Origin of the sequence: Aeromonas sp. R10-1, from assembly GCF_040908465.1 — a bacterium.
GTDB classification, from domain to species: Bacteria; Pseudomonadota; Gammaproteobacteria; order Enterobacterales; family Aeromonadaceae; genus Aeromonas; species Aeromonas caviae.
Genome location: NZ_JBFODT010000023.1, coordinates 57,074 through 171,743 on the forward strand (window position 1 = coordinate 57,074; position 114,670 = coordinate 171,743).

At 62.2% G+C, this 114,670-nt stretch carries 103 protein-coding genes, 1 tRNA gene and 2 other RNA genes (2 of these 106 cut by a window edge); 61 read left to right on the forward strand and 45 right to left on the reverse strand.

What is annotated here, in order from left to right; genetic code table 11:
• From AB5Y93_RS10650 to AB5Y93_RS10660, 3 genes are all read right to left on the reverse strand, one after another.
• Positions 1-1,258, reverse strand: partial view of a TerC family protein gene (locus AB5Y93_RS10650; RefSeq protein WP_368229312.1) — the 5' portion only. The gene continues 284 nt to the left of window position 1, outside the view; 1,258 of the gene's 1,542 nt are visible here — the first part of the coding sequence; the start codon lies at positions 1,256-1,258; its stop codon lies off the left edge, out of view.
• Between the two features lie 637 nt (positions 1,259-1,895).
• Positions 1,896-2,411: a hypothetical protein gene (locus AB5Y93_RS10655; RefSeq protein ID WP_368229313.1), complete on the reverse strand. Its 516-nt coding sequence runs from the start codon at positions 2,409-2,411 to the stop codon at positions 1,896-1,898.
• A gap of 397 nt (positions 2,412-2,808) precedes the next feature.
• Positions 2,809-3,735 carry a cation diffusion facilitator family transporter gene (locus AB5Y93_RS10660; protein WP_010675108.1) on the reverse strand — a complete coding sequence of 309 codons (927 nt, stop codon included), beginning with the start codon at positions 3,733-3,735 and terminating at the stop codon, positions 2,809-2,811.
• Positions 3,736-3,904: 169 nt separating this feature from the next.
• On the opposite strand from AB5Y93_RS10660, the gene AB5Y93_RS10665 reads away from it, so the two are divergent.
• From AB5Y93_RS10665 to AB5Y93_RS10700, 8 genes are all read left to right on the forward strand, one after another.
• Positions 3,905-6,961, forward strand: a complete 3,057-nt coding sequence (locus tag AB5Y93_RS10665) for an FAD-binding and (Fe-S)-binding domain-containing protein (RefSeq protein WP_368229314.1) — start codon at positions 3,905-3,907, stop codon at positions 6,959-6,961.
• Positions 6,961-7,449 (forward strand): hypothetical protein, encoded by a 489-nt coding sequence (locus AB5Y93_RS10670; protein WP_368229315.1) that lies wholly within the window; start codon positions 6,961-6,963, stop codon positions 7,447-7,449. Before AB5Y93_RS10665 ends, AB5Y93_RS10670 begins: the two co-directional genes overlap by 1 nt.
• A 126-nt stretch (positions 7,450-7,575) precedes the next feature.
• Positions 7,576-8,061: a hotdog fold thioesterase gene (locus AB5Y93_RS10675; protein ID WP_368229316.1), complete on the forward strand. Its 486-nt coding sequence runs from the start codon at positions 7,576-7,578 to the stop codon at positions 8,059-8,061.
• A gap of 156 nt (positions 8,062-8,217) precedes the next feature.
• Positions 8,218-10,116 (forward strand): DEAD/DEAH box helicase, encoded by a 1,899-nt coding sequence (locus AB5Y93_RS10680; protein WP_029314717.1) that lies wholly within the window; start codon positions 8,218-8,220, stop codon positions 10,114-10,116.
• Between the two features lie 331 nt (positions 10,117-10,447).
• Entirely contained in the window at positions 10,448-10,930 is a 483-nt protein-coding gene (locus AB5Y93_RS10685; RefSeq protein ID WP_368229317.1) for a molybdopterin-binding oxidoreductase, read from the forward strand.
• A gap of 1 nt (position 10,931) precedes the next feature.
• Positions 10,932-12,848, forward strand: coding sequence for a putative bifunctional diguanylate cyclase/phosphodiesterase (locus AB5Y93_RS10690; RefSeq protein ID WP_368229318.1), 1,917 nt, complete (start codon positions 10,932-10,934; stop codon positions 12,846-12,848).
• A gap of 208 nt (positions 12,849-13,056) precedes the next feature.
• A complete protein-coding gene (locus AB5Y93_RS10695; RefSeq protein ID WP_042882841.1) occupies positions 13,057-13,962 on the forward strand; it encodes a LysR family transcriptional regulator in 906 nt (301 codons plus the stop codon).
• A 104-nt stretch (positions 13,963-14,066) separates the two neighbouring features.
• Positions 14,067-15,260 carry an MFS transporter gene (locus AB5Y93_RS10700; protein ID WP_368229319.1) on the forward strand — a complete coding sequence of 398 codons (1,194 nt, stop codon included), beginning with the start codon at positions 14,067-14,069 and terminating at the stop codon, positions 15,258-15,260.
• 63 nt (positions 15,261-15,323) lie between these two features.
• Here the strand turns inward: AB5Y93_RS10700 and AB5Y93_RS10705 are convergent, their stop codons facing one another.
• Positions 15,324-16,646 (reverse strand): Na+/H+ antiporter family protein, encoded by a 1,323-nt coding sequence (locus tag AB5Y93_RS10705; protein ID WP_042649311.1) that lies wholly within the window; start codon positions 16,644-16,646, stop codon positions 15,324-15,326.
• A gap of 226 nt (positions 16,647-16,872) precedes the next feature.
• A complete protein-coding gene (gene rnt, locus AB5Y93_RS10710; RefSeq protein ID WP_010675098.1) occupies positions 16,873-17,535 on the reverse strand; it encodes a ribonuclease T in 663 nt (220 codons plus the stop codon).
• 145 nt (positions 17,536-17,680) lie between these two features.
• On the opposite strand from rnt, the gene AB5Y93_RS10715 reads away from it, so the two are divergent.
• Together AB5Y93_RS10715 and AB5Y93_RS10720 are read left to right on the forward strand one after the other, a co-directional pair.
• Complete coding sequence (locus tag AB5Y93_RS10715) at positions 17,681-19,654, forward strand: methyl-accepting chemotaxis protein (RefSeq protein ID WP_201972144.1); 1,974 nt, start codon at positions 17,681-17,683, stop codon at positions 19,652-19,654.
• Positions 19,655-19,722: 68 nt separating this feature from the next.
• Entirely contained in the window at positions 19,723-20,598 is an 876-nt protein-coding gene (locus AB5Y93_RS10720; RefSeq protein ID WP_368229320.1) for an OmpA family protein, read from the forward strand.
• Positions 20,599-20,698: 100 nt separating this feature from the next.
• Here AB5Y93_RS10720 and suhB read toward each other — a convergent pair whose 3' ends face one another.
• Positions 20,699-21,502: an inositol-1-monophosphatase gene (suhB, locus tag AB5Y93_RS10725; protein ID WP_039038754.1), complete on the reverse strand. Its 804-nt coding sequence runs from the start codon at positions 21,500-21,502 to the stop codon at positions 20,699-20,701.
• A 200-nt stretch (positions 21,503-21,702) separates the two neighbouring features.
• Between suhB and AB5Y93_RS10730 the strand changes: the two genes are divergently transcribed.
• The 8 genes from AB5Y93_RS10730 (at position 21,703) to emrD (ending at position 29,969) form a co-directional block, all read left to right on the forward strand.
• Positions 21,703-22,158, forward strand: coding sequence for a hypothetical protein (locus AB5Y93_RS10730; RefSeq protein WP_045524385.1), 456 nt, complete (start codon positions 21,703-21,705; stop codon positions 22,156-22,158).
• A 120-nt stretch (positions 22,159-22,278) separates the two neighbouring features.
• Complete coding sequence (locus AB5Y93_RS10735; protein WP_324040844.1) at positions 22,279-22,887, forward strand: glutathione S-transferase family protein; 609 nt, start codon at positions 22,279-22,281, stop codon at positions 22,885-22,887.
• Between the two features lie 31 nt (positions 22,888-22,918).
• A complete protein-coding gene (locus AB5Y93_RS10740) occupies positions 22,919-23,581 on the forward strand; it encodes a glutathione S-transferase family protein (protein ID WP_113977567.1) in 663 nt (220 codons plus the stop codon).
• 195 nt (positions 23,582-23,776) lie between these two features.
• Positions 23,777-25,303, forward strand: coding sequence for an ABC transporter substrate-binding protein (locus AB5Y93_RS10745; protein ID WP_324040843.1), 1,527 nt, complete (start codon positions 23,777-23,779; stop codon positions 25,301-25,303).
• Positions 25,300-26,262 carry an ABC transporter permease gene (locus AB5Y93_RS10750; RefSeq protein ID WP_039038749.1) on the forward strand — a complete coding sequence of 321 codons (963 nt, stop codon included), beginning with the start codon at positions 25,300-25,302 and terminating at the stop codon, positions 26,260-26,262. Before AB5Y93_RS10745 ends, AB5Y93_RS10750 begins: the two co-directional genes overlap by 4 nt.
• Before the next feature lie 2 nt (positions 26,263-26,264).
• Positions 26,265-27,071, forward strand: a complete 807-nt coding sequence (locus tag AB5Y93_RS10755; protein ID WP_010675089.1) for an ABC transporter permease — start codon at positions 26,265-26,267, stop codon at positions 27,069-27,071.
• Positions 27,068-28,498: an ABC transporter ATP-binding protein gene (locus tag AB5Y93_RS10760; protein ID WP_368229321.1), complete on the forward strand. Its 1,431-nt coding sequence runs from the start codon at positions 27,068-27,070 to the stop codon at positions 28,496-28,498. The genes AB5Y93_RS10755 and AB5Y93_RS10760 overlap by 4 nt, the downstream gene beginning before the upstream one ends.
• A 271-nt stretch (positions 28,499-28,769) precedes the next feature.
• Complete coding sequence (gene emrD / locus AB5Y93_RS10765; RefSeq protein WP_368229322.1) at positions 28,770-29,969, forward strand: multidrug efflux MFS transporter EmrD; 1,200 nt, start codon at positions 28,770-28,772, stop codon at positions 29,967-29,969.
• Positions 29,970-30,102: 133 nt separating this feature from the next.
• Here emrD and ssrS read toward each other — a convergent pair.
• Positions 30,103-30,285, reverse strand: a non-coding RNA gene (gene ssrS, locus AB5Y93_RS10770) — 6S RNA.
• Positions 30,286-30,301: 16 nt separating this feature from the next.
• On the reverse strand, positions 30,302-30,634 hold the full coding sequence (zapA, locus tag AB5Y93_RS10775) for a cell division protein ZapA (protein ID WP_010675086.1): 333 nt from the start codon (positions 30,632-30,634) through the stop codon (positions 30,302-30,304).
• A 173-nt stretch (positions 30,635-30,807) separates the two neighbouring features.
• On the opposite strand from zapA, the gene AB5Y93_RS10780 reads away from it, so the two are divergent.
• The 6 genes from AB5Y93_RS10780 (at position 30,808) to gcvP (ending at position 39,163) form a co-directional block, all read left to right on the forward strand.
• Positions 30,808-31,377 carry a UPF0149 family protein gene (locus AB5Y93_RS10780; protein WP_042864005.1) on the forward strand — a complete coding sequence of 190 codons (570 nt, stop codon included), beginning with the start codon at positions 30,808-30,810 and terminating at the stop codon, positions 31,375-31,377.
• A gap of 187 nt (positions 31,378-31,564) precedes the next feature.
• Positions 31,565-32,788: a 2-octaprenyl-6-methoxyphenyl hydroxylase gene (gene ubiH, locus AB5Y93_RS10785; protein WP_368229323.1), complete on the forward strand. Its 1,224-nt coding sequence runs from the start codon at positions 31,565-31,567 to the stop codon at positions 32,786-32,788.
• A gap of 100 nt (positions 32,789-32,888) precedes the next feature.
• A complete protein-coding gene (locus tag AB5Y93_RS10790) occupies positions 32,889-34,109 on the forward strand; it encodes an FAD-dependent 2-octaprenylphenol hydroxylase (RefSeq protein ID WP_368229324.1) in 1,221 nt (406 codons plus the stop codon).
• Positions 34,110-34,490: 381 nt separating this feature from the next.
• The gene (gene gcvT / locus AB5Y93_RS10795; protein WP_010675082.1) at positions 34,491-35,588 is read left to right on the forward strand and encodes a glycine cleavage system aminomethyltransferase GcvT; all 1,098 of its coding nucleotides are present in this window, start codon (positions 34,491-34,493) and stop codon (positions 35,586-35,588) included.
• A gap of 76 nt (positions 35,589-35,664) precedes the next feature.
• Positions 35,665-36,054, forward strand: coding sequence for a glycine cleavage system protein GcvH (gene gcvH / locus AB5Y93_RS10800; protein ID WP_010675081.1), 390 nt, complete (start codon positions 35,665-35,667; stop codon positions 36,052-36,054).
• Positions 36,055-36,286: 232 nt separating this feature from the next.
• Positions 36,287-39,163 carry an aminomethyl-transferring glycine dehydrogenase gene (gene gcvP, locus AB5Y93_RS10805; protein ID WP_368229325.1) on the forward strand — a complete coding sequence of 959 codons (2,877 nt, stop codon included), beginning with the start codon at positions 36,287-36,289 and terminating at the stop codon, positions 39,161-39,163.
• An 85-nt stretch (positions 39,164-39,248) separates the two neighbouring features.
• Here the strand turns inward: gcvP and AB5Y93_RS10810 are convergent, their stop codons facing one another.
• Positions 39,249-39,734: a VOC family protein gene (locus AB5Y93_RS10810; RefSeq protein ID WP_368229326.1), complete on the reverse strand. Its 486-nt coding sequence runs from the start codon at positions 39,732-39,734 to the stop codon at positions 39,249-39,251.
• A 228-nt stretch (positions 39,735-39,962) separates the two neighbouring features.
• Between AB5Y93_RS10810 and AB5Y93_RS10815 the strand changes: the two genes are divergently transcribed.
• On the forward strand, positions 39,963-40,712 hold the full coding sequence (locus tag AB5Y93_RS10815; protein ID WP_368229327.1) for a class I SAM-dependent methyltransferase: 750 nt from the start codon (positions 39,963-39,965) through the stop codon (positions 40,710-40,712).
• Positions 40,713-40,836: 124 nt separating this feature from the next.
• Here AB5Y93_RS10815 and AB5Y93_RS10820 read toward each other — a convergent pair whose 3' ends face one another.
• A complete protein-coding gene (locus AB5Y93_RS10820) occupies positions 40,837-41,082 on the reverse strand; it encodes a hypothetical protein (RefSeq protein ID WP_041201636.1) in 246 nt (81 codons plus the stop codon).
• Positions 41,083-41,197: 115 nt separating this feature from the next.
• On the opposite strand from AB5Y93_RS10820, the gene AB5Y93_RS10825 reads away from it, so the two are divergent.
• Positions 41,198-42,517 carry an MFS transporter gene (locus tag AB5Y93_RS10825; protein ID WP_368229328.1) on the forward strand — a complete coding sequence of 440 codons (1,320 nt, stop codon included), beginning with the start codon at positions 41,198-41,200 and terminating at the stop codon, positions 42,515-42,517.
• A gap of 68 nt (positions 42,518-42,585) precedes the next feature.
• Here the strand turns inward: AB5Y93_RS10825 and ahpF are convergent, their stop codons facing one another.
• From ahpF to AB5Y93_RS10840, 3 genes are all read right to left on the reverse strand, one after another.
• Entirely contained in the window at positions 42,586-44,172 is a 1,587-nt protein-coding gene (gene ahpF / locus AB5Y93_RS10830) for an alkyl hydroperoxide reductase subunit F (protein WP_042016663.1), read from the reverse strand.
• A 142-nt stretch (positions 44,173-44,314) separates the two neighbouring features.
• The gene (gene ahpC, locus AB5Y93_RS10835) at positions 44,315-44,881 is read right to left on the reverse strand and encodes an alkyl hydroperoxide reductase subunit C (protein WP_010675074.1); all 567 of its coding nucleotides are present in this window, start codon (positions 44,879-44,881) and stop codon (positions 44,315-44,317) included.
• Positions 44,882-45,510: 629 nt separating this feature from the next.
• Positions 45,511-45,957 carry a CBS domain-containing protein gene (locus AB5Y93_RS10840; protein ID WP_368229329.1) on the reverse strand — a complete coding sequence of 149 codons (447 nt, stop codon included), beginning with the start codon at positions 45,955-45,957 and terminating at the stop codon, positions 45,511-45,513.
• A gap of 211 nt (positions 45,958-46,168) precedes the next feature.
• Here AB5Y93_RS10840 and queA point away from each other — a divergent pair, with 211 nt between their 5' ends.
• The 7 genes from queA to nlpI all read left to right on the forward strand — a co-directional run bounded on the left by queA (position 46,169) and on the right by nlpI (position 53,198).
• Positions 46,169-47,236 (forward strand): tRNA preQ1(34) S-adenosylmethionine ribosyltransferase-isomerase QueA, encoded by a 1,068-nt coding sequence (gene queA, locus AB5Y93_RS10845; protein ID WP_010675072.1) that lies wholly within the window; start codon positions 46,169-46,171, stop codon positions 47,234-47,236.
• A 118-nt stretch (positions 47,237-47,354) separates the two neighbouring features.
• Complete coding sequence (gene tgt, locus AB5Y93_RS10850; protein WP_010675071.1) at positions 47,355-48,491, forward strand: tRNA guanosine(34) transglycosylase Tgt; 1,137 nt, start codon at positions 47,355-47,357, stop codon at positions 48,489-48,491.
• Between the two features lie 50 nt (positions 48,492-48,541).
• Entirely contained in the window at positions 48,542-48,877 is a 336-nt protein-coding gene (gene yajC / locus AB5Y93_RS10855; RefSeq protein ID WP_010675070.1) for a preprotein translocase subunit YajC, read from the forward strand.
• A gap of 18 nt (positions 48,878-48,895) precedes the next feature.
• Entirely contained in the window at positions 48,896-50,749 is a 1,854-nt protein-coding gene (gene secD / locus AB5Y93_RS10860) for a protein translocase subunit SecD (protein WP_029314697.1), read from the forward strand.
• 9 nt (positions 50,750-50,758) lie between these two features.
• The gene (secF, locus tag AB5Y93_RS10865) at positions 50,759-51,706 is read left to right on the forward strand and encodes a protein translocase subunit SecF (protein WP_010675068.1); all 948 of its coding nucleotides are present in this window, start codon (positions 50,759-50,761) and stop codon (positions 51,704-51,706) included.
• Positions 51,707-51,806: 100 nt separating this feature from the next.
• Entirely contained in the window at positions 51,807-52,175 is a 369-nt protein-coding gene (locus tag AB5Y93_RS10870) for a rhodanese-like domain-containing protein (protein WP_342040479.1), read from the forward strand.
• 90 nt (positions 52,176-52,265) lie between these two features.
• Positions 52,266-53,198: a lipoprotein NlpI gene (gene nlpI / locus AB5Y93_RS10875; RefSeq protein WP_280520777.1), complete on the forward strand. Its 933-nt coding sequence runs from the start codon at positions 52,266-52,268 to the stop codon at positions 53,196-53,198.
• A 75-nt stretch (positions 53,199-53,273) separates the two neighbouring features.
• On the opposite strand, the gene AB5Y93_RS10880 is transcribed toward nlpI, so the two are convergent.
• Positions 53,274-54,146, reverse strand: a complete 873-nt coding sequence (locus AB5Y93_RS10880) for a U32 family peptidase (RefSeq protein WP_368229330.1) — start codon at positions 54,144-54,146, stop codon at positions 53,274-53,276.
• 12 nt (positions 54,147-54,158) lie between these two features.
• Complete coding sequence (locus AB5Y93_RS10885; RefSeq protein WP_128271750.1) at positions 54,159-55,154, reverse strand: peptidase U32 family protein; 996 nt, start codon at positions 55,152-55,154, stop codon at positions 54,159-54,161.
• 189 nt (positions 55,155-55,343) lie between these two features.
• On the opposite strand from AB5Y93_RS10885, the gene AB5Y93_RS10890 reads away from it, so the two are divergent.
• The 21 genes from AB5Y93_RS10890 to AB5Y93_RS10990 all read left to right on the forward strand — a co-directional run bounded on the left by AB5Y93_RS10890 (position 55,344) and on the right by AB5Y93_RS10990 (position 75,089).
• Entirely contained in the window at positions 55,344-55,856 is a 513-nt protein-coding gene (locus AB5Y93_RS10890; protein ID WP_368229331.1) for an SCP2 domain-containing protein, read from the forward strand.
• 189 nt (positions 55,857-56,045) lie between these two features.
• Complete coding sequence (trmJ, locus tag AB5Y93_RS10895) at positions 56,046-56,780, forward strand: tRNA (cytosine(32)/uridine(32)-2'-O)-methyltransferase TrmJ (protein ID WP_041215017.1); 735 nt, start codon at positions 56,046-56,048, stop codon at positions 56,778-56,780.
• 94 nt (positions 56,781-56,874) lie between these two features.
• Positions 56,875-57,378 (forward strand): Fe-S cluster assembly transcriptional regulator IscR, encoded by a 504-nt coding sequence (iscR, locus tag AB5Y93_RS10900; protein WP_025327241.1) that lies wholly within the window; start codon positions 56,875-56,877, stop codon positions 57,376-57,378.
• 52 nt (positions 57,379-57,430) lie between these two features.
• On the forward strand, positions 57,431-58,645 hold the full coding sequence (locus tag AB5Y93_RS10905) for an IscS subfamily cysteine desulfurase (protein WP_010675060.1): 1,215 nt from the start codon (positions 57,431-57,433) through the stop codon (positions 58,643-58,645).
• Positions 58,646-58,699: 54 nt separating this feature from the next.
• Positions 58,700-59,083 (forward strand): Fe-S cluster assembly scaffold IscU, encoded by a 384-nt coding sequence (iscU, locus tag AB5Y93_RS10910; RefSeq protein ID WP_010675059.1) that lies wholly within the window; start codon positions 58,700-58,702, stop codon positions 59,081-59,083.
• Between the two features lie 15 nt (positions 59,084-59,098).
• Complete coding sequence (iscA, locus tag AB5Y93_RS10915; RefSeq protein ID WP_010675058.1) at positions 59,099-59,422, forward strand: iron-sulfur cluster assembly protein IscA; 324 nt, start codon at positions 59,099-59,101, stop codon at positions 59,420-59,422.
• 190 nt (positions 59,423-59,612) lie between these two features.
• Positions 59,613-60,131 carry a co-chaperone HscB gene (gene hscB / locus AB5Y93_RS10920; protein WP_010675057.1) on the forward strand — a complete coding sequence of 173 codons (519 nt, stop codon included), beginning with the start codon at positions 59,613-59,615 and terminating at the stop codon, positions 60,129-60,131.
• A 28-nt stretch (positions 60,132-60,159) separates the two neighbouring features.
• Positions 60,160-62,007, forward strand: a complete 1,848-nt coding sequence (gene hscA, locus AB5Y93_RS10925) for a Fe-S protein assembly chaperone HscA (RefSeq protein ID WP_368229332.1) — start codon at positions 60,160-60,162, stop codon at positions 62,005-62,007.
• Between the two features lies 1 nt (position 62,008).
• Positions 62,009-62,347 carry an ISC system 2Fe-2S type ferredoxin gene (gene fdx, locus AB5Y93_RS10930; RefSeq protein ID WP_005299781.1) on the forward strand — a complete coding sequence of 113 codons (339 nt, stop codon included), beginning with the start codon at positions 62,009-62,011 and terminating at the stop codon, positions 62,345-62,347.
• A 157-nt stretch (positions 62,348-62,504) separates the two neighbouring features.
• Positions 62,505-63,806 carry an aminopeptidase PepB gene (gene pepB / locus AB5Y93_RS10935; protein ID WP_109112004.1) on the forward strand — a complete coding sequence of 434 codons (1,302 nt, stop codon included), beginning with the start codon at positions 62,505-62,507 and terminating at the stop codon, positions 63,804-63,806.
• Positions 63,803-65,086 (forward strand): aminopeptidase PepB, encoded by a 1,284-nt coding sequence (gene pepB, locus AB5Y93_RS10940; RefSeq protein WP_323951728.1) that lies wholly within the window; start codon positions 63,803-63,805, stop codon positions 65,084-65,086. The genes pepB (AB5Y93_RS10935) and pepB (AB5Y93_RS10940) overlap by 4 nt, the downstream gene beginning before the upstream one ends.
• A gap of 277 nt (positions 65,087-65,363) precedes the next feature.
• Entirely contained in the window at positions 65,364-65,792 is a 429-nt protein-coding gene (gene ndk / locus AB5Y93_RS10945) for a nucleoside-diphosphate kinase (protein WP_045524435.1), read from the forward strand.
• Positions 65,793-65,959: 167 nt separating this feature from the next.
• Positions 65,960-67,063: a bifunctional tRNA (adenosine(37)-C2)-methyltransferase TrmG/ribosomal RNA large subunit methyltransferase RlmN gene (locus tag AB5Y93_RS10950; protein ID WP_039038724.1), complete on the forward strand. Its 1,104-nt coding sequence runs from the start codon at positions 65,960-65,962 to the stop codon at positions 67,061-67,063.
• Positions 67,064-67,074: 11 nt separating this feature from the next.
• Entirely contained in the window at positions 67,075-67,866 is a 792-nt protein-coding gene (gene tapF, locus AB5Y93_RS10955; protein WP_103857947.1) for a PilW family type IVa pilus biogenesis/stability lipoprotein TapF, read from the forward strand.
• Positions 67,856-68,776 (forward strand): RodZ domain-containing protein, encoded by a 921-nt coding sequence (locus tag AB5Y93_RS10960; protein ID WP_368229333.1) that lies wholly within the window; start codon positions 67,856-67,858, stop codon positions 68,774-68,776. Before tapF ends, AB5Y93_RS10960 begins: the two co-directional genes overlap by 11 nt.
• 10 nt (positions 68,777-68,786) lie before the next feature.
• Complete coding sequence (ispG, locus tag AB5Y93_RS10965; protein ID WP_119197617.1) at positions 68,787-69,917, forward strand: flavodoxin-dependent (E)-4-hydroxy-3-methylbut-2-enyl-diphosphate synthase; 1,131 nt, start codon at positions 68,787-68,789, stop codon at positions 69,915-69,917.
• Between the two features lie 138 nt (positions 69,918-70,055).
• Entirely contained in the window at positions 70,056-71,333 is a 1,278-nt protein-coding gene (hisS, locus tag AB5Y93_RS10970) for a histidine--tRNA ligase (protein WP_039038721.1), read from the forward strand.
• Positions 71,334-71,336: 3 nt separating this feature from the next.
• The gene (locus AB5Y93_RS10975; protein ID WP_368229334.1) at positions 71,337-71,987 is read left to right on the forward strand and encodes a YfgM family protein; all 651 of its coding nucleotides are present in this window, start codon (positions 71,337-71,339) and stop codon (positions 71,985-71,987) included.
• Positions 71,980-73,164, forward strand: a complete 1,185-nt coding sequence (bamB, locus tag AB5Y93_RS10980) for an outer membrane protein assembly factor BamB (RefSeq protein ID WP_368229335.1) — start codon at positions 71,980-71,982, stop codon at positions 73,162-73,164. Before AB5Y93_RS10975 ends, bamB begins: the two co-directional genes overlap by 8 nt.
• Positions 73,165-73,238: 74 nt before the next feature.
• Positions 73,239-74,735 carry a ribosome biogenesis GTPase Der gene (gene der / locus AB5Y93_RS10985; RefSeq protein ID WP_010675045.1) on the forward strand — a complete coding sequence of 499 codons (1,497 nt, stop codon included), beginning with the start codon at positions 73,239-73,241 and terminating at the stop codon, positions 74,733-74,735.
• A 123-nt stretch (positions 74,736-74,858) separates the two neighbouring features.
• On the forward strand, positions 74,859-75,089 hold the full coding sequence (locus AB5Y93_RS10990; RefSeq protein ID WP_039038718.1) for a zinc ribbon domain-containing protein: 231 nt from the start codon (positions 74,859-74,861) through the stop codon (positions 75,087-75,089).
• 322 nt (positions 75,090-75,411) lie between these two features.
• On the opposite strand, the gene mltF is transcribed toward AB5Y93_RS10990, so the two are convergent.
• Positions 75,412-76,905, reverse strand: coding sequence for a membrane-bound lytic murein transglycosylase MltF (gene mltF / locus AB5Y93_RS10995; protein ID WP_042880710.1), 1,494 nt, complete (start codon positions 76,903-76,905; stop codon positions 75,412-75,414).
• A gap of 149 nt (positions 76,906-77,054) precedes the next feature.
• Between mltF and purL the strand changes: the two genes are divergently transcribed.
• Positions 77,055-80,948, forward strand: a complete 3,894-nt coding sequence (gene purL, locus AB5Y93_RS11000; RefSeq protein ID WP_368229336.1) for a phosphoribosylformylglycinamidine synthase — start codon at positions 77,055-77,057, stop codon at positions 80,946-80,948.
• 60 nt (positions 80,949-81,008) lie between these two features.
• Here the strand turns inward: purL and AB5Y93_RS11005 are convergent, their stop codons facing one another.
• The 24 genes from AB5Y93_RS11005 to mepA all read right to left on the reverse strand — a co-directional run bounded on the left by AB5Y93_RS11005 (position 81,009) and on the right by mepA (position 106,312).
• On the reverse strand, positions 81,009-82,535 hold the full coding sequence (locus tag AB5Y93_RS11005) for an HD domain-containing phosphohydrolase (protein WP_368229337.1): 1,527 nt from the start codon (positions 82,533-82,535) through the stop codon (positions 81,009-81,011).
• A 16-nt stretch (positions 82,536-82,551) separates the two neighbouring features.
• Positions 82,552-83,985: an HD domain-containing phosphohydrolase gene (locus AB5Y93_RS11010; RefSeq protein ID WP_319906000.1), complete on the reverse strand. Its 1,434-nt coding sequence runs from the start codon at positions 83,983-83,985 to the stop codon at positions 82,552-82,554.
• Positions 83,982-85,112 carry an FIST C-terminal domain-containing protein gene (locus AB5Y93_RS11015; protein ID WP_319906001.1) on the reverse strand — a complete coding sequence of 377 codons (1,131 nt, stop codon included), beginning with the start codon at positions 85,110-85,112 and terminating at the stop codon, positions 83,982-83,984. Before AB5Y93_RS11015 ends, AB5Y93_RS11010 begins: the two co-directional genes overlap by 4 nt.
• A 189-nt stretch (positions 85,113-85,301) precedes the next feature.
• Entirely contained in the window at positions 85,302-86,765 is a 1,464-nt protein-coding gene (nuoN, locus tag AB5Y93_RS11020) for an NADH-quinone oxidoreductase subunit NuoN (RefSeq protein ID WP_010634280.1), read from the reverse strand.
• Between the two features lie 61 nt (positions 86,766-86,826).
• Positions 86,827-88,344, reverse strand: coding sequence for an NADH-quinone oxidoreductase subunit M (nuoM, locus tag AB5Y93_RS11025; protein ID WP_368229382.1), 1,518 nt, complete (start codon positions 88,342-88,344; stop codon positions 86,827-86,829).
• Positions 88,345-88,413: 69 nt separating this feature from the next.
• A complete protein-coding gene (nuoL, locus tag AB5Y93_RS11030) occupies positions 88,414-90,261 on the reverse strand; it encodes an NADH-quinone oxidoreductase subunit L (protein WP_368229339.1) in 1,848 nt (615 codons plus the stop codon).
• Entirely contained in the window at positions 90,258-90,566 is a 309-nt protein-coding gene (gene nuoK / locus AB5Y93_RS11035) for an NADH-quinone oxidoreductase subunit NuoK (protein ID WP_010675036.1), read from the reverse strand. The genes nuoL and nuoK overlap by 4 nt, the downstream gene beginning before the upstream one ends.
• Positions 90,567-90,645: 79 nt before the next feature.
• The gene (gene nuoJ, locus AB5Y93_RS11040) at positions 90,646-91,185 is read right to left on the reverse strand and encodes an NADH-quinone oxidoreductase subunit J (protein ID WP_010675035.1); all 540 of its coding nucleotides are present in this window, start codon (positions 91,183-91,185) and stop codon (positions 90,646-90,648) included.
• Positions 91,186-91,194: 9 nt separating this feature from the next.
• A complete protein-coding gene (nuoI, locus tag AB5Y93_RS11045) occupies positions 91,195-91,737 on the reverse strand; it encodes an NADH-quinone oxidoreductase subunit NuoI (protein ID WP_010675034.1) in 543 nt (180 codons plus the stop codon).
• Positions 91,738-91,827: 90 nt separating this feature from the next.
• Positions 91,828-92,793: an NADH-quinone oxidoreductase subunit NuoH gene (nuoH, locus tag AB5Y93_RS11050; protein ID WP_010675033.1), complete on the reverse strand. Its 966-nt coding sequence runs from the start codon at positions 92,791-92,793 to the stop codon at positions 91,828-91,830.
• Positions 92,790-95,519 (reverse strand): NADH-quinone oxidoreductase subunit NuoG, encoded by a 2,730-nt coding sequence (gene nuoG, locus AB5Y93_RS11055; protein ID WP_368229340.1) that lies wholly within the window; start codon positions 95,517-95,519, stop codon positions 92,790-92,792. Before nuoG ends, nuoH begins: the two co-directional genes overlap by 4 nt.
• 57 nt (positions 95,520-95,576) lie before the next feature.
• Positions 95,577-96,962, reverse strand: a complete 1,386-nt coding sequence (nuoF, locus tag AB5Y93_RS11060) for an NADH-quinone oxidoreductase subunit NuoF (protein WP_042016644.1) — start codon at positions 96,960-96,962, stop codon at positions 95,577-95,579.
• Entirely contained in the window at positions 96,959-97,498 is a 540-nt protein-coding gene (nuoE, locus tag AB5Y93_RS11065) for an NADH-quinone oxidoreductase subunit NuoE (protein ID WP_010675030.1), read from the reverse strand. Before nuoE ends, nuoF begins: the two co-directional genes overlap by 4 nt.
• Before the next feature lie 72 nt (positions 97,499-97,570).
• Positions 97,571-99,340 (reverse strand): NADH-quinone oxidoreductase subunit C/D, encoded by a 1,770-nt coding sequence (gene nuoC, locus AB5Y93_RS11070; protein WP_197713285.1) that lies wholly within the window; start codon positions 99,338-99,340, stop codon positions 97,571-97,573.
• 38 nt (positions 99,341-99,378) lie between these two features.
• Positions 99,379-100,053 (reverse strand): NADH-quinone oxidoreductase subunit B family protein, encoded by a 675-nt coding sequence (locus AB5Y93_RS11075; RefSeq protein WP_010675028.1) that lies wholly within the window; start codon positions 100,051-100,053, stop codon positions 99,379-99,381.
• 29 nt (positions 100,054-100,082) lie between these two features.
• Positions 100,083-100,487, reverse strand: coding sequence for an NADH-quinone oxidoreductase subunit A (locus AB5Y93_RS11080; protein ID WP_039038710.1), 405 nt, complete (start codon positions 100,485-100,487; stop codon positions 100,083-100,085).
• Between the two features lie 256 nt (positions 100,488-100,743).
• The gene (locus tag AB5Y93_RS11085; protein WP_010675026.1) at positions 100,744-101,619 is read right to left on the reverse strand and encodes a flagellar motor protein MotB; all 876 of its coding nucleotides are present in this window, start codon (positions 101,617-101,619) and stop codon (positions 100,744-100,746) included.
• Positions 101,597-102,355, reverse strand: coding sequence for a flagellar motor protein (locus AB5Y93_RS11090; RefSeq protein ID WP_029314677.1), 759 nt, complete (start codon positions 102,353-102,355; stop codon positions 101,597-101,599). The genes AB5Y93_RS11085 and AB5Y93_RS11090 overlap by 23 nt, the downstream gene beginning before the upstream one ends.
• A 656-nt stretch (positions 102,356-103,011) precedes the next feature.
• A non-coding RNA gene (locus AB5Y93_RS11095) (RtT sRNA) lies at positions 103,012-103,140 on the reverse strand.
• Between the two features lie 55 nt (positions 103,141-103,195).
• Positions 103,196-103,283 (reverse strand) — tRNA-Ser (locus AB5Y93_RS11100).
• A 266-nt stretch (positions 103,284-103,549) separates the two neighbouring features.
• Positions 103,550-104,167 carry a TPM domain-containing protein gene (locus AB5Y93_RS11105; protein ID WP_010675024.1) on the reverse strand — a complete coding sequence of 206 codons (618 nt, stop codon included), beginning with the start codon at positions 104,165-104,167 and terminating at the stop codon, positions 103,550-103,552.
• Between the two features lie 22 nt (positions 104,168-104,189).
• Positions 104,190-104,924: a YgcG family protein gene (locus AB5Y93_RS11110; protein WP_182936180.1), complete on the reverse strand. Its 735-nt coding sequence runs from the start codon at positions 104,922-104,924 to the stop codon at positions 104,190-104,192.
• Positions 104,921-105,526, reverse strand: a complete 606-nt coding sequence (locus tag AB5Y93_RS11115; RefSeq protein WP_010675022.1) for a LemA family protein — start codon at positions 105,524-105,526, stop codon at positions 104,921-104,923. Before AB5Y93_RS11115 ends, AB5Y93_RS11110 begins: the two co-directional genes overlap by 4 nt.
• A gap of 42 nt (positions 105,527-105,568) precedes the next feature.
• Positions 105,569-106,312, reverse strand: a complete 744-nt coding sequence (gene mepA / locus AB5Y93_RS11120) for a penicillin-insensitive murein endopeptidase (protein ID WP_041215028.1) — start codon at positions 106,310-106,312, stop codon at positions 105,569-105,571.
• A gap of 174 nt (positions 106,313-106,486) precedes the next feature.
• On the opposite strand from mepA, the gene AB5Y93_RS11125 reads away from it, so the two are divergent.
• Positions 106,487-107,029 carry a hypothetical protein gene (locus AB5Y93_RS11125; protein ID WP_279989214.1) on the forward strand — a complete coding sequence of 181 codons (543 nt, stop codon included), beginning with the start codon at positions 106,487-106,489 and terminating at the stop codon, positions 107,027-107,029.
• A 212-nt stretch (positions 107,030-107,241) separates the two neighbouring features.
• The gene (locus AB5Y93_RS11130; protein WP_029314670.1) at positions 107,242-107,520 is read left to right on the forward strand and encodes an RNA-binding protein; all 279 of its coding nucleotides are present in this window, start codon (positions 107,242-107,244) and stop codon (positions 107,518-107,520) included.
• A gap of 69 nt (positions 107,521-107,589) precedes the next feature.
• Here AB5Y93_RS11130 and AB5Y93_RS11135 read toward each other — a convergent pair whose 3' ends face one another.
• A complete protein-coding gene (locus AB5Y93_RS11135) occupies positions 107,590-108,489 on the reverse strand; it encodes an aldo/keto reductase family oxidoreductase (RefSeq protein WP_368229342.1) in 900 nt (299 codons plus the stop codon).
• Between the two features lie 166 nt (positions 108,490-108,655).
• Between AB5Y93_RS11135 and AB5Y93_RS11140 the strand changes: the two genes are divergently transcribed.
• From AB5Y93_RS11140 to ltaE, 3 genes are all read left to right on the forward strand, one after another.
• Entirely contained in the window at positions 108,656-109,063 is a 408-nt protein-coding gene (locus tag AB5Y93_RS11140) for a transcriptional regulator (RefSeq protein ID WP_039038703.1), read from the forward strand.
• Between the two features lie 75 nt (positions 109,064-109,138).
• The gene (locus AB5Y93_RS11145; protein ID WP_200163642.1) at positions 109,139-109,846 is read left to right on the forward strand and encodes a short-chain dehydrogenase; all 708 of its coding nucleotides are present in this window, start codon (positions 109,139-109,141) and stop codon (positions 109,844-109,846) included.
• An 86-nt stretch (positions 109,847-109,932) separates the two neighbouring features.
• Positions 109,933-110,949, forward strand: coding sequence for a low-specificity L-threonine aldolase (ltaE, locus tag AB5Y93_RS11150; protein WP_368229344.1), 1,017 nt, complete (start codon positions 109,933-109,935; stop codon positions 110,947-110,949).
• Positions 110,950-111,012: 63 nt separating this feature from the next.
• On the opposite strand, the gene AB5Y93_RS11155 is transcribed toward ltaE, so the two are convergent.
• The 4 genes from AB5Y93_RS11155 to AB5Y93_RS11170 form a co-directional block, all read right to left on the reverse strand.
• Positions 111,013-111,444 (reverse strand): PAS domain-containing protein, encoded by a 432-nt coding sequence (locus AB5Y93_RS11155; RefSeq protein WP_039038700.1) that lies wholly within the window; start codon positions 111,442-111,444, stop codon positions 111,013-111,015.
• Between the two features lie 32 nt (positions 111,445-111,476).
• Complete coding sequence (locus tag AB5Y93_RS11160; RefSeq protein WP_161653134.1) at positions 111,477-112,499, reverse strand: response regulator; 1,023 nt, start codon at positions 112,497-112,499, stop codon at positions 111,477-111,479.
• Positions 112,500-112,545: 46 nt separating this feature from the next.
• Complete coding sequence (locus AB5Y93_RS11165; protein WP_368229346.1) at positions 112,546-113,490, reverse strand: LysR family transcriptional regulator; 945 nt, start codon at positions 113,488-113,490, stop codon at positions 112,546-112,548.
• An 83-nt stretch (positions 113,491-113,573) separates the two neighbouring features.
• Positions 113,574-114,296, reverse strand: a complete 723-nt coding sequence (locus AB5Y93_RS11170; protein WP_368229347.1) for a DUF2982 domain-containing protein — start codon at positions 114,294-114,296, stop codon at positions 113,574-113,576.
• Between the two features lie 148 nt (positions 114,297-114,444).
• On the opposite strand from AB5Y93_RS11170, the gene AB5Y93_RS11175 reads away from it, so the two are divergent.
• Positions 114,445-114,670: the 5' portion of a bifunctional diguanylate cyclase/phosphodiesterase gene (locus AB5Y93_RS11175; RefSeq protein WP_039038812.1), read on the forward strand. The gene runs 1,715 nt beyond the window's last position; 226 of the gene's 1,941 nt are visible here — the first part of the coding sequence; the start codon lies at positions 114,445-114,447; its stop codon lies off the right edge, out of view.

Below are 114,670 nucleotides of genomic sequence, written 5' to 3' on the forward strand. Positions count from 1 at the left end.
CGACGATGGCCTCCAGCAGATCGTGGTTGGTGACCAGCCCCTGGATGACGCCAAACTCGTCCGCCACCAGAATGAGGCTGCCCCTGGCCTGGCGTAGCTCCGCCAGCAGCCGGATCACGTTGATGGTCTGGGGCACGATGACGGGCTCGTTCTGTCTGGCAAGGGCTGCCAGGGATTGCCCCTCGTTGAGGGCAAACAGCAGATCCCGAGCCTTGACCACCCCGATGATCTCGTCCAGCTCCCCGTCACAGACCGGGAACAGGCTGTGGGGGGCCCGTTGCAGCAGGGCGCGGATCTCGTCCTCGCTGTCGCTCACGTCGATCCACTCCATCTCGGAACGCGGGGTCATGATGGTGCGAATGGAACGCTCGGCCAGCGACAGCACGCCGCTCACCATGTAACGCTCCTCTTCACCGAAACCGGGGGGCAGGGGCTGAGCCTGCACCTCTTCTTCGTCCTCCTGCGGGTGGGCTGAGCGTTTGTTCCCCCCCATCAGCTTGAAGATGGCGGCGGTGGTGCGCTCGCGCAGGGGCTGGCGCGCCTCATGGCGCAGGGCACTGCGCTGGGCGAGCTGGTTGAAGAACTCGATGAGCACCGAGAAGCCGATGGCCGCGTACAGGTAGCCCTTCGGAATGTGGAAGCCGAAGCCCTCCGCCACCAGGCTGAAGCCGATCATCAAGAGGAAGCTCAGGCAGAGCACCACCACAGTGGGGTGGGCGTTGACGAAGCGGGTCAGGGGCTTGGAGGCGAGCACCATCACCAACATGGCGATGGTCACGGCCGCCATCATGACGCCGAGGTGATCCACCATGCCGACGGCGGTGATGATGGAGTCCAGGGAGAAGACCGCATCCAGCACCAGGATCTGGGCGATCACCACCCCGAACCCGGCATAGACGCCGGTGCCGCCTTGCTCCTCGGGCTTGGCCTCGAGCCGCTCATGCAGCTCGGAGGTCGCCTTGAACAGCAGGAAGAGGCCGCCTCCCATCAGGATGAGATCCCGACCGGAGAAGGGGTGATCCCAGATGTGCAGCAGAGGAGCCGTGAGGGTGACCAGCCATGACATGATGGTGAGCAGTCCCAGGCGCATCAGCAGGGCCAGGGAGAGACCGATGATGCGCGCCTTGTCCCGCTGGGCGGGGGGCAGTTTTTTCACCAGGATGGCGATGAAGACTAGGTTGTCGATCCCGAGAACGATTTCCAGGATGATCAGGGTAAGCAGACCGACCCAGATTGACGGGTCCAGCAAGAATTCCATGTGATTGACCTCAATGAAGACAGATGCAGTGAATCGTGGTCACGGCGTGGCCGTGGTGACGGAGACGATCGCTTCAGAGGCGTTGGTTGAGCAGGTACAGATAGGCTTTGATGGGAAAAGACGAAGGGCTACTTCGGGGATTGTCCATGATGGGCAATAAAACCTCGGGTCAAAAGTGAGCCCTGATGATAACGACTCGCCGCCATTTGGCAAGGGGGCTGTCAGGGGGACGCGACGAGGGGATTGCCGACGGGAGAGGCAAGGGAAAGGGACATTGATGCGAAGCTAAGTTTGACTGGAGATAAAAGAGCGACACATTGACACGACCACAAACATAGGTGCTGAACAAGGAAAATAAACGATCTGATACCAACAACCGGATTCATCAGGCTCATATATATCCATTGTTTTTGTAATAATTTGTTTCAGGGGGAATATTGCGGCGGTGTCATGGGAGAAAGAAGGAATAGAGGGAGTTATGGTGTTTGATATGGAGTTGTTATTCTAAATTTAACTTGTTCGCCACCAACTAATTCGCATGAATCATATATTCTGCGTATAAAAAGCAAGGAGGCCCAGGCCTCCTCGTTTGCGCTCACACGGGTTGTTTCAGGGGACGTTAACCCTGGTCGTCAGGTCAATTGCCGGTATAGGCCGCGCCCTGAACATGCCCCTTCTTGTCGCTTAGACAGGACCAGGGGGCATCGGCACCCGGCACCTTGATGGTGACGCCAACCCCGGCTTCCGAGTTCATCACGTCGATCACCTGGAGCTGCTGCTGTGCCACGTCTGTCTTGTCGGAGACCGCCTTGAGACAGGCTTTCTCGGCGGGACTGGCCTTGTGGGAAGTCGCAGCAGCAGGGGCTGCGGTGGAGACGGGATGACAGACGCCGGAGCCATTCTTGCTGTTGTAAGAGACGTCGTATTTCCCGTTGATGTTGCTGATGGAGAGAATGACTCCTGACCCCTTCACCTCGAAGAAGTCCTCACCGTACTCCTTGACCTTGGCCTCTTGGCCGTTGATATAGACGGGGCCCCCTTCATCGCTGTGAAACTGGATCTGCCCCGGGCACTCATAATTCAACTGGGGAATGGCAGCTTGTGCCGCACCGGTCATGATCAGCGTCATGACAGCAATGACTGTGTTTTTCATGGATATTGCCTCAACTGTATAATGATACGATGTTTGTTATTTTATTTTTCCGGTTAATAACAACTCCCTCTTTGGCATTCAATCACCGCCTCCCTGCACACAAATAAATAGCGGTGACACTTTCTTTTAGCAACGAATTTTTATTTGTTTGGTATGGGATGAAAATAAACCTTGATCCAACAGGGGTGGCAAACGTTTTTGTTTTTGGCGGGGGAGGAACACGGGTGGATGTCGTGGGACCAGAGGCCCGTTGAGCACACCCGCAGAGGGCAGAACACGGGGAGACGCGAGAGACACAGGAGAAAAGTGCAGAACAACCAACGCCGGAGTGGGGATCCCGGATGAGTCATCGCGCGGGGCTGTGCAGCCCCGCGCGTCATTCAGCGTGCAGTCCGGGTCAGAGCCAGCGTTTCTCGCGGGTGAAGCAGACCGACAGCCAGGCGTCTCCCAGGGTGTCGCCGAGGCGGGACCAGAGCTCCTGGCGCAGGGCATCCTGGCGCTCGACGGGCCACTCCTGGCCGGGGGCCACCAGGATGTTGAGCTCGAGATCGAAGCGGCGGCCGCTTTTCGCCAGGTGGCTGTAGCATTCGATGCCATGGCGCTGGCGCAGGGCCTCGATCTCGTGTTCGACTCGCTGCTTGACCTCTCCCTTGGGGGCGATCTTCAGCACCTCCCGCAGGTTGCGACCGAGCACCTTGATGGGTATGAGGGTGGCGCACAGGGCCAGCAGGGAGACCAGCATGGGGTCTATGTAGCGGTTGTAGTGGCCGTAACCCAGGGTATCGAGCCCGATGGCGACCAGAAAGCCGATGAGCAGGGTGGCGCTGAGCAGGGTATCCACCAGCCACTCCTTGGAGTCCACCCGCACCAGCTCGGAGTTGACCCGCTCGGCCACGTCGGCCTCGATGAGATAGAGGATGCTGCAGAAGAAGGTGGAGACGACGGCATAGATGAGGGCGTGGCCGAGATCGATCTCCCGTCCGCCCGCCAGCAGGGAGGTGATGCCGCCATAGAGGGCACCGAGGCAGAGCAGCAGAATGATGGCGCCGTTGATGACGTTGGCGATGGGTTCGAAGTGGGCGTAGCCGTATTGGAAACGGGCGTCGGAGGGGCGGGTAACCAGGTAGGCGGTGATGAGCCCAAGGCCCGTCATGCCCATGCTGAACAGGGTGAAGATGCCGTCCAGCATGATGGCGTTGGAACCGACGAACAGACCATAGCCGATCCCGAAAATGGCAAAGGTGATGCAACCAAACAGCGACAGGGTCAGCGCCTGTTTTTCGGTGCGAATAAGCGTACTGATAACATGGCTGTAGTGAGCCATAAAAGTCCTCCTTTCAAATGGTGAAGATTGCGCGCGCAAGCGGTTTTCTAGCTGATATACTGCCCGCTCACATGTGAGCGGACTGGTTCGGACACCCGCAAAGAGGCAGGCCCGAACGGTCGTTGTCGCCGGAATGCCGGCATCAAGCAAAGGATGGGAACAAGGATTCATGATCCCGAGACTCGATTACCAGGACAGTTTGTCACCTACAACCCTGCAGTTTCTTGAGTTGCTGGCGCGATCAGCATTTCGTGGTGATATCGAAAAGTCTTATGCAAGCCGGTTGGCGATGGCGACGGATAACAGCGTCTATCAGGTAGTACCTCAGGCGGTTCTCTATCCGCGCAGCGCGGATGACATAGCGGTGATGCTCAAGCTGGCCCAGGGGCCCGAGTACGCAACCTTGAGTTTCTTCCCTCGCGGCGGCGGTACCGGCACCAATGGCCAATCCTTGGGCGGCGGCATTATCGTCGATCTCTCGCGCCATATGAACCAGATCATGGAAATTAATCTGGAAGAGGGCTGGGTGCGGGCCCAAGCCGGGGTGGTCAAAGACCAGCTCAACGCCTATTTGAAGCCCCACGGCTACTTCTTCTCGCCGGATCTCTCCACCTCCAACCGGGCCACTTTGGGGGGCATGGTCAACACCGATGCCTCGGGGCAGGGGTCGCTGGTGTACGGCAAGACCTCGGATCACGTGCTCGGCCTCAAGGCCGTGCTGGAAAACGGCGATCTCATGGCCACCGAGCCGGTGACCGGCGAGCGTCTGGCGGACAAGCTGGCCCTCGAGACCCGTGAAGGGGAGATCTATCGCACCCTCTATCGCATCGGCCGCGAGCGGCGCGCCGACATCGAAGCCACCTTCCCCAAGCTCAACCGCTTTCTGACCGGTTACGATCTCAAGCACCTCTATCAGCCCGATACCGACACTCTGGATGTGAGCCGGGTGCTGTGCGGCTCGGAAGGCTCCTTGGGCTTCATCATCGAAGCCCGCCTCAACATCACCCCCATCCCGCGCTACCGCACCTTGGTCAACGTCAAGTACGACAGCTTCCCCTCCGCGCTCAGAAATGCCCCCTTTATGGTACAGGCCCACGCCCTGTCGGTGGAGACGGTGGACTCCCGGGTGCTGGGACTGGCCCGCGCCGACATCATCTGGCACTCGGTGAAGGATCTCATCCAGGATGTGCCGGGCAAGGATCTGCAGGGGCTCAACATCGTCGAGTTTGCTGACACCGACGAGGATGCGCACAAGGCCAAGGTGGAGGAGCTGTGCCGGCGCATCGACGCCCTGCTGGCCAGGGGGGAGGCGGGGGTCATTGGCTATCAGGTGTGCGACCACCTGCCGAGCATCGAGACCATCTATGGCATGCGCAAGAAGTCGGTGGGGCTGCTCGGCAACGCCGAGGGGCGCAAGAAGCCGGTGGCCTTCACCGAAGACACCGCCGTGCCGCCGGAATCCCTGGCGGACTTCATCATGGAGTTTCGCGCCCTGCTGGACGCTCACGGCCTTGACTACGGCATGTTCGGCCATGTCGATGCCGGGGTGCTGCACGTGCGCCCGGCGCTGGACTTGTGCGATCCCGAGCAGGAGGTGCTGCTGCGGCGTATCTCCGATCAGGTGGTGGCGCTCACTGCCAAATACGGCGGCCTGATGTGGGGGGAGCACGGCAAGGGCTTTCGCTCCGAATACAGCCCCGCCTTCTTCGGCGAGCTGTGGGAAGAGCTGCAACGGGTCAAGGGGGTGTTCGATCCGGCCAACCGCATCAACCCGGGCAAGATCTGCATGCCTTATGGCAGCGGCGCTTCGCTTGTCTCGGTGGACGGGCCCAAGCGCGGCAAGTTCGACCGCCAGATCCCGATTGCCGTGCGCGAGAGCTATACACGGGCGCTGGATTGCAACGGCAACGGTCTGTGTTTCACCTTCGAGACCGACTCCCCCATGTGCCCCTCGGTCAAGATCAGCCGCGACCGCCGTCACTCCCCCAAGGGGCGGGCTGGCCTGATGCGTGAATGGCTGCGCCAGTTGTCGGAGCAGGGCTTCGATCCCCTTGCCGAAGAGGTGGCGCTGCAAAGCGGGGGTCTGCGCTTCAAGCAGATCGTCGACAAGTTCCGCAATACGGTGGCCCGCGCCCGGGGCGAGTATGACTTCTCCCACGAGGTGATGGAGGCGATGGAGGGGTGCCTTGCGTGCAAGGCATGCACCAGCCAGTGCCCCATCAAGGTGGATGTGCCCACCTTCCGCGCCCGCTTCATGCAGCTCTATCACAGCCGATATCTGCGCGGCCCCAAGGATTACTTCGTGGGCACGGTAGAAAGCTATGCGCCCCTGCTGGCCAAGGCCCCCAAGCTGGTCAACTTCTTCCTCGAAAAAGAGTGGGCCCAGAAGGCGACCGAGAAGAGCATCGGCATGGTGGATGTGCCGCTGCTCTCCGTGCCGACCCTGGCCGAGGAGCTGCGGGATCACCGCGCCCGCTATTTCGATCTGCCGGGCCTCGAGGCCATGAACCCCGAGCAGCGCCAAAAAGTGGTGCTCATCGTGCAGGATCCCTTCACCAGCTACTACGACGCCCCCGTGGTGCGTGACCTGGTGAAGCTGGCCAGCAAGCTGGGCTATCAGCCCTACCTGCTGCCGTTCAAACCCAACGGCAAGCCTCAGCACGTGAAGGGATTCCTGCGCGCCTTCGCCCGCACTGCTGCCAGCAGCGCCCAGTTCCTCAACAAGGTGGCGGCCCTCGGCATCCCCATGGTGGGGGTGGACCCCTCTCTGGTGCTCTGCTACCGGGACGAGTACGTGAAGGCGCTCGGCCCCGCCCGCGGTGATTTCCAGGTGCTGCTGCCCCAGGAGTGGCTGCTCTCCCTGCCTGCCGAGGCGCTGCCGCTGCGGGAAGAGGCTGCCGCCGACCCCTGGTATCTGTTTGCCCACTGCACCGAGAAGACCGCCAAGCCCACCACCCACGGTGACTGGAGCACCCTGTTTGGTCGCTTCGGTGCACGTTTGCAGCCGGTGTCGGTGGGTTGCTGCGGCATGGCGGGCACCTATGGTCACGACGCCAAACAGGTGGAGAACTCCAAGGGGATCTACGGTCTGAGTTGGGCCGAGCCTCTTGAACGCCTGCCCAAGGCTCGCTGCCTGGCCACCGGATATTCGTGCCGCAGCCAGGTCAAGCGGATGGAGGGGGAGAAGCTCAAGCATCCGCTGCAGGCCCTGCTGGAAATGCTCTGATGCTCCACTTTCCCAAGGGATTCCGGGTGCCAAAGGCCTATCGGCACCCGCATTTTCTGTTGCTCCCCACCACGCCGTCCCAGGCCGTGGTGGAGTTTGTCGCCATCCTGCGTGAGCGGGATCAGCTCCATCAGCTGTTTCGCCCGGATGATGTGTGGCCCTCCGCCCATTTCAGCCTGAGTCAGCACGAGGCCGACTTGGAGTGGCAGCACTCCGAGTTTCTGGCCAAGCGCTCCTTTGCCTATGGCCTCTGGAGCCCGGACAGGGAGCCCCGCTTCTGGGGCGGTGTCTACCTCTATCCGTCGGTACTGCCGGAGGTGCAGGTGGAGCTCTTCTTCTGGAAGGTGGCCGAGGCGCCGCTCACTGACAGCGAACTCGAAGCCGAACTGCGCGCCTGGCTCGGCAAGGTATGGCGCTGGTCCGAGCCGCGTCTGCCGGGGCGGGACGGCCCCTGGGCTGAGTGGCCAGGGGTGACCTATCCCTGGTGAGGGTCAACCTCGATGCAAGATGCCCCGGCGTGGGCTTCTTTTTTTTTGTGCCCTTTTCGCCGACACTGCTGGTTTGCCGCTACAGCGCAGCGATAACCCGTTGATCACGCAAGGAGTCCGCTCACCATGAGTCAAGAAAGCAGCCCCATCTGGCGCAAACCCATGAGCCTGGAGGGGCTCAACGCCAGCTCCCGCAACACCCTGATGGCCCACCTCGACATCGTCTACAGCGCCTTTGGCCCCGACTGGCTGGAGGCCACCATGCCGGTGGATCACCGCACCCATCAACCACTCGGCATGCTGCACGGCGGCGCCTCCGTGGTGCTGGCGGAAACGCTGGGATCGCTTGCGGCCAACATGGCGGTGGGGGAGGAGAGTTATTGCGTGGGGCTGGAGGTCAATGCCAATCACCTACGGGCCAAGCGGGAAGGGGTGGTGACGGGGCGCTGCGCGCCGCTGCATCTGGGGGCGACGACTCAGGTGTGGCAGATCGAGATTCACGATGAACGTGGTCGTTTATTGTGCACCAGCCGATTGACCATGGCGGTGCTCAAGCACAAGCGGGACAAGGACTCTGGCGAAGCGCGATCGGCAATAACGCATCATGAGTGAAAAATAAGCAAGCCATAGTCGCGAGATCCCTCTATAATTGCCAACGTCTTGAGACACCTATCACATTTTTCAAGACAGCAGAACAAAGTGGCGCTATAATCGCCGCCTTTTTGCTATTCCGCGGTGTTAGCCGCCTGCCTTAATCTGGAAGAATCTATGTCTGATACCGAACAACTGCCCCTTTTTAGTGAGCTTGGACTGGCCGCGCCCGTATTGAAAGCGCTGCAGGACGTGGGCTATGAGCGCCCGTCTCCCATCCAGGCCGCAGCAATTCCCCACCTGATGGCGGGACACGATCTGCTGGGGCAGGCACAAACCGGTACAGGGAAGACCGCTGCTTTTGCCTTGCCTCTGTTGTCTCGTCTGGAAGCTGGTAACCGCAACACTCAGATCCTGGTGCTGGCCCCGACCCGCGAGCTGGCCCTGCAGGTGGCAGAGGCGTGCCAACGCTATGCCCACCACATGCCCGATTTCCACGTGCTGCCCATCTACGGCGGCGCTTCCTACGAAACCCAGACCCGCGCCCTGCGTCGCGGTGCCCAGGTAGTCGTGGGTACCCCGGGCCGCGTGATGGACCTGATCCGTCGCAAGAACCTGGACCTCTCCGGTCTGAAAGCCCTGGTGCTGGATGAAGCGGACGAAATGCTGCGCATGGGCTTCATCGACGACGTGGACTGGATCATGGATCAGTGCCCGGCCGGTCGTCAGGTTGCCCTGTTCTCTGCCACCATGCCGGAGCAGATCCGTCGTGTTGCCCAGAAGCACCTGAAGCAGCCCAAAGAGATCAAGATCGCCTCCAAGACCGCGACCGCCACCACCATTCGCCAGCGTTACTGGCAGGTGACCGGTCTGCACAAGCTGGACGCCATGACCCGTCTGCTGGAAGTGGAATCCTACGAAGCCCTGCTGGTGTTCGTGCGTACCAAGAACGCCGCCGAAGAGCTGGCAGGCAAGCTGGCTGCCCGTGGTCACGCCTGTGAAGCGCTGCACGGTGACATCCCGCAGAAGCTGCGTGAGCGTACCGTTGACAAGCTGCGTCAGGGCCAGCTGGACATCCTGATCGCCACCGACGTGGTCGCCCGCGGTCTGGACGTTGAGCGCATCACCCACGTAGTGAACTACGACATTCCCTACGACACCGAATCCTACGTTCACCGTATCGGCCGTACCGGCCGTGCCGGTCGCAAGGGTGAAGCCATCCTGTTCGTGGCGCCGCGCGAGCGTCGCATGCTGCGTGCCATCGAGCACGCAACTCGTCAAGCCATCGAGCCGATGAAGATGCCGAGCACCGAGGACATCAACCAGCACCGTCTGGCCAAGTTCAAGGAGCGCATCCGCGAAACCATGATGGGTGAAGAGCTCGAGATCTACCACAACCTGGTGAACGAGCTGATCGAAGAAGATTCTGCCGATCCGCTGGAGCTGGCTGCCGCACTGGCCAAGCTGGTACAGGGCGATCAACCGCTGCTGCTGGATGACTCCATTCCGGATCCGGTGTTCAACGCTGGCAACGATCGCGGTGGCTTCGAGCGTCGTGAGTTCAACGACCGTGGCGGTCGTGACTTCGGTGACCGTGGCGATCGTCCGGCCCGTCGCATGCCGTCCCTCGAACCGCGTCCGCTGAAAGACAACCCGGACGTGGAGATGGAGCGTTACCGTGTCGACGTGGGCGCCCATCACGGCGTCAAGCCGGGCCAGATCGTGGGTGCCATCGCCAACGAAGCGAACATCGAGAGCCGCTTCATCGGCAACATCGACATCGCCGATGACTTCTCCACCGTCGATCTGCCCAAGGGCATGAGCGCCGAGGTGCTGGAAGTGATCAAGAAGGCCCGTGTCTGCCAGCGTCCGCTGCAGATCACCCGTTACACCGAAGTGCCGGCCGGTGGCAACACTGCTCCCCGTCCGCCCCGTGGTGATCGTCCGTTCCGTGGCGACCGTCCTTTCAACAAGGATCGCCGTCCCCAGGGTGACCGTCCCTTCAACAAGGATCGCCGTGAAGGCGGTTTCGACAAGGGTCGCAAATTCGGTGGCAACAAGCGCCGCGACAGCTAAACCCTGACTGCACTGATGAGAAGGCCGCTCCATGGAGCGGCCTTTTTTGTGTCTGTTTTTCAGATGCGTAGCGAAGATTGTCACCTTTTTCCGGCCATGGTGGGCACCTGGCTTTATGAGGAGCCAGTGAAAAGAAAAATGGTGCAATCCATTTGCCTGGGGGTGGCGCCTGGTGTCATTCTTTGGGAAGCGATTGGGTACTTTTGGAAGGCGCAGAGATAGTTGCTGGTTGCAAACGACTGCGACTTTGGTCTGAAGGTGCATTCTGTTGTTTGCATATGAGTCAGCAGAGTGAGATGAATAAATAAACCGTATGACAGGGAGGTGCGTGATGGGCAAGTGGCTTGGCAAGGTGTTGCTGATATCTGGATGGCTCGTGTCGGGTATGGTGTTGGCGGAGGAGCCCTTCTTCAGAATTGCGGGGGCGGGGTGCTGCAATGGCAAGGGGGAGGTGGTGCTGACCCGTGCCGAGTTTGAGGCCTTGCCGCAGACGGAGGTTAAGACGGGGACGCCCTGGACCGAGGGGGAGCACCTCTATCACGGGGTGTTGCTGCGGGACCTGGTCAGGATCTACGGTCTCAAGAGCCAGGAGGTCAAGGCCCTCGCGGTCAATGAATACTGGGCCGCACTGCCGCTGGAAGACGGGGAGAAGTACCCGGTGCTGGTGGCCGAGAAACAGGATGGCAAGGCTCTGACCCTGCGCAACAAGGGGCCGCTCTGGGTCATTTATCCCCTCACCGACCATCCCGAACTCAACAAGGAGCTCTATCACAGCCGGATGGTGTGGCAGCTGACGGCGCTGGAGAGCAAATAAGATGCTGCGCGGCAAGTTCTTGAGCCTGATCCTGATGGTGACCACCTTTTTGGGGGTGACCCTCTGGTCGGTCTGGAACTATGACCGCGCGTTCAATGCGGTGACGCGCTACACCCAGCTCTCCGCCTGGGCACTGGCCCAGCTCGAGCTGGAGATCCACGCCTTCGAGGAGGGCTTGCAGCTCTATCGTGCCGGTGCCGCCAGCCGGGAGGAGATGAACAAGCGCTTTGACATTGCCTGGAACCGGCTCGATGTCTTCCTGCACGGGGAGGAGGCAAAGTCGGTCAGGGCCCGATTCGGTGCGGACAAGGCGGTCGGCAAGATCCTCGCTCTCTTCGAACGCTATGAGCAGGATGTGGTGCAAGGGGAGCCGAATTCCCCTGCACTCAAGATGTTCACGGCCGCGCTCGATGACGAGATGCGCGGGGTGCGGGACGTGATGGTGAAAAACTTCACCGGGCCCTCTGCCATCGCCCAGCGCGAGCTGCTCAACGAGTCGAAAACCCAGAACTTCTTCATCCTGGGATTTCTGATGCTGGCGACCATGGTGATGTTGATGGTGCTGTTTCGCGAAGTGCGTCGCCAGCATTTTCTGGCGTGGAACGACCCTCTCACCCGTCTCCCCAACCGGGCGGCGCTCATCAAGCACCTCCAGCAGTGGACCAGCCATCCCGGTCGGCGCAGCAGCATCACCGTCTGCCTCATGGATCTGGGGCATTTCAGGGAGGTCAATGACAGTCTGGGTTACGAAGTGGGGGACGCCTTGCTCAAACGGCTTGCGGCGCGGATCAAGGCCGCCTCTGGCCAGGGGATCTTCGTTGCCCGTACCGGCAGTGACGAGTTCACCCTCATCATCACCGGCACCATGCCCACCTATCTGCGCTTCCCGTTTCTGGAGCAACTGCGCAGCGAGCTGGCGGATCTGGTGTTTGCCGCCGATCCGGCGCACCGGGTCCGGGTCTTCATGGGCACCAGCCAGTACGTGAAACCGGATCATTCACCGGAAGAGATGCTGCTGTTTGCCGATATCGCCCTCGACAGCGCCAAGCGCAAGCGGCTGAATCGCAATGTGCTCTTCTCCAGCAGCATGTATCAGCACTATCAGCGCAAACGCCGGCTGTCGACCGAGCTGCGGGAGCTTATCCACTGCCCGCAATGCCCGCAACTGGCCCTTTACTATCAGCCCATCGTGCGCGGCCAGAGTGTGGTGAGGCTGGGGGCGGAGGCGCTGATACGCTGGCATCATCCGGAATATGGCTTTATTGCCCCCCTCGACATCATCTCGCTGGCAGAAGAGAACGGGTTGGGCGAGGCGCTCGGGGGCTGGATCATCCGGCGCATGCAGATCGACCTGTCCGGCTTCCCGAAGGAGGTACTAGAACCGCTCGAGATCTCCATCAACCTCTCCAACTCCATGTTCAACATGGGGTTGGCCAGGGAGATTGAAGAGAAGATGGGTGATGGTCCGTTGGGATTGCACCAGTTGATAGTGGAGCTGACCGAAACCATTGCTCTTGATGACATCGCCCTGAGCAAGCAGATCATTCACTCCCTGCGCCAGATTGGGGTGCGGGTGGCCCTCGATGACTTCGGAACCGGCTGGTCCTCGTTCTCTTACCTGCGTGAACTCTATTTCGACAAGCTCAAGATCGACAGATCCTTTATCACCGCGATCGACAGTGACACCCGGCAGGCGCTCTTCGTCGAAACCATCACCACCCTCTCTCATCAGTTGGGGGTGCGCGTCGTGGCGGAAGGGGTGGAAAACAGCGATGAGCTCAAGGCGGTGCTCACCATAGGGGTGGATGAGATCCAGGGTTATTTCTACTCGCGTCCCTTGCCGCTGCCGGAGTTCATGCAGTTCTGTCACCGCTATTTCGCCCACAGCGCCGCCATTCAGGAAGTGGCACTGGGCTAGCCTTGGGGCAATCGAGCCCCTGTAGCCTTGTCTTCGAGTCCCTCTGTTCGATTGTTCCTGGTTGATATTTCATCCCGACACCTTTCTCCCATGGCAGGACCTCCCATTACGCGGTTTTCTTGTGCCTCCTGCCAGAACGAGGGTGCGAGAGGGCAGGCCCGGTGCTACCTTGTGCCACGAACAGTGCCATAGGGCAGAGGAGCCATAAATGGATCGCTTGGGGGTGATGGAGGTGTTCGTGCTGGCGGTGGAGACCGGCTCGTTTTCGGCGGTGGCCCGCCGACTGGGGATGGGGCAACCCACGGTTTCCAGATTGATTGCCCAGCTTGAGGCGCACCTTGGCAGCCGCCTGTTGCTGCGTTCGACCCGGGGGCTGGCGCCCACGGAGGCCGGAGAGGCCTACTATCTGCGGGCGAGAGAGATCCTGGCCCAGGTCAACGAGGCTGATGCCATGGTGCAGCAATGCCGGGCCGGGCTGAGTGGACGCCTGCGGGTGAGCGCTCCCGTCACCTTCGCCCGCCTGCATATCATTCCCCATCTTGCCGGTTTTCTGGCGGCTCACCCGGGACTGGATCTGGAGATCCTGCTGGATGACGGCAATGTGGATCTCATTTCGGCGGGCATCGAGGTGGCTCTGCGGATCGGCAAACAGGCCGACTCGTCGCTGGTCGCCCGCTGTCTCGCCCGAAGCGATATGCGGGTGTTGGCGACGCCGGCCTATCTGGCCGCCAAAGGAGAGCCTGAGACCCCTCAGGCTCTGCAACAGCATGATCTGGTGCTTTACAGTCCACGGCCCGGAGTGGGGCAGCAGTGGCGATTTCGCCGCGGCGTCGAAGAGAAAGTGGTTTCCGGAGAAGGCAGGCTGACGGTCTCGGCGGCCGAAGGCATGCGCGCAGCCGTGCTGGCAGGACTGGGGCTCGGTATCGCCTCGGAGTGGATGTTTGCTCCCGAGCTTGCCCGCGGCGAGGTGGTGGCGGTGCTGCCCGAGTGGCAACTGCCCATGCAGGAGCTCTGGACCCTGCTCCCGGCAGGTCGCCAGCCTGGTGCCAAGGCGAGCGCCTTTCTGGCATTCGTGACCGGCCTGCCCGGCGTGGGGCATACGCCAGCGGAATAACTGTTATGGTCCCCACCGCTCTACTGGTGGCAACGCTCCCCGGGTAGGCTGTGCGCATGGGGCCCGTATCCTGGCGGGAGCCCTTCTAACACGAGGAGAAGATCATGAGTACATCGCCTTCTGCCGGAGGGGCCGCAACCCCCGGCCCCTCCCTGCTCTTCGCCATGGCCCTGTCATGCGGCCTGGCAGTTGCCAACATCTACTACAACCAGCCCATGCTGGCGGTGATGGCGCAGGACTTTCCCGGGCACTCGGGCATGCCATTGATCGCCATGCTGACCCAGCTCGGTTATGCCATGGGTCTGCTTTTGCTGGTGCCGCTTGGCGATGTAGTCGAGCGCCGCTGGCTCATTCCGGGGCAGTTTGCACTGATCGCGCTGGCTTCCCTGCTGGCGGCCACGGCCGCGAGTGCCACCACCTTGATGCTAGCCTCAGTCCTGCTCGGCATCGGGGCCACGGCGGCCCAGCAGATAGTTCCGGTGGCGGCGACCCTGGCAGATCCCACCCGCCGTGGTGCCGTGGTCGGCAGCGTGATGAGCGGCCTGCTGGCCGGGATACTGCTCAGCCGCACCGTCGCCGGCCTGGTCACCGCCTATGGCAGTTGGCGCGCCATGTTCTGGCTGGCCATTCCCCTGGCCCTGTCGGGGGCCCTGCTGATGGCCAGGATGATACCGTCCGGATTGCCGCGCTCTCCCCTCGGTTATGGCCGTCTGCTTCATTCTCTGGTCGGTCTGTGGCGCGAGGAGCCCGCCCTACGCCGCGCGACCCTGACCCAGGCCTTGCTGTTTGCCTCCTTCAGCGCCTTCTGGACCGTGCTGGCGTTCTACCTGGCCGAACCTGCCTATGGGTTGGGGGCCGACATGGCGGGTCTGTTCGGCGTCATCGGGGTGGCTGGGGTGGTGGCGGCTCCTCTGGCAGGCCGGATGGCGGATCGGTTGGGGGCCAGACCAGTGGTATTGGCCGGTGCCGTGCTGGTGGTGCTTGCCTGGATCTGCTTCGAGCTGTGGCTCTCTCTGGTCGGGCTGGCGTGCGGGGTCATCTTGCTGGATCTCGGAGTGCAGAGCGCACTCATCGCCCATCAGCAGCGCATCTATGGTCTGAGACCTGATGCCAGGGGGCGCATCAATACCCTCTTCATGACCGGCATGTTCCTGGGGGGAACCCTCGGCTCCAGCCTGGGGATGCTGGTCTGGCAACAGGGACACTGGATCGGGGTGGGAGCAGCCGGCATGGGGTTGGCCCTGGTGGCCTGTCTCTGCGCCCTGGCCGGCAGGCGGGGACTGCAACCGGCCATCTGAGGCATGTGCAAGACAAGAAAGGCGACCTCGGGGTCGCCTTTTGTCTGTCTGCTCGGGATGGTCTTAGAGCACCATGGCGGCAATCCAGCCGAAGATCACCAGGGGGATGTTGTAGTGGATGAAGGTTGGCACCACGCTGTCCCAGATGTGGTCGTGCTGACCGTCGGCATTGAGGCCCGATGTGGGGCCGAGCGTCGAGTCGGAGGCGGGGGAACCCGCGTCCCCCAGCGCGCCCGCGGTGCCCACCAGGGCGATGGTCGCCATGGGCGAGAAGCCGAGGTGGATGCACAGGGGCACATAGATGGTGGCGATGATGGGCACGGTGGAGAAGGAGGAGCCGATCCCCATGGTGATGAGCAGGCCCACCAGCAGCATCAGGAAGGCCGCCAGTCCCTTGTGACCTGCCATCATGCTGGAGACGGACTGCACCAGACTCTCCACCCCGTGGGTCTCCTTCATGACGGCGGCGAAGCCAGCGGCCGAGATCATGATGAAGCCGATGAGGGACATCATGCGCACACCCTGGGTGAAGGCATCCTGGCTCTCGCGGAATTTGATGACGCCGCCGCAGGTGAAGATGATGAAGCCTGCGAGCGCCCCCAGCACGATGCTGTTGGTCATCAGTTGCAGGCCGAGTGCCACGGCGATGGCCAGCAGGGCGACCCAGATGTGGTTGAGATTGAGCTCGACCGTCTCGGGTTCGGCGGCCAGGATCTTCTCCAGATCATACTGACGCGGCTTGCGGTAGCTGAAGAAGACGGCGATGAGCAGGCCGAGGAACATGCCAAATACCGGGATGGCCATCGCCAGGGGCAGTTGGCTGAATTCCACCGGTACGCCGTTGTCGACGAGATTCTTGGCCAGGATGTTGTTCAGGAAGATGCCGCCAAAGCCGACCGGCAGCAGCATGTAGGTAGCGGTCAGGCCGAAGGTGATGACGCAGGCCACCTGACGGCGGTCGATCTGCATCTGGGCCATGACGTGCAGCAGCGGCGGGATCAGGATGGGAATGAAGGCGATGTGCACCGGGATCAGGTTCTGGGAGGAGACGGAGACCGCGAGCACCGAGGTGAGCAGCAGGCTCTTGACCCAGAGAATGCGGGTGCTGCTGGCATCCTTGCCGAGCTGGTTGATGACTTTGCGGGCCAGCAGATCGGTGATGCCGGAGCGGGAGATGGCCACCGCGAAAGCCCCCAGCATGGCGTAGGAGAGGGCGATTTCTGCACCGCCGCCCAGGCCGCCGGTGAAGGTGCTGAGGGTCTGCTCGAGGGAGAGTCCGCCGAGCAGGCCACCCACGATGGCACCGATGGCGAGGGAGACCACCACATTGATCCGCAGCAGGCTGAGCACCAGCATCAGCGCCACCGCGATAACAACAGGATTCATTTGATTTCCTTATGGATTGTGTTGCTGTCAGTCGTATGAAAGCCAGCTAGTTTGCGAAAAACAGGCTAAATGTCGAGAAAAAAATCGGCAGATCCCGGCCAAGGGACGCATCTTCTGCTGGCGGTGAACGGGAACCGGGAAAATGGCCCTTCTTCCTTGCCCAGACAGGTCCCCTCATGCAGACAGGCTGCCATGGGCAGCCTGTCTGGGCAGGGGCTGGGAGTGTTCAGCCCTCGTCTTCGGTGTCCGTCGTTTCATCCGGGTTGGCCAGAGGCCAGCCTCCCAGGCTCTTCCAGCGATTGACTATGTGGCAGAAGAGCTCTGTGGTGCGCTCGGTGTCGTAGAGGGCCGAGTGGGCCTCTTTGTTGTCAAAGGGGATATTGGCGCTCTGACAGGCCTTGGCCAGCACCGTCTGCCCCAGGGCAAGACCCGAGAGGGCGGCGGTGTCGAAGGTGGCGAAGGGGTGGAACGGATTGCGCTTGAGGCCGGCCCGCTCGGCGGCGGCCATCACGAAGCCGTGGTCGAAGGTGGCGTTGTGGGCCACTATGATGGCGCGACCACAATCCTGCTCCTTCATGCCCTTGCGCACCCCCTTGAAGATCTCGGTGAGTGCTTCCTTCTCGTCCACCGCGCCCCGCAGCGGGTTGAAGGGGTCGATGCCGGTGAACTCCAGCGCCGCTTTCTCCAGATTGGCGCCCTCAAAGGGCTGGACATGAAAATGGAAGATCTGGTCAGGGACGAGCCAGCCCTGCTCATCCATCTTGAGGGTGTGGGCGGCTATTTCCAGCAGGGCATCGGTCTTGGCATTGAATCCGGCGGTTTCAACATCGATGACGACGGGGTAAAAGCCGCGAAAACGGCCCTTGAGGGTGTGAACGGCGTCGGTCATGGTATCTCGGTCGGCGTGAAAGGAGGCGGCATTATGGCAAAAAAGCGTGCCCTTGTCCCTTATCTGCCGCCATAGGACGGCAAGAGGGCCATTTTGAAACACCTGTGCTTATAATGGGCGACGTCAACCATGGAGGGAGAGGACGATGAAGAAGCTGGGATTGGCACACAAGATGATGTTGGTGGTCTGTCTGCCGCTGTTGGCCCTGCTGTTTTTCTCCGGCCGGTACGTCTATGAACGTTATCGGGTCGAACAGGAGATGAGCGGCGCCCTGGTCGCGCTGGCGGTGGTGAAGGAGGCGGCGCAGCTGGCCCATGAGCTGCAACGGGAGCGCGGCATGTCGGCCGGCTTCCTCGGCTCTGGCGGCAACAAGTTTCGCGATGCGCTGCCTGCCCAGCGCAAGGTGGTGGACAGCCTGTTGCAGCGTTTTCATCAGGATCCTGCCTTGCTGGCTCTGACGGAGGTGCAGCAGGGAGTGGCGGGACTCACCGCCATGCGTGAGCGGGTCAGCGCCCTGGGGGTCGAGGTGGCGGAACAGGTCGGCTTCTATACCCGCCTCGTGACCGCCCTGCTGGCGGTGGTGGACAAGATAAGCGTCGACAGCATGGATGCCACCATCGCCCTGCAGACCAATGCCTACGCCGCCTTCCTGCAGAGCAAGGAGCGTGCGGGGCTGGAGCGGGCGACGCTCAGCAACGTCTTTGGCCGTGACAGCTTCACGCCTGCGCTGTTGCAGCAGTTCATCTCCCTGCTGGCGGCCCAGAACACCTATCTCGAACGTTTCCAGGCGGTGGCGAGTCCAGCCCAGCGTCAGTTGCTGAACGACAGCCTCGCCTCACCCGTGGTGGCCAAGGTGGCCGCCATGGAGAAACTGGCCCTGGACAAGGCGGCAAGCGGCGGTTTTGGTGTCGATGCGGAGGCCTGGTTTGCCTTGAGTACCGACAAGATAGGCCTGCTCAAGGAGATAGAAGACAGCCTCTATCAACAGCTCTTCGAGCGGGTTGAACAGATGCGGGTCGGGAGTGCCAGTGACTTCTGGTGGGGGGCGGCTGGCGTGTTGCTGTGCATCGTCCTGACCACCTTCGTCTGCTGGCGGGTGGTGCGGGATCTGCATCTGGGCTTCATGGCCCTGCACCAGACCTTCAAGCGCCTGGTGCAGGAGAACGACCTGACCGTGCGGGTCGACTGGCGATCCGGGGATGAGCTGGGGGCCCTGGCGCGGGATCTGAACCATTTCCTCGGGCACCTGGAGAGTTTGCTGCTGGCTGTGCGCCACTCCTGTGACGTGCTGATACGCAGCGCCGCCAGCTCGGCCGAGGTCATTGCCGAGGTGAATGCCGGCGTAGTCAGGGGATGCGGGCAGGTGGATCTGGTGGCGACTGCCGCCACCGAGATGGCATCGACTGTCGCGGAGATTGCCCGCAACGCAACCCAGACCTCCCAGGCGACTCAGCAGGCCATCGGCCGGGCGAAGCAGGGTGACAAGGAGGTGGATCAGACCATCCACACCATCCAGCAGGTGGCGGGCACGCTGGTGGATACCCGGCACCTGGTGGACAGCCTGCATCGGGATACCGAGTCGGTGGGGGAGGCCTTGAGCCTCATCAAGCAGATCTCGGACAGAACCAACCTGCTGGCCCTCAATGCCGCCATCGAGGCGGCCCGTGCCGGTGAATCCGGGCGCGGCTTTGCAGTGGTGGCCGACGAGGTGAGAGCGCTTGCCTCCCGTACCCAGCAGGCGGCGGATGACATAGAGCGGATGCTGGGCCGCTTGCGCCAGGGGGCCAACGAGGCGGTGGCTGCCATGCACACGGGCACCGAACAGGCCGGCCTTAGCGTGACGGAGGCCAAACGGGCGGGGAGCGAGCTGACCGACATCGTCAACGAGGTGCGCAAGGTGAGCGACATGACGGCCCAGGTGGCCACCGCCACCGAGGAGCAGCGTTACGTGACCGACGACATCCAGCAAAACGTGATGACCATCCGTGACGTGTATGAGGCCCATCGCCAGCACTCCCATACCCTGCAACAACACAGTGCCGAACTGGATGCCCTGGCCCGGGATCTGGCGGGACGCATCGCCAGCTTCAAGCTGATGGCCCCTTCTTCCCCCCACTGAACGTTTTGACCTAAAGCTTGTCCTGCCGCTGCCGATAGATAATTCGAGATAGTGTGGAGGACAAGCCGTTGAATGCTTGGGTGTTGGGGTTGATCAGCATATCAGTGAGTATGCAGTTGCAGGCGGGCGTGACCGATTTTGGCGCCGGTCTGGATCAATCCGTCTGGCGCCTGACCTCTGATACCCAGGTGGAGTGCAGGCTGGAGCATCCTATTCCCCGCTGGGGGACCGGGGCCTTTGTCAGCCGGGCCGGGCGCAAGATCAATCTGGATTTCGAGCTCAAGGGGCAGCGACCCCAGGCGCGTACCCAGACAGTGAGCCTCGGGATCATGCCCCCCAGCTGGCGTCCCGGGGTGGCCGGGCGACAGATCAGCCAGTTGCAGTTCTATCAGCAGTTTGACGGCCTGGTGGCGGGGCAGACCGCCTGGACCATGCTGGACGAGCTGGAAGGAGGGCGTATGCCGACTTTTCAGTATCGCGACTGGTATCGTCAGGACAGGCCGGTGCGGGTATCGCTCTCGTCGGTCAATTTCAGGGTGAAGTACCAGGCGTTCATGGACTGCCTGAGTGGCTTGCTGCCCTACAGCTTCAACGACATCGCCTTCAGCGTGCTCTCCTATGACAAGAACAGCGATCAGTTGTCACCGGCCTCCAAGCGGCGGCTGGCGATGATCGGTGACTATGTGAAGGCAGACAAGAGCATCGATGTGGTGGTGATCGACGCCTACAGCGACAGCTATGGCGGCCGCTGGCCAAACCAGAAGCTCTCCGAGAAGCGAGCGGATGCCATCAAGCAGGTGTTTGTGGATCTCGGCATCGAGGAGGGCAAGATCTCGGTGGAAGGGCACGGTGAGAAACAGCACGTGGCCTCCAACGAAACGGAAGCTGGCCGAGCCAAGAACCGCCGGGTGGTGATCAACATGGGACGCAACGGCACTATCTGATCCCGTTGAGTCATCGAGAGGGGCGGGATTTTCGCTGTAGTCAGGAATAAAAAATGCCAGTCGGCGAACCGACTGGCATTTTTTTCACGGGTATCCGGGATTACTTGGCCAGGGATTCCGGCAGGTTTTCACGGATCTTGCCGAGCATCTCTTTCAGCACGCGGGGGTTGGCCACCACGATATTGCCGGAGTTTTCGTAGTTGTGACCACCGACGAAGTCGGTGACGATGGCGCCGGCTTCTTTGGCCAGCAGCTCACCGGCGGCGGTGTCCCAGGGTTTCAGGCCGATTTCCCAGAAACCGTCGACGCGGCCAGCGGCCACATAGGCGAGATCCAGCGCGGCGGAGCCAGCACGACGGATGTCTGCACACTCGATGAACATGCTCTGGAACATCTTCAGGTAGGGTTCGATGTGGTGCTTCTGCTTGAACGGGAACCCGGTGGCCAGGATAGTGCCGGAGAGCTCTTTGGCCTTGCCGACACGGATGCGGTAGCCGTTCAGCTGGGCGCCGCTGCCACGGGTGGCAGTGAACAGCTCGTCACGGATGGGATCGTAGACAACGGCTTGTTCGGTCTTGCCCTTGACGCGCAGAGCGATGGAAACGGCAAAGTGCGGAATGCCCTTGACCAGGTTGGTCGTGCCATCCAGTGGGTCGATGATCCATTGGTAGTCCGGATTGGTACCGGCAATCTCGCCAGACTCTTCAGCAACGATGCTGTGTTCCGGGTAAGATTTTTTGATGGTGTGAATGATGGCCGCTTCGGCGTCACGGTCAACGTTGGTCACGAAGTCATTGCTGCCTTTCTGGATAACCTCGATGTTCTCGGGTTGAGAAAAGGCTTTTACTACTACTTGACCGGCGTTGCGCGCAGCGCGCACGGCGATATTCAGCATCGGATGCATAGGTTCACCACTGGATGTTAAAGAACGGGGGATAAAAGGACGCGACATCTTACCAAGATATTTGGGAATAGCAACTGCTATGCCCTCATTCGGTCAGGGTGGTGACTGACAGATCTGACGGCTCCAATAAAGACCTGTAATCAACTAGTCTTATCGCGACAGCCGGATAACAGGCTGTGGTGAGCATAGGGATATGAGCCATGAATCTGTCATTAGTCAGTCAGAAACCGTCGTCGCCGACGACTCTGGGTGTGTTGGCCGCACTGCGTGCCGCCAGCGAAGAGAGCGATTATGTCACCGAGGTCCGGGTGGCGCAGCCCCAGCAGTGGCAACCGTCGAAGGACGAAGCGGCGATCCTGCTGCTGGAAGAAGAGGGGGCTGCCTGGCCTGTTCCGCTCTGGCCTGCAGGAGGCAGTGCACTGGGATTGCCGGTGCTTCCCCTGTTGGTGCATCGACAGTATGAACATGCTCCACAGGGGCCGGATGTCCGGGATCCGCATTTTTATTTTGTCTCCAACGGCATTCTGCTGGATGAGGCCGAACTGGCGGATCCTGCCTGCAGCCTGGTGCTGCAAAGCAAGTTTGAATCCTATTTCCCGCTGCTTTCCCGTCTTATCTTGCTGCGCCAGCGCCAACCAGGGGTACTGAGCAGCTAATCATCTCCCCCTCGATGCGGGCTGTTCAAGGGGCACAATATTTGTCATAACTGACCGATATTGTGCCGCTTTGCTATGGCCTGTGCAGCGGCTCACTGTGTGTTCGTCGACGGAGGTGACATGAAGGTTTATGAGCTGAGACGAGCCCCCAATGCCCGTCGGGTCAGAATGTTTCTGGCGGAGAAGGGGATCGAGATGGACTATCAACAGATCGACCTGGGGGCGGGGGAAAACCTGGCGCCCGCCTTTTTGACCAAGAACCCGGCCGGGCGCATTCCTGTGCTGGAACTCGATGACGGAACCTGTCTGAGTGAAACCCTGGCCATCTGCCGCTATTTTGAAGAGCTCCACCCCGAGCCGAACCTGTTTGGCAGTACCGCGCTGGAGCGCGCCACCATAGAGATGTGGAGTCGCTTCATCGAGTTCAACCTCTGGCTGCCGACCGGTATGGCGTTTCGTCATATCACCGGTTTTTACAAAGACCGGGAGCGGGTCTTCCCCGAATGGGGGGAGGAGTGCAAGCAACAGGCTCAGATCTGGTTTGACAAGCTTGATGCCCGTCTTGCCGAGGTGCCCTATATTGCGGGGGAGCGCTTCACCATCGCCGACATTCTTGCCCTCTGTACCATTGATTTTGGCAAGGTGGTTGGCCTGCGTATCACCCCCGAACAGCCCCGTTTGCAGGACTGGCATGACCGGGTGAGTGCCCGGTCCAGCGCCCAGGCCTGATCCTTTCCTCTGAACGTTCAAGGAGTCCAAGATGATAGAGTTGTATACTGCCGCCACGCCCAACGGGTTCAAGGTGTCGATCGCCCTCGAAGAGCTGGGGCTGCCCTACAAGGTCATTCCCCTTGATTTCGCGACCATGGAGCAGAAGAAGCCCGAGTTCCTGGCCATCAACCCCAATGGCCGCATCCCGGCCATCGTCGATCGGGACAATGGTGACTTCGCGGTGTTCGAGTCCGGCGCTATCCTTATCTATCTGGCGGAAAAAACCGGCAAGTTGCTGCCGCAGGATCCCAAGCGTCGCTCCCAGGCCATCCAGTGGCTGATGTTCCAGATGGGGGGCGTCGGTCCCATGATGGGGCAGGCCAACGTCTTCTATCGCTATTTCCCCGAGAAGATCCCGGCCGCCATCGAGCGTTACCAGAAGGAGGGGCGACGCCTGTTCGAGGTGCTCGACGGTCATCTGGCACACCATGAGTATCTTGCGGACGAGTACAGCATCGCCGATATCGCTACCTGGCCCTGGGTGCGCATCCACGACTGGAGTGGTATCTCCATTGATGGGTTGGTGCATTTGCAGGCCTGGATGGCACGCATGGAAGCCAGGCCCGCCTGCCAGAAGGGCATCACCATTCCACCGCGCAATGAGAGCCCCGAGGATCAGGTCAAGCGGGCGCAGCAGATGGTGACTCGCTGACGCCATCATGATGGCCCTGACGGGCCATCTTTTTTATTCCCCTTTGACTCCCCGTTGTTTGACGATCTGCATCGCAGTCGCTTTTTGTCTTTCAAATAAGCCATTTATCAAAAATCAAAAGTCATTCTTCCTGATTAATTGTTATGTTATAACGCCATCTCTTTGGTTGATGAACATGAAGCTTGGATGGAAAGGATGACAAAAAAATGCACCGCAGCCGGGTGGTTCGCCCTGGCTCTGATGGCAGGAACGACTGCAGCCGACGGCAAACCGCTTGCCATGGTGGGGCCTTGGGAGATCCACAGTGTCGACCCCGCCAGCAACGGGGTCTTCTTTACTCGCATGCAGGTGGCGGAGACCCTGGTAGATGTCGATGGGAAAGGCAATCTGCAACCCGGGCTTGCCAGTGAGTGGTCGCGTAGCGATGACGGTCTGCAATGGCGATTCACGTTGCGCCCCGGGGCCCGTTTTCACGATGGCAGCGAGGTGAGCGCCGAGCAGGCCGCTTTTGCCCTGCAACAGGCCTGGCGCAAGCCCGGCGTGATGACCAGCGCTCCCATTGCGTCCATCGAGGCTGGAGATGGCGTCTTGAAGGTCACCCTGAGCGAACCCTTCGCCTCCCTGCCGGCCGTGCTGGCCCACCCCAGCACCCAGATCCTGGCGAAGGCCGCCTACGATGCCAAGGGGGAGGTAACCCAGGTGATAGGCTCTGGCCCCTACCGCATCACCCGCCTGCAACAACCCCAGCGGATAGAGACTGTGCGTTTCGACGGCTGGCAGGGGGCCAGGCCCGCAATCGAGGAGGTCAGCTACCTGACGGTGGGGCGTGCAGAGAGCCGCACCCTGATGGCCGAGAGCGGTCAGGCCGACATCGCCTGGGGGCTGGATCCGGTCAGCATCCGCCGCTTGCAGCAGGCGTCACGGGTCTCCATCGCCTCGGTCACCCTGCCTCGGACCATCCAGCTCAAGCTCAATGGCGCCGATCCTCGTCTGAGCGATCCGGTGGTGCGCCGTGCCCTGAGTCTCGCCATCGATCGTCGTGGTATGGCAGCCGCCTTGCTGCGGGATCCCGAGATGGCGGCAACCCAGCTCTTTCCTCCCACTCTGGGGGAGTGGCACCAGCTCGGGTTGACGCCGCTTGCCTATGACGTCAAGGCGGCCCGGGCGGCCTTCGCGGCGGCAGGCTGGCAGCCGGGGGAGGACGGTGTGCTGCGCAAGGGGGAAGAGCGCTTCGCCCTGACCCTGCGTACCTTCCCTGACCGTCCGGAGCTGCCGCTCCTCGCCACGGCACTGCAGGCACAGTGGAAGGCGGTGGGGGTGGATCTCAAGGTGGCGGTGGGCAACTCGAGCGAGATCCCGGCGGGCCATCAGGACGGCTCGCTCCAGCTTGGTCTCTACGCCCGCAATTATGCCCTGGTACCGGATCCCCTGGTCACGTTGCTGGGGGACTTGGCCCCTGCCGGTGCGGACTGGGGGGTGATGAACTGGCACTCCCCGGCCGTGACGCAAACACTGACCCGCCTTGCCACGCAAGCCTTGTCGCCCACAGACGCCGCTGCGGCTCGCCGGGAGATAGCCACGACACTGCAACAGGAGTTGCCGCTCCTGCCCATCGCCTGGTACCGCCAGAGCGCGGCGGTCAGTCGGGGGCTGGAGGGGTTTGAACTCGATCCCCAGGAGCGCAGCTATGGCCTGGACAAGTTGACATGGAGCGCACGATGACAGCGACACCCTTGTCTCGCGTCATGGGGATACTGGGTCAGCGTCTGGTGCAGGCGCTGGTGGTTGCCCTGCTGGTGGCCGGACTCTGTTTTCTGATGGTGCAGTCCCTGCCCGGAGACATCGCCTTTCGCATCGCGGCGGGTCGTTATGGCTATGACTATGTCACCGCCGAGGCGGCCAACGCGGTGCGCAGCGAGCTGGGGCTGGCCGGCTCGGCCCTTGCCCGTTTTGGCGACTGGCTGTGGGCCTTGCTGCAAGGGGATCTCGGCAGCTCCCTGGTGACGGGCGCACCGGTCGCCACCGACGTGGGTCATCACCTGGGCGCCACCCTGACGCTCGCGAGCGCCTCCGTGGTGCTGGCGCTGGTGGTGGCGCTGCCGCTTGGCAGCCTGAGTGCGCTGCGCCCGGGGGGATGGTGTGATCGCCTGACCCTGGGCTGGAGCGTGCTGATGCGTGCGTTGCCCCCCTTCTTGCTCGGCCTGGTGCTCATGGTGATGCTCTCGGTGGAGCTGGGCTGGGTCAGTGCGGCAGGGCACGGGGAGGGGAGCAACCTGCTGCTGCCCGCCCTGACCCTGGGATTGGGGCTCTCCGGCGTGCTCTCCCGGGTGGTGCGTGAAAGCGTGCTCACCGTGGTGCAGTCCGGTTATTACCGATTTGCCCTCACCAAGGGGCTTTCGCCGGCCCGGGTTTTCTGGCGCCACGGTCTGCGCAACACCGGGGTCAGCATCATCGCCTACACCAGCGTGCAGCTGGTGCTGCTCATCGAGGGGGTCGTGGTGGTCGAGAGCCTGTTTGCCTGGCCCGGGATCGGCCATGCGCTGGTGCACGCCATCTTCTGGCGCGACATCCCCATGGTTCAGGGGACCGTGCTGGTGCTGGCGGTGCTCTTCGTGCTGCTCAATACCCTTACCGATCTGCTTTGTCTTGCCATTGACCCCCGTGGTCCCAAGGAGTCCTGATCATGTCGTTGTCTGTCAAAACGGGGCTGGGCCTGCTCCTGCTGGTGGTGCTGTTTGCCCTGCTGGGCCCCGTGCTCTGGCCCGATCCGGCGGCTCAGGATCTGGCACAGTTTCTGGCTGATCCCTCCTGGCAGGAGCCCCTCGGGCGGGATCAGATGGGGCGCAGCCTGATGGCGCGCCTCGCGGCGGCGACCCGGCTCTCCCTGCTGCTGGGACTGCTGTGCGTCATCACGGCGGCGCTGTTGGGGTCATTGCTGGGCTGGCTCTCGGCCTGGCGCGGCGGCTGGGTCGACGGTCTGCTGCGCAGCCTGGCCGACGGCGTGCTGGCCCTGCCAGGCCTGTTGCTGGTGCTGCTCTTCTCCGCCATGGCCCAGGGTGGCTTTGCCATCCTCTATCTCGGGTTGGCCATGGCCCAGTGGGTGGAGTATTACCGGGTGGTGCGTGCCCGCAGCCGGGGGCTGCTCGCCTCGCCCCAGGTGGAGGCGTCCCGTCTGCTGGGATTCGGCCATGCCCATGTAGTGCGGCGCCATCTCTGGCCCGAGCTCGCCCCCCAGTTGCTCACCATGATGGCCTTCGGCCTAGCGGGGGCCATTCTAACCCTCTCTACCCTGGGCTTTGTCGGAGTGGGCATTCAGCCGCCCACGCCCGAGCTGGGGCTGATGATGACGGAGGCGCTGCCCCACTATCAGGAGGCTCCCCGTCTGTTACTGGCCCCCATTCTTGTCATGGGGCTGATGTTGCTGGCTCTGGTGCTGCTTCATCAGACGCGCGGCCTTGACATGCCATCTTCACAAGGAGCCACCTCATGACGGCCATTCATATCAAGGGGTTGCAGGTCGATGATGGCCAGAAAACCCTGTTGCAGGCGCTGGATTTCACCATTCATCCCGGCACCGCCCTGACCCTGATCGGGGAGAGCGGCTCGGGCAAATCCCTGTTGGCTCATGCCCTGATGGGGACGTTGCCAGCCCCCCTGGCAGGCCGGGGCGAGATGGTGTCGGGTGGCCGCCATCACAACCTGGCCGACACGCCTCGCCTGCGTACTCTCTGGGGGCGGGAGCTGGCGATGCTGCCCCAGGAGCCGGTGCTGGCGCTGGATCCCACCATGGGGTTGCTTGCCCAGGTGGAGGAGGGGTGGCTGCCAGGCGGCAAGGAGGCCCGATCGCGGGCCCGCGCCGCCCTCGAGCGGCTTGGACTGGCCGGGCGGGAGGGCGCCTTTGTACACCAGCTCTCGGGAGGCATGGCCCAGCGTGCGGCCTTTGCCGCCGCCACCCTGGGGGAGGCCCGTCTGCTGGTGGCCGACGAGCCCACCAAGGGGCTCGACAGCCGGGCCGCAGTCAGGCTGGGTGCCTCGTTGCTGGGCTACCTGGCCCGTGGACGCCATCTGCTGACCATCACCCATGATCTCTCCCTGGCTCGCGCATTGGGGGGCTGGGTGCTGGTGGTCAAGGGAGGAGAGATCGTGGAGCAGGGGCCCGCCGAGCGTGTGCTGCACACGCCATCCCATGCCTATACCCGGGCCCTGCTGGCGGCGGAGCCCTCCGCCTGGCCCGAGGCGGTCGTCCCTCCTACCGGTGACTGGCTCATCCGCGGGAAGGGGCTTGCCATGGGATATGGGGATCAACCCCTGTTCACGGGGCTCGACCTTGCCCTGGCGCAGGGGGAGCGAATGGCCATCATGGCGCCGAGCGGCGCGGGCAAGAGCACCCTCGGCAACGTGCTGCTAGGTCTGCAACGCCCCCTGCAAGGAGAGGTGCTGCGCCGGGAAGAGGTAGCCCCCTGCCGCTGGCAGAAGCTCTATCAGGATCCGGTGCAGGCCTTTGCCAGCCGGGTGCGCCTCGCCACCCAGTTCGATGATGTGCTGCGTCTGCACAGGCTGCCTCGCCATCGGCTTGTCGACTATCTGGCCCGGTTGGGGTTGGATGAACGGCTGCTGACGCGCCTGCCAAACCAGGTCTCGGGGGGGGAGCTGCAGCGGCTGTCGCTTATCCGGGCCCTGTTGCTGCGCCCCGTGTTGCTGTTCGCCGATGAGCCCACGTCCCGGCTCGATCCCCTGAGCCAGCAACAGACCATCGCCTGTCTGCTTGAGGAACTGGGAGAGATAGGCTGCGCCCTGCTGCTGGTGACCCATGACGAGGGGCTGGCCGGCAAGGTTGCTCCTCGTTGTCTGAGACTGGGGGAGGCGGGTACCCCCATGTTCGAAGGCGCGTCGGCCGAGGTGAGAAGAGTGGGGTAAAGAGGGGACAGGATGAATCCTTCTCACATGATGAGATGACAGTGACGGGGCCTTGGGCCCCGTCGCATTAGAAAAACTTGGGTAAGCAGATTATAAAGTTTCGTTCGTTTTTTGTGATATGAATCACTAATATTGTCGTAAGCCAGAGAGCGTCCTGCTGCTGGCGGGTGCGGGTCCTCCGCCTTGTTCCTCTTCAACGACCTTTGTCAGACACCTCCTGCAGATCCCTGCCCGGAGGGTGGCGGCTTTTTGATCTTTTTCGGACGACAGTATGTATCGGCACAGCTTCTATCCCCTGTTTTTCCTGACCATTCTAATGGTCGCCGTGGGTCAGATGACCCAGACCCTCTATGTGCCCTCCATTCCCATGATGGCGGGGGACTTCCATGTGGCCTCCGGCCAGCTGCAGGCGGTGATGGCCTGCTATCTCATTCCCTACGGCCTCTCCCAGTTCGTTTATGGCCCCTTGTCGGATCGCATCGGTCGTCGTCCTGTGCTCATCATCGGCATGATGATCTTCCTGGTCGGCACCCTCACCATCCAGCTGATCCCGAGCTTCACCGCCCTGCTGGCGGGCAGCCTGATCCAGGGGCTGGGCACCGGGGCAGGGGGTGCCATGAGCCGGACCGTGATGCGCGACCGTTACAGTGGCGGCGAGCTCAACCGTGCCAACAGCCTGGTGAGCATGGGGGTCATCTTCTCCCCTCTGCTGGCACCTGTGCTGGGCGGCTGGCTCACCGAGCTGTTCAACTGGCGTGCCGGCTACTGGTTCCTGTTCGGTTTTGGTGCCCTGACCACCCTGGCGCTGCTGGCCTGGTTTGGGGAGACGCTGCCAGCATCCGCCCGCCAGCATTCGCTGCGGGTGGGCGCCGCCTATCGTCATGTGCTCGGCAACCCGCGCTTTCAGGGCAACCTGCTCTGTCTGATGGCCACCTTTGCCGGCCTCGCGGTGTTCGAAGCGGCGGCCGGGGTGTTGCTGGGGGACGTGCTCAAGCTGAGTGCCCGCACCGTCAGCGTGCTGTTCGTGCTGCCGCTGCCCGGTTATCTGTTCGGCGCCTGGCTCTCCGCCAGACTGAGTTTTCGCCTGAGCCAGGGCAAGCTGATGCGCCTTGGCATCGCCTTCCTGGCCCTGGGGTCGCTCATCATCCTGGTACCCGGGCTGCTCGGCATGGTGAGCGCTGCCTCCCTCGTAGGCGGGGCTGCGGTCTACTTCATTGGCAGCGGCATTCTCTATCCGACCGCCACCTCCTGTGCCATCGAGCCCTTCCCGGGCCAGGCGGGCACCGCGGGAGCCGTGCTCGGGGGCATGCAGAATCTGGGGGCTGGCGTGGTAACCCTGCTGGCCGCCAGCTTCCCGATGACGGGGCAGGTGACCCTGGGGGCCATCATGACGGTGATGGTGCTGATCGTGGCCTTGAGCTTTGTATGGCTGCGCCACCACGGTGCGCCCCACGAGCAGATGGCCGTCTGACACGGCCAAGAGCCCGCCCCGTTGGCGGGTCTTTTACTGCCTCCTGCCGGGTGGCGAGACGCCGCAGACGAGTGGAAGGGGGTTGCCGCGCAGGCAAAGAAAAAGCCCGTCGTGATGACGGGCTTTTTTGGGTAGGTACCCCGGAGATGCCGTTGCCGGTTTGGGCCCTTGAACCGTCGGTTCAAGGCGGAGATCTAATCTGGCCGCAGGCTTCTCGGTCGGGCCGAGCATGCTCAATAGCCAGAAGGCAGACCCCCTGTTTGGTATGAATATCGGCTCGGGGACTTGAACCGGCTGACAAACACTCCAGGGAATTTCAAAACTCGGTGCGATTAGGGCTGTTGTGCCTCTTCGCTGGATTCACCGTATTGTCCGTGCTCGATCAAGGCGGCTTCGATGGTGCGTTGCAGCATCTTGATCCGCTTGTCCATGGTCTCAGAGTATTGGTGGTTTTTCTCTTTTTCAAGGCAGAGCTCATGACAGAAATTGAGCGCTGCCATGACGGCCAGCTGTTCGTTGCTGGAGACCTTGGAACGTTGACGAAGCTCGATGAGCTTGTCGGTCAGCTGGTCGGCGGCCTGGCGCAGGGCATCTTGTTGTCCCAGGGGACAGGACACCTTGTAGGGACGTCCCAGAATGACGATTTCTACGGCCTCTATGCTCATGCCTTCCTCAATACGGCGGGGCTGATTTCCGCCTATATCCACGTGGACAACTGGGCGGGACTATATAGCGCAGATGCAGAAGTTTCAAGGCCTTGCTGGCTCTGGCAGGGGGAGAATGCTAGGATCTCGGCCATAAATTCTGCATATTTGCCTGAACTTTGAGCGGATCCTAGATGAGCAAAACAAACCCCCTGAAATACGCCGCCGTGGCGGACCTGATGGCACAGCACGACCTCATGGCGACGGCCGTCGAGGCCCATGGCGTGATCTGCGGCCTGGTGTGCGGTGGCGTGGCCCTGGACGACAAAAGCTGGCAGCCCCATTTCAATGATCTGATCAACGACGGTTTCGGTCTGCCGGCACCGGTGCGCCAGGTGATGACCGACCTCTATCACGAGGTGATCGAGAGTCTGATGGCACAAAAGGGCGTCGAGCTGCTGCTGCCAAGCGACGAGGCGCCGCTCGATGAGCGCATCGACTCGCTGGTGGACTGGTCCCAGGCCTTCCTGGCCGGCTTTGGCGTGGTGCAACAGGAGCTCTCCAAGGCATCCGAAGAGCTGCAGGAGATGATTCAGGACATCGCCAGCATCACCCAGGTCTCTGCCGAGTTCGATCAGGAAGATGAAGAGAACGAAGCCTCCTTCCTGGTGCTCTACGAACACGTGCGCCTCGGAGTCATGATGGCGTTCGAGGAATTTGGCAAGCGCCCGGCCGCGCCGAGCACGCCGCCGACCCTGCACTGATCTGCCCGCCCAGCGGGTCAATGAAAGAGCGCATCACGGCGCTCTTTCTGTTTTACAAGGGGCGAGAGCAGGGGAGGTACTCTGCTAACCCGTGGTGCCAAAGCGGTTTTTTGCCCGTGGCTTCGCATCCCGTCCGCCACCTTTGTGGTAGGATTGGCCCACGTTTTTTCGCCTATGCCCTCTTCTCATGTCTCAATCTGATCTGGTTCACGTCGACGTGGCTATCGTCGGCGGTGGTATGAGCGGTGCCGTGCTGGCCCTCTCCCTTGCCGCCCTGAAAGGACAGGATGGCGCCCCCCTGCAGATCCTGCTGCTGGAGGCGAGTGCGCCCGAGCTCAATGCTCATCCCGGTTTCGATGCCCGTGCCATCGCGCTTTCCGCCGGTACCTGCGAGGCACTGGCCCGTCACGGCCTCTGGCCGCACCTGGCGCCCCACTGCTCCCCCATCACCCATATCCATGTGTCGGATCGGGGCCACTGCGGCCAGACCCGGCTGTCGGCGGCGGAGTATGGCCTGCCCGCCCTCGGTCAGGTGATCGAGCTGTCGGCGGCGGGCATCGTGCTGCAAGAGGCGATCGCCGCCTGCCCGCAGATCCGTATGTTGTGCCCGGCCAGGCTTGAGGCCATCGACCCCGACGAGGCGGGAGTGACGCTCGCCCTGGAGGGCGGCGCGCGCTACCGCACCCGGCTGCTGGTGGCGGCCGACGGGGGCCACTCCTTCGTGCGCCAGCATTTCAAGATGCCGGTCAGTCGCCACGATTATGGCCAGAGCGCCATCATCGCCACCGTCAAGACCGCCGAGGATCCCGCCGGACGGGCCTTCGAGCGCTTCACCGATGGAGGGCCGCTGGCCCTGCTGCCCATGCAGGACGGCCTCTCCTCCCTGGTGTGGAGCGTGCCGCAGGACGAGGCACAGGGGCTGCTTGCACTGGATGACGCCGCCTTTCTCGCCCGTCTGCAGCAGGCTTTTGGCTGGCGCCTCGGGCGCATCGAGCGTACCGGCGTGCGCCACCTCTATCCGCTGGTGCTGACGGTGGCCGACTACCCGCTGGCCCAGCGCACCGTGCTGGTGGGTAACGCCGCCCACCTGCTGCACCCCATCGCCGGTCAGGGGTTCAACCTCGGCATGCGGGATCTGGACGTGCTGACCCGGACCCTGGCCCGTGCACTCGCGGCGGGGGAAGACATCGGCGGCTTTGAGGTGCTAAGCGGCTACTGGCAGCAGCGGCGGGACGATCAGGCCCAGACCGTCTGGCTCACGTCCTCCCTGGCCCAGCTCTTCTCAAACCATCACGCTCCCCTGGTGGTGGGCCGCAATCTGGCGCTCTCCCTGATGGGCAGAGTGCCCTGGCTCAAGGCACCGCTCGCCTCCCGCACCCTGGGATTCGTGGGCGAGGTGTGCGGTCAATAAGAGCAGTCGCCCCGGCGGCAAAGACGATTTCGAGCAAGAGGCACGCCTGTGGGCGTCGCCTCGCAGATCCTGGCGACTCGCCCGGAAAGGACACAAGAGAATGCAGATGCAAGATGTGGATGTGGTGATCGTGGGGGGGGGCATGGTGGGCCTGGGGCTCGCTGCCGCCCTCAAGAACCGGGCGATCAAGGTGGCCATCGTGGAAGGCCGGCTGCCCGATGCAACGCTCGGTGAGACGCCGGACAACAGGGTCAGTGCCCTGAGCCTCGCGAGTCAGCACATCCTGCAAGGGGTCGGCGCCTGGGACGGCATAGTGGCGCGCCGCCTGCAGCCCTACGAGAAGATGCAGGTGTGGGAGCAGGACAGTTTCGGCCACATCGATTTCGATGCTGCCAGCCTGCGTCAGGGGTCCCTTGGCCACATCGTCGAGAACCGGGTGATCCAGCTTGCGCTGCTGGACGCCATCGCGGGGGCCAGCAATATCCAGATGCTGACTCCGGCCCGGGCCACCAGCCTGCAGTGCGGGCCAGCGGGCGCCCTGCTGCTGCTGGAAGATGGCCAGGCCCTCTCGGCCAAGCTGGTGGTGGCCGCCGACGGCGCCCACTCCTGGGTGCGCCGTCAGGCCGATATCCCGCTCACCAGCTGGGATTACGGTCATCACGCCCTGGTGGCGACGGTGCGTTGTGCCGAGCCCCATGAGGCGGTGGCGCGCCAGATCTTCACCCCCCAGGGGCCGCTCGCCTTCCTGCCCCTGTGGCAGCCCGACCTCTGCTCCATCGTCTGGTCTGTGCCCGCGGCCCGCGCTGAGGCGCTCTGCGCCCTGGATGACGACGGCTTCAACCGCCAGCTCACCGCCGCCTTTGATGGGCGCCTCGGGCTGTGCAAGGTGGAGGGGGCTCGCAGCGCCATTCCGCTGACCGCCCGCTACGCCCGCGACTTTGCCCGCGAGCGCCTGGTGCTGGTGGGGGATGCGGCCCACACCATCCACCCGCTGGCGGGGCAGGGGGTGAATCTGGGCTTGCTGGATGCCGCCGCTCTGGCGGAGCAGATCCTCATTCATCACGGCAAGGGCGCGGACATCGGCCTGCTCGCCAACCTGCGGGGCTACGAGCGCTGGCGCAAGAGCGAGGCGGCGCGCATGCTGGCGGCCATGGAGGGGCTCAAGCGACTGTTTGCGGGCAGCAACCCCCTCAAGAAGCTGGTGCGCGGGGTGGGGCTTCGCGCCGTCGACGGTCTTGGCCCCCTCAAGCAGGGCATGATCCGGGCCGCCATGGGGCTGGATGGGGAGCTGCCCACCCTGGCCAAGGGTGAAAAAATCTAATCTTACCCCGGGGTTTTAACAAAAAAACTAATCTGACAGGGCGAGATGACCCTTTGGGGGGTCAGCCTTTAATGTTGGCGAGAAGCGAAACGTTTTTCTTTAAATTGTGACGGGACGGTAAAAATCAACATTAAATCCCGCAATGGCGCGGTTTTGGCTGTTTTTATCACTGTTTTTGCCTTAGTGTTTGGTGTCAGTGAGTCGGGTGAGGATTAGTTTTTTTTGAGCGGTGCCCCGGCACGCTTGTCATATAATCCGCTCCGTTCAAGGAATCACTCCTGCCCGCCCGGGCGGGAACGAGCACAGAGCTTGTGGTCCGTAGTTCCCGACGAGCCGGGGCGGATTGCGAGTGTTGTCGCGAACGCTTAAGGAAACACAGCGATGATCCAGACTACTGTATTGCATCCGAAACACCTGGAAGCGGGTGCCAAGATGGTGGACTTCCACGGTTGGGAGATGCCCATCAACTACGGTTCCCAGTTGGAAGAGCACCATGTGGTGCGCACCGATGCAGGCATGTTCGATGTCTCCCACATGACCATCGTCGATTTGACCGGCGAGCGGGTCAAAGCCTTCCTGCAACACCTGCTGGCCAACGACGTGGCCAAACTCACCGTCCCCGGCAAGGCCCTCTACAGCGGCATGCTCAATCCGGAAGGCGGCGTCATCGATGACCTCATCACCTACTTCCTGACCGATACCTTCTACCGCCTGGTGGTGAACTCCGCCACCCGCGAGAAGGATCTGGCCTGGATCCGCCATCACGCCATCGACTTTGCCGTGAGCGTGACCGAGCGCCCCGAGCTTGCCATGATCGCGGTGCAGGGCCCCCACGCCAAGGCCAAGGCGGCCAAGGTGTTCACCCCCGAGCAGAATGCGGCGGTCGAAGGCATGAAGCCCTTCTTCGGTGTGCAGGCCGGGGATCTCTTCATCGCCACCACCGGCTACACCGGCGAAGATGGCTACGAGATCGTGGTCCCCCAAGAGAAGGCGTGCGATCTGTGGCAGGCCCTGCTGGACAACGGCGTGGCCCCTTGTGGCCTGGGTGCCCGTGATACCCTGCGCTTGGAAGCGGGCATGAACCTCTACGGTCAGGACATGGACGAGTCAATCTCTCCGCTTGCCGCCAACATGGCCTGGACCCTGGCCTGGGAGCCTGCCTCCCGCCAATTCATCGGCCGCGCCGCCCTGGAAGCCCAGAAGGCCGCCGGCAACCAGCCCAAGCTGGTGGGTCTGGTGATGGAAGAAAAGGGCGTGCTGCGTGCCGGCATGCCGGTCACCTTCACCAGCGAGAGCGGCGAGACACGGGAAGGGGTGATCACCTCCGGCTCCTTCTCGCCCACCCTGGGTTACAGCATTGCCCTGGCGCGGGTGCCCCGCGATATCGGCGAACAGGCCCAGGTGGAGATCCGCAAGAAGCAGGTCACCGTGAAAGTCACCAAGCCGGCCTTCGTGCGCAACGGCCAGCCGCTGGTGTAATCATTGATTGCGGCGAGGGTTGACCTTCGCCGCCCCATTTTTGTTGAAGCGATCCAAGAGCATAAAGGAAGCACAAATGAGCCATATCCCGAGCGAACTGAAATATGCCACCTCCCACGAGTGGGTCCGTGTTGAAGCCAACGGTGAAGCCGTGGTCGGCATCACCGAGCACGCCCAGGATCTGCTGGGGGACATGGTGTTCGTCGATCTGCCGGAAGTGGGCAAGCAGGTGAGCGCCGGTGAAGATTGCGCCGTGGCGGAGTCCGTCAAGGCTGCCTCCGACATCTACAGCCCGGTGAGCGGCGAGATCCTGGCCGTCAACGAAGAGCTGGAAGGCAGCCCCGAGCTGGTCAACTCCGACCCCTACGGCGCCGGCTGGCTGTTCCGCATCAAGCTGGACGACGCGGGCGAGCTCGCCAACCTGCTGGATGCCGAAGGCTACCAGAACGTGGTGGACGAAGAGTAATGCCCCCGGGCCCTGCCAACACAGCAGGGCCCACTTGTATGACTGCCATCCTGCGGCCATGGCGGTTGCAGGATGGGCGCAGCCTTTGTGCCTTCGGGATGCCCTTGCCGCATTCCCCGTCTGCCCGCGGCGGACACAGAACATGAGTGGAGCCGGTATCGACCGGCTACAGGAACATCAGGTCTTGGTTATCAGGATGTCATGCCAGGACCTATTACCAGGAAATAGGGAAATGACCCAGTCACTGTTTGAACTCGAGCAAAAAACCGATTTCATCCGCCGTCACATCGGCCCGGGTGAGGAAGAACTGCGGGCCCTGCTCGCCACCGTGGGTGCCGAGAGCCTGGACGATCTGATTGAGCAGACGGTCCCCGCCGCCATCCGTCGTCCAGGGCCGCTTGGTATCGGCGCCCCCATGACCGAAGTGGAGGCACTGGCCAAGCTCAAGGGCTATGCGGCCAAGAACCAGATCGCCAAGAGCTACATCGGCATGGGCTACCACGACACCCACGTGCCCCATGTCATCCTGCGCAACGTGCTGGAAAACCCGGGCTGGTACACCGCCTACACCCCCTATCAGCCCGAGCTGGCCCAGGGCCGTCTCGAAGCCCTGCTCAACTTCCAGCAGCTCACCCTGGATCTCACCGGCATGGATCTGGCGAGCGCCTCCCTGCTCGATGAAGCCACCGCCGCCGCCGAAGCCATGGCGCTGGCCAAGCGCATGGCCAAATCCAAATCCAACCTCTTCTTCGTGGCCGACGACGTTCACCCCCAGGTGATCGACGTGGTCAAGGAGCGCGCGGTCCACTTCGGTTTCGATGTGCTGGTCGGCCCTGCGGGCGAGGCCGTGAGCGAAGAGGTGTTCGGTGCCATGTTCCAGTACCCGGGCACCACCGGCAATGTGACCGACCTGCGTTCCCTCATCGCCGCCGTCCAGGCCCAGAAGGGGCTGGCCTGCGTCGGGACCGACATGCTCTCCCTGCTGCTGCTCAAATCCCCGGGTGAACTGGGTGCCGACGTGGTGTTCGGCAGTGCCCAGCGCTTCGGCGTGCCCATGGGTTACGGTGGCCCCCACGCCGCCTTCTTCGCCACCCGCGATGCCTACAAGCGCTCCATGCCGGGTCGCATCATCGGCGTCTCCAAGGATGCCCGTGGCAAGAGCGCCCTGCGCATGGCCATGCAGACCCGCGAGCAGCACATCCGCCGCGAGAAGGCCAACTCCAACATCTGTACTGCCCAGGTGCTGCTGGCCAACATGGCGAGCTTCTACGCCGTTTACCACGGCCCGGTGGGGCTGAAAACCATCGCCTCCCGCGTGCACCGTCTGACCACCATCCTGGCGCTCGGCCTTACCGCCAAGGGCGTGGCCCTCAAGCACGGAAGCTGGTTCGATACCCTCACAGTACTGACGTCGGACAAGGCTGCACTCATTGCCAAGGCCGAGGGGCTCGGCATCAACCTGCGTGCGGATCTCGATGGTGCGGTCGGTGTGTCCCTCTCTGAAACCACCACCCGAGGCGATGTGGCCGAGCTGTTCGACCTGTTCCTTGGGGCGGGTCACGACCTCGATGTGGAGGCCCTCGACCAGGCCGCCCAGACGCATCAGGCGATCCCGCAGGATCTGCTGCGCACCGACGCCGTGCTGACCCACGAGGTATTCAACAAGTACCACTCCGAGACCGAGATGCTGCGCTACATCCACCGTCTCGAAGCGAAAGATCTGGCCCTGAACTACGCCATGATCTCGCTCGGCTCCTGCACCATGAAGCTCAACGCCACCGCCGAGATGATCCCGGTGACCTGGCCTGAATTCGGCAAGCTGCACCCCTTCGCGCCGCTCAAGCAGACCCAGGGTTACCAGCTGCTGCTGGCAGATCTGGAAGATTGGCTGGTGAAGGTGACCGGCTACGATGCGGTCTGCATGCAGCCCAACTCCGGCGCTCAGGGCGAATACGCGGGCCTGCTCGCCATCAAGAAGTACCACGAGTCTCGCGGAGAGGGGCATCGCGATGTCTGCCTCATCCCGGCCTCTGCCCACGGTACCAACCCGGCTTCCGCCCAGATGGCGGGCTTGAAGGTCATCGTCACCGCCTGTGACAAGGCCGGCAACGTGGATCTGGACGACCTGCGGGCCAAGGCCGCCGAGGTCGGAGACCAGCTCTCCTGCCTGATGGTGACCTACCCCTCCACCCACGGGGTGTACGAGGAGACCATCAAGGAGGTGTGCGAAATCGTTCACCAGTATGGTGGTCAGGTTTACCTCGACGGCGCCAACATGAACGCGCAGGTCGGGCTGACGGCGCCAGGCTTTATCGGTGCGGACGTCTCTCACCTCAACCTGCACAAGACCTTCGCCATTCCTCATGGCGGTGGCGGTCCGGGCATGGGTCCCATCGGCGTGAAGAAACACCTGGCACCGTTTGTGGCCGGTCACGCCGTGGTCAAGACCGACAAGGAGAGCCGTGACAACGGCGCCGTGTCTGCCGCCCCGTTCGGCTCGGCCAGCATCCTGCCCATCAGCTGGATGTACATCGCCATGCTGGGTGACGAGGGGCTCAAGAAATCCACCCAGGTCGCCATCCTCAATGCCAACTACCTGGCCAAGAAGCTGGGGGAATCCTTCCCCGTGCTCTATACAGGTCGCAATGGCCGGGTGGCCCACGAGTGCATCCTGGACATCCGCCCGCTCAAAGAAGCCAGTGGCATCAGCGAGATGGACGTGGCCAAGCGCCTGATGGACTACGGCTTCCACGCGCCGACCATGAGCTTCCCGGTAGCGGGCACCCTGATGGTCGAGCCGACCGAATCCGAATCCAAGCGCGAGCTGGATCGCTTCGTGGAAGCCATGACCGCCATCCGCGCCGAGATTGCCCGGGTACAGGACGGTCACTGGAGCCTCGCCGACAACCCCCTGGTCCATGCGCCGCACACCCAGGACGACGTGATGGATGCAGAGTGGAACCGTGGCTACAGCCGCGCCGAGGCGGTCTTCCCGTCCGACGCCGTGCGCGCCAGCAAGCTGTGGCCGTCGGTCAACCGCATCGACGACGTCTATGGCGATCGCAACCTGTTCTGCTCCTGCGTACCCACCGAGGATTACGCCAAGTAATCGCGGCGCAGCAAGACTGACAGCCAATATGCACAAGGCCACCCCCAGGGGTGGCCTTGTTGTGTGTGGCGCCCGCGCGAACGGGCTACTCGCCCCGGCGCGCCGCCTCGATGGTGGCAATGTCAATCTTGCCCATCTGCATCATGGCCTCGAAGGCGCGTCTCGCTGCCTCGGGGTCGGGATCGCTTATCGCCTCGATGAGGACCTGAGGGGTGATCTGCCAGGAGATACCCCACTTGTCCTGACACCAGCCGCATTCACTCGCCCGGCCGCCATGGTCGATGATGCCCTGCCAGTAGCGATCCGTCTCGGCCTGGTCCTGGGTGGCCACCTGAAACGAGAACGCCCAGCTGTGGCGGACCCCGGGCCCGCCGTTGAGGCCGAGGCAGGGGATCCCCATCACCCTGAACTCGACCGTCAGCACGTCCCCTCTCTTGCCGGCGGGATAGTCGGCCGGGGCCCGGTGTACGGCACCGATGGCGGAGTCGGGGAAGAGGCTGGCGTAAAACCGTGCCGCCTCCTCGGCATCCCCGTCATACCAGAGGCAAATCCTGTTCTTGACTGGTCTCATTGTGTCGCAGCTCCATCCTGGTGTTTGTCCTTCGACGCCCGTGAGCGGGCGCCCCGATGGGTATCCTGCCTCCCGCAGCGCCTGCTGCTTCGCTGGGTGACAAGCCAGCCTGTACGCCGTTTGCCACCCGCTTGGGGCTTGCATGATGGGGTCAAGTGTAGTGGCATGGGGATCCTGGTCACCAGGCCGGGAGCCGGCATGAAGGCCGCATCAAGAGAGGAGTCTGCCATGGACAGTACCCAGCGATTCTCGACCCGGGTCGAGGCCTATGTGAAGTATCGCCCCAGCTATCCCGTCGCCATGCTGGATTTTCTGGCAAGAGAGCTGGCCATGGGGCCCGAGTCCCAGGTGGCGGACATCGGCGCGGGCACCGGCATCCTGACGGCCCTGCTGGCTCCCCGGGTCGCGCGGGTCTGGGCGGTGGAGCCCAACGACGATATGCGGGCTGCCGCCAAACGGCTGCTTGCCCAGGTGGGGAACATCGGCTGGCTGCACGGCAGTGCGGAAACCACGGGCCTGCCCACGGGGGCGATGGATCTGGTCACGGTCGCCCAGGCGTTTCACTGGTTCGATCGCGCGGCTTTTCGGCAGGAGTGCCAGCGGCTGCTCAAGCCCGGTGGCCGGGTCGCTCTCATCTGGAATGACAGGCTGACGAACACCCCGTTTCTCAAGGCCTATGAAGAGGGGCTGCACGCCTACTCGGGGGATTACGAGGAGGTCAATCATCGCAACCTCGGCGAGGCGGATTTTCGCGCCTTCTTCACCGGGGAGTTCCGGCTCGATCGCTTCGAGAACAGCCAGCTGTTCGATCTTGACGGGGTGCTTGGACGGCTCAACTCCTCCTCCTATGCGCCTGTGGCGGGCACGCCGGCCCACGATCAGATGACGGCGCTCGTTCGCCGCGAGTTTGCTCGCCATGCCGTTGACGGCAAGATAGCCTTCAACTATTGCACCCTGGTCTACAGTGGCCGGGTGTAGCCCCGTTCAGCGCTGACATCCGCAGTGAAAAGGCCCCCGCCAGTGATGGCGAGGGCCTTGTTTCATTTTGGCGGTCTGTATCCGGGCGATGCGAAAGAGACCGTCGCGCGGCGAAGGGGCGGTATCAGCCCTGATCGATGCTGAGAATGGCCATGGCCTTGGCCAGGGTATCGACCGATTCCTGATGCTTGCCCGCGTTGTGCAGGGTCTCTCCGTCCGCCCTCAACTGCTTCACCTCGGCCAGTTGCTCGGCACTGAGGGCGGGGCCTGCGGCCAGGGCGTCGTCTATCTTCTTCATGTCCATGGGGCAGTGGAAGGCGAGGGCGCTGCCGCAAAAGAGCAGGGCGGCCAACAACAGCATGAGTCTCATCTTTCGGATCTCCATGTGGGGTTCCCGTCAAGCATAGCCCCGCAGGGGAGGGCATTCGGGTTGAAGGGAGCGGGAGGCAGGGGCTACCATGACCCTTTTGCTGCGAGGAGGCTCCATGGCACTGACAAGGTTGCTGTCCCCCCTGACCAGTCTGGTGATCTTCATTCTGGGTCACGGTCTGTTCAATACCCTGCTGACGGTGCGTCTCTCCGCCGAGCAGGTGTCCGCCCAGGCCATCGGTCTGGTGTCGGCTGCCTATTTCGGCGGCCTGGTGCTGGGGACCTTCATCAATGCCCGCCTCATCATCCGGGTGGGGCATATCCGGGCCTATGCGGCTTATGCCTCCCTGCTCTGTTTTCTGTTTCTGCTGCACGGCATGGTGGTGGAGCCTGTCACCTGGGCGGCGCTGCGGCTGATCGGGGGGTTTGCCACCGGCGGCCTGTTCGTGGTGCTGGAGTCCTGGATGCTGGTCTCAAGCACCCCGGCGAACCGGGGGCGGTTGATGTCCCTCTACATGATCCTGCTGTACGGTTCACTTGCCCTGGGCCAGCTGCTGCTCAAGCAGGTGGACCCCATGGTGCTGACGCCGTTCGCCCTGTGCGCCATGGCGGCGACTCTCTCCGTGGTGCCTCTGGCTCTCTCCCGAGTGGCGACGCCGGCCATGGTGGCACCCCAGCCGGTGGGCGTGCTGGAGCTGGTGCGCCTCACTCCGGCGGGAATGGGCAGCAGCTTTACCTCGGGCCTCATCCTCGGGGCCATCTATGGGCTGTTGCCGCTCTATTTCACCGACAGCGGCGCCTCCCTCTCCCAGGTGGCGGACATGATGGCGCTGGTGATCCTGGGGGGGATGTGTCTGCAATATCCTATCGGACGTGCATCTGATCGTTACGACAGACGGTTGGTGATCCTGCTGCTCTGCGCCCTGCTGACCCTGATCGCGTTGTTGATGGTGCTGCTGCCGGAGCCCTGGCGTGAGCCAGTCGAGGGGACTCTTGTCTTCCTGCTGGGGGGCATGGCGTTCTCCATCTATCCCTTGAGCCTCAGCCATGCCTGCGATGAACTGCGCCCGGATCAGGTGCTGGGGGCAAACCAGGGGTTGCTGCTTGCCTACAGCCTGGGGGCCATGACGGGTCCGCTGCTGGCCCCCTTTACCATGGCAACGTTCGGACCACAGGGGCTGTTCGTCTACTTTGCCCTGTGCGGTCTGATGCTGTCGGCCTATCTCGGCTGGCGCAGGCGTAAGCGAGCCCCCATTCCGCTGACGGAGCATCAGGTTTTCATGCCGGTGCCCCCCAACACCCCCATGACGGCGGAGCTGGAGCCAAGAACGGATCTGGAAGGGGAAGCAGTGCCGGCGAGCTATGCCGTGCCTGATGCAGAAGAGAGAGCGGTGAGTGAAGAGGGGCAGGAGAGGGACGCGCCGCAGGGGCGCTGAAGGCTGGCGATCCAACGACAGGGATAAAAAAACCGACTCCAGGGAGTCGGTTTTTTGTTGGGCGGTTATCAGGCGGTCACGGCATCGGCCTGGGTAGCTTGTGCTTCCGGCGCCGGGTTGCGAATGAGGTAATCAAACGCACCCAGGGCGGCGGTGGCACCTGCCCCCATGGAGATGATGATCTGCTTGAACGGTACCGTGGTGGCATCCCCTGCGGCATAGACGCCGGGCAGGGAGGTGGCACCCTTGGTGTCGATCTCGATTTCGCCAAAGCGGGTCAGGGCAATCTCGCTTCCTTTGAGGAACTCGGTGTTCGGCACCAGGCCTATCTGGACGAAGATGCCGGCCACTGCCAGATGCTTGATCTCGCCAGTGGTGCGATCTTCGTAGTCCATGCCCACCACCTTGCTGCCGTCGCCGATCACTTCGGTGGTGCGGGCGCTCATGATGATGTCGATATTGCCCATGGAACGGGCCTTCTTCTGCAGCACGTCGTCGGCACGCAGGGTATCGGCGAACTCCACCACGGTGACGTGCTCGACGATGCCGGCCAGATCGATGGCCGCCTCGATGCCGGAGTTGCCGCCACCGATCACCGCCACGCGCTTGCCCTTGAAGAAGGGGCCGTCACAGTGGGGGCAGTAGGCCACACCCTTGGTACGATACTCGAGTTCACCCGGCACGTTCAGGTCGCGCCAGCGGGCACCGGTTGCCAGGATTACGGCGCGGCTCTTCAAGGTGGCACCGGAGGCGAGGTCCACGTTGACGTAACCATCCTTGCTGATGGCGGCGGCGCGCTGCTCGGTGATCACTTCCACGCCGTACTGCTTGACGTGCTGCTCCAGGCTGGCGGCCAGCTTGGGGCCCTCGGTGTAGGGCACGGAGATGAAGTTCTCGATGCCGACGGTGTCCATCACCTGGCCACCGAAACGTTCGGCGACAATGGCGGTGCGAATGCCTTTGCGGGCGGCATAGATGGCCGCGGCGGCACCGGCCGGGCCACCGCCCACCACCAGCACGTCATAAGGCGCTTTTTCGCTCAGCTCTTGCGCCTTGCGCTCGGCAGCGCCGGTGTCGAGTTTGGCGACGATCTCTTCCAGCGAAATGCGGCCCTGGCTGAACGGCTGACCGTTCAGGTAGACGTTCGGGACCGCCATGATTTGACGCTCGTTCACCTCATCCTGGAACAGGGCACCGTCGATCATGGTGTGGGTGATGCCGGGGTTCAGGGTGGACATCAGGTTCAGGGCCTGTACCACGTCCGGACAGTTGTGGCAGGAGAGGGAAATATAGGTCTCGAAGTGGAACTCGCCCTTGAGGTTCTTCACCTGCTCCAGCACGGCCGGATCGGCCTTGGAGGGGTGACCGCCGCTTTGCAGCAGGGCGAGCACCAGGGAGGTGAATTCATGACCCATGGGAATGCCGGCAAAGTGCACGCGCGGGGCCTGGCCCTGGGGCGCGATGCTCATGGAAGGCTTGCGGGCATTGGTGCCATCGGTCAGGGAAATTTTGGGGGACATCTCGGCGATCTCGCTGGCCAATGCCAGGAGTTCGGCGGATTTGTCGCTGTCATTGCCGGACACGCTGATCTCGATGGGATTGACGATGTACTGCAAGTAACCGTTGAGTTGTTGTTTGAGGTTGGTATCTAACATGGTCGAATTCCTTCTTGCTGAATGCGGGTCGGCACGATGACCGGATACAGAAAACAGAGGTCCACACAGCAGACCGGCGCATTTTCTGAGGGCCGTAAACAAGACCGGCCCTTGAACGGGCCGGTCTTCAGAGCGGGGAGGCTTAGATTTTGCCTACCAGATCCAGGGACGGGGCCAGGGTGGCGTCGCCTTCTTTCCACTTGGCCGGGCACACTTCACCCGGGTGGGAAGCAACGTACTGGGCAGCCTTGACCTTGCGCAGCAGTTCCAGTGCGTCACGGCCGATGCCGCCAGCGTTGATTTCAACGATCTGGATGACGCCTTGCGGGTCGATGACGAAGGTACCGCGGTCAGCCAGGCCAGCTTCTTCGATCATCACGCCGAAGTTGCGGGTGATGGTGCCAGTGGGGTCGCCGATCATCGGGTACTGGATCTTCTGGATGGTGTCAGAAGTGTCGTGCCAGGCCTTGTGGGTGAAGTGGGTGTCGGTGGAGACGGCGTAGATCTCGACGCCCAGCTTCTGGAATTCGGCGTAGTTGTCGGCCAGGTCGCCCAGCTCGGTCGGGCAGACGAAGGTGAAATCAGCCGGGTAGAAGAACACCACGGACCACTTGCCTTTCAGGTCAGCGTCAGACACCTGAACGAATTTGCCATTGTGGTAGGCGGTGGCGTTGAATGGCTTGATTTCAGTGTTGATGTAGGTAGACATGTATTTGCTCCTTGGTGATGTACATATGCCTGTCTGGTGTTGAAGAGTCGTGCCAGACGAGGCGCTTAACTTTCGATGGAGTCATCATAGTGACTTTTTCTAATCGGTCAAAGCCACAATTTTGAATCACATAAATCTATTTATTAGATAGACCATCACAACTGTACCTAACATGAATATCTCAGGCCTTCGGAGATAACTCATTGTCGAAGTTCAATTTCTGTCCTGCATGTCACATTTTCAAGGGCTGGGCCGGATTTGTTTTCATTGCGTGAGCAGAGAAGGGGGCAGACGAGGCGGCGCAGTAGAAAAAAGAGGGATAAAAAAATCCCGGCGCCGTCGCACAGACAGGGCCGGGTCATCAAACAAGGAATGGCGATAAATATGCTTTACAGCAAAGACTAACTACGGGGTGTGCAAACTTGCAGACATATGAAGAGAAGATGGCGGGTGCACAATCCTCATCTCCTCTTCGGCAACCATTGCATGGTGGGCATCATAGTGTGATGAATGTCACAACGCAAGTTTTGTGGTGTAATTTTACAGTCAAATTGAAAGTGTTTCACTTAAATAGCCGTTAAATTAGGCTGAAAACGCTTTTATTGTAATTTTATTACAGGGATTTAAGATCAAAAGTCGGTTGGGGGCTCCTGCTCCTCCATCAGCTCCAGCAGATTGATGGCCACGGCGATGAAGTCCGACTCGGTGACGATGCCAACCAGCTTGCGCCCCTTGAGTACCGGTAGACAGCCATATTTGTGGCGCTGCAGATACAGAGCCGCCTCCTTGATGCCGGCGTGGGGATCCACGCTCGCCACCTGACGAGTCATGATCTCGTCGAGCTGGACGCTGTCGGTGAACTCTTCCTCCCGCTCGGGGTTGATCAGCAGCAGCTTGGATTCGCGGGTGGCCAGGATGTCCGAGAGGGTGACCAGACCAAGCAGATGCTGGTGTTCGTCAACGATGGGAACGTGACGGATCCGCTCCTGCTGCATCAGCTCCATCGCCTGCTTGACGCTGTTTTCCGGACCCAGGGTAAAGGGGTGTTCAGTCATGATCTCGGAGAGGGTCATCATGGTGGGCCTCCTTGTGTGTCTGCTTCCACCCTAGCCCAGCCCCCGTCGCCAGAACATGATCGGGGTCAATACAAAACCTTAAAGGTTTTTTAACGGGCCCAGCCTCACAAAATGGCCCGCTATCCCTTGTCTTCCTTGGGTTTTTAGTCTTTTGGGTTGCCTTGGAAGAGGGGGATAACTAGACTAGCCGCCGATTCCCCCGAGGTGAAAGATGCAAGTATCCGATTTTCATTTTGATCTGCCAGACGAGCTGATTGCCCGCTATCCCATGGCGGAGCGTACCGCCAGCCGCCTGCTGCAGCTCGATGGTCAAACCGGCGCCCTGCGCCACGGTCATTTTGTCGATGTGCTTGACCAGCTCAACCCCGGCGATCTGCTGGTGTTCAACAATACCCGGGTCATTCCGGCCCGCATGTTTGGCCAGAAGGCCAGCGGCGGCAAGCTTGAGGTGCTGGTGGAGCGCATTCTGGACGAGCACAGCGTGCTGGCGCACGTCCGCTCGTCCAAGTCCCCCAAGCCAGGTACCCGTCTCCTTCTGGATGGCGGTGCCGACGGCGTGCCCGTCGAGGCCGAGATGCGTGCCCGCCACGACGCTCTGTTCGAGATCCACTTCCTGGACCCGCGCCCTGTGCTGACCATTCTGGATGCCATCGGCCACATGCCGCTGCCTCCCTATATCGACCGTCCCGACGAGGATGCCGACAAGGAGCGCTACCAGACCGTCTACAACCAGAAGCCGGGTGCCGTGGCGGCGCCGACCGCCGGTCTGCACTTCGACGAGCCGCTGCTCGAGCAGATCCGTGCCAAGGGCGTGGAGATGGCCTTCGTGACCCTGCACGTGGGGGCGGGCACCTTCCAGCCGGTGCGCGTCGACAAGATTGAAGATCACCACATGCACTCGGAATACGCCGAAGTGCCCCAGGAGGTGGTGGATGCCATCGCGGCGACCCGCGCCCGCGGCGGTCGGGTGGTTGCGGTGGGCACCACGTCGGTACGATCCCTCGAGAGCGCAGCCAAGGCGACCCTGGCCCAGGGCAAGCCGCTGGCGCCCTTCTTCAATGACACCGACATCTTCATCTTCCCCGGTTACGAGTTCCAGGTGGTCGATGCCATGATCACCAACTTCCACCTGCCCGAATCCACCCTGATCATGCTGGTCAGCGCCTTTGCCGGCTATGACAACGTGATGGCCGCCTATCAGGCCGCCGTGGCGGGACAGTACCGTTTCTTCAGCTACGGGGACGCCATGTTCGTCACCCGTCGCCGGGTGCAGGGTTAAGCCTTGCCCTTCAGAAGTCGTTCAGGCTCTGCTTGTCAGTATGCCGGCCGGCTTCATATTACCGGGCCCCTCGGGCCCTTTGTTGTCAGACTGTTTCTCTGACTGAATAGAGGTAGCAATGAAATTTGAATTGAAAACCACCGATGGGCGTGCCCGTCGCGGTCAACTGGTGTTCGAGCGTGGCGTGGTCCAGACCCCGGCCTTCATGCCGGTCGGCACCTACGGCACCGTCAAGGGGATGACACCGGAAGAGGTACGTGAGACCGGTGCCCAGATCCTGCTTGGCAACACCTTCCACCTCTGGCTGCGCCCGGGTCAGGAAGTGATGCGCGCCCACGGCGATCTGCACGACTTCATGAACTGGCAGGGGCCGATCCTGACCGACTCCGGTGGTTTCCAGGTGTTCAGTCTGGGGCACATCCGCAAGATCACCGAGGAGGGGGTGCACTTCCGTCATCCCATCAACGGCGAGAAGATCTTCCTCGACCCCGAGAAGTCCATGGAGATCCAGTACGATCTGGGTTCCGACATCGTGATGATCTTCGACGAGTGCACCCCGTACCCGGCCACTTACGAGGAAGCGCGCAAGTCCATGGAGATGTCCCTGCGCTGGGCCAAGCGCTCCCGTGACAAGTTCGATGCGCTGGGCAACAAGAACGCCCTGTTCGGCATCATTCAGGGTTCTGTCTACGAACCGCTGCGGGATGTGTCGCTGGACGGTCTCCTTGAGATCGGCTTCGACGGTTACGCGGTCGGTGGTCTCGCCGTGGGTGAGCCCAAAGAGGACATGCATCGCATCCTTGACCATGTCTGCCCGAAAATTCCAGCCGACAAGCCGCGCTACCTGATGGGGGTGGGCAAGCCGGAGGATCTGGTGGAAGGGGTGCGCCGCGGTATCGATATGTTCGACTGCGTGATGCCGACCCGCAACGCCCGCAACGGTCATCTCTTTACCACCGATGGGGTGGTCAAGATCCGCAACGCCAAGTACCGGGAAGACACCAGCACCCTGGATGCGGACTGCGATTGCTACACCTGCAAGAACTACACCCGCAGCTATCTGTACCATCTGGACAAGTGCAACGAGATCCTCGGTGCCCGTCTGAATACCATCCACAACCTGCGTTATTACCAGCGCGTGATGCAGGGTTTGCGGGACGCGATCGAGCAGGGTAAATTAGACGACTTTGTAACTGAGTTTTACCGTCGGCAAGGGAAGCCTGTGCCTCCACTGGCTGAAAATGACGTGAAATAACAACGACATATAAGTTAGTATTCAAATCTACATCAATAAGAGGTTGTTAAATGAGCATTATCTCCAAGGCGTATGCAGAAGGCGCGGCTCCGGCAGCACAGGGTGGTGGCATGGAAATGATCATCATGCTGGCCGTGTTCGGTCTCATCTTCTACTTCATGATCTACCGTCCCCAGGCCAAGCGTGCCAAGGAGCATCGCAATCTGATGAGCTCCCTCTCCAAGGGCGACGAAGTGCTCACTTCCGGTGGCCTGGTCGGCAAGATCGCCAAGGTTTCCGCCGACAGCGACTACATTGTGCTGGCCCTGAACGATCAGACTCAGGTCACCATCAAGCGTGACTTCGTCTCTGCCGTTCTGCCCAAGGGTTCTATCCAGTCCCTCTAATCTCCCGAGGAGCACAGCGTGTTAAATCGCTATCCGCTGTGGAAATACCTGATGGTGATCGTCGTGATCGCCATCGGTTTTCTATATGCAGCCCCCAATCTTTACGGCGAAGACCCGGCCTTGCAGGTCTCTGCCAGCCGTGGTGCCGAAGTCAAACTAGAAACCCTCGATCAGGTGAAGGAAACCCTCGACGAGGCGAAGATCCCTGTCAAGCATGCGGCGTTCGAGCACGGCTTCATCCTGATCCGTTTCAACAACACCGAAGACCAGCTCAAGGCGCGCGACATCGTGGCCAACAAGCTGGGCGACAATTTCATCACCGCCCTCAACCTGGCACCGTCCACCCCCGCCTGGCTCGAGGCCATCGGCGCGGCGCCCCTGAAGCTCGGTCTTGACCTGCGGGGCGGTGTGCACTTCCTGATGGAAGTGGACATGGCCGAAGCGCTGGCCAAGCAGCAGGAACAGATGGTGCAGGATTTCCGCGCCGAGCTGCGCACCCAGAAGATCCGCTACTCCGGTGTACGCCGGGTCGGGGATCAGGTGCAGGTGGTCTTCCGTGACGAGGCCGATCAGGCCAAGGCACTCTCCTTCCTGCGTCGCCAGAATGCGGATCTTGTCTTCACCACCGACCAGAAAGGGGATGACTTCATCCTGCTGGCCAGTCTGAGCGAAGCCAAGGTCAAAGAGGTGAAGAAGTATGCCCTCGAGCAGAACATCACCATCATCCGCAACCGGGTGAACGAACTGGGTGTGGCCGAGCCGCTGGTCCAGCAGCAGGGCGGTGAGCGCATCATCGTCGAGCTGCCGGGGATCCAGGACACCGCCCGTGCCAAGGAGATCCTGGGGGCCACCGCGACCCTGGAGTTCCACATGGTCGATGAGGCTGCCGATATCCAGGCCGCAGCCGCAGGCCGCGTGCCGCCGAGCTCCAAGGTCTACAACGATCGCAACGGTCGTCCCGTGGTACTGCAAAAGCGCGTGATCCTGACCGGTGACCACATCGTGGGTGCCCAGTCCGGTTTCGATGAATACAGCCGTCCCCAGGTCAACATCAAGCTCGATGGTCAGGGTGGCAACAAGATGGCCAACTTTACCAAGGACAACGTTGGCAAGGGCATGGCGACCGTCTTCATCGAGTACAAGCCGGTGGGTCAGCCTGGTCCGGACGGCAAGCGCAAGTTCCGCAAGCAGGAGGAGGTGATCAACGTCGCCACCATCCAGTCTCGCCTGGGTAGCCAGTTCCGCATCACCGGGATCGACAACGCCAACGAAGCCCACAACCTGGCGCTGCTGCTGCGTGCCGGTGCCCTGATTGCCCCCATCCAGATCGTCGAAGAGCGCACCATAGGCCCGAGCCTGGGTCAGCAGAACATCGACAGCGGGATGGAAGCCATCGGCTGGGCCATGCTGGTGATCGTGCTCTTCATGGGGATCTACTACCGTGCCTTCGGCTGGGTGGCCAATCTGGCGCTGACCATGAACCTGGTGCTCATCGTCGGTATCATGTCGATGATCCCGGGGGCCACCATGACCCTGCCGGGCATCGCCGGTATCGTGTTGACGCTGGGGATGGCGGTGGATGCGAACGTGCTGATCTACGAGCGTATTCGTGAAGAGATCCGCAATGGTCGCGGGGTGCAGCAAGCCATTCACCTGGGCTTTGACCGCGCCTTCTCCACCATCGCCGACTCCAACATCACCTCGCTCATCACCTGCGTGATCCTGTTCGGTATCGGTACCGGTGCCATCAAGGGCTTCGCCCTGACCCTCGGGATCGGCCTGACGGCGTCCATGTTCACTGCCATCACGGTATCCCGCGCCATCATCAACCTGGCCTGGGGTGGACGGCGCATCGACAAGCTGCCGATCTAAGGAAGAGACATGTTTCAAATTCTACATTTTGAAAAGCCCATCCCCTTCATGCGTTTCGCCAAGCTGGGTATGGTCCTCTCTGCTCTGGTGACGGTGCTCGCCCTCTACGTTCTGTACGATCGTGGCCTGAACTGGGGGCTGGACTTCACCGGCGGTACCACCATCGAGGTGGGGTTCCAGCAGTCGGTGAGCCTGGACAAGATGCACGAGGCGCTGGATCAGCAGAAGATTGACGGGGCAACCCTGCAGTTCTTCGGCTCCAGCCGTGATGTGCTGGTGCGCATGGCCCCGCAAGAGGGCGTCAAGGTCGAGCAGCAGGGCAACGAGGTCCTGGCGGCCGCCAAGCTGGTCGACGAGAGCGCCGTGCTCAAGCGTGTCGAGTTCGTCGGCCCCTCCGTGGGTGACGAGCTGGCCACCGACGGTGCCCTGGCCATGCTGGCCTCCATCATCTGTATCCTGATCTACGTGGCGGTGCGCTTCGAGTGGCGTCTGGCCACGGGGGGCATCCTCTCCCTGGCTCACGACGTGATCATCACCCTCGGCATCTTTGCCTACTTCCAGTACGAGTTCGACCTGACCGTGCTGGCGGCGCTGATGACGCTGGTGGGGTACTCCCTGAACGACACCATCGTTGTGTTCGACCGGGTGCGGGAGAATTTCCGCAAGGTACGCCGTGGGGACACCGCGGAGATCATGGATCTCTCCATGACCGAGACCCTGAGCCGGACCATCATCACCTCGGGGTTGACCTTCGTGGTGGTGGTGGCGCTGCTGCTCAAAGGCGGGCCTCTGATCCACGGTTTCTCCATCGCCATGGTGATCGGGGTGGCTTTCGGGACCTACTCCTCCATCTATGTGGCGAGCGCCTCAGCCATGTTCCTCGGGATCAAGCGGGAGCACATGCTGCCGACCCAGGTGGAAAAAGAGGGCGCGGATCAGCAAGAGATCCTGCCGTAACAGACAAGGGCGCCGCAAGGCGCCCTTTCTCTTGTGGCCGGGGTGAGTCATGATGCTCCCCACAACCCAGCATCCATTACCCAAAGCAAGGAGCAAGCCCATGCAACACAATCCCCGTTTTCTGGCCCTGGTAGAGGCCATCCGCCCGCAGGTTCAGGAAACCGATGTGCATCAGATCAAGCGCTGGCAGGATGAGGGCCGAGCATTTCATGTGATCGACGTGCGCGAAGAGAGCGAGTGGGCCAGGGGCCATCTGCCGGGGGCCACCTATCTCGGGCGCGGGGTGATAGAGCGTGACATCGAGACCCGGTATCCGGATCCCGACACCGAACTCTACCTCTATTGTGGTGGGGGATTTCGCTCCATCCTGGTGGCGGATAACCTGCAGAAGATGGGTTATTCCCGGGTCGTCAGCGTCGATGGAGGCTTTCGCGGCTGGAGCGATGCCGGATACCCTGTCGAATCCTGATTTATTTGAGGGAGAGGGGCTGCGCCACATGACAAACGGCCCCGTGATCTTTACCATATGCGGGGTCAAGCGTAAGCGTCGGAGTGTTCATTGAACGTCAGGATAGGGATTGGATACCTCACGGGTATCCTGTTGTTGCTCCCCTTGTGGGGTTGCAGCAGTAGCAGTCAGGTAAAAGCGCCTCAAGTTCCCAAGCCGCAACCCGCTTCACTGGTATTGGCGACCCCCTTGCAGGTCTCCTACCAGAGCGAGTTGGCGTTGGCGCGACTCGGGCAGATGCTCAGTGAAATGGAATTGACGACCGAACAGCGGGCAGAACTCTTCTATGAGCGTGCCGTGGTGTTTGACCGGGTGGGCTTGCGTTCCCTGGCGCGACTCGACTTCAACCGCGCCCTGCGGGAGAAGCCGGATTTTGCCGAGGCCTACAACTTCATCGGTGTCTATCTGGTTCAACAGCAGAACTACGACGAGGCCTATGAGGCGTTCGACTCCGCTCTGGAGCTCGCCCCGGATTACGACTACGCCTATCTCAACCGGGGAATCGCGCTCTATTACGGCAATCGCCCCGAGCTTGCCGCGGCGGATATGAAGCGCTTCTACGAGGCGCAACCAGAAGACCCTTATCGGGTGATCTGGCTCTATCTGGCCGAGCAGAAGCTCAACGGACCGGCGGCCATGAGCCGGATGCGCGAGCGGCTCAACAAATATGACGACGACGCCTGGAACTGGGATCTGGTGCGCCTCTATACGGGCGACATCAATGCCACCCAGTTGATGAGCAACGTGGTGAAAGGGGTCAAGGACAACAGGGAGCTCGCCGAGCGCCTGTGCGAGACCTACTTCTACCTCGGCAAGTTCGAGCTGGCCAAGGGTAACCGCAAGGAAGCCATCAGCTACTTCAAGCTGGCGCTGGCCAACAACGTCTATGACTTCATCGAGCATCGCTATGCCTTGCTGGAGCTGGAACTGATGGCGCGCAAGCCCCAGCCACCCGGAGCCCAGGGCAAGAGCGGCAAAGCGTGACTAAACGGGTTTGAACCCCATGAAAAAGGCCTCTTGACGAGGCCTTTTTGCTGTCTGGTGACACGGGTTGTACCGCTACTCCACCAGGTTCATGCCGGGGATCTGGCGCCAGTAACCGTTGCAGTCCCGCTCCTGCTGCAGGGGCAGGGGGGCCATCCCCTGTTCGTTGGCCTTGAAGCGCTCCAGCATCGTCAGGGTCTCCATGCCTTCGGGCGAGAGGCGCACTACATCCACCAGCCCCTCCATCCCCTTGAGCTCGTTGCCCAGGTTGTAGCAGTAACCGGACTGAGTCTGGATGCCGTTGAGGTTGAACACCTTCTGCCCCTCGCGGCTGCTGGCAAGCCGGCCGGTGGGGTAGTGGATGCAGGCCAGTTCGCAGTTGTCCTTGGGCCGGTCGAGGGAGCGGGCGGTGAAGCAGCGTGCCGAGTAGGCGAGCGGCAGATGACCATAGGCGAACACCTCCACCTCGAACTGCTGGCGCTCCCTGCCCAGATCCTGATTGAGCTGCATCAGCCAGTCGCGGGAGAGCTCCACCGGCATCACCCAGCGCTGCATCCCCTGTTTGAGCAGCATGCGCAGCACGTCGGCGTTGTAGGCGTTGATGGCGGGGCCGCAGACGAACGGCAGCCCGGCTTCGCTGGCGAGCTGGACGGCCCCCAGATCGTTGGCCTCGATCATCAGCTCGCCGTTGTCGACCAGCCGCTTTACCTCCTTGAGCTCGGAGGGGGCAGAGATCAGCGCCAGCGTAGAGAGCACCGCCTGCCTGCCCGAGGCGGTCACCTGACGGGCGAGGGCAATCCAGTCATCCACTTTCAGTTCGCGGCGCTTGCTGCAGACGGTTTCCCCGAGATAGACGATGTCGGCCTGGCTGGCGGTGGCCGCCTGATAGAAGGCCTGGGTGTCGGCCTTGGGCCAGTAGAAGAGCAGGGGGCCGAGAGAGAATTTCATGAACAGGGCTCCTTATTGCCACTGGCGATGATAGGCACCGAGGGTGGTCTGGCTCCCCTCGGAGACGCGGGCGAGCTGGGCATCCCACTCGGCCTTGACCTGATAGGCCTCGGGGTTGGCCTGATAGGCGTCGATGGCGGCGCGCCAGACCCGGGTCACCTGCTCCACATAGGCGGGGCTGCGCTGGCGTCCCTCGATCTTGACCGACTGGATGCCGGTCTGGAACAGCTCGGGCAGGAGGCCGAGGGTGTTGAGGCTGGTGGGCTCCTCCAGCGCGTGATAGGTCTGGCCATCCACCTCGAAGCGCCCCTTGCACAGGGTCGGGTAGCCGGCATTTTCCCCCGGGCCGTAACGATCGATCAGCACCTCGTTGAGGCGGGATTCGAGGCCGCTCGGGGTCTCTTCCCAGCGCACGAACTTGGCAGGGGAGCAGGCTCCCACAGTATTGGGGCTCTCGCCGGTCATGTAGGAGGAGAGGTAGCAGCGCCCTTCCGCCATGATGCAGAGGCTGCCGAAGGCGAACACCTCGAGGCCGACGTCAGTCTCGCGGGCAAGCTGCTTCACCTGATGCATGGAGAGCACCCGCGGCAGCACCACCCGGCCGACGTTGAAGTGCTGCTGGTAGAAGCGAATGGCTGCGGCGTTGGTGGCGCTGGCCTGGACCGAGACATGCAGCTCCATGTCGGGATGGCGGCGGCTGGCATAATCGAGCACGGCGAGATCGGCGATGATCAGGGCATCGGCACCGAGCGCCACCCCTTTGTCCACGGCCTGCTTCCAGCGGGCATCGGAGCCCGGGTGGGCAAAGGTATTGATGGCGATGTGCAGCTTGCGGCCATGCTGGTGGACATAGTCAACCGCTCTTTCCAGCTTGCTGTCGGTGAAGTTGAGACCGGCGAAATGGCGGGCGTTGGTGTCATCCTTGAAGCCGATGTAGACCGCATCGGCCCCGTTATCCACGGCTGTTTTCAGTGCCGGCAGGCTGCCTGCCGGGCAGAGTAATTCCATCGGGTACGCTCCGAGAGGGCAAAAATGCAAAAGTGGCCCGATTGTATGCATGCTTGCCCTCCCGCTTTTTGACCTGAGGCAGCTTTAGGTGGCTTTACCCTTCTTGAGGTAAGTGGGCACAAGTTTGATTTTCAACAGGATCTTGCCGAAGGGGCTGTGCTTGAATGCGCAAAAAACTGGGAGTTTATCGTGTTTCAACATCTGCAACGTCGCCTGGTCGAACAGGCCCCCCGTCTCTTGCGCCACCCCCTCAAGCTGGTGCCCTTCCCTTTGCAACAAAACCTGATGGAGCGCCTGCTGGCCAGCGTGTTCAAAGAGGCCATCACAGATGGCGACTTTGAATTTCTGGCAGGCAAGTGGCTCAAGGTCGAAGTCTCTGATCTGGAGCTCTGCTGGTTCATCAGCGAGCAGGATGGCAAGCTGGTGGTGGCAAGGAGGTGTGAGCACGCCGATGTCTGTTTCAGCGGCAATAGCCAGGATCTTGTTCTGATCGCCGGGCGCCGTGAAGACCCGGATTCCCTCTTCTTCCAGCGCCGGCTGAAGATAGAGGGGGATACAGAGTTGGGCCTGGAGGTGAAAAATCTGATGGACAGCCTGGATCTGGACGGGCTGGGATTGATGAAATACCCCCTGATGGATCTGGCGACCTTTATCGAGCGGGCCCGCGAGACGCACGTGCCCACTGCCGCGACAATGGGCTGAGCCGTTTTCTTGCCCGAGTGCTGCGAACAGGTGAACTTGAGCCGCAGTACCCCACTGTCAGCGTGACCACGCAGGGTGGGGAGGTGTCATCTGCCTGTTTGTGCAGAAATGCCTGGTTGGAAGCGGTGCCAAAATAGCGATTGGTTATGTTACAATTGCGCGCCATTTTTGACTGAAGATTGACTGGGCATGTTGGATCAGATTCGTATCGTGTTGGTAAACACCTCTCACACCGGCAACATGGGATCCGCGGCGCGGGCCATGAAGACCATGGGGCTGACTCAACTGGTGCTGGTCGATCCCCAGGCCCAGCCGGATGAGGAGGCCGTCGCCCTGGCGGCGGGGGCCAGCGATATCCTGGCTCGCGCCCGAATCGTGCCGACCCTGGATGAAGCCATTGCCGACTGTGGTCTGGTCATCGGCACCAGTGCCCGTTCCCGCACCTTGAGCTGGCCCATGCTGGATCCCCGTGAAGCGGGCGAGAAGCTGGTTGCCGAGGGCATGGAGCACCCGGTCGCGTTGGTGTTTGGCCGTGAACGTACCGGCCTCACCAATGACGAACTGCAAAAATGCCACTTCCATGTGGCCATTCCCGCCAATCCAGAATACAGCTCCCTCAATCTGGCCATGGCAGTGCAGACCCTTTGTTACGAGGTGCGGATGCGCTGGCTGGAAGTACAGAACCAGGAGCATTCGGCCCCGGAGGATGAGCGGGTCGAGTACCCCAGCGCCCAGCAACTGGAAGGGTTTTATCAGCATCTGGAGCAGACGCTGCAAAAGACGGGGTTCATTGCCGATGACCATCCAGGCCATGTGATGAGCAAACTGCGTCGTCTATTCAATCGGGCCAGACCCGAAGCGGTGGAGTTGAACATCCTGCGGGGCATTCTCACCTCTGTCCAGAAGTCCAGGGCACAGGATTAATCCCGACTGATTTACTCAAGCATATACTTGACTGATTTAGTCGGGTATGTGACCATATGCCACATATTGATTGGTTCGCAAGACGGTAAGGCATATGAGACTGACCTCAAAAGGACGTTACGCGGTGACAGCCATGCTCGACGTGGCGTTGCATGCAGAGCAGGGGCCCGTGCCCCTGGCTGATATTTCAGAGCGCCAGGGCATCTCCTTGTCCTATCTGGAACAACTGTTTGCCCGTCTGCGCAAGCATGGTCTGGTGAGCAGCGTACGTGGCCCCGGTGGCGGCTATCGCCTCGGTCTGGCCCCTGGCGAGATTTCGGTCGGTCAGGTGATCACCGCGGTCGATGAATCGGTCGATGCGACCAAGTGCCTCGGCAAAGGGGGCTGCCACGGTGGTACCCAGTGCCTGACCCACTCCTTGTGGCGGGATCTGAGCGAACGCATCTCCAGTTTCCTGGGGGATATCACCCTGGCCGAGCTGGTTGGTCAGGCCGATGTGCGCCGTATCGCCGGCAAGCAAGATGAACAAATGAAGACCGTGTTGTCCCTGGTTGATCGGGCCGAACGCGGTGATGTGAGCTTGAAAGTCCAACTATAAACGTGCTTTCCACGACGAGTCGCTGTGTGACCCCGTCGTAACGGAGAAAAAGATGAAACTGCCTATTTACCTTGATTATTCGGCAACCTGTCCGGTGGACCCGCGTGTCGCAGAAAAAATGATGCAGTGCCTCACCATGGACGGCCTGTTCGGCAACCCAGCCTCCCGTTCCCACCGTTTCGGCTGGCAGGCCGAAGAGGCGGTGGATCTGGCCCGTAATCAAGTGGCAGAGCTGATCGGCGCGGACCCGCGCGAGATCGTCTTTACCTCCGGTGCGACCGAGTCCAACAACCTGGCCATCAAGGGCATCGCCCATTTCTACGCCGGCAAGGGCAAGCACATCGTCACCTCCAAGACTGAGCACAAAGCCGTGCTGGATACCTGCCGCCAACTGGAGCGTGAAGGCTATGAGGTGACCTACCTTGAGCCCATGCCCAACGGCCTGTTCACCCTTGAGCAGATCGAAGGCGCCCTGCGTGATGACACCATCCTGGTCAGCATCATGCACGCCAACAACGAGATCGGGGTGGTGCAAGACATCGCTGCCATCGGCGAGCTGTGCCGTTCCCGCAAGATCCTGCTGCACGTGGACGCCGTCCAGAGCGTGGGCAAGATCCCGGTCGACGTGGAAGCGCTCAAGGTTGATCTGCTCTCCATGTCCGCCCACAAGGTATACGGCCCGAAAGGCATTGGCGCCCTGTATGTGCGCCGTAAGCCCCGTGTTCGTCTGGAAGCCCAGATGCACGGCGGTGGTCACGAGCGCGGCATGCGCTCCGGTACCCTGGCAACCCACCAGATCGTCGGCATGGGGGAAGCCTTCCGCATCGCCAAGGAAGAGATGGCGAGCGAGAGCCAGCACATCATGGCCCTGCGCCAGCGTCTGTGGGATGGCATCAAGAACATCGAAGAAGTCTATATCAACGGGGATCTGGACCAGCGTGTACCGGGTAACCTGAACGTCAGCTTCGCCTATGTGGAAGGGGAATCCCTCATCATGGCACTGAAGGATCTGGCGGTCTCTTCCGGTTCTGCCTGTACCTCGGCCAGCCTGGAACCTTCCTACGTGCTGCGCGCCCTGGGCCTGAACGACGAGCTGGCACACAGCTCCATCCGTTTCAGCATCGGTCGCTTCACCACCGAAGAAGAGATCGACTACGCAATCAAGCTCATCTGCGACTCCATCGGTCGTCTGCGCGAGATGTCCCCCCTGTGGGAGATGTTCAAGGATGGCGTCGATCTGAATACGGTCGAATGGGCACATCACTGATCCTTGCCAGCATGGCAAGGGTCTGGTGAACAACGGAATTAGCAGGAGTTAGATATGGCTTACAGTGAAAAAGTAATCGACCACTACGAGAATCCCCGCAACGTCGGTGGTTTTGACAAGAACGATCCCAGCGTCGCCACCGGCATGGTCGGTGCACCGGCCTGTGGTGACGTCATGAAGCTGCAACTGAAGATCAGCGACGATGGCATCATCGAAGATGCCAAGTTCAAGACCTACGGCTGTGGTTCCGCCATCGCCTCCAGTTCCTTGGTGACCGAGTGGGTCAAAGGCAAGACCTTGGATGAAGCAGCCGGTATCAAGAACACCGACATCGCCGAAGAGCTGGCGCTGCCGCCGGTGAAGATCCACTGCTCCATTCTGGCGGAGGATGCCATCAAGGCCGCCATCGCCGATTACAAGCAGAAGAAAGGTCTTTAAGGTCCGGAGAGCAGTATGGCCATAACCATGACAGATGCCGCAGCGGCGCGGGTTTCCTCCTTCATGATCAACCGGGGCAAGGGCATCGGCCTGCGCCTCGGCGTCAAGACGACCGGCTGTTCTGGCCTTGCCTATGTGCTCGAGTTCGTGGATGAGCTGGCTGCCGAGGATCAGGTGTTCGAGCAGAAAGGCGTCAAGATCATCGTGGATGCCAAGAGCCTGATCCACCTGGATGGCACCGAGCTGGACTTCGTGAAGGAAGGCCTCAACGAGGGCTTCCAGTTCAACAACCCGAATGCCAAGGGCGAATGTGGTTGTGGCGAAAGCTTCAGCGTGTAAGTGGTTCGATTGACCGATCGCCCATGTTTGCAACGCCTCGCAGCCCCAAGGGTGAGCCCTGTTGCGGCGAGTCTCTTGTGATCAACACCTTGCTCATCAACACAGTGGTGTGGACGCCAGTCCATGCCACTGCTTTCAAGTTCAAGACGAGTGTGGTTGCACTCCCAGCGCTATTGTCTGAGGACGAAGGATGAATCATTTCGAGCTGTTCGGGCTGGCTGAGGGCTTCGAGCTCGATACTCGCCAACTGGCTGACACCTATCGTCAGCTGCAGACCCAGTTCCATCCCGATCGTTTTGCGACTGCCCCCGAGCGGGAGCAGCTTGCTGCCGTGCAGCGTGCTGCCCAGATCAACGATGCGTTTACCACCCTCAAGGCCCCCTTGCGCCGAGCCGAGTACCTGCTCTCCTTGCGGGGTACCGATATTCGCGGCGAGCAGCAGACACTGCAAGATCCTGCCTTTCTGATGCAACAGCTGGAGTGGCGAGAGCGGCTGGCTGATCTCAAGGGCGACGCCGACCCTGAGGGGGCCATCAAGGATTTTCGCCAGGAGATCAGGCATGATCACCAGGCGTTGATGCAACGGCTGACCGACTCTCTCACCAGGGGTGAGGATCTGCAGGCGGCGGATTGCGTTCGCAAGCTCAAATTTGTCGACAAGCTCCTCGAGGAGCTGGAACGATTCGAAGACTCGCTGTTCGAGTCTTGACCCTCTAACGCAGGAATTGTGATTACCCATGGCATTACTGCAAATTGCCGAGCCAGGCCAGAGCGCCGCACCTCACCAGCATAAACGTGCCGTCGGCATCGATCTTGGCACCACCAACTCCCTGGTCGCCGCCGTGCGCAGCGGCCAGGCCGACACCCTCTGTGACGAGCAGGGGCGTGATCTGCTGCCTTCCGTGGTCCATTACCAGGCCGATACCATCCGGGTTGGCTTCGATGCCAAGCGTGAGGCGGCCCTCGATCCCCACAACACCATCGTCTCGGTCAAGCGGATGATGGGCAAGGCGCTGGCCGACATCGATACCCGCCAGCAACCCTATCAATTCGTGGCGGCCGACAACGGCATGCCGCAATTGCAGACCCGCCAGGGGCTGGTCAATCCGGTGCAGGTCTCGGCCGAGATCCTGAAAAAACTGGCCGAGCGCGGTGCCGCGTCCCTCGGGGGAGACCTCGACGGCGTGGTCATCACGGTGCCCGCCTATTTTGACGATGCCCAGCGTCAGGGGACCAAGGACGCGGCCAGACTGGCCGGACTGCACGTGCTGCGGTTGCTCAATGAACCCACGGCGGCCGCCATCGCCTATGGCCTCGACTCCGGTCAGGAAGGGGTGATAGCCGTCTATGACCTGGGTGGCGGAACCTTCGATATCTCCATCCTGCGCCTGCATCGCGGGGTGTTTGAGGTGATGGCCACCGGCGGCGACTCGGCCCTCGGCGGCGATGATTTCGATCACCTGCTGGCAGACTGGTTGAAAGAACAAGCCGGTTTGACTGGCGAGCTGGATGCCCGTCTGCAGCGCGAGCTGCTGGATGTGGCCGCCGCGGTCAAACACGGTCTGACCGACTCCGACACCGTTCCCTGCACCTTTGCCGGCTGGCAGGGCTCTGTCACCCGCAGCCAGTTTGACGAGCTGATCCAGCCGCTGGTCAAGCGTACCCTGCTGGCCTGCCGCCGCGCCCTGCGCGATGCGGGGCTCGAGCAGGAAGAGGTGCTGGAAGTGGTGATGGTCGGCGGTTCGACCCGTGTACCGCTGGTGCGCGAGCGGGTGGGCGAGTTCTTCGGCCGCACCCCCTTGACCAGCATCGACCCTGACAAGGTGGTGGCCATCGGTGCCGCCATCCAGGCCGACATCCTGGTGGGCAACAAGCCCGACGCCGAGATGCTGCTGCTGGACGTTATCCCGCTTTCCCTCGGTCTTGAGACCATGGGCGGCCTCGCCGAGAAGGTGATCCCGCGCAACACCACCATTCCGGTGGCCCGCGCCCAGGAGTTCACCACCTTCAAGGATGGCCAGACCGCGATGGCGATCCACGTGGTGCAGGGGGAGCGCGAGCTGGTGGCGGATTGCCGCTCCCTGGCCCGCTTCACCCTGACCGGCATTCCGCCCATGGCGGCCGGCGCCGCCCACATTCGTGTCACCTTCCAGGTGGATGCGGACGGTCTGCTGTCGGTCAGCGCCATGGAGAAATCCTCCGGCGTGCAGGCCGAGATCCAGGTCAAGCCCTCCTACGGGCTGGGGGAAGATGACATCCTCAACATGCTGAGCGCTTCCATCGCCAATGCCCAGCAGGACATGGACGCCCGCATGCTGGCGGAGCAACAGGTCGAGGCCGACCGGGTGGTCGAGAGTCTCAACGCCGCCCTGGCCGCCGATGGCGAGGCTTTATTGAGCCTCGCCGAGCGGGCCGAGCTGGATGCCGCCATTGCCCATCTGCTGACCATGCGCAGCACGGGCACCACCAACCAGATCAAAGAGGCCATCGAGGCGGCGGACGCTGCCAGTGGCGAATTTGCAGCCCGCCGGATGGATGCCTCCATCCGCAAGGTGCTGACCGGACAAAACGTCAACAAGGTGTGATATGCCAAAACTGATTATTCTGCCCCATCCCGAGCTCTGTCCGGACGGCGCAGCCCTCGAAGGTGCGACCGGTGAAACCATTCTGGATATCGCGCTGCGCAATGGCATCGAGATCGAGCACGCTTGCGAGAAGTCCTGTGCGTGTACTACCTGCCACTGCGTGGTGCGGGAAGGGTTCGACTCCCTCGAGCCGAGCGACGAGCTGGAAGACGACATGCTGGACAAGGCGTGGGGGCTGGAGCCGGAATCCCGTCTCAGCTGCCAGGCCAGACTGGCGGACGAGGATCTGGTGGTGGAACTGCCCAAGTACACCCTGAATCTGGCGTCCGAGCGCCACTGATGACCCCTTAATTACACATGAGTGAATTGCGCGTGCAGCATCTCATGGTGCAGTAATGATATGGTGAAGGCCGTGACCCTTGAGGGAGCGGCCTTTTTTGTGCCCGTGATTTCCCTATTCGTTGATGAAAGTGCCAATAAAAAGGAAGCAAGAGAACATGGCTGACATGATGAACGTACGGTTGTCGTCCCAGGCTGCCGCCGCCCAGTGGGGCGAGGGTGCCCTGCTCAGTTTCAACGGGGACGAGGCCCATCTCCATCTGGCCGCTGGCCAGGAGAAGGAGGCGCTGCGCGCCATCCAGCGCGGTGCCAGACGCCTCGAGTCGAGCGGCATCAAGCGCATCAAGCTGGTGGGCGAGGGGTGGAATGGGGAGCGTCGTTACGCCTTTGCCCAGGGCTTCTATGCCGCCAAGGGGGTTCGCGAGCTCGATTTTGGTGAACAGAGCGAGCAGGAAGCGGCCGAACTCGCCGCCTTGCTCAAAGCGACCCACTGGGTGCGCGAGGTGACCAACGGCTGCCCGGAAGCCATCTACCCCATGAGCCTGGCGGAGTCCGCTCTGCTGCTCATTCGCAGCCTCGGCGGTGACAAGGTGACCGCCCGCATCACCGCTGGCGAAGCCTTGCGTGAATCGGGTCATATCGGGATCTGGTCGGTGGGCCGTGGCAGCGAGCGCGAGCCGGTGCTGCTGGAGCTCGACTACAACCCGACCGGGGATGCCAACGCCCCCGTGGTCGCGGCGCTGGTGGGCAAGGGGATCACTTTCGATTCCGGCGGCTACTCCATGAAGTCCTCCGACAACATGCTGCCGATGAAGTCCGACATGGGCGGCGCCGCCATGGTGACCGGCGCCCTGGCGCTGGCCATCAGCCGTGGCCTGAACAAGCGGGTCAAGCTCATCCTCTGCTGCGCCGAGAACCTGGTCTCCGGCCATGCCTTCAAGCTCGGCGACATCCTCACCTATCGCAACGGCATCTCGGTCGAGATCCAGAATACCGACGCGGAAGGTCGCCTGGTGCTGGCAGACGGCCTGCTGGCCGCGAGCGAAAGCGGGGCTGCCTACATCCTCGACGCCGCCACCCTGACCGGCGCCGCCAAGACCGCGCTGGGCCGCGACTACAATGCCGTGTTTGCCCTCGATGAGGCGGAGCAGGTGCGCGCGCTGGCTGCCGCCAACGCCGAAAACGAGAAGGCCTGGCCGCTGCCGCTCGAACCCTGGCACGCAGGCCAGCTCACCTCGGCCTTTGCCGAGCTGGGCAATGTGGCGTCCGCAGAAGGTACTGCCGGCGCCACCACGGCAGCGGCTTTCCTGTCGCGCTTCGTCCGTGACGAAGGCAAGGGCTGGGTGCACTTGGACCTGGCCGCTTCCTATCAGAAGTCGGGCAATGAGCTCTGGGCGACCGGGGCCAAGGGCCATGGTCTTCGCACGATTGCCCGCTGGTTGCAGGAGGTGTGCGCATGAACGTCTGGTTGAGCCGAGAGTTTGCACCGGCCGAGTGGGGGGAGGGGGCACTGCTCTCCCACCGTGCCGACGGCATGGTGATCCATCTGGTGAGCGCCACTCCCTTGCTGGATATCCAGCAGGCGGCGCGGCGCCTGTGTAGCCAAGGGATCCAGCAGGTGGTCCTGGCTGGCCACTGGGAGCGAGAGCAGCAGTGGGCCTTTGCCCAAGGGCTGCAGACGCCCAAGGCGGAAGTGGCATTGCAGTGGGCTACTTCGTCCGAGGAGGACAGGGAGGAGTTGGAGGCGCGCTGGCTGTGCGGGCGCTGGGTGCGGGAGATGACCAACGCCACCCCGGAGCAGCTGGGGCCGCTGGAGTTGGCGGTCGAAGCAGCCGCCTTCCTCACCGAGCTGGCACCGGACCGGATCAGCCATCGCATCCTCAAGGGAGAGGCGCTGCAACAGGCGGGCTGGGTCGGTCTCTATCAAGTGGGTCGTGGCAGTGACCGCGAGCCCGTGATGCTGGAGCTGGATTTCAATCCGGGCAAGGATCCCAAGGCGCCGGTAGCGGCCGCCCTGGTGGGCAAGGGGATCACCTTCGATTCCGGCGGCTACTCCATGAAGACCTCCCAGGGCATGCTGACCATGAAACACGACATGGGCGGTGCCGCCATCGTCACCGGCGCGCTGGCGCTGGCCATTCTGCGTGGCCTCGACAAGCGGGTGAAGCTCATCCTCTGCTGCGCCGAGAACCTGGTATCCGGCCATGCCTACAAGCTGGGTGACATCCTCACCTACAAGAACGGCACCACGGTGGAGGTGGTCAACACCGACGCAGAAGGGCGCCTGATCCTGGCCGACGGCTTGCAACTGGCCGGCGAGTCTGGTGCGCCGCTCATCATCGACGCCGCCACCCTCACCGGGGCGGCCGTGATGGCGCTGGGGGGGCGTTACAACGCCCTGTTTGGACTGGACAAAGGGCTGGTGAGCCGCGCCATGGCCTATTCGGATGCGGAACAGGAGCCAGCATGGCCGCTGCCGCTGGAGCCCTGGCATCGCCAGCAGTGCCCGTCCCACTATGCCGACACCGCCAACAGCCGCCCCGTGCCGGGCGGCGGACCGGGGGGGGCCTCCAATGCGGCAGGCTTCCTCTCCCGCTTTGTCCCTGATGAGGGAAGAGGCTGGCTGCATGTCGATCTCGCCGCCTGTTTCAGTGAGAACGGCGACAGTCTGTGGGCGCCCGGGGCCAATACCCTGGGGATGCGCACCATCGCCCATACCCTGATGGCGGAGACGCGCTGAGTCAGTGAACGGCATCACAAGGGCACCTCAGGGTGCCCTTTCCAGTGCTGCTTTGCTGAGCAATTGATACGGTTTTGAGGCATTAGCATGCCGATCGTGCGCAAGCGCACATTTTTTCTCTCTGCCCTGGCACAAGATGAGTCACCATGTTGTTTCAAGGATTCTTTTGTTTAACAAAAAGTTGATTTTTTGTGTGTTATTTCGTTTTTTGTTTACGTATAATCGCCGCCGAACATGGATTCCTACAATAAAACTCTGTAGTTAAGGAAAGAACTCAATGGCTATCGAACGTACCTTCTCCATCGTCAAGCCGGATGCGGTCAGCAAAAACCTGATTGGTGCCATTTACAGCCGCTTCGAAAGCGCCGGCCTGAAAGTCATCGCCGCCAAGATGCTGCACCTGACCAGCGAACAGGCCGCCGGTTTCTACGCCGAGCACCAGGGCAAGCCGTTTTATGATGGTCTGGTCGGCTTCATGACCTCTGGCCCCGTCATGGTACAGGTGCTGGAAGGTGAAGACGCCATCCGCCGTCACCGTGAAATCATGGGCGCCACCAACCCGAAAGAGGCGCTGGCCGGCACCCTGCGTGCCTGCTACGCCGAGAGCATCGATCGCAACGCCGTCCACGGCTCCGATGCCCCGGCCTCTGCCGCCCGTGAAATCGCCTACTTCTTCTCCGACGACGAGATCTGCCCGCGCGGCTGATGTTGTCTGCTGGTGACCAAGGGAGCTTCGGCTCCCTTTTGTTTTTTGGTCATCCTGCCAATATCCACTTATTCTCCAGGTGGAAAGCCAGACCCATTATTTGTACAATGCCGCCCCCTGACGTAGGTCAGCCGATAATTTATGAAGTGTGTGAGCTGAGGCCCCTGATGAGCGAAACAAAAACCAACCTGCTGGATCTCGACCGGGATGCCATGCGTGCCTTCTTCGTCGAGTTGGGCGAGAAGCCGTTCCGGGCAGACCAGATAATGAAGTGGATCTATCACTTCGGTTGTGATGATTTCGATCAGATGAGCAACGTCAACAAGGCGCTGCGCGAGCGGCTCAAGGCCATTGCCGAGATCCGAGCCCCCGAGATCAGCCGTGAACAGCGCTCCGCCGATGGCACCATCAAATGGGCGCTGCAGGTGGGCGATCAGGAGGTGGAGACTGTCTACATTCCGGAAGCGGACCGCGCTACCCTGTGCGTCTCCTCCCAGGTGGGCTGCGCCCTGGCGTGCACCTTCTGCTCCACCGCCCAGCAAGGGTTCAACCGCAACCTGAAAGTCTCCGAGATCATCGGCCAGGTGTGGCGTGCCGCCAAAGTGGTGGGTGGCAAGCGCCCCATCACCAACGTGGTGATGATGGGCATGGGTGAGCCGCTGCTCAACCTCGCCAACGTGGTACCTGCCATGAAGCTGATGATGGATGACTTCGGCTTCAGCATCTCCAAGCGCCGCGTCACTCTCTCCACCTCCGGTGTGGTACCGGCGCTGGATATGCTGGGGGACCAGATCGACGTTGCCCTGGCCATCTCCCTGCATGCGCCGAACGATGCGCTTCGCTCCGAGATCATGCCGATCAACGACAAGTACAACATCGAGTCCTTCCTTGCCGGGGTACGCCGCTATCTGGCCAAGTCTAACGCCAACGGCGGCCGGGTGACCGTGGAGTATGTGCTGCTCGATCACATCAACGACGACATGCAGCATGCCCATGAGCTGGCCAAGGTCCTCAAGGAAACCCCTTGCAAGATCAACCTGATCCCGTTCAACCCCTTCCCGGGCAACCCGTTTGGCAAGCCGAGCAACAGCCGTATCGACCGCTTCTCCAAGGTGCTGATGGAATACGGCCTGACCGTCATCGTGCGCAAGACCCGCGGTGACGACATCGACGCCGCCTGTGGGCAGCTGGTGGGGGAGGTGATCGACCGCACCAAGCGCACCATGAAAAATCGGATGCAACAGGATGGGATTTCCGTCAAAATGGTTTAACTCCTAAGCCATTGTATAGACAGGAAATGGATATCCGTACATTGATCGTAGTGGCAGCGCTCTGTGCGCTGCCAGGCTGTGTCACAGAGACCACTTACGCTGGCCAGAATTCGACCCAGCGTGAAGTGGGTCCCGACCTCAAGGCCGCCGCCCAGACTCGTCTCGATCTGGGTATCCAGTATCTGCGCCAGGGCAATGCCGAGCAGGCCAAATTCAACCTCGACCGCGCCCTTCAGTACGATCCCAACAATCCTCAGGTCTACATCGGTTTTGCCTATTTCTATCAGCAGGTGTCGGATTTCAAGGCCGCCGAGGCGAGCTACAAGAAAGCGCTGGCCATGGATCCGTCCAATGCTGATGCGATGAACAACTATGGCGCCTTCCTCTGCAACCGTGGCCGCTTCGACGAAGCGGAAAAGGCGTTCTTGCAGGCCGTCAGCCAGCCCGATTACGTGAAGATCGCCGATACCTACGAGAATGCGGCGCTCTGCTCGATGCAAAATCACAGAAATGACAAGGCCAGCGAGTATTATCGTCTGGCCTTGGGGTATAATCCCCGCAATCCTAGGTTATTGCTGGACATGGCCGAGCTTTCCATGAAAGATGGCAAGCTTCCTGATGTCCAGTCTTACCTCGCGCGCTTTGCCGACGTGGCAGAGGAGAACGAGGAGAGCCTCTGGCTCCGGCTGCGGCTGGCCCAGGCCATGGACAAACCGGCATTACTTCACCAATTCGGGACTGAGCTGGTAAGGCAATATCCCACTTCGCAACAAGCCAAGCGTTACTTAGCCAATGACTACTGAACAGCCACACGATTTCCAAGACGACTCCCAGGCAGCGGGCCCAGGCCAGCTGCTGCGCAACGCCCGTGAACAGCTCGGCTGGACCCGGGAACAGGTTGCGTCCCGCATTCACCTTCGTCTGACCCTGATCGCCGCCATCGAAGCGGATACCTATGACAAGCACACGTCCCATACCTTCATTCGTGGCTATCTGCGGGCCTATGCCAAGCTCGTGGGCATCCCCGAGGAGACCATCCTCGCCGCCTACGAGAAGCTGGGACTGACTCCCCCCGACAACATCGACATGCAGAGCTTCTCCCGTCGATCCCGCCAGCAGGCCAATGACAGCCGGCTCAAGGTGGTGACCTGGTTGGTGATCCTGGTGCTGATCGGGCTCTCCGTCGCCTGGTGGTGGCAGAGCACGGCGCGCCGCTCCGCCGGTGACGACGCCCTGGCGGCGACCGAGATGAGCGCGACCGTCAATACGCCGGAAGCGAATGTTGCCCCCGCCGTGGAGGTCGCCGAGCCCGTGCAGCCCGCAGCGTCCGATGCCGTGTCCACCCAGGTTGTGGTGAGCGGTGCCACCGCGACCCTGCCTGTGGTCGCTACGGATGCCAGCGCAGCCGTCCCGACGGACGTTTCCGGTGCGGTCTCGACTGCCGAGAGCACGACCACCGAGCCCGCCAAGGCGCCCCAGCTCAAGATGAGCTTCACCGCCGATTGCTGGCTGGACGTCAAGGATGCCAACGGCAAGACCCTGTTCAGCGGTCTGAAGAAGGCGAACGACGAACTGGTACTGGAAGGACCCGAGCCACTCAGATTCATCATTGGCGCGCCCATGGCGGTCAATCTCGAATATCAGGGCAAGTCCTTCGACATGAGCCGTTACAACAACGGCCGGACTGCCCGCTTCTCACTGCCGCAGGAGTAATCAGTCCGCCATGTCTGTTCACGAAAAGCCCGCACACGAATCACCCATCGTTCGTCGCAAATCCAGACAGATCATGGTCGGCAACGTGCCGGTTGGGGGCGATGCCCCCATCACGGTACAGACCATGACCAACACCAAGACCACGGACGTGGCCGCTACCGTCGAGCAGATCCAGCGGATCGAGCGGGTCGGCGCCGACATCGTCCGGGTCTCCGTTCCCACCATGGAGGCGGCGGAAGCGTTCAAGCTCATCAAGCAGCAGACCCGCATCCCCATCGTCGCCGATATCCACTTCGACTACCGCATCGCCCTCAAAGTGGCCGAGTACGGGGCCGACTGCCTGCGCATCAACCCGGGCAACATCGGCAACGAAGAGCGGGTGCGTGCGGTGGTGGATTGCGCCCGTCACTACAACATCCCCATCCGCATCGGCGTCAACGGCGGTTCCCTTGAGCGTGATCTCCAGGAGAAATACGGCGAGCCGACCCCGGAGGCGCTGCTGGAGTCCGCCATGCGCCACGTGGATTACCTGGATCGCCTCAACTTTGAGAACTTCAAGGTGAGCGTCAAGGCGTCCGATGTCTTCCTGGCGGTCGGTGCCTATCGCCTGCTGGCCAAGCAGATTGATCAGCCTCTGCATCTGGGCATCACGGAAGCGGGCGGTTTTCGCGCCGGCGCGGTCAAGTCCGCCATCGGCCTTGGCATGTTGCTGAGCGAAGGGATTGGCGACACCCTGCGCATCTCCCTGGCCGCCGATCCGGTGGAAGAGGTGAAGGTGGGCTTCGACATCCTCAAATCCCTGCGCATCCGTTCCCGCGGCATCAACTTCATCGCCTGTCCCTCCTGCTCCCGTCAGGAGTTCGACGTCATCGGCACGGTCAACGCCCTGGAAGAGCGGCTCGAAGACATCATCACCCCGATGGATGTCTCCATCATCGGCTGTGTGGTGAACGGTCCGGGGGAGGCGCTGGTTTCCGATCTCGGCCTTGCGGGGGCCGCCAACAAGAGTGCCTTCTACGAGGGGGGCCAGCGGGTCGACCGGCTCGACAACAAGGATTTGATCCCGACCCTGGAGCGCCGCATCCGTGCCCGGGCCGCCATGCTGGATCCGGCCAACCAGATCCAGGTAGACAAAGGTTGAACCATGACGGGGCCACCTGGGGTGGCCCCGGCTTTAGGTTGTTGATTTTACATCCCGCATCCGGGCACCCGATTTTACCTCGGGGTCGAAAATCCCTATAATGCGGCCAAATTTTACCTCTTTTTCTCGAGTATCAACGTGGCAAAACAGATCCAAGCTATTCGCGGTATGAATGATTGCCTGCCGGAGCAGAGCCCGGTATGGCAGAAAGTAGAACAGATCCTGCGCCAGGTCGTGGCCAGCTATGGCTACAGCGAAGTGCGCATGCCCATCGTCGAGCAGACCCATCTGTTCAAGCGTGCCATCGGTGAAGTGACCGACGTGGTCGAAAAAGAGATGTACACCTTTGAAGACCGCAACGGCGACAGCCTGAGCCTGCGTCCGGAAGGGACCGCCAGTTGCGTGCGTGCCGGCATCGAGCACGGTCTGCTTTACAACCAGGAACGCCGGATGTGGTACATGGGCCCCATGTTCCGTCACGAGCGTCCCCAGAAAGGTCGCTATCGCCAGTTCCACCAGTTCGGGGTCGAGCTGTTCGGCATCAACGGGCCGGACATCGATGCCGAGCTCATCATGCTGACTCACCGCCTGTGGCGTCTGTTCGGCATCAGCGATCACGTGACCCTGCAGCTCAATACCCTCGGCCAGAGCAGCGAACGTGCCGCCTATCGCGATGCCCTGGTCGCCTATCTGGAACAGTACAAGAGCGAGTTGGACGAAGAGAGCCAGCGCCGTATGTACAGCAACCCCCTGCGGGTGCTCGATTCCAAGGACGAAAAAGTGCAGGCCATCCTGGCGGGTGCCCCCCGTCTGTTCGACCACCTGGGCGAAGAGAGCCTGGCTCACTTCGAAGGGCTCAAGCGCCTGCTCACGGCGGCCGGCATCCAGTTCGAGGTGAACGAGCGTCTGGTGCGCGGCCTCGACTACTACAACCTGACCGTGTTCGAGTGGGTGACCAACAGCCTGGGAGCCCAGGGCACCGTCTGTGCCGGTGGTCGCTACGACGGCCTGGTGGAGCAGCTCGGTGGCCAGCCGACCCCGGCGGTGGGCTTTGCCATGGGCATGGAGCGTCTGGTGCTGATGCTTGAAACTCTCGAGCTCAATGCTGACATCCGCCCGGCGGTGGATGTCTATCTCTGCATGGTGGGTGAGGGGACCGAGCAGGCTGGCTTTGCACTGGCCGAGCGCCTGCGCGATGCCCTGCCGGACTTGCGCCTCATGAGCCACTGCGGCGGCGGCAACTTCAAGAAACAACTCAAGCGTGCCGACAAGAGCGGCGCGGCCATTGCCCTGATCCTTGGGGAGACCGAGGTGCAAAGCGGGGAGATCACCATCAAATATCTGCGTGGCCAGGCCGAGCAACAGACCGTCTCGGTCGATGCCGCCATTGCCCTGCTGGCAGCGAAAGGAGAGTAAGCTGTGGAAGTGTATACCACTGAAGAACAACAGGTTGAGGTCATCAAGAGCTGGTGGAAAGAGAACGGCACCTCGGTGATCGCCGGGACCGTGATCGGTTTGGTCGGCCTCTTTGGCTGGCGCTACTACAACGAGATGCAGCAGAACAACCAGGAAGCCGCCTCCCAGGCTTACAACGAGATGACCGCCCAGCTCGCCAAGGGGGACGACGCCGCCCTGGAGCAGGCAAAGAGTTTCATTACCGCTCACAAGGGTGACGCCTATGCCGAGCTGGCTGCCCTGCAACTGGCCGCGGCCGCCGTCAAGGCGGGCAAGCTGGAGCTGGCTGCCGAGCAGCTGACCCAGGTGGCCGCCAGTGGCGATGACAGCATCAAGCCCATCGCCGCCCTGCGTCTGGCCCGGGTCCTGAGCGATCAGGGCAAGGCTGACGAGGCCCTGGCCCAGCTTGGCAAGATCAACAACGACGCCTTCAAGGCCCAGGTGGCGGAAGTGCGCGGCGACATCCTGCAAAAGCAGGGCAAGGCCGAAGAAGCGCGCGATGCCTATCAGGCGGCGGCGGATGCCGGCGGCCTGCAGAGCAGCGCCGAACTCAAGCTGAAGATGGATGATCTGGCGCTGCCAGCCGTCACTGCGGGCGAGGCTCCGGATGCGTAATCTGTACAAGCGAATGGCGCTGGGGGTGGCTGTCTCCTTCGCCTTGCAGGGCTGCTCCCTGTTCAGTTCGGAAGAAGATCTCAACCCCATGGCACCCCTGCCCAAGGTCGAGTCCGCGTTCACTGCCGATACAGCATGGTCCTCCTCGGTCGGGGATGGCATCGGCGACTTCTACTCCCAGCTCAAGCCGGTGGTGGAAGATGACCGCATTTATGCAGCGGCCCGCGATGGCGATGTGACTGCATTCGAGCGCGAGAGCGGCAAGGAGCTGTGGAGCGTGGATCTGGCAGATCTGCCCATCAACGCCGACAAGCGCAGTGCCCGTCTCTCCGGTGGTCTGGTCTCTCGCTACGGCAAGCTGTTCCTCGGGTCCGAAAACGGGGTGGTCTACGCCCTGAACGAGGCCAACGGCGAAGTGCTGTGGCAGACCACTGTACCTGGGGAAGTGGTGGCGAGCCCCGCCGTCGAGGATGGCCGCGTGGTGGTGCTGACCACCTCCGGTCGCCTGGTGGCGCTCGATACCGATGAGGGCAAGCTGCAGTGGACCCTGTCCGAAGAGCAGCCGCCCCTGACCCTGCGCAGTGCCGGCGCCCCCATCATCACCAACGGTGCCGTCATCTATGGCCGCGCCGATGGCAAGGTGGGCATCGCCCTGCTGAGCAACGGCCAGCCGGTGCGTCAATCCAAGGTGGCTGACCCGCGCGGCGCCACCGAACTGGATCGGATGGTGGACGTCGATGCCAGCCCGCTGATTGCCGGTGATGAGCTCTACGCCATCGCCTACAACGGCCAGTTGATGGCGCGCAAGCTGATGAGCGGCGACGAAGTGTGGAAGCGCAAGTATTCCGGTTATCGCGATATGGCGGTGACCGGCAATGCCATCGTGCTGACCGACAGCCGCAGCCATCTGTTTGCGGTCGATCGTCGCAACGGTCTCGAGCTGTGGTCCAACACCCAGCTGGAAAACCGCACCGTGACCGCCCCCGTCATCCTGGGTGACTATGTGGTGGTCGGCGATGTGGAAGGTTACCTGTATTGGCTGGACCGTACCGACGGGACCATCAAGGCCATGCAGCAGCTCGACAGCAGTGGTCTCTATGCCGCTCCGCTGGTGGAGGGTGACACCCTGTATGTGCAGAGCCGTGACGGCAAGTTGTACGCCCTCAAGCGTCCTTGATCGTCCGATAATGTGAATATCCGGCTCCTGGTCTTCGGACCCGGAGCCTTTGTCGTCTTGAGAATGAGGCTTTTATGACTCCTGTAGTTGCCCTGGTGGGCCGCCCCAACGTGGGGAAATCCACCCTGTTTAACCGCCTGACCCGTACCCGGGATGCCCTGGTTGCCGACTTCCCCGGCCTGACCCGGGACCGCAAATATGGCCAGGCGAAGCTGGGCGAGCTGGAATTTATCGTGGTCGATACCGGCGGTATCGATGGCACCGAGGAGGGGATCGAGCTGAAGATGGCCGAGCAGTCCCTGCTGGCCATCGAAGAGGCCGATGTGGTGCTCTTCATGGTGGATGCCCGTGCCGGTCTCACCGCGGCGGATCAGGCCATCGCCGAGCACCTGCGCAAGACCCACAAGAAGGTGTTTCTGGTGGCCAACAAGACCGACGGCATCGACGGTGACTCCGCGGTGTCCGAGTTCTACGGTCTGGCCCTGGGCGAGGTCTACCAGATGGCGGCCGCCCACGGCCGTGGCGTACTGAGCCTGCTGGAGCTGGCCTTGGCCCCCCACCTCGAGACCCTGGTCGGCTCTGCCACCGAGGCACAAGAGGAAGAGGAGCTGGAGGAGTTCGACGAAGAGGCCCTGCTGCGCATGGTGGCTGCCGGTGAGCTCGACACCCGGGAAGACACCAAGGAGACGCCGTTCGCCGACCTGCCCATCAAATTTGCTATCGTCGGTCGTCCCAACGTCGGCAAGTCGACCCTGACCAACCGCATGCTGGGTGAAGATCGGGTCATCGTCTACGACATGCCGGGTACCACCCGCGACTCCGTCTACATCCCCATGGAGCGCGACGATCAGAAATACGTGGTCATCGACACCGCCGGCGTGCGTCGCCGTGGCAAGGTGCACGAGACGGTGGAGAAGTTCTCCGTCATCAAGACGCTCAAGGCGATTGAAGATGCCAACGTCTGCCTGCTGGTCATTGACGCCCGGGAGACCATCACGGATCAGGACTTGAGCATCCTCGGCTTCGTGCTCAACAGCGGCCGCTCCGTGGTACTGGTGGTCAACAAGTGGGACGGCCTGGATCAGAAGGTGAAAGAGGACGTCAAGAACGAGCTGGACAGACGTCTGGGCTTCATCGACTTCGCCCGGGTGCACTTCATTTCCGCCCTGCACGGCAGTGGCGTCGGTCACCTGTTCGAATCCATCAACGAGGCTTACGAGTCCGCGACTCGCCGCACCAGCACCGCCATGCTGACCCGCATCATGCAGATGGCCCAGGAAGATCACCAGCCGCCCATGGTGAATGGTCGCCGGGTCAAGCTGAAGTATGCCCACGCCGGTGGCTACAACCCGCCGCGCATCGTGATCCACGGCAACCAGTTGAATGACCTGCCGGACTCCTACAAGCGCTACCTAATCAACTACTTCCGCAAGTCGTTGAAGATCATGGGGACGCCGATCCGGGTGGAGTTCCAGGAGTCGGTCAACCCGTTCGAGGGCAAGAAGAACACCCTGACCCTGAGCCAGGAACGCCAGCGCAAGCGCCTGCTCAAGGCCAAAGCGAAGAAATAAAGCCCTGCGGCTGCCCTTACCGGCAGCCGTTTTTCTTGATGGCCCTCCTCAAGGCAGACAAACCAGGGGAGGGGCTGCGAGTGACGCCGGTGCACAGTGACGTAAAGAGGAGTCGAGAAGAGAATGAACACGCTGACCTGCCCTGCCTGTCAGGGCGAACTGGACAGCCGCAGCCGCGAGACGACGTGTGGCCAGTGTCAGGCCCGTTATCGCATCCGGGCCCTGTGTCCTGCCTGCGGGCAGGAGCTGGAGCGGCTTCGGGCTTGCGGCGCGGTAGATTATTTTTGCAACCACTGCAACACCCTGGTCTCCAAGCGCACCGTTCTGTTTGAGGCGCAGCCTGACAAGGCATAAAAAAACCCGGCTGATGCCGGGTTTATACTGTGTGCTCCGCTATCAGCAGCGTGAAGGAGCGGTTTCTGTGCCAGATCTTGCGTTTCATGTCGGCCAGCTTGAGCTTGCGTCTCGGGCTCCAGGCACATTTGGTTTTTCGGGCCAATGTGGCTCTTCTGCGTGCTCGCATCCTGTTCTCCTCCCTGGTCTTGCGTGGGGCCGAAAGGGCCCTTGGCAGGAACTGCAACGCAATGAATACATTGCAATAAGTTCGCTCCAGCGCCCCTCGTATACCCAAGGATGGTAACAGAGAACAGGGCAGGAAAACACACCCCTGGCGAGGCTAGGGGGTGATGATCTGTTTGACCACTTCGGCGATGATGGCCGGACGCTGTGCCGGCACGTCCGGCTCGCTGCTGTCGTCCTCGTCCAGCTCCTCCCGACGATGGGCCTTCTGCTGTTCGTTGTCGAGCCAGAGCAGGCTCTGGTAGTACTGGCGCACGTTGTTGACATAGTTGCGCGCCTCGCCGCCACGGGCATAGCCATAGCGCACCTTGCGATGCCAGCGTGACTGCTGCAACAGGGGCAGCACTTCTTTCACGTCGCTCCAGGCGTCCGGGTTCTTGCCCAGCTCCTTGGTCAGGCGGCGGGCATCCATCATGTGGCCGTAGCCGATGTTGTAGGCGGTGAGGGCAAACCACACTTTCTCGTCCGCCGGGACCGAGTCGGGCACCTTCGCCATCATCTCCTGCAGGTAGCGGGCGCCCCCTTTGATGCTCTCTTCCGGGTGGGTGCGATCGTTTACCCCCATCGCCTTGGCGGTCGGGCCGGTGAGCATCATCATGCCGCGCACCCCGGTGTAGGAGCGTGCCTGGGGATCCCAGTGGGATTCCTGATAGCTGATGGCGGCCAGCAGCCGCCAGTCGATATCCTTGGCGTGGGTCTGGAACAGCGCCTGGTACTTGGGCAGCAGGCTCTTGGCCCGTTGCAGGAAGGTACGGGTGTCGACGAAGTCGAAATTCTGCACGTGGCCGAAGTACTTCTCGTCGAGCTTGGCGATGGCGCCATCCATGAAGCGCTGACCGAAGAAGTCGATGATGCTGGCGTAGAGGCTGTCGTCGGGCAGCTTGGTCATGGCCCAGGCCACGGTCTGCTTGCTGGCGAGGGTCAAGCCCTCGGTGAGTTCGGGGTAGTAGCGCTGGGTACGGGCCAGTATGGTGTCCTGCACCACCGTGTAGTCCACCTTGCCGTCGGCCACCTGCTTGAGCAGCTCTTCCACGTCCGCATCCCGATTGGTGCTCCACTTCAGGTTGGGGTATTGCTTGGCCAGCTCCTTCATCAGGTCCTCGCCGGTGGAGCCCGCCGGCACCACTATGCTGCCCTTGATGTCACCGAGGTTCTTGGGCCTGGGGGAGCCGTTGCGATAGACCAGCTTGGGGGAGACCTGGTAGAAGCCGGGGCCGAAGCGGAACAGCTTGCGCCGCTCCGGGGTCACGACGATGGCGGCGGCGGCGAGATCCAGCTTGCCCTTTTGCAGTTGCTCGACCAGCTCGGCGGTGCTGTAGGCCGGTACTATGGTCAGCTTGACCCCCAGCCAGTCGGCGTAAAGCTGCGCCAGCTCGTAGTCGAACCCCAGTGCGGTGTCGTCACGCTGGTAATAGGAAGTGGGGCCATAGAGGGTGCCAACCCGGATCTCGCCTCGCTGGCGGATCTGCTCCAGTTGGCTGGAGGGGTGGTAGAAGTCGCAACCGGCCAGGGCCAGCGTCAACATCATCCCGATGAACAGTCGAAAAATGCAGCGCAAGTAGGTGAGTACCCTTGTTGAAAAAAACGGCATTTGTCAAAAAAGAGGCACCTTTATACCAGAGAGTATGAAGGGAGTCACACCGCGCGAGATGAGAAAAACGTTTGTTCAGGATGGGCCTGATCCCTATAATACGCGCGTCTCAAATCCCCCCACACTCTAAAACTTGGTGAGAAAGGTATATGGAAATCTTGCGTGGTGCCCCAGCACTGTCTGAGTTTCGTGTCCACAAGCTGCTGCAGAGCTGCGCACAGAGAGGAGTAGAGATAGCAAGCGTCTATGCGGAATACGTGCATTTTGCCGAGCTGACGAGCCCGCTGTCGCCCCCCGAGCGAGCGACCTTGGGCCAGCTTCTGCGCTACGGCCCGACCATCCCGGAACACACCCCCAGCGGTCAGCTGTTCCTCGTTACCCCCCGCCCCGGCACTATCTCCCCCTGGTCTTCCAAAGCAACCGACATCGCCCACAACTGCGGCCTGAAACAGGTCAAGCGGCTGGAGCGCGGCATTGCCTATTACGTGCAGGCCAAGGGTGAGCTGAGCGTGGCCCAGCGTAGCGAGATCGCGGCCCTGCTGCACGATCGCATGATGGAAGTGGTCTTTGCCGAGATGAACGAGGCCGCCGCCCTGTTTGCTCACCACGAGCCGCGCCCCTTTACCCAGGTAGATGTGCTGGGTGGTGGTCGCGCCGCCCTGGAAGAGGCCAACGTGACCCTGGGTCTGGCCCTGGCCGATGACGAAATAGATTACCTGGTGACCAACTTCACCCGGCTGGGTCGCAATCCCAACGACATCGAACTCTACATGTTTGCCCAGGCAAACTCCGAGCACTGCCGCCACAAGATCTTCAACGCCGACTGGACCATCGACGGTGAGCAGCAGCCCAAGTCGCTGTTCAAGATGATCAAGAACACCTTCGAGCAGACGCCGGATCATGTCCTGTCTGCCTATAAAGACAACGCCGCCGTGATGGAAGGGAGCCAGGGTGGCCGCTTCTTCCCGAGCCCCGCCAACGGCGAATACCAGTACCACCAGGAGCAGGTCGACATCCTGATGAAGGTGGAGACCCACAACCACCCGACCGCCATCTCCCCCTTCCCGGGCGCCGCTACCGGCTCCGGCGGCGAAATCCGCGACGAGGGTGCGACAGGCCGTGGCGCCAAGCCCAAGGCCGGCCTGGTGGGCTTCTCCGTCTCCAACTTGCGCATCCCCGGTTTCGAGCAGCCCTGGGAGCAGGATTTCGGCAAGCCGAGCCGCATCGTCAGCGCCTTTGACATCATGCAGGAGGGGCCGCTTGGCGGGGCGGCGTTTAACAACGAGTTCGGCCGTCCGGCCATTCTCGGTTACTTCCGTACCTTCGAAGAGGAGGTGCCGAGCCACAACGGCGTCGAGGTGCGTGGCTACCACAAACCCATCATGCTGGCGGGCGGCATCGGCAACATCCGAAGCGAACACGTCCAGAAAGGGGAGATCCCGGTAGGGGCGGCCCTCATCGTGCTGGGTGGCCCGGCCATGAACATCGGTCTGGGCGGCGGCGCCGCATCCTCCATGGCCTCCGGTCAGTCGGCGGAAGATCTCGACTTTGCCTCGGTGCAGCGTGACAACCCCGAGATGGAGCGCCGCTGCCAGGAGGTGATCGATCGCTGCTGGCAGCTGGGGGACGACAACCCTATCGTCTTCATTCACGACGTGGGGGCCGGTGGTCTCTCCAACGCCATGCCGGAGCTGGTGAGCGACGGCGATCGCGGCGGTCGCTTCGATTTGCGTGCCATCCCGAACGACGAGCCGGGCATGAGCCCGCTCGAGATCTGGTGCAACGAATCCCAGGAGCGCTACGTACTGGCGGTGGCCAAAGAGAAGCTGCCGCTGTTCAAGGCGTTGTGCGAGCGTGAGCGTGCACCCTATGCCGTCATCGGCAGCGCCACCGAAGAGAAACACCTGACCCTATCCGACCAGCACTTTGACAACCACCCCATCGATCTGCCGCTGGACGTGCTACTGGGCAAGACCCCCAAGATGCACCGCGACGTAGCGAGTCTGCCGGCCCAGGGCAAGGCACTGCAACTGGATGGCATCACCCTCGGCGACGCCGCCGAGCGGGTATTGCGTCTGCCGACCGTGGCGGAGAAATCCTTCCTCATCACCATCGGCGATCGCAGCGTGACCGGTCTGGTCAACCGCGACCAGATGGTCGGCCCCTGGCAGATCCCGGTGGCCGACTGCGCCGTCACCGCCGCCACCTACGACAGCTACCACGGTGAAGCCATGTCCATGGGCGAGCGCACCCCGGTGGCGCTGCTCTCTCATGCGGCTTCCGCTCGTATGGCGGTGGCCGAGGCCCTGACCAACCTGGCGCCGGCCCACATCGGGTCGCTCAAGCGGGTCAAGCTCTCCGCCAACTGGATGGCCGCAGCCGGTCACCCGGGCGAAGATGCCGGCCTCTACGAGGCGGTCAAGGCGGTGGGCGAGGAGCTCTGCCCGGCCCTTGGCATCACCATCCCGGTGGGCAAGGACTCCATGTCCATGAAGACCCGCTGGCAGCAGGATGGCGAGTCGCGATGCGTCACCTCGCCGCTCTCCCTGCTCATCTCGGCCTTTGCCCGGGTGGAGGATGTGCGCAACACTGTCACCCCGCAACTGCGCAGCGATCTTGGTGAAACCGACCTTATCCTCATCGACCTTGGCAACGGCAAGCAGCGCCTCGGTGCCTCCGCCCTGGCTCAGGTCTATCGCCAGCTGGGTGACAAGGCGCCGGACCTGGACAACCCGGTCCAGCTCAAGGGCTTCTTCAACGCCATTCAGGCACTGGTGGCCGATCGCAAGCTGATCGCCTATCACGACCGCTCCGACGGTGGCCTCTTCGTCACCCTGGTGGAGATGGCCTTCGCCGGTCACTGTGGCCTCGACCTGCAACTGGATCGCATCGGCGGCGACCTGCTGCCGGCCCTGTTCAACGAAGAGCTGGGGGCCGTCATCCAGGTACGCCGTGAAGACAAGGAAGCGGTGATGACCCTGCTGGCCGGTCACGGTCTGGCGGCCTGCTCCCACGTGCTCGGCACGGTGCGCGAGGGGGATCTCATCACCCTGCAGCGGGCTGGTCAGGAGGTCTATCGCGCCAGCCGCACTGCCCTGCGTACCATCTGGGGCGAGACCAGCTGGCAGATGCAGCGCCTGCGCGACAACCCCGAGTGCGCGGATCAGGAGCATGCCGCCCGTCAGGACGCAGCCGATCCGGGTCTGCAGGCCAGGCTCAGCTACAACCCGGCCGAGGACGTGGCGGCGCCCTATATCGCCAAAGGTGTCTCCCCCCGTCTGGCGGTGCTGCGCGAGCAGGGGGTCAACTCCCACGTGGAGATGGCGGCAGCGTTTGACCGCGCCGGCTTCACCGCCGTCGACGTCCATATGAGCGACATCCTCAGTGGCCGCATCAAGCTGGAGCAGTTCCAGACCCTGGTGGCCTGTGGCGGCTTCTCCTACGGCGACGTGCTGGGGGCGGGCGAGGGCTGGGCCAAGTCCATCCTGTTCAACGAGGGCGCCCGCGAGCAGTTCCAGCGCTTCTTCGAGCGCGGCGATACCCTGTCGCTCGGTGTCTGCAACGGCTGCCAGATGATGTCCAACCTGCGCGAGCTGATCCCGGGCGCCGATCTGTGGCCGCGTTTCGTGCGCAACCGCTCCGAGCGCTTCGAGGCCCGCTTCAGCCTGGTGGAAGTACAGGAGTCCCCGTCCGCATTCTTCGCTGGCATGGCGGGCTCCATGATGCCCATCGCCGTCTCCCACGGGGAAGGGCGAGTGGAGGTGCGCGATGCCGCCCACCTGGCGGCGCTGCAAGCCAGCGGTCTGGTGGGGCTGCGTTTCGTGGACAACCGCGGTCAGGTGACCGAGCAGTATCCTGCCAACCCGAACGGCTCGCCGAACGGTATCACCGCCGTGACCACCACGGATGGCCGCGCCACCATAATGATGCCGCACCCGGAGCGGGTGTTCCGCACCGTGGCCAACTCCTGGCACCCGGACAACTGGGGAGAGGATGGCGCCTGGATGCGGATGTTCCGCAACGCCCGGGTTCGTCTGGGCTAAGCCTGCGACGCAAACAAAAACCGGCCCTTGTGGCCGGTTTTTTTTATGGCGACCTTCCCGCTAGGGGCGGCCGTGACCCAGTTCGTGGGGGATGAAGTCACCGCGATCGAGAATGCGCAGGCAGGCATCCACGACGGCTTCATCCAGTCGGGTGCCGCGCAGCTGGATGATATGGGCCCTGGCCTGGGGAATGCCGAGGGCGGCGCGGTAGGGGCGATCGGAGGACATGGACTCCACTATGTCGGCCACCGTGAGGATGCGGGCCTCCAGCAGGATCTGCTCGCCCTTGAGCCCGGCCGGGTAGCCGGAGCCATCGATGTACTCGTGGTGCTGGTGGATCATCTGGGCGATGGGCCAGGGCAGGGCGATATCCTTGAGCACCTGATAGCCGGCGCCCGGGTGCTCCTTGACCAGGTTGAACTCCTGGGGCGTGAGCCGCCCCGGCTTGGTGAGGATGTCGACCGGTACCTGGATCTTGCCGATGTCGTGCACCATGGCCCCCAGATAGAGTCCCCGCAATCGCTTCTCATCGAGCTGCAGCTCGCGACCTATGGCCAGCGCCAGGGTGGCGACGTGCTTCTGGTGGCCGGCGGTGTAGGGATCGCGCTGCTCCAGCACGGCGGCTATGGCGCCGAGGGCATCTTCCAGCGCCAGCTCCAGTTGGCGGGCATGCAGCATCTTGTCGCGCTGGGCGGTGAGGTAGGCCTGTTGGGTGCTGCGGGCCTGCAGGCCATAGGCAAGGTAGTCCGCCAGCTGGCTGAAGAGGTGCACCTCCTCGTCGGTGAAGGGGCGGGCCTGCTCGCTGTGAATGAGCAGGCCGCCGCGCCCGCCGGTGTGCCACTGCAGCGGCAGCAGCAGGCGGGCGCGCAGGGTGGCCGAATGATGTACCAGCTCGCAGGGGAGCGCCTCGTTGCACGGCATCTCTGTGCTGATGGCCTGGTGCAGGGCGGGATCCCGGGTCAGCCACTCGTCGCTGGCAAACCAGGTTGCGTTGCCCGCCTGCGCCAGCACCTGCAGGGTGTGCTGGTCAGGTTTTTCCTGCAGCACGGTGACGAGGGGGAAACGGCCGTCGAAGGTGATGGCGTCGCAGATCTCCTGCAGCAGCGTCTGCTCGTCGTCCGGTCTGAGCATGGCGTGATGGGCGCGGCCGATGGCCTCCAGGGTCCAGGTGTACTGTTGCAGCCGTTCTTGTTGCTGCTTCTTCTCGGTGATGTCATCGAAGAAGACGCCGACGCCGACCACCTGACCCAGCTCGTCGTGCAGGGGAAACTTGGTGGTGCTGAGCCAGCGGGCCTCGCCTCCCTTGAGATAAGGCTCCTCGTGGCGCTGGGTGGTGCCGCTGGCCATGACCCTGAGATCGTCGTCCCGATAGCGCTGGGCCAGCTCGGCCGGGAAGAAGTCGGCATCGCACTTGCCGACCAGTTCGGCCGGGCTGAGAGCGAGATCGTCTGCCAGCAGCCGGTTGCAGGCGATGAAGAGGGAGCGGGTATCCTTGAGCAGCACCCGGTAGGGCAGTTGATCCATCACCTGACCAAGCAGGGCGGCCGTGGACAGCGGGGTAAAGGGCGGTGCGGGTCTTGAACTCATCGTCATCCAGCCTCGGTCAAAGGGGGGCGAAGCGGTAGCCAGCCTGCCAGACGGCGAAGCAGGCGCTGACCACCTGTTCGTCGTAGTGGACACCGGCATAGCGGGTCAGCTCGGCGAAGGCATCGGTGAAGGAGAGGGCCCGCCGAAACGGACGGTGGGCGGTCATGGCCGCCAGGGAGTCGGCCACCCGGATGATGCGCGCCTCCAGGCAGATAGCATCCCCCTGCAATCCCTGCGGATAGCCACTGCCGTCCATGTTCTCATGGTGCTGCTGCACTATGGTGGCGATGGGCCAGGGGAAGTCTATCTGCTGCAGAATTTCACAGCCCGCCTGCGGGTGCAGCTTGATGAGCTCGAACTCCACCTCCCGCAATTCGCGGGGGCGGGTGAGGATCTCCGCCGGGATCTGCAGCAGACCGATGTTGTGCACCATGGCGGCGAGGCCCAGTCCATCCAGCCGATCCTGCGCGAGTTGCAGATGCTGGCCGATGGCCAGTGCCAGATCGTGCACGCGCCGCTCGTGGCCCGCGGTGCCGGGATCCTTGTGGGCGATGGCGGAGGAGAGCGCCGCTATGGTCTGGAACAGCAGGGTACGTTGCTGCTGCTCGCTCTCCTTGATGTGGGTGATGTCGACCAGGGCGCCTATGATGCCGGCCACCTCGCCCTGATGGTCGTAGAAGAGATCCTTGAAGTTGAGCACCTGATAGCGGCGGCCCTCTCGGTCAAACAGGGTGTGCTCGAAATATTGCGGCTGCCTGCTGCGCAGCACTTCCAGGTCGCGCTGGGTGTATTCGTCGGCCATCTCCGGGGGCAGGAGCTCGTCCACCCGCTTGCCCTGCAGCTCGGCCTTGCTGATGCCGGTGATCTGGGTGAAGGTCGGGTTGCAGCTGATGAAACGCCCCTCGACATCCTTGTAAAACACCGGAATGGGAATTGCCTTGAGCAGGGATTCGTTGAAGCGCTGCATATCGACCAGCTCCGCCTGCTGGCGCAGGGCCAGCTGCTCGCTGTCCCGGCACAGCTGGATGGCGCGGGCCAGGTTGCCGAGGATGGGGCTGAACAGGTGACAGAGCCGTTCCCCCTGCTGCTCCGGGTTGGGGGAGAGCAGCAGCATCAGATAGCCCCCCTCGATCCGCAGCCGGTAGGCAAAGGGGTAGGGGCGAGCAGCGGGCAGCGGCAGCGGGGCGCGCAGGATGCACTGCTCGCCGGCGCCGACCCAGTGGGGCAGCGCGAGCGGCTCTCCCTGATGGCTGACCAGCTGCTCATCCCCGATCGCCTTGATGATCTTGTACTCCCCCTGTGGCAACTGCTGCAGCACCAGCCCGACCGGGCAGGCACAGTGAAACAGAAAACGCTGCAGCACCTTGGTCAACAGGGCGTCCAGAGTGACCTCGCGGCCGATGCAGAGGGCAAGATCGCAGACGATGGCCATGGCGTGGTCGTTGTTCATCGTCGTCCCTCCCCGTTGCAGAGAATGGCACCGTTGTGAAACAGCGGATACTCCCCCGGCCGCAGGCTGCCAATCTCGCCAAGGGAGAGGGCGCCCACCAGCTCGTGGGCACCGCTGTGGCTGAAGAGGGTCTTCAGCTCCAGCGTGCTCTGCTCGCCGAAGTGCTGCTGACGGCCGGCGCAGTAGTAGATCTCGAGGCGCTCGGGGGCGCCGTGCCGGCTCAGCTTTTCGGCCAGCTCGATGGCGTGGGTGGTCGGGCTCTGCGGCGCCTTGAGCAGGGTGAGGATGCTGTGATCCGGCACCTCCCCGACGCAGAGCAGGGCCCCCTCGTCGGTGACGGCGACCGGGATGCGCACGATGACGTCGCCGTTGGCCCGCAGCAGCCCGAGCGGCAGGTGGACGCCGTACTGGTAGAACTGATCCGGCGTCAGGCGCTGCTGGAACTGTTGCTGGACTAGGGACTGGTAGCGACTGAAGGCCGGCTCCCAGTCGATGAAGGCAATCTTGTTGCCCTCGCTGCTGGTGGCCAGCATGGGCTGGGCGGTGAGCTGATAGCCGTGCTCGAGCAGGGGGTAGCTGTGATGGGGCAGCAGGGTGCAGCAGACCGCCTGTTCCAGCAGCCTGTGGTTGTCGAACAGGCAGGGCATGGGGCGGAACTGGCCGCTGCCGGCATTGACGCCGGCATAATTGACCCTGTCCGCGAGATGCAGATAGATCCCCTCGAGGAGGGAGGCGATGTTGGGGATCATGGCATCAAAGGTCAGAAAGAGGGTCGGTACGCCCGCGGCCTCTGGCCACTGCGCAAGCTGGGGGAGCAGCGCATCGCAAAGGGTGCGGGTCTGCTGGTCGGTGCTGGCGGCGGGATCGAGCGGGATGAGCAGAGGGGCGTGGGAGGCCGGGCGCGGCAGCAGCCAGGCGCCGCGTTCATGAAAGCCGTGACGGCTGATGAGGCGGGGAAAGAGTGCGCCGCTGAGCTGAATATCGAGCCGCCGGCACTGCTGCTGCAGCTCGGCCACGTGCCCGGCATCCTGCTCGGCCAGCAAGAGATCGAGCCGCTCCCCGCGATAGGGCTGCAGTGCATCGGCCAGTGGCTGCGCATCGAATGAAAGAAAAGCGGGCTGCATCATCCCTCGGAACTCCTTTCCTGCCAATGGCCAATATATCAGCAAGGCGGGCGAGGTGGATACCCGGTCGTGTCCGATAAGCGCTTATAAGCCGTTATAAAGGCAGATAAATTTGAGACAGCTGAGCGGACATCCCGCTCTGGGCAGATAAAAAAACCGGCCACTTGGGCCGGTTTTTGAAGTGGAGTAAAATCAGCGCAGCACCACGTTCTGGAAGCCCTGCACCAGGCTGATGACCGGCTGGGGATAGAGACCCAGTGCCACCACCAGTGCGGCGGAGAGCAGCACCACCAGACCACCGGAGGTGATGGCCCAGTCCCCCTTGGCGTCGCGCAGCTGCATGCCGGGCTCGCGCAGGTAGAGGGTGACCATGACCCGCAGGTAGTAATAGAGACCCAGGGCACTGCCGAGCACGATGGCGCCGGAGAGCCACCACAGCTTGGCATCGACGGTCACCCCGATCAGGTAAAACTTGCCGATGAAGCCGAGCGTCATGGGGATACCGGCCAGCGAGAGCATCATCACGGTCAGCACGGCGGTCAGGTAGGGGCGACGCCAGAACAGGCCGCGGTAGCTGTGCAGGGAGTCCGCATCCTTGCCGCGATAGGGGCTGGACATCATGCTGATGACGCCGAAGGCCCCCAGGCTGGTGAACAGGTACATCAGCAGATAGACGCCGGCCGCTTCCACCGGCATCTGGCCGAGACGGCTCGCCACGATCACCGCCAGCAGGTAGCCGAAGTGGGAGATGGAGGAGTAACCCATCATCCGCTTGATGTTGGTCTGCAGCAGGGCCAGCAGGTTGCCGATGACGATGGAGACTACCGCCATGGCGGCCAGCAGCCAGTGGATCATGGGATCCGCGGCGGCGGGCACCGCCAGGTAGAAGCGCAGCAGCACGCAGAACACGGCGATCTTGCTGACGGTGGCGAGGAAGGTGGCCACCGGCGCCGGCGCCCCTTCGTACACGTCCGGGGTCCAGAGGTGGAACGGTGCCAGAGAGAGCTTGAAGGCAAAGCCGACCAGCATCAGACCCAGACCGCCCATCAGCAGCGGGTGGTGGGCCGGGGTGGTGGCCAGGGTCAGCCCCAGATCGCTGAAGCTCAGGCTGCCGGCCTGGGCATAGAGCAGCGCCATACCGAACAGCAGGAAGGCGGTGGCGGCGGCGGAGAGCACCATGTACTTGATGCTGGCCTCCAGCGAGTGGCGCTCGCGATAGGCGTAGCCCACCAGACCGAACATCGGCAGGGTCAGCATCTCGATCCCGATGAACAGGGAGGCGAGGTGACGTGAGCCGGCCAGCACCAGGCCACCGGCGGTGGCGATCAGCAGCAGCAGGTAGAACTCTTCCCGGTTGTCCGGATAGCCCTTGAGCCAGGAGCGGCCGAAGGTACAGGTCGCCAAGGCACCGATGAGCACCAGCCCCATGTAGAAGACGGCGTAGCCATCGATCTGCAGCAGCGGGGTGACCCCCTGATCGCCTTGCGCCATCACGATGGGCAGGGAGAAGAGCGCCAGGTTGAGGCCGGCGATGGTGACCACGAAGGCGGTGTCATCGCACCGTTTCCAGGCGATGGCCAGCATCAGGGCCACCATGGCCCCGGTTGTCAGCAACAGGGGCAGCAGGGCCAGCAGTTGCGAAGCGGTGAAGGTCATTGCAGTGCTCCTGTAAGGGACAAGGAAGGCAACAGGGCCAGCGGTTTAACAGCGGTCACTCTCATTGCAATGCTCCTGCGAAGGGCAGGGCGTACCAGTGCAGCACGCTCAGCAGGCTGTTGCCCGCGGTGTCGAGCACAGGTTGGGGATAGACACCGAGCAGCACCAAAAGACCGGCGATGGTCATCATCATCACCAGCTCGCGGCTGTCGAGCCCCTTGAGGACGCTCTCGTCCTTGGGGGTACCGAAGCAGGCGCGTTGCAGCATGATGAGGGAGTAGACCGAGGCCAGCACCAGCCCGAAGGTGGCGATGATGGTGAGCACGGGGGCAACCTGGAAGCTGCCGATGAGGATCAGGAATTCGCCGACGAAGTTGCCGGTGCCCGGCATCCCCAGAGAGGCGACCGAGAAGAACAGCATCACGCCGGGCAGGTAGCGCAGACGACCCCACAGCCCGCCCATCAGGCGCAGGTCCCGGGTGTGCAGACGCTCGTAGAGCTGACCGCACAGAATGAAGAGGCCGGCGGCCGAGAGCCCGTGGGCAATCATCTGTACCACTGCCCCTTGCAGGGCGAGCTCGCTGCCCGAGTAGATGGCGATCATCACGAAGCCCATGTGGGAGATGCTGGTGTAGGCAACCAGCCGTTTGATGTCGGTCTGGGCAAAGGCCAGCAGGGCGCCATAGACGATGCCGATGAGGCCGAGCACCATGGCGTAGGGGGCAAACTCGGCGGACGCCTCGGGGAAGAGCGGCAGGGTAAAGCGCAGCAGGCCGTAGGCCGCGGTTTTCAGCAAGATGCCCGCGAGATCCACGGAGCCTGCGGTGGGCGCCTGGCTGTGGGCATCAGGGAGCCAGCCATGGAGCGGCACCAGGGGCATCTTGACCGCGAAGGCGATGAAGAAGCCCAGCATCAGCAGCCACTGTACCGTGCTGCTCATGGGGGTGTTGAGCAGTTCCTGATAGTTGAAGGTGAAGACACCGGTGGCGGCGTGGTGGGTCAGTACCAGGCCCAGGATGGCCACCAGCATGATGAGGCCGCTCGCCTGGGTGTAGATGAAGAACTTGGTGGCGGCGTTGATGCGCGACTTGCCATCGGTGACCGAGTGGCCCCAGAGCGCGATCAGGAAGTACATCGGCACCAGCATCATCTCCCAGAAGAAGAAGAAGAGGAACAGATCCACCGCCATGAAGACGCCGAGCACGCCCCCCAGGATCCACAGCAGGTTGAGGTGGAAGAAGCCGATGCGCTGGACGATCTCCTTCCAGGAACAGAGGATGGCCAGCACGCCGATGAAGCTGGTGAGGATCACCATCAGGAGCGACAGCCCGTCCACGGCGAGGTGCAGGGAGATGCCGAAGCGGGGGATCCAGGGTTGTTGCCACTCGGCTGCCCAGACGGGGAGGCCGGGGCTGGCGAGGGTGAAGTCACCACCGAGCCAGATGGCGCTGGAGAGCACCAGACAGGCGCTCATGGAGGCGAGGGCCACCCAGCGGACAAACTGTCCGCCGAGCCGCTCCATCTGCCAGCAGAGCAAGCCGCCGATGAAGGGAATTAGCAAGATCCAGAGTAAGGTCACGATATCAGCTCTCATCTAGGTTCTAGTCGGGCAGGCGCTGAGCCTGCCACACAATATTGGGCTCATGGATCAGCCGAGCAGCAGCAGGGCCAGGATCAGGGCGGCGCCCATCCCCATGGAGGCTGCGTACCAGCGCAACTTGCCGGAGACGGTCCAGGCCAGCAGCTGATGCCCCCCCTCGGCCAGCACGGCGGGCAGGCTCATCATCCTGTCCAGCGGATCCTTGCCGAGCAGGCGAGTCGCCAGCAGGTAGGGCTTGACCCAAATCAGGTCATAAAGCCAGTCAAAGCCCCAGGCATTGAACCAGAGGGTGGACAGAGCCCGCCCCGGTGCACTCTCGGCGATCCCCTTCGCCAGGCGACGTTCGCCGAGGAAGAGGAAGGCGGCCAGCGCAATGCCTGCCACGGCGATGACGCCTGAGAGGATCTCGAGGCCATGGCGTCCCTCTTCGATGTGATCCCCCGGGCCGGCCGGCAGCACTCCTGCCAGCGGCGGCACGATGAGGGCGCCGACTCCGGTGGAGAGCACCAGCAGCACCAGCAGTGGCAGATGGTGGGCAAGGCCGTGACCTTTGTGCGCCTCGGTCTGCGCCTTGCCGTGGAAGGCGATGAAGATGAGGCGGAAGGTGTAGAGGGAGGTCAGGAAAGCCCCCCCCAGACCGGCCCACAGCAGGGCGCTCTGGCCACTGGCCTGCACCTGCCAGAGGATGGCGTCCTTACTGTAGAAACCGGCGGTCACCAGTGGCAGCGCGGCGAGCGCCGAGCCCCCCACCAGGAAGCAGGCGTAGACCAGCGGCAGCGATTTGCGCAGGCCCCCCATCTTGAAGATGTTCTGCTCGTGGTGGGTCGCGATTATGACGGCTCCGGCGGAGAGGAACAGCAGCGCCTTGAAGAAGGCGTGGGTCATCAGGTGGAAGATGGCCCCTTCCCAGGCACCAACGCCGAGGGCCAGGAACATGTAGCCAATCTGGCTCATGGTGGAGTAGGCCAGGATCCGCTTGATGTCGGTCTGTACCAGGGCGGCGAAGCCCGCCAGTACCAGGGTAATGGCACCAACCAGCGCCACCAGATGGAGGATCTCCGGTGCCAGCAGGAAGAGGCCGTGGGTGCGGGCGATGAGATAGACACCAGCAGTCACCATGGTGGCCGCGTGGATCAGCGCCGAGACCGGGGTAGGGCCCGCCATGGCGTCTGCCAGCCAGGTCTGCAGCGGCAGCTGGGCGGATTTGCCGACCGCGCCGCCGAGCAGCATCAGGCAGGCGAACGACAGGGCAGGGGAGCCTTCTGCGAACATCGCGGGGGCGCGCACCAGCAGCTCGTGAATGTTGAGGGTGCCGAGCTCGCGATAGAGCACGAAGAGCCCGATGGCGAGGAAGACGTCGCCGACCCGGGTCACCACGAACGCCTTGAGGGCGGCGGCGCCGTTGTTGCGATCCTTGTAGTAGAAGCCGATCAGCAGGTAGCTGCACAGCCCCACTCCTTCCCAGCCCAGATAGACGAACAGCAGGTCATCGGCCAGCACCAGGAACAGCATGCTGGCGATGAAGAGGTTGGTGTAGGTGAAGAAGCGTGAATACCCCTCTTCCCCGCGCATGTACCAGGAGGCGAACAGGTGGATGAAGAAGCCCACCCCGGTCACGACCCCCAGCATGGTCAGTGACAGCCCGTCCAGGGAGAGACGGAAGGCGGGCTGGAACTCGCCCACCGTCATCCACTGCCACAGGGTCTGTGTATAGACGCCGCCTTCCGGCATGGTATTGAGGAAATCGATGCCGACCCACAGGGTAGTGAGGGCCGAGAGACCGATGCTGCCGACACCGATGAGCGCCGAGGTGCGCTCGCCGAGGCGGCCGAGGGAGAAGGCCAGCAGCAGCCATCCCAGCAGCGGGAACAGGAAAGTCAGATATAGGAGGCTCATCCGCGCATCTCGCTCACAGTGTCCACGTTCAGGGTGTGGTAACGACGATAGAGCAGCAGTAACAGGGCGAGGCCGATACTGGCCTCCGCTGCCGCCAGAGAAATCACCAGTATGTACATGATCTGGCCGTCGGCCTGGGCCCAGCGGCTACCCGCCACCACGAATGCCAGGGCGGACGCGTTCATCATGATTTCGATACTCATGAGGATAAACAACAGGTTGCGGCGTATCAGCAGGCCGCACAGGCCGATGGCAAACAAAATGGCCGCCAGCAGGAGGCCGTGCTCCATGGGAATTCCACTCATCGCCATGCTCCTTGTGCTTGCTGGATGGAAAGGGGGCAGGCTGCCGGCAGCGAGCCATGCATCACCACGGAGGTGTCGCTCATTGCTGACCTCCTTCCTGTGTGGTGCGAGGCACGGAGAGCACTTCCCCGCTCTTGTCCTCGCGGCCCAGGTGATAGGCGGTGACCAGACCCGCCAGCAGCAGGATGGAGGCGAGCTCCACCGCCAGCACATAGGGGCCGAACAGGGCGATACCGACTTCCTTGGCGCTGACCTCGGTCAGACCCAGTTCACCGCCGGTCACGCCGAGAATGCCGTGGGCCAGAAAGCCCAGCAAAATGAGGGAGAGCAGGGCTGGGCCACCCCAGGTCATGGGGGTGAGCCACTTCTTCTCCTGATCCTGGGCGCTCCCCAGGTTCAGCATCATCACCACGAACACGAACAGCACCATGATGGCGCCGGCGTAGACGATCACCTGCAGGGCCCCCGCAAAGGCGGCGCCCAGGCAGAAGAAGATCATGGCCACGGCGATGAGGGAGATGATGAGATTGAGCAGCGCATGCATGGGGTTGCTGGTGCTGATCACCCGCAGCGTGCTGTAAACGGCGACCAGGGCCGCGGCATAGAATGCCAGTTCCATGATTGACTCCTAGGGCAGCAGGCTCTTGACATCGATGGGCTTGGCTTCGTTCTCGGCATCCCCTTTGGGTTTGCCGTCGATGGCCATCCCGCTCATGCGGTAGAAGTTGTAGTCCGGGTATTTGCCGGGGCCGCTTATCAGCAGATCTTCCTTCTCGTACACCAGATCCTGGCGACGATACTCCCCCATCTCGAAATCCGGCGTCAGCTGGATGGCGGTGGTGGGGCAGGCCTCCTCGCACAGGCCGCAGAAGATGCAGCGGGAGAAGTTGATGCGAAAGAACTCCGGGTACCAGCGGCCATCTTCCCGCTCCGACTTCTGCAAGGAGATGCAACCGACCGGGCAGGCGACCGCACACAGGTTGCACGCCACGCAGCGCTCGTCGCCATCGGGATCCCGGGTCAGTACGATGCGACCGCGAAAACGGGGGGCGGCGTAGACCGGCTGCTCCGGGTAGCTCAGGGTTTCACGGGGGCGCCAGGCATGGGAGAAGACCATCCCAAGACTGCGCAACTGGGTGCCAACACCCTTGATAATGCTCGTAATTTTCATAGGTGCCTCACTGCACATTTATCAGCACTGTCGTCTGGGCGTTTCCTTGCCGCAGACGGCCGAATCATCGTCATGTCCATCTCGTTTTGCTCACGCATTCATCAGCACCACGGCAGCGGTGACCAGCATGTTGAGCAGGGTCAGGGGCAGGCACACTTTCCAGCCAAAGGACATCACCTGGTCGAAGCGCGGGCGGGGCAGGGAGGCCCGCAGCAGGATGAAGAACACCATGAAACAGGCGGTCTTCAGGGCGAACCAGATGAAGGGCGGCAGCCAGGGGCCGTGCCAGCCACCGAAGAAGAGGGTCACGATGAGGGAAGAGATCAGCACGATGCCGATGTACTCCCCCACGAAGAAGAGACCCCACTTCATGCCCGCGTACTCGATGTGATAGCCGTCGGCGAGCTCCTGCTCGGCCTCCGGCTGGTCAAACGGGTGGCGGTGGGTGACGGCGACCCCGGCAAACAGGAAGGTGACGAAGCCCAGGATCTGGGGGATCACGTTCCACATGCCGGCCTGGGCCTCGACGATGTCACGCAGGTTGAAGCTGCCGGTCTGGATGACGATGCCCATGAGCGAGAGGCCAAGGAACACCTCGTAGGAGAGGGTCTGGGCCGAGGCGCGCAGGCTGCCGAGCAGGGAGTACTTGTTGTTGCTCGACCAGCCTGCGAACAGCACGGCATAGACCGCCAGCCCGGCGATCGCCAGGATATAGAGCAGCCCCACGTTGAGATCCGCCACGCCCCAGGTGGGGGTGATGGGTACCACCGCAAACGCCAGGATGAAGGCGGTGAAGGCGATGATGGGGGCCAGCACGAAGATCCGGCGATCCGCAAAGGGCGGGATCCAGTCCTCCTTGAAGAACATCTTGACCATGTCGGCCGCCAGTTGCAGCAGGCCGAAGGGGCCAACCCGGTTGGGGCCGTAACGGTCCTGCCACAGTGCCAGCAGGCGGCGTTCGATGAAGCTCATGAAGGCGCCGGCCCCCACGATCCCCACGAGCACGACCAGGGCCTTGCCAACCTCGATCAGCAGATCCATCAGAGAGTCGCTCATGCGATGACCTCCTGCAGGTTATCGATCAGGGCGTGGTGCAGGGCGGTCGGCAGGCCGTTCACCCCGAGTGGCAACCCTGCCAGGCCCGGAGCCAGCGCATCGCTCAGGCGCAGACGCAGGCGCCAGTGGTTGCCACCCCAGGAGAAGGCCACCAGCACGTCAGGGGACAGTGCCAGGCGCGCGGCATCCGCTGGGTTCAGTACCAGGGTGGGTTCCCCCATGCGAGCCTGGATGACCGGGCTTCTGGCGGAGAGCTCCTCGCCACCGAACAGCTGGTCATAGCTCACCACCTGCAGGGATGCGGCGGGCTGGAAGGGGGCCGGGATGGTGCCAAACCACCCCAGGTTGCCTTCGCCCGGCTCCAGCAGGCGGCGACCGGGATCCCCGGCACGCAGGTTGCCGCCCACCTCGTCCTGGAACTTGTTCCAGGCGGAGGGGGAGTTCCAGCCCGGCGCCCAGGCAAACGGTACCTGGGAGAGGGGCTGGCGGGAACCAGCGTAGCCTTCCATGGAGAAGGCGAACGGCGAATCGGGATCCTGGGCGACTCTGGGCTCGCTCACGTTCTGGTTTGCCAGCATGGAGGTGCGACCACTGTAGCGGTGCGGCTCCCGGGCGAGCTTCATGCCGCGAATGCGCAGGCCGGCGTTGGGTGCAGCTTCACCCATGGTGGTGAGCAGCGGGGCGCTGGCGGCGCAATCGCGACTCACATCGTCGAAGGTGTTCCAGCGAACCGAACGCGGTTGCTGGCTCCCTTGCAGGGCATCCAGCCAGCGCCAGCTCTCGCGCACCTGGATATCGGCGTTGTAGAAGGCGGGAGCATAGACCTGGAAGAAGCGCTGGGCGCGGCCTTCCATGTTGACCAGGGTGCCATCGCCTTCGGCAAAACTGGCGGCAGGCAGCACCAGACCCGCCTTCTTCGCGGTGGCCGTCTCCTGATGGTCGATGACCAGCAGGTGTTGCAGGCGATCCAGGGCGGTGTCCACCCGGCTGCGGGGGGCTCGGCGGTAGAGGTCGTTCTCAAGAACGACCAGGGCAAGTCTCTCTTCCCCTTCCATGCGCTCGAGGGCTGCCTCCAGCGGGGCGGCATGCCGGGCCAGCATGGCCAGCCCCAGGCTGTTGGCTTCCTGAGCCACCAGGGCAAGCTCCGCGGCCTGGCCACGGCCCTTGAGGGCGCGGGCGATGTTGCTGGCCGCTTCGATCAGCGCCTCGTTGCGGGCTCCATTGCCTGCGATGATGAGGGGCTTTTTGGCGTTGCCAAGCAGGTCGGCCCATTGGGCGGCGAGGGCCTGCTGTTCGGGGGAGAGATCCGTTGGCGCCGGTGCACTGGCGTCCAGCAGGTGGGCGATGGCAAACCCGAGGCGCGCCTGATCCGCGTGGGGGGCGTGCAGGGTGCTGCTCGCCACGTCATCCAGGCGGGTGGCATCCAGACTGGTGATGAGCAAGGGGTAGCGCTGGTTCTGGGCCAGGGTCTGTACGGCAGCGACCTGCCAGAGATCCACCTTCAGCTTGCGGGCAATTTCGCGCCCCTTGCCTTTCACTGCCTGGCGCAGGGCCAGGGCGATGCGGGCGGCGGTCTGGGTGACATCTTCCCCGAGCACCAGCACGGCGTCGGCTTCTTCCATGTCGCGCAGGCTGGGAGTGCGCACGCCGCCGTGCTCCAGAATGTCCAGCATCTTCTGCAGGCATTTCCATTCGCTCTGCTCGACCCCGGAGTAGAAGTTGGCGGCCCCCACCAGTTCGCGCAGTGCGAAGTTGCTCTCCAAGGAGGCGCGGGGTGAGCCGATGCCGATGACGCCGCTGGCAGTGCGCAGCGCATCCGCGGCCCGGTTCAGGGCGCCATCCACCGTGATGGCCAGCTTGTCACTGCCATCCTGCAGCAGGGGCTGGCGCGGGCGGTCGGTCAGATTGACGTGACCGTAGCCGAAGCGGCCGCGATCGCAGAGGAAATAGTGGTTCAGGGCACCGTGGAAACGGTTCTCGATGCGGCGCAGCTCGCCGTAGCGCTCACCCGGGCTGATGTTGCAGCCGACCGAGCACCCCTGGCAGATGCTGGGGGCGAACTGCATGTCCCACTTGCGGTTGTAACGCTCGGAGTGGGTCTTGTCGGTGAAGACGCCGGTGGGACAGACCTCCACCAGGTTGCCGGAGAATTCGCTCTCCAGAGTGCCATCCTCGACCCGACCGAAGTAGACGTTGTCATGGGCGCCATAGACCCCGAGATCCTCGCCACCGGCGTAATCCTTGTAATAGCGCACGCAGCGGTAGCAGGCGATGCAGCGGTTCATCTCATGGTTGATGAAGGGACCCAGATCCTGATTCTGGTGGGTGCGCTTGGTGAAACGGTAGCGGCGGCTGTTGTGGCCCGTCATTACCGTCATGTCCTGCAGGTGGCAGGCGCCACCCTCTTCGCACACCGGGCAGTCGTGGGGGTGGTTGGTCATCTGCCACTCCACCACTGTCTTGCGAAACTCCTTCGCCTCTTCATCCTCGATGGAGATATAGGTGCCATCGGTGGAAGGTGTCATGCAGGACATGACCAGGCGGCCGCGCTTGTCGTCGGCATTCTGATACTGTTTGACCGCGCACTGGCGGCAGGCACCGACGCTACCGAGCGCCGGGTGCCAGCAAAAATAGGGGACGTCCAGACCCAGCGATAGACAGGCTTGCAGCAGGTTGTCTGCCCCGTCTACCTCGTACTCTTTACCGTCTACATGAATGGTTGCCATACAACTTCCCTGAAACCTGTTTTATGAAATCGGCTATTGCCCGATGCGTCCTGTCGCTTACCAGCGCTCGCCCAGCAGGTTGGGCTGGATACCCTTGAACAGCTTGTGATTGTCATGGGGGGCCTTGACCCCGGCCTCGAACTCGGACCGGAAATACTTCATCGCACTGCCAAGGGGCTCGACGGCGCCGGGGGCATGGGCACAGAAGGTCTTGCCCGGGCCGAGGAAACTGACGAGCTGTTCCAGGGTCGCGAGATCCTCGGGTTGCCCCTCGCCCCGCTCCAGCGCCCGCAGGATCTTGACGCTCCAGGGCAGGCCGTCGCGGCAGGGGGTGCACCAGCCGCAGGATTCGCGGGCAAAGAACTCCTCCATGTTGCGCAGCAGTGAGACCATGTTGATGCTGTCATCCACCGCCATGGCAAGGCCCGTACCCATGCGGGTGCCCACCTTGCCGATGCCGCCAGCGTACATCTGGGCATCCAGGTGCTCGGGCAGCAGGAAGCCGGTGCCGGCGCCGCCCGGTTGCCAGGTTTTCAGGCGATAGCCGGGCTTCATGCCGCCGGCGTAGTTTTCGAACAGCTCGCGGGCGGTGATGCCAAAGGGCAGCTCCCACAGGCCGGGATTGTTGACCTTGCCGGAAAAGCCCATCAGCTTGGTGCCGTGATCTTCCGAACCCGGCAGTGCCAGCCCCTGATACCAGGCCACACCGTTGCCGATGATGGCGGGGACGTTGCACAGGGTTTCGACGTTGTTGACGCAGGTCGGCTTGCCCCAGACGCCGGAGACGGCAGGGAAGGGGGGTTTGGCCCGCGGGTTGGCGCGCCGTCCTTCCAGGGAGTTGATGAGGGCCGTCTCTTCGCCGCAGATGTAGCGACCTGCGCCGGTGTGGACGAACAGCTCGAAGTCAAACCCCGAGCCTAGGATGTTCTTGCCAAGGAGCCCCGCGGCCTTGGCCTCTTCCACGGCGCGGCGCAGGTGGATGGCGGCATCCACGTACTCGCCGCGCAGGAAGATGTAGCCACGATAGGCCTTGAGAGCACGTGCACTGATGATCATCCCCTCGATCAGCAGGTGGGGCAGCTGCTCCATCAGCATGCGGTCTTTGTAGGTATTGGGCTCCATCTCGTCGGCGTTGCAGAGCAGGTAACGGATGTTCATGCTCTCGTCTTTGGGCATCAGGCCCCACTTCACGCCGGTGGAGAAACCGGCGCCGCCGCGCCCCTTGAGGCCGGCATCCTTGACGGTGCTGACGATGTCATCCGGGCTCATCTGGCCAAGCGCCTTGCGGGCGGCCTCATAGCCCTGCTTTGCCTGATACTCCTCGAGCCACACCGGCTGGCCGTCGTCCCGCAGGCGCCAGGTGAGAGGGTGAGTCTCGGCGGTGCGGGGGATGCGGTTGGCGGTGCCGAGGGAGGCAAGCGTCTTGCCTGGCTGAATGCTCATGGGTAAGCCTCCAGGGTTTTCAGCAGGCTGACGGCATCGAGTCCGCCATAGGTATCGTCATCGATCATGATGGCCGGCCCCTTGTCGCAGTTGCCGAGGCAGCAGACGGGCAACAGGGTGAAGCGGCCATCCGGGGAGGTCTGACCGGGGGCCAGATTGACGACCTCTTTCAGACCGGCAAGCAACTGCTCGTGGCCGTTGATGTAGCAGACCATGCTGTCGCAGACGCGGATGATGTGACGACCCACCGGCTGGCGGAAGATCTGGCTGTAGAAGGTGGCGACCCCTTCCACGTCGCTGGCGGGGATGCCGAGCTCGGCGCCGATGGCGTGAATGGCGCCGTCAGGCACCCAGCCACGGGCCTGTTGCACTATCTTGAGCGCTTCGATGCTGGCTGCACGGGGATCTTCGTAGTGGTGTTTCTCGTGTTCGATGGCATCGCGCTCAGCCTGGCTCAGGACGAAATCTCCCTGCTGGCTGCTGCATGCCCCTTGCCCTTGTGGGGTCTGGTTATTGTGACACTGACATTGGCTCATGACTTGACCTTTTGTGGCTTGTCCCTTTACTGCGCGTCTTGCCCTTCGCCCCGGCTGCCGGGGCGAGAGGACTCAACGATCCACATCTGACATAACGAAATCGATACTGCCCAGGTAGACGATAAGATCCGACACCATCTGGCCGCGGATCACCGAGGGGATCTGCTGCAGGTGAGCAAAGCTCGGGGTGCGGATCCGGGTCCGGTAGCTCATGGTGGAGCCATCGCTGGTCAGGTAATAGCTGTTGACCCCCTTGGTCGCCTCTATCATCTGGAAGGACTCGGCGGCCGGCATGACAGGCCCCCAGGAGACTTGCAGGAAGTGGGTGATCAGGGTTTCGATGTCCTGCAGGGTGCGCTCTTTGGGCGGTGGCGTGGTGAGCGGGTGATCCGCCTTGAAGGGGCCCTCAGGCATGTTTTTCATGCACTGCTCGATAATGGACAGGCTCTGGCGGATCTCCTCGATGCGCACGGTGGCGCGGTCGTAGGCGTCCCCGTTGCTGCCCACCGGCACCTCGAACTCGAACTGATCGTAACCGGAATAGGGGCGCCATTTGCGCACGTCAAAGTTGAGCCCCGTGGCCCGCAGACCGCCCCCCGTGGTGCCCCAGGCCAGGGCCTGGGCCGTGTTGTAGGCGGCGACGCCGATGGTGCGGCCCCGCAGTATGCTGTTGCGCATGGCCGCCTTTTCATACTCCATCAACCGCTTGGGCAGCCAGCTCAACAGGTTGTCCTGGATGAGGCGGGTCCAGCCGGCAGGCAGATCGTGGGCCACGCCGCCGATGCGGAACCAGGCCGGGTGCATGCGGGCTCCGGTGATGGCCTCGATGATGGTGTAGATCTTCTGGCGGTCCGTGAAGGTGAAGAAGACCGGGGTCATGGCCCCCACGTCCTGAATGTAGGTGCCAAGGAACAGCAGATGGCTCTGGATGCGGAACAGCTCCGCCATCATCACCCGGATCATGTCGACCCGCGCCGGCACCTTGATGCCGGCCAGCTTCTCGACCGCCAGCACATAGGGCAGGTTGTTCATCACGCCGCCCAGATATTCGACCCGGTCGGTGTAGGGGATGTAGCTGTGCCAGGACTGGCGCTCGCCCATCTTCTCGGCGCCGCGGTGGTGATAGCCGATGTCGGGCACGCAGTCGCGGATCTCTTCCCCGTCTAGTTGCAGCACCAGGCGGAAGGCGCCGTGGGCGGAGGGGTGGTTCGGCCCGAGGTTCAGGAACATGTAGTCCTCGTTCTCGTTGCCGCGGGCCATGCCCCACTCTTCCGGCTTGAACAGTAGGTTGTCCTGCTCCTGATCCTGCTTGACCGCATCGAGCATGAAGGGATCAAACTCGGTGGCGCGCGCCGGGTAGTCCTTGCGCAGGGGGTGCCCTTGCCAGCTCTTGGGCATCATGATGCGGGTCAGATGGGGGTGGCCATCGAAGGTGATCCCCATCAGATCCCACACTTCCCGCTCGTACCAGTTGGCGTTGGGGAAGTGGCGGCTGACGGTGGGCAGATGGAGATCGCTCTCCTTGAGCGCCACCTTCAGCATCACGTCGGCGTTACGGTCGATGGAGATGAGGTGATAGAAGACGGTAAAGTCGCTCTCCGGCAGGCCGTGGCGATGGCTGCGCATCCGTTCGTCGGTGGCGCTGAGATCGAACAGCATCACGAAGGGGGAGGGCAGCTTTTGCAAGAAGCCCATCACGTCTAGCAGCAGATCCCGGGAGAGCCAGATGACCGGCACGCCGGTACGGGTGCTCTGCACGGTGAAGCGCTCGGCACCGAAGTGGGCGAACAGCTCGCCGACCACCTGGGCATCGGCGTGATCGGCGGTTTGCCACTGGGCCATGGTGTAATTGCTTGGGAATTCTCGAGTCAGTTTCATGATCAGATCTCATCCGGCGTGCGCAGGTTGGTCACGTTGATCCGCTCGCCGCGCTTGCGTTCCTTCTCGGATTGCATCTGGGGACGGTAGATCCCCTGATCCCCCACCACCCAGGAGAGGGGACGGCGTTCCTTGCCGATGGACTCCTGCAGCAGCATCAGGGCTTGCAGGAAGGCTTCGGGGCGGGGAGGGCAGCCCGGAATGTAGACATCGACCGGCAGGAACTTGTCCACCCCCTGTACCACGGAGTAGATGTCATACATGCCGCCGGAGTTGGCGCAGGCCCCCATGGAGATGACCCACTTGGGCTCGAGCAACTGCTCATAGAGCCGCTGGATGACAGGGGCCATCTTGATGAAGGGGGTGCCGGCAATCACCATGAAGTCGGCCTGACGGGGGGAGGCTCGTATGACCTCTGCGCCGAAGCGAGCCACGTCGTGGGGAGAGGTGAAGGCGGTACACATCTCCACGTAGCAGCAGGAGATGCCGAAGTTGTAGGGCCATAGGGAGTTCTTGCGGCCCCAGTTGACGGTGTCTTGCAGCACCTCTTCGAGGCGCCCGATCATGATGCCGCGGGTCGCTTGCTGCGCCAGTGGATCATCGACGGTCTGGCGCTGTTCCTGGGGGTAGCGCTCAACGGGCGCATCCGGGTCAATCCGGGTCAGGGTGTACTTCATGGTGCAACCTCAAAGAGATAATCGGTAGTTCAGTCTGGTTTCTTGTCAGTCAGGACACGCTTTTTCGGGGCCCAGTCGAGGGCACCAATGCGCCACAGGTAGAGGAGGCCTACCAGCAGCAGGGTGATGAAGATGGTGGCTTCGATGAAGCCGACCCAGCCGCTCTCCCGAACGGAGACGGACCAGGCAAAGAGATAGAGGGCTTCGACATCGAAGATGACGAAGAACATGGCGACCAAGTAGAACTTGGCGGAGAAGCGCAGGCGGGCGTTGCCGACGGAATCCACCCCGGATTCGAAGGGTTTGTTCTTGGCACGGCCATAGGCGCGTCCCCCCAGCAAGGCCGCCAGGCCTATCATGGTCAAGCAGATACAGATGGCGCCAATGACATAGACAGCAAAAGCCCAGTGCTGGACGGCAATATCAGCAAACATATAGGTTTTTCCCTAACCAAATTAATCATGTGACTTAACAATGACGTTACGTAGTATGCCACTTTCGTACTGATTTACATGTCATTTCAAAGGATTAATTATTAATCAACGGGATGAAAATTGTGTTTTGCTAGCGGGGTCAACTTTCTCGTTTGAGAATTGTTTTCAATCGTTTTTATGTAGCAGAAAAAAACCGGATAGTTTGAAAATCCGGTGGATGGCAGGAAACAAAAGACCCCGCATGGCGGGGTCTGTTTCAGGGTTGAAGAACGGGGAGGCTCTGCTCTGCCGCCTTGCCCTGGGAGAGCACGATCTCCACCCGGCGGTTGGCCTGGCGGTGAGCCGGGGTGTCGTTCGGATAACGGGGTTGGGTATCTGCGACTCCCTGGGCGATCAGCCGTCGTGAATCCAGCTTGGGGTTGGTCAACAAGGTGTGGGTGATGGTGGCCGCCCGCAGCACCGACAGCTCCCAGTTGTTGCGATAGAGCTCCACCGGCGCCTGGGAGTTGTCGGTGTGACCGGTGACCACCACCATGCCGGGGATGTCCGCCAGCACGTCCGAGACCTTGTTGACCAGGGGAATGAACTGGGGCTGCAAGAAGGCGGAGTCGGCGGGGAACAAGGTCTTTTCGCCGATGCGGATCACCAGCTGGCTGCCAAGCTGCTCCACCTCGATCTCCTTGGACTCGATTTGGCTCTTGAGCTGCTGATCCAGCTTCTGCTTGGTGACTGTGACCCAATCCTGCTCCTTGGTCTTGTGGGGCCAGGACTCCGTGGCCGTAGGTTTCTCCGAGGAGCCGATGGTCTCGTTGAAAGGGTCGGCCGCTGCTGCGGGCGTCTGGGTATCCAGCACCTGCTCTTTCTGGGAGGTATTGGGGGTGGTCTTGGACTCGGGTTCCAGTATGCCTGTGCCCCCCTGCATCACGGGTGAGCCAGCGGGAAGGGAGACAAGCCCTATCTTGCCAAGAGATTCGATAAAGCCCTGAATGAGCACGCGAGTCTCCGACTGCTTGGCCATGGCGAAGGAGTAGAGCACCACGAACAGGGCGAACAGCAGTGTCATGAAGTCGGCGTAGGAGACCAGCCAGCGTTCGTGGTTCTCCGGCGCCTCAGCCTTTTTCTTTTTCGCCACCGTGGCCTCCGAGGTAAGGCTCAAGGGTCACTTGCAGCCGTTGCTGTGACTCGCCGTCCACGATGCAGAGGATGCCGGTGAGGGTCATCTCCTTGTAGTGGCGGATCTGGTGGGCAAACGACTTGTAGCGGTTGCCGAAGGGCAGGAAGATGAGGTTGGCAGCCGACACCCCGTAGATGGTAGCGATAAAGGCCACCGCGATGGCGCCCCCCAGCTTGTCGGGGGCATCCAGCAGGCCCATGGCGTGAATGAGGCCAAATACGGCCCCGACGATCCCCATGGTCGGGCAGTAGCCCCCCATGGCCTCGTAGAATTTGACGGTCTGTTCGATATCTTCCTGCTCGAACTCGATCTCGTTTTCCAGTACCTCGTGGATTTTGGTCTTCTCGTAGCCATCGACCATCATCTGTACCCCTTTTTGCAGGAAGGGATCCTTGATGTCGTCGATCATGCCCTCCAGTGCCAGCATGCCACTGCGCCGTGCATTGCCCGCCAGGGTTTCAAGCAGTTGGGCCTGCTCCAGCATGTCGAGGCGCAGGGGAGTGATGAGCCACTTGAAGCGCTTGAGGGTTTTACCAACCACGGAGAAAGGAAACTGGGTCAGTGCGGCACCGACGGTACCGCCGATCACGATGAGAAAGGCGGGCAGATCGAGCAGGGCGCTGGGGTGCCCCCCTTCTATCATGTTGCCACCCAGAATGGCTGCCAGGGCCAGCAGCAAGCCAATAAGACTCATTTGTCCATATCCCTATGCGATGTGTGAGGCTAGTGTAGCCATTTAACTATCAGTTTTTCAAAACGATATCCAATCGGTGAGCAATATCCGAGAGGTTGCGCAGACCCGGTAGTGTCCGGTGGCATCGGCCTGTACCGCTTGATCTGTAGAGCAGGTTGACGGTGCCGGCATGGCAGGACGAGGCGGTTATCCAAGTGATATCACAATATACTGTGCTATCTGTGAGAGTATGTTGGTTATTTATATCGTCACTTTCTGTTTGCTTGGCGTAATGCGCTGTCAACGAGAAAGGGCTGGCTGCCCTCGGGGTATATCCCCTGTCGACAGAGAGCAGCGAGGCGGAAGGGATGGGATTGGCTGGGCGGCACTCGGCCAGGTATCGCGGCAAACCGTTTTTTCTGGCCCCGCCAATGACGGGTTTCTCCTGCCAGGGGGTTGGCAGACGCCTTGAAGCAAAAAACCGACCTTAAGGTCGGTTCTTCAAGCTGTACGCTGGATCGGGATTGACTCGCACCATCCCTGGCGCTCGCCCTGCGGGCGGCCTCTGGCCGTCCAGTCGGGCTATCCTGCCCGCCTGTCGACAGGGTTTGAACCGAGCCGCCCATCATCGGATGAAGTAAAAGGCCCCGTCTTGCGACGGGGCCTTTTACTTTATTTGGCGGTGAGGGAGGGATGATTCACCACTGCATGGCTCACCCCTTCGGGGCGGCCTGCGGTCGTTCATCGCAGCAAGCTGCTCTGCTCGAACCCGACGAGGCTTCTCACCTTCTCTCCATCGGCATCGGATGTTGCCATGTCACCAGATGCAAAAAACCGACCCTTAGGTCGGTTTTTACAATTTGGCGGTGAGGGAGGGATTCGAACCCTCGATACGTTGCCGTATACACACTTTCCAGGCGTGCTCCTTCAGCCACTCGGACACCTCACCAAATTTTTACTGCTTGAAGTGGCTTTCGGAGCACGCTGCGCGTGCATCTTGCCGACTTCGTCGGTGGGCAGCCTCTCGGATACCGCACCAAATTTTTGTCTGTGGTTTAACGTGTTCAGCCAACACTGTGTTCGCTGCGCCGTTGCGCTGGAACGGGGCGTAATTTAGGGGAAAGGGCTGCCTGGGTCAACCACTTTTCCCCTTATTTTTCATAATCTTTATCGAGTGCCTATCCCTTGAACAGAATGCCGGTTTTTTAATCCCGTTCAAGGCTTGTCGAGAATGATCAGGCTGTCAGGCAGCTCGTTCTGATCCCGGGTGGCGGGGAAGGCGTCGGTCAGAATGGCGCTGGTGCGCTCCACGCACTCCAGGAACCCCTGCTCGACCTCCTTGTTGCGTACCCGAACCACGAAGTCGTCGATGATCTGCTGCCACTGGGTGTTGTCGATGTGCTGGGCGATCCCGTCGTCTACCAGGATCTCCACATAGTGCTCCGCCACCGAGACGAAGATGAGCACACCGAGCCGGTCCCGGGTGCGGTGAAGTCCCTGCTCGACAAACTGCAGGCGGGCCATCAGGGCGGCCCGGTGACGGCGTACCTTGTTGGGAATGAGCCGCATCTTGATGGGCGTCCAGTGGAACAGCAGGCTCAGCAGCAACCAGACCGACCACTGCACCAGCAGGATCTCGTACCAGCCAAGCCAGAAGCCGAGCTGGAAGACCAGCAGGGGGGTGAGCATGGCCAGCAGGGCGGCCCACAGGGTCGGGATATAGCGATAGCCATCGCTGGCCGGGGCCAGCACGGTGACCAGTTCGGCATCCGTGGCCTGCTCGGCCTGTCGAACCCTGGCCTGCAAGGTGTGGAAAAACTGTTTCGAAATCATATTGTTGTCTCTTTTTCCCTGATTACCAACCGCCAGATGCACCGCCGCCGCCAAAGCTGCCGCCGCCACCACTGAAACCGCCACCACCACCGCCAGTGCGGCCGCCAAAAGAGCCGGCACCGAATCCACCGGCCATGTAGGCGGCCCGGCGACGTCCTCCCGGCCCACCGCCGCCGCCGCGCAGGTTGTGCAGCACGATCATCGCAATCACCACCAGGATGAAGAGCCAGGGACCTCCCTGCTTGTCGGCCTTGCTGGCGTGGTCCACGGGCTGATACTCCCCGGCCAGGGCCTGCATGATGCCCTGGCTGCCGGCGAGGATGCCGGCCACCATGTCACCGCGCTTGAAGGCGGGCAGGATCCGGGTCTGGATGATATTGGCGGCGATGGCGTCGGGCAGGGCACCTTCCAGGCCATAACCCACCTCGATGCGCACCTTGCGCTCGTCCTGGGCGATGATCAGCAGAACGCCGTTGTTCTTGCCTTTTTGGCCGATGCCCCAGTGGCGACCGAGCTGGTAGCCGTACTCTTCGATGGTATCCCCCGCCAGCGTGTCGATGGAGACCACCACCAGCTGGACGCCGCTGCGCTTCTCGAAGACGGCCAGTTGCTGTGCGAGCTGGTGGGCCTGCTTGCGGGACATCAGATTGGCCTCGTCCACCACCCGCCCGGTCAGGGCCGGGAAATCGGGGGCGGCATGCAGTGCCGTGGCACAGAGCAGCAGACAGAGCGCCAGCCAGTGTCTCATCACGTTCATTGGAAGCTGACCTTGGGCGCCTCATCGGCACCGGGTTTGGCGCTGAAGGTGGGTTTGGCTTCCAGATCGGAGTAAAGCAGCTTGGACCAGATGACCCCGGGGAAGGTACGGATCTCGGTATTGAACTGGCGTACTGCTTCGATGTAATCCCGTCTGGCCACCGCGATGCGATTCTCGGTGCCTTCCAGCTGGGCCTGCAGGGTCAGGAACTGCTGATCGGCCTTCAGATCCGGGTAGCGCTCGACCACCACCATCAGCCGGGAGAGGGCGCTGGAGAGCTGCTCCTGCGCCGCCTCGAACGCCTTGAGCTGGGAGGGGTCACTCACCTGCACGCTGCCGACTCGGGCACGGGCATCGGTGACCGCCTTGAGGGTCTCCTGCTCGTGGCTGGCGTACCCCTTGACGGTGGCCACCAGGTTGGGAATGAGATCGGCCCTGCGCTGGTACTGGTTCTCGACCTGTCCCCAGCTCGCCTTGACCTGCTCATCCAGGGTCGGAATGGTGTTCATGCCGCAGCCGGTCAAACCCAGCAGCAGGGTCAGGGTCAGCAGGGCACGGGTACCACGCTGCCAGAGTGAAGTGGCCATCTTGTTGTTCTCCATTGATATTTCTCTCGGAAATAGGTTCACCATAACAGCTTGTGGTCAGCCCTCACAACGCCTGGGTAACAGGGGGGCGCGGTAGCTCATCGACACCTTGGGCAGCTGGGGTTTGTCCTTGAGCCAGGAGGCCAGCTCCTCCCCACAGCCATTGCCGGGGGGAATGGGAGCCTGGGGCTGGCAGTCCGGACTGTTTGCCGGGCAGCGCAGGCGCACGTGAAAGTGGCTGAAGTGGCCGACCCAGGGGCGCAGCTTACCGACCCAGGCTTCACCGGGTGCCTGTTTGCACACCTCGGCCTTGATGACGGGGTTGACGAAGATGCGCGCCACCTCGGGGCGATCAGCCGCAAGGCGCAGCAGATTGAGCTGCCTGGGGCCGAATCGGCCGGGCAGCATCCGGTAGCTGGGTTCGTCGATCAGCGCCCACTCCCTGGGGGCATCCTGCTCCCAGCGGCTGATGGGCCTGTCAGCCATCCTGAACCAGATGTCGGCATCCAGTCCGGTCTGGTGGCTGCGATGACCTGAGGTAAAGGGCCCCCCGTGCATCATGGCGAGGTCGGCGATATAGAGATCCGGCATGCCGGCCAGTCTGGTCTGGTTGGCCAGATGCTGCAGGTAATGGATGAGGTCGGGGTGACCGTAATAGCGCAGCCGTTTGGTGCGGATCACCTGATAACCTGGGCCTTCGAGGGGCAGGGCCACGGCATTTTTCAGGCAGCCGGCGGAGTAGCCGCCGATGGCCTCGGCATAGAGTGTGCTCGCGGACAAGAGCAGGGCGGTGGCGAACATGGGACTCCCGGGATGGCGCCCAGTGCGGGCTCAGACAGCCCCAAGCATACCAAGAGTGGCGGCTGGCCGTCATCCGTGTCGCGGTGGCGGTTGCATCGCGGTGCGTCGCTCGCGCACAATGCGCGGCAACGCAGCGACGGCAAGGCCGTTCGCATCACAGAAGGAGAAGAGAAGATGAGAGTCAGTGAGCTGGCAGCGCAAGAGAACGTGCGCTGGCTGATGCCCCCGGCCCGGCGGTTTTACGGGGTGATGATCTGCCTGTTGCTGGCGAGTCTCGCCACTGTGGTGGCCGCCCTCTGGCTGGGATATCCCGACATGGGCCTGCTGCCCTGGGTCGGGGTGGTCTTTGGCGGTATCGTGCTGGTGATGATGGTGTTGCCGCGCAACTGGCAGCGCTGGCGTCTGGCGGAGCTTGCCTGGGATGAACGCCATCTCTATCTGCTCAATGGTGGCGAAGACCGGGCCTTGGCGCTGCCCAGAGCCGTGCTGGTGGGCATGGAGCGAGATCGCAAGGTGGGACACGATGGCCAGTGGCTCGATTTCAGCCTGGATCTCGGGCTGGATGAGGTGACCCTGGCGACGGCCACCAGCCTGCTCGGGTTGTCCCGGGAAGGGACTCACGAAGTGGCCCCCGGGGTCTATCGATTCGGGTTCAAACGTGCCTGGCATGGGCGTCGTGCCCTCGGCACATTGCTGGCCGAGCTGCACCCGACCTGACTATTTTCTCGACAATTCATCCCAATGCTCAGATACTGCCTCTGATTCGATTTGATCTTTCCTGCTCCGATAGCCCAAGAGATCAAGGACTTGGGATACGAAGCTGGAAGTGTCATGGCATGATGCCGTGGCTGGTCCGGCAGGGGGGTTGTGCCCTTACTCCCTGGTCGGTGGATGCATAGATAAGGCACCTTGAATCGAGAGTGGATGGCATGAAGATTTACGTAGGTAATCTGTCGTACCGGATGACGGCCGACGAACTGACAACCGTGTTCAGCCAATTTGGGCAGGTAGACAAGGTCGATATCATCATCGACCGCGATACCGGTCAGTCCAAGGGGTTTGGTTTCATTGAAATGCCGGTCAATGGTGAGGCCGAGAAGGCCATCGCCGAGTTGCACGGCACCGAGGTCGGCGGCCGCACCATCACGGTCAATCAGGCCAAACCGAAGACGGATGCACCCCGTGGTCGCCCCCAGCGCCATCGTTGAATCGTCTCGATAACGGAAAACGGCATGGAATCCTCCATGCCGTTTTTGTTTTCAGGGTCTGGTGCAGACTCAGGGCACGTCATAACCCAGAGCGGCCTTGCGGATGCGGAACCACTGCTGGCGAGTGAGCTCAATGGACTCGGCTGCCACGGCGGCGGCGATCCGCTCCCGTTTGCCGGAGCCGATGAGGGGCAGCGGCTGACTCGGCATCATCATTACCCAGGCGTAGACCACCTGCTCCAGACAGTCGGCGCCCACCTCCTGGCGGATCTGCTCGAGTTCCGCCCGCAGCGGGGCATAGTCGGGGGCATGGAACAGCCGCCCGCCGCCAAGGCAGGACCAGGCCATGGGCTTGATGCGCAGTTGCTGGCATTGATCCAGGGCGCCATCCAGCGTCCCCTCCTGATGGAGCGGGGAGATCTCCAGCTGGTTGGTGACCAGGGGGAAGGGCAGACGGGATTGCAGCAGGGCAAACTGGTGGGGCGTGAAGTTGGATACCCCGGCGTGCTTGATCTTGCCTGCCTGCTTGAGGGTGATGAATGCGTCGGCCACCTCGTCGGCGTTCATCAGGGGGTCGGGGCGATGGATCAGCAACAGATCCAGATGATCGGAGCCGAGCTTTTGCAAGGAGGCTTCGGCACTGGCGACGATGTGTCCCTTGCCGGTGTTGTAGTGATTCAGGGCGTGGGCCGGATTGGCGGTGAGGGCGATGCCGCACTTGCTGACGATCTCCATGCGATCGCGCAGGGAGGGCTCCAGGCGCAGGGCATGGCCGAAGGCCTCCTCGCACTGGTAGCCACCATAGATGTCGGCGTGATCGATGGTGGTGACCCCGAGATCAAGGTGATATTTCATCAGGTCCAGCAGGGCGGCGGGGGAGAGCTGCCACTCCATCAGGCGCCAGTAGCCCATGATGAGGCGGGAGAAGGTGGGGCCTTGCTCATGCAGGGCCAGACGGGATACGGACATGGTGACTCCTCTGGAGATAAAAATGCGAAAAGAAAGGGGCAAAATCATGTGCCAGCATCTTGGTCTCTTCCGGCGGACAAGGCAATAATGCCCCCTTCGCGAATTCGAACTATGGTTCTGACTCCGACGGGTCAAGCTCCCGGTGTCAGTGAGAGGAGAAGGGGTGATGGAAGGATTTGCCGCCAGGCTGCAAAGCCTGATCGGGGAGGGGAGCGTGAGCGCTTTTGCCCGCAAGGTGGGGTTGAGTGAAGCCCTGATCCGCAAGTATCTGAAAGGGGCCGAGCCCGGCCTTGGCAAGGCGAACCAGATTGCCATGGGGGCCAACTGCTCGCTGGAGTGGCTCGCCACCGGTTGCGGGTATCTCTATCGTCAGGCCGAGGTGGTGGACAGGGACGCGCTGGCGGCGGCGGGGGCGCTGGTGCAGGAGACCCGTCCGGGAAAGCCCATGCCGGACGAGGAGCAACTGGTGACCCTGCTCGCCTATTATCAGTTCCTGCGCAGCCACAAGCAGGCGGACGGTTTTCTGGACCTGGCCCGGGCGCGGGAGTTTGGGCGCCATCTGGCCGAGGCCTGAGCCTGACGGGTGTTCCCGGCAGTCCGCCATTCTTCTGATACCCTCTAAGCAGTGATCAAATCCAAGGACACGCAGATGAGCTATCTGATCCTGGGCAGTGGCGGGTTGGGCAGTGCGCTGGCACGGGAGCTGGCCAGACGGGGCGAAGAGTGGTTGCTGGCGGGCAGGCAACTGCCCAGGGGGCTGGATCCCGCCTGCTACTTTCCGCTGCAGGAGGTGGACCCGCTCTCCTTTGAGGCCCTCTTTACCCTCTATGACAGCACCACCCTGCCGACGGTAGTGATCAACACCATAGGCCTGCTCCATGATCTTGCCCACATGCCGGAGCGGCGGGTGGAGGAGGTGACCCCCCAATGGCTCGAAGAGAGTCTGCTGGCCAATGCCTGGCCCCACCTGGCCCTTGGTGCCAACCTCAGCCGGCGCATGATGTCCCAGAGCACGCTCTGGCTCTGCACTCTCTCGGATCGGGCGGGAAGCCTGGAGAAGGGGGGCGAGGAGGCCATGTGTCACTACAGCTACCGCATGAGCAAGGCCGCCCTCAACATGGGATCCCGGATCCTGGCGGGTGAGTGGGCAGGACGTTTTCCCGGCGCCGGTGTCATCACCGTGCATCCCGGCCTCATGAATACCCCCATGCAGCAACCTTTTCTTCAGGAGATGGATCCCACCTTGCTGCAGGACCCCGCCGAGGTCGCCGTCCGCCTGCTGGATCTGATGGCCACACTGACGCCGGCGCACTCGGGCCGTTTCGTGGATCTGCAGGGTCAGTCGCTGCCCTGGTGAGCCGCCGGGCTCACATTCCCGCTTGCCGTTTCTTGCCAGCCGGGTGTCGGCTGGTTAATGTCATCGTCCTGCATCAGGAGGATGACATGCGCTATATCGATTTACGAAGTGATACCGTGACCCAACCCACGGAAGCCATGCGCCAGAGCATGCTGCATGCCGAGGTGGGAGACGATGTCTATGGGGAAGATCCCAGCATCAATGCGCTGGAGCGCCGCGGCGCCGAACTGCTTGGCAAGGAGGAGGCCCTGTTCGTGCCCTCCGGCACCATGTCCAACCTGCTGGCCATGATGAGTCACTGTCAGCGTGGGGAAGGGGCCGTGCTGGGGGTGGCCTCCCACATCTATCGCTATGAGGCCCAGGGTTCTGCCGTGCTGGGCTCGGTGGCCCTGCAATCGGTCCCCATGCAGGTGGACGGCACCCTGGCCATCGAGGATGTGCGGGGGGGCATCGCTCCCGATGATCCCCATTTCGTCCAGACGCGCCTCGTCTGCCTGGAAAATACCCATAACGGCAAGGTGCTGCCATTGACCTACCTGCGCGCCATGCGCGAATTCGTCGACGAGAAGGGGCTGAAGCTGCACCTGGACGGGGCTCGCCTCTTCAATGCGGTGGTGGCGAGCGGGGAGCCGGTGGCCGCCATCGCGGCGCCTTTTGACAGCATCTCTGTCTGCCTCTCCAAGGGACTGGGGGCACCAGTGGGGTCCCTGCTGGTGGGATCGGCTGCGTTCATCGCCCGCGCCAGACGGCTGCGCAAGATGCTGGGGGGCGGCATGCGCCAGGGAGGGATCCTGGCCCAGGCCGCCCTGTTCGCGCTGGATCAGCACGTTGCCCGGCTGGCGGATGATCATCGCCGCGCCAGGCGTCTGGCAGAGGGGCTGGCCGCCTTGCCAGGCATCACACTCAACATGGGGGAGGTGCAGACCAACATGGTGTTCCTGCGCCTGACCCAGGGGGATCCCGCCACCTTGCTGGGTTTCATGAAGGAGCGCGGTATTCTCTTCTCCGGCTACGGGGAGCTCAGGCTGGTGACCCACCTGCAGATCACCGACGATGACATCGACGAGGTGATCGACGCCTTCACCGAGTACCTGAGTGGCTGACGCCATTCCCCATCGCAACAACAAGGGCGCCATTAGGCGCCCTTGTTGTCATGGCAGGGTCGGTCATCCCTGGCGCTGGCCGGTGATCAGCATGGCCTCGTCGGTGGCGTCATAGATCATGATGGCCAGGTGGGTGACCTCTCCGGCGAAGTCGGCCAGCGGCACCAGGGTCAGGTTCTGGTACATGTAGGGGGCCGATCCCGTGATGGGGCGGTAGTTGGAGAAGCGCAACAGGTAGGGGCGCTGCTCCCAGGTGCTGAAGGCACGGTTGTTGAGCTTGAACACCATGTTGGCCTTGCGCTCGAACCAGGCCTTGTCCACATCGGGGAAGAGCGAGAACAGCCCCTGATCGCGCACCTCGCCTGCCAACCGGCCGCTGTGACTCTCCATGAAGCCGTTCCACACCTGAATCCGGTACTCCCTGTCGAGCACGACCAGCCCCACGTCCAGATTCTGGACGATGTTCATCAGCCAATGAAATTCCCGAATGTCCATGGTCACTCCTGGTGGTTGCTGCCGCGGAGCGGTCAGAGCATGTGCATGATCTTGTTGTTCATGGTGGCGATGGAATCTTCGGTAAACAGCAGCAAGAGATCGCACTGCACCGCATAGCCCTGCACCCGATAGTTGATCTCGATGGCCAGAGTGCGGCGCCAGCGGCTCTGGTTGGTCCGAATGAGATCCTGAATGGGCCTGTGCTGGCCAAGCACCACGGGGTGACCCTGGCTAAAAGGGGTGTCGAGCTGGTTGGCGTAGCCGCGCAAGAAGGCACCGATCAGCACATTGGCGGTGTCCATCAGCAGTTCCAGCTCGGCGCCGTGATCCAGCTCCCCCTGATGGTTCATCAGGCGGGCCAGGTCCTGGAAGCTGGCATCGTGGAACAGCAGCAGGGCCTCCCCGGCGATCCCGGCCCCGATGAAGCCCTGACAGACCGCGGAGAGCGTCTCCGACTCGGCGGCGGCCGAGAGCGCCATGTGCAGCTCGGAGACCTCCAGCACGTTGACGTTGGGGATGGGGAGCAGCACGAAGGCGCCGAGCAGGCGGGCCAGCAGATCCGCCCCCTGGCCCATGGCGACGTTGGCCAGCTCCTGATAGACATCCCGCAGCTCGGGGGTGAACTGGATGCTGCTCTGGGCAGCCTGGTGGCTGGCGACGGGCTGGTGCTGGATGGCCGTCACCTGGGTGGCTGATTGCCACAGACCGTGGCGCTTGAGCAAGGCAAGGAGGGTGTCCGGGGAAGCCGGCTTCTTGATGAAATCGAGGGCGCCAAGAGCCATGACACGCTCATGGGCTTCCGGCTGGATGTCGCCGGAAACCACGATCACCTTGCTGCGCACCCCCTCTCGCTTGAGGGTCTCGAGCACGCCATAACCGTCCATCTCCGGCATGGTGAGATCGAGAAAGATCAGGTCCCCGTGCCCCATCAGGATCTGCTCGACCCCTTCCAGTCCGTCCGCGGCCTGGTGCAAGGTGACATCCCAATCGGCGGGCAGGGCGCGCACCAGCTGTTTGCGCGCGAACCCGGAGTCATCACATATCAATACATTCATAGTGTTAGCCGACCTGTGCAACGAGGATTGCGCTAAGTGTGGGTCATCAGCCGTCAGATGCAACGGGCAGCGGCTGCGCCGGTGAAAATTGATCGTTCTGCTGGCGGGTACGATAGCGCTCAGAGTGCTTCTCGACGAAATCGGCGAACATCTTAACACGCAACGGGGTGAACCGGGGCTGACAATGGAGCATGTAGAAGGGACGTTTTCCCGACTGCCAGTCAGGCAGGACGGGGACGAGCTGACCATCTTGCAGGAAGGGGTGCACATAGTGCTGCGGGGCGTTGACGATGCCGAGGTGGCGCTGGGATGCTCGTACGGCGGCCTGGGTCTGGTCGATGCAAAGGCGAGGTGTGCGCTTGATGCAGACCGTCTGTTCGTCCCGCCCGCTCAGTTGCCAGTGCTGATGGGGCCAGCAGTAGATGAGATCGTGCTCTTCCAGCTGGGTCGGGTGGGAGGGCACACCCATCTTCTCCAGATAGAGGGGGGAGGCGAACAGACCGTACTGGATGTGACCCAGACAGAGGGCGTTGGGCAGGGTCTGGGGAAGCTCGCCGTTGAAAAAGACCAGGTCCCTGTCCTGATCCGCCTGGAGGGCATGATCGTTGGACTGGCGGATGTCGAACTGTACCCCGGGATAGCGCAGGCCGAAGTCCACCAGCATGTCGACCAGGATGGTGTTGGAGAGGGCGATGGGGGCCGCGAGGCGGATGAGGCCGCTGATGTCCGTCTCCTCACCCCGAATTTCGCCGGTGGCCTGCTCTATTTCCGCAAGGGGGGTACAGAGGCGCTCGTAATAGCGCAGCCCTTCGTCGGTGAGACGCAGCTTGCGGGTGGATCTGTGCAGCAGGCTGCATCCGAGCTGCTCTTCCAGTTGGGAGATACGTCGACTGATGGTGCCGGTCGGCATGCCCAGCGCAGCGGCGGCGTGGGAGAAACCGCCCTCTTGCACCACCTTGACGAACAGATAGAACTCTTCGATGTACTTCATAAGCGGTTTTAGGGGGTGTTCTGGCTGTAACAAGCCAGTGACCTTATGAAGAGTCACCGGGCTTGGCAAGCGCAATCCGGCGTTTAATTGATCTGGATTAGATTCGACTCGCGCTGGTATTGCTGGAGCAGATGGACGAAATCTTCCGGGGATCTGTCGAGGCTGTTGTCGGGCACCAGCAGATCGTACCCCAACAGATCACGCAGCCGTGCCATGCGGTTGCCGAGCATGGCGATCACCCCCTCATAGCGCTGGCCGGCGGGTGAGCAGAAGCGGCTCTCCTCCAGCAGTCCCTCTCCCAGGAGCCCACTGCCGCACCCTCCGGTCGGGCAGCCGGAGCGCTCGCTTCGCATGGCCTGCATCAGCACGGCGCGCTGCTCGGTCAGCAGACGGACGGCGAGCCGGGGTGTGATCAGCGTCAAAAAAGCGTCGTAATCCTTTATTTTCAAACCGATGTAGGGCAGCTCCACCAGATCCCACCCCAAATGGATACGTGGTTGGTCAATTCGCTGAATATTTCTCCATTTCAGGATCCAGCCGCCGTACTTGTGATGGTATTGCAGGCAGTCCTGACACAAAGAGAGACTAAAATGAGGCTCACCCAGTTTCCAAACCCCGACAAGAATTGTCATCAGGCCCGCGAGGAGGAGGGAAATGGCGGGGATTAGTAGTTGTTCACGAAGAAAAAAAAGTATAAAAATCATAGCAATGGTTATCACCATGCCCAACAATACCAGTGTGAGTCCATTTCTTCGTACCATGGGGATCACATGTAGCGTTTTCATATGATTTCGGCCTTTTTTCATCCGTTTGTTATCCGATTATGGGCCGGAACGGATTTTGTACCAGCGCGAATGATCCTGTCAGGGGGCGCAAGCGACTGGTTCGACCATGAGCTTTCAGCATGAATCATCACTCAACATGAATACGCTAGACGAACGCCTGCTCACCGTGATGGATGTCCTCCACACGCCGGTCTGGGTCTATGACATCCAGCGTCATCATATTTACTGGGCCAACGATGCTGCCCTCGGGCTCTGGGAGGCGAGCTCCCTGGCCGAGCTGAAGTCCCGGGATTTCTCCGCCGACATGGCGGCCGCCATCGATCTGCTGCTGCAGCGCTATCTCGGCGATTTCCAGCAGGAGCGCAGTTACAACGAGTGGTGGACCCTCTCGCCCA

Bases quoted from the DNA above. Each gene is read 5' to 3' on its own strand.
- AB5Y93_RS10655 (WP_368229313.1), bottom strand. From the start codon at position 2,411: ATGAAAAACACAGTCATTGCTGTCATGACGCTGATCATGACCGGTGCG.
- AB5Y93_RS10660 (WP_010675108.1), bottom strand. From the start codon at position 3,735: ATGGCTCACTACAGCCATGTTATCAGTACGCTTATTCGCACCGAAAAA.
- AB5Y93_RS10665 (WP_368229314.1), top strand. From the start codon at position 3,905: ATGATCCCGAGACTCGATTACCAGGACAGTTTGTCACCTACAACCCTG.
- AB5Y93_RS10670 (WP_368229315.1), top strand. From the start codon at position 6,961: ATGCTCCACTTTCCCAAGGGATTCCGGGTGCCAAAGGCCTATCGGCAC.
- AB5Y93_RS10675 (WP_368229316.1), top strand. From the start codon at position 7,576: ATGAGTCAAGAAAGCAGCCCCATCTGGCGCAAACCCATGAGCCTGGAG.
- AB5Y93_RS10680 (WP_029314717.1), top strand. From the start codon at position 8,218: ATGTCTGATACCGAACAACTGCCCCTTTTTAGTGAGCTTGGACTGGCC.
- AB5Y93_RS10685 (WP_368229317.1), top strand. From the start codon at position 10,448: ATGGGCAAGTGGCTTGGCAAGGTGTTGCTGATATCTGGATGGCTCGTG.
- AB5Y93_RS10690 (WP_368229318.1), top strand. From the start codon at position 10,932: ATGCTGCGCGGCAAGTTCTTGAGCCTGATCCTGATGGTGACCACCTTT.
- AB5Y93_RS10695 (WP_042882841.1), top strand. From the start codon at position 13,057: ATGGATCGCTTGGGGGTGATGGAGGTGTTCGTGCTGGCGGTGGAGACC.
- AB5Y93_RS10700 (WP_368229319.1), top strand. From the start codon at position 14,067: ATGAGTACATCGCCTTCTGCCGGAGGGGCCGCAACCCCCGGCCCCTCC.
- AB5Y93_RS10705 (WP_042649311.1), bottom strand. From the start codon at position 16,646: ATGAATCCTGTTGTTATCGCGGTGGCGCTGATGCTGGTGCTCAGCCTG.
- rnt (WP_010675098.1), bottom strand. From the start codon at position 17,535: ATGACCGACGCCGTTCACACCCTCAAGGGCCGTTTTCGCGGCTTTTAC.
- AB5Y93_RS10715 (WP_201972144.1), top strand. From the start codon at position 17,681: ATGAAGAAGCTGGGATTGGCACACAAGATGATGTTGGTGGTCTGTCTG.
- suhB (WP_039038754.1), bottom strand. From the start codon at position 21,502: ATGCATCCGATGCTGAATATCGCCGTGCGCGCTGCGCGCAACGCCGGT.
- AB5Y93_RS10730 (WP_045524385.1), top strand. From the start codon at position 21,703: ATGAATCTGTCATTAGTCAGTCAGAAACCGTCGTCGCCGACGACTCTG.
- AB5Y93_RS10735 (WP_324040844.1), top strand. From the start codon at position 22,279: ATGAAGGTTTATGAGCTGAGACGAGCCCCCAATGCCCGTCGGGTCAGA.
- AB5Y93_RS10740 (WP_113977567.1), top strand. From the start codon at position 22,919: ATGATAGAGTTGTATACTGCCGCCACGCCCAACGGGTTCAAGGTGTCG.
- AB5Y93_RS10745 (WP_324040843.1), top strand. From the start codon at position 23,777: ATGACAAAAAAATGCACCGCAGCCGGGTGGTTCGCCCTGGCTCTGATG.
- AB5Y93_RS10750 (WP_039038749.1), top strand. From the start codon at position 25,300: ATGACAGCGACACCCTTGTCTCGCGTCATGGGGATACTGGGTCAGCGT.
- AB5Y93_RS10755 (WP_010675089.1), top strand. From the start codon at position 26,265: ATGTCGTTGTCTGTCAAAACGGGGCTGGGCCTGCTCCTGCTGGTGGTG.
- AB5Y93_RS10760 (WP_368229321.1), top strand. From the start codon at position 27,068: ATGACGGCCATTCATATCAAGGGGTTGCAGGTCGATGATGGCCAGAAA.
- emrD (WP_368229322.1), top strand. From the start codon at position 28,770: ATGTATCGGCACAGCTTCTATCCCCTGTTTTTCCTGACCATTCTAATG.
- zapA (WP_010675086.1), bottom strand. From the start codon at position 30,634: ATGAGCATAGAGGCCGTAGAAATCGTCATTCTGGGACGTCCCTACAAG.
- AB5Y93_RS10780 (WP_042864005.1), top strand. From the start codon at position 30,808: ATGAGCAAAACAAACCCCCTGAAATACGCCGCCGTGGCGGACCTGATG.
- ubiH (WP_368229323.1), top strand. From the start codon at position 31,565: ATGTCTCAATCTGATCTGGTTCACGTCGACGTGGCTATCGTCGGCGGT.
- AB5Y93_RS10790 (WP_368229324.1), top strand. From the start codon at position 32,889: ATGCAGATGCAAGATGTGGATGTGGTGATCGTGGGGGGGGGCATGGTG.
- gcvT (WP_010675082.1), top strand. From the start codon at position 34,491: ATGATCCAGACTACTGTATTGCATCCGAAACACCTGGAAGCGGGTGCC.
- gcvH (WP_010675081.1), top strand. From the start codon at position 35,665: ATGAGCCATATCCCGAGCGAACTGAAATATGCCACCTCCCACGAGTGG.
- gcvP (WP_368229325.1), top strand. From the start codon at position 36,287: ATGACCCAGTCACTGTTTGAACTCGAGCAAAAAACCGATTTCATCCGC.
- AB5Y93_RS10810 (WP_368229326.1), bottom strand. From the start codon at position 39,734: ATGAGACCAGTCAAGAACAGGATTTGCCTCTGGTATGACGGGGATGCC.
- AB5Y93_RS10815 (WP_368229327.1), top strand. From the start codon at position 39,963: ATGGACAGTACCCAGCGATTCTCGACCCGGGTCGAGGCCTATGTGAAG.
- AB5Y93_RS10820 (WP_041201636.1), bottom strand. From the start codon at position 41,082: ATGAGACTCATGCTGTTGTTGGCCGCCCTGCTCTTTTGCGGCAGCGCC.
- AB5Y93_RS10825 (WP_368229328.1), top strand. From the start codon at position 41,198: ATGGCACTGACAAGGTTGCTGTCCCCCCTGACCAGTCTGGTGATCTTC.
- ahpF (WP_042016663.1), bottom strand. From the start codon at position 44,172: ATGTTAGATACCAACCTCAAACAACAACTCAACGGTTACTTGCAGTAC.
- ahpC (WP_010675074.1), bottom strand. From the start codon at position 44,881: ATGTCTACCTACATCAACACTGAAATCAAGCCATTCAACGCCACCGCC.
- AB5Y93_RS10840 (WP_368229329.1), bottom strand. From the start codon at position 45,957: ATGATGACCCTCTCCGAGATCATGACTGAACACCCCTTTACCCTGGGT.
- queA (WP_010675072.1), top strand. From the start codon at position 46,169: ATGCAAGTATCCGATTTTCATTTTGATCTGCCAGACGAGCTGATTGCC.
- tgt (WP_010675071.1), top strand. From the start codon at position 47,355: ATGAAATTTGAATTGAAAACCACCGATGGGCGTGCCCGTCGCGGTCAA.
- yajC (WP_010675070.1), top strand. From the start codon at position 48,542: ATGAGCATTATCTCCAAGGCGTATGCAGAAGGCGCGGCTCCGGCAGCA.
- secF (WP_010675068.1), top strand. From the start codon at position 50,759: ATGTTTCAAATTCTACATTTTGAAAAGCCCATCCCCTTCATGCGTTTC.
- AB5Y93_RS10870 (WP_342040479.1), top strand. From the start codon at position 51,807: ATGCAACACAATCCCCGTTTTCTGGCCCTGGTAGAGGCCATCCGCCCG.
- AB5Y93_RS10880 (WP_368229330.1), bottom strand. From the start codon at position 54,146: ATGAAATTCTCTCTCGGCCCCCTGCTCTTCTACTGGCCCAAGGCCGAC.
- AB5Y93_RS10885 (WP_128271750.1), bottom strand. From the start codon at position 55,154: ATGGAATTACTCTGCCCGGCAGGCAGCCTGCCGGCACTGAAAACAGCC.
- trmJ (WP_041215017.1), top strand. From the start codon at position 56,046: ATGTTGGATCAGATTCGTATCGTGTTGGTAAACACCTCTCACACCGGC.
- iscR (WP_025327241.1), top strand. From the start codon at position 56,875: ATGAGACTGACCTCAAAAGGACGTTACGCGGTGACAGCCATGCTCGAC.
- AB5Y93_RS10905 (WP_010675060.1), top strand. From the start codon at position 57,431: ATGAAACTGCCTATTTACCTTGATTATTCGGCAACCTGTCCGGTGGAC.
- iscU (WP_010675059.1), top strand. From the start codon at position 58,700: ATGGCTTACAGTGAAAAAGTAATCGACCACTACGAGAATCCCCGCAAC.
- iscA (WP_010675058.1), top strand. From the start codon at position 59,099: ATGGCCATAACCATGACAGATGCCGCAGCGGCGCGGGTTTCCTCCTTC.
- hscB (WP_010675057.1), top strand. From the start codon at position 59,613: ATGAATCATTTCGAGCTGTTCGGGCTGGCTGAGGGCTTCGAGCTCGAT.
- hscA (WP_368229332.1), top strand. From the start codon at position 60,160: ATGGCATTACTGCAAATTGCCGAGCCAGGCCAGAGCGCCGCACCTCAC.
- fdx (WP_005299781.1), top strand. From the start codon at position 62,009: ATGCCAAAACTGATTATTCTGCCCCATCCCGAGCTCTGTCCGGACGGC.
- pepB (WP_109112004.1), top strand. From the start codon at position 62,505: ATGGCTGACATGATGAACGTACGGTTGTCGTCCCAGGCTGCCGCCGCC.
- pepB (WP_323951728.1), top strand. From the start codon at position 63,803: ATGAACGTCTGGTTGAGCCGAGAGTTTGCACCGGCCGAGTGGGGGGAG.
- ndk (WP_045524435.1), top strand. From the start codon at position 65,364: ATGGCTATCGAACGTACCTTCTCCATCGTCAAGCCGGATGCGGTCAGC.
- AB5Y93_RS10950 (WP_039038724.1), top strand. From the start codon at position 65,960: ATGAGCGAAACAAAAACCAACCTGCTGGATCTCGACCGGGATGCCATG.
- AB5Y93_RS10960 (WP_368229333.1), top strand. From the start codon at position 67,856: ATGACTACTGAACAGCCACACGATTTCCAAGACGACTCCCAGGCAGCG.
- ispG (WP_119197617.1), top strand. From the start codon at position 68,787: ATGTCTGTTCACGAAAAGCCCGCACACGAATCACCCATCGTTCGTCGC.
- bamB (WP_368229335.1), top strand. From the start codon at position 71,980: ATGCGTAATCTGTACAAGCGAATGGCGCTGGGGGTGGCTGTCTCCTTC.
- der (WP_010675045.1), top strand. From the start codon at position 73,239: ATGACTCCTGTAGTTGCCCTGGTGGGCCGCCCCAACGTGGGGAAATCC.
- AB5Y93_RS10990 (WP_039038718.1), top strand. From the start codon at position 74,859: ATGAACACGCTGACCTGCCCTGCCTGTCAGGGCGAACTGGACAGCCGC.
- mltF (WP_042880710.1), bottom strand. From the start codon at position 76,905: ATGCCGTTTTTTTCAACAAGGGTACTCACCTACTTGCGCTGCATTTTT.
- purL (WP_368229336.1), top strand. From the start codon at position 77,055: ATGGAAATCTTGCGTGGTGCCCCAGCACTGTCTGAGTTTCGTGTCCAC.
- AB5Y93_RS11005 (WP_368229337.1), bottom strand. From the start codon at position 82,535: ATGAGTTCAAGACCCGCACCGCCCTTTACCCCGCTGTCCACGGCCGCC.
- AB5Y93_RS11010 (WP_319906000.1), bottom strand. From the start codon at position 83,985: ATGAACAACGACCACGCCATGGCCATCGTCTGCGATCTTGCCCTCTGC.
- AB5Y93_RS11015 (WP_319906001.1), bottom strand. From the start codon at position 85,112: ATGATGCAGCCCGCTTTTCTTTCATTCGATGCGCAGCCACTGGCCGAT.
- nuoN (WP_010634280.1), bottom strand. From the start codon at position 86,765: ATGACCTTCACCGCTTCGCAACTGCTGGCCCTGCTGCCCCTGTTGCTG.
- nuoL (WP_368229339.1), bottom strand. From the start codon at position 90,261: ATGAGCCTCCTATATCTGACTTTCCTGTTCCCGCTGCTGGGATGGCTG.
- nuoK (WP_010675036.1), bottom strand. From the start codon at position 90,566: ATGAGTGGAATTCCCATGGAGCACGGCCTCCTGCTGGCGGCCATTTTG.
- nuoJ (WP_010675035.1), bottom strand. From the start codon at position 91,185: ATGGAACTGGCATTCTATGCCGCGGCCCTGGTCGCCGTTTACAGCACG.
- nuoI (WP_010675034.1), bottom strand. From the start codon at position 91,737: ATGAAAATTACGAGCATTATCAAGGGTGTTGGCACCCAGTTGCGCAGT.
- nuoH (WP_010675033.1), bottom strand. From the start codon at position 92,793: ATGAGCGACTCTCTGATGGATCTGCTGATCGAGGTTGGCAAGGCCCTG.
- nuoG (WP_368229340.1), bottom strand. From the start codon at position 95,519: ATGGCAACCATTCATGTAGACGGTAAAGAGTACGAGGTAGACGGGGCA.
- nuoF (WP_042016644.1), bottom strand. From the start codon at position 96,962: ATGAGCATTCAGCCAGGCAAGACGCTTGCCTCCCTCGGCACCGCCAAC.
- nuoE (WP_010675030.1), bottom strand. From the start codon at position 97,498: ATGAGCCAATGTCAGTGTCACAATAACCAGACCCCACAAGGGCAAGGG.
- nuoC (WP_197713285.1), bottom strand. From the start codon at position 99,340: ATGGCCCAGTGGCAAACCGCCGATCACGCCGATGCCCAGGTGGTCGGC.
- AB5Y93_RS11075 (WP_010675028.1), bottom strand. From the start codon at position 100,053: ATGAAGTACACCCTGACCCGGATTGACCCGGATGCGCCCGTTGAGCGC.
- AB5Y93_RS11080 (WP_039038710.1), bottom strand. From the start codon at position 100,487: ATGTTTGCTGATATTGCCGTCCAGCACTGGGCTTTTGCTGTCTATGTC.
- AB5Y93_RS11090 (WP_029314677.1), bottom strand. From the start codon at position 102,355: ATGAGTCTTATTGGCTTGCTGCTGGCCCTGGCAGCCATTCTGGGTGGC.
- AB5Y93_RS11105 (WP_010675024.1), bottom strand. From the start codon at position 104,167: ATGATTTCGAAACAGTTTTTCCACACCTTGCAGGCCAGGGTTCGACAG.
- AB5Y93_RS11110 (WP_182936180.1), bottom strand. From the start codon at position 104,924: ATGAACGTGATGAGACACTGGCTGGCGCTCTGTCTGCTGCTCTGTGCC.
- AB5Y93_RS11115 (WP_010675022.1), bottom strand. From the start codon at position 105,526: ATGGAGAACAACAAGATGGCCACTTCACTCTGGCAGCGTGGTACCCGT.
- mepA (WP_041215028.1), bottom strand. From the start codon at position 106,312: ATGTTCGCCACCGCCCTGCTCTTGTCCGCGAGCACACTCTATGCCGAG.
- AB5Y93_RS11125 (WP_279989214.1), top strand. From the start codon at position 106,487: ATGAGAGTCAGTGAGCTGGCAGCGCAAGAGAACGTGCGCTGGCTGATG.
- AB5Y93_RS11130 (WP_029314670.1), top strand. From the start codon at position 107,242: ATGAAGATTTACGTAGGTAATCTGTCGTACCGGATGACGGCCGACGAA.
- AB5Y93_RS11135 (WP_368229342.1), bottom strand. From the start codon at position 108,489: ATGTCCGTATCCCGTCTGGCCCTGCATGAGCAAGGCCCCACCTTCTCC.
- AB5Y93_RS11140 (WP_039038703.1), top strand. From the start codon at position 108,656: ATGGAAGGATTTGCCGCCAGGCTGCAAAGCCTGATCGGGGAGGGGAGC.
- AB5Y93_RS11145 (WP_200163642.1), top strand. From the start codon at position 109,139: ATGAGCTATCTGATCCTGGGCAGTGGCGGGTTGGGCAGTGCGCTGGCA.
- ltaE (WP_368229344.1), top strand. From the start codon at position 109,933: ATGCGCTATATCGATTTACGAAGTGATACCGTGACCCAACCCACGGAA.
- AB5Y93_RS11155 (WP_039038700.1), bottom strand. From the start codon at position 111,444: ATGGACATTCGGGAATTTCATTGGCTGATGAACATCGTCCAGAATCTG.
- AB5Y93_RS11160 (WP_161653134.1), bottom strand. From the start codon at position 112,499: ATGAATGTATTGATATGTGATGACTCCGGGTTCGCGCGCAAACAGCTG.
- AB5Y93_RS11165 (WP_368229346.1), bottom strand. From the start codon at position 113,490: ATGAAGTACATCGAAGAGTTCTATCTGTTCGTCAAGGTGGTGCAAGAG.
- AB5Y93_RS11170 (WP_368229347.1), bottom strand. From the start codon at position 114,296: ATGAAAAAAGGCCGAAATCATATGAAAACGCTACATGTGATCCCCATG.